We start from the raw sequence: 111,815 nt of genomic DNA, 5'->3' as shown, positions 1-111,815 counted from the left end.
AACTCGGCCCTGATGGGGCTGGGGATCACGGATCAGCCCATCACCATGCTGCGCACGGTGGGGGCCATCGTGATGACGCTGGCGCACGCCTATGCGCCCTTTGCGATCCTGCCGATCTTTGTGGCGCTGGAAAAGATCGACCGTTCCTTGCTAGAGGCGGGGCGCGACTTGGGCGAATCGCGGGCGATGACATTCTGGCGCGTCACGCTGCCGCTGGCGATGCCGGGGGTGATCGCGGCGGTGCTGATCGTGTTCATCCCGACTGTGGGCGATTACGTTACGCCGACGCTGATCGGCGGCGGGCGCATTCCGATGATCGCCAATATGGTGCAGGCGCAGATGCTGCCCTTGGATAACAAACCGTTGGGGTCCGCCATCGCCATCAGCGCCATGCTGGTTGTCGGGCTGGTCAGCGGGCTGTTTCTGTTCGTGAACCGGCGTTTCCTGAAGGTGCGGCAATGAGAGCGCGTTTCCAAGGTTCGGGCCTGCGCGCCTATGCGCTGCTGTATCTGCTGTTTCTGTATGCGCCGATCGCCTTGCTGCCGACTTTCGCATTCAATTCCGGCACCATCGTCGCCTTTCCGCTGAACGGATTCACGACCGAATGGTTTACGCAGATGTGGGCCAACCCGACGCTGCGGCGGGCGCTGATGAACTCGCTGCTGATTGCGGTGTCGTCATCCGTGCTGGCGACCTGTCTGGGGATCTTTGCCGCCCGCGCCTCGACCCGGTTCAGCTTTCCGGGCAAGGGCGCGATGATGGGCTTTATCCTGCTGCCCATGGTGCTGCCCGAAATCATCGTGGCGGTGTCGCTGTTGGTGGTATTGCTGGGCATCGGGCTGCCGCTGTCGATCTGGACGGTCATTCTGGGCCATACGCTGATCTGCATGCCTTATGCGGTCGCCATTCTGTCCACCGCTTTTGCCAGTCTGGATACCTCGCTTGAGGAAGCGGCCTATGATCTGGGCGAAACCCGCTGGGGCGCATTTCGGCTGATTACCCTGCCACTGGTGATGCCGGGGGTGATTTCGTCGCTGCTGATTTCGTTCACCATCAGTCTGGACGAGTTCATCATCGCCTTTTTCCTGGCGGGGAATGAACCGACCCTGCCCACCTATATCTTCAGCCAGCTGCGCTTTCCCAAGGCGATTCCGATGATTATGGCGCTTGGCACCGTGCTGGTGGCGCTGTCGATCATCTTGTTGGCAACAGCCGAGTATTTCCGCCGCCGTGGCGTTGCCCGCACCGGCAAGAAGGACAGCGGAGGATTTCTGTCATGAGCGACCGTAAACCGATGATCGAATGTCAGGATGTGCATAAATACTACGGCGATTATCACGCCCTGCGCGGGATCGACCTGACCATCCACGAGGGCGAGTTCTTTTCGCTGCTGGGTCCGTCGGGCTGCGGCAAGACCACGCTTTTGCGCACCATTGCCGGGTTCGAGGATATTTCATCCGGTGCTGTTCTGATCGACGGTCGTCATATGGAGGAGGTGCCCGCCAACAAGCGCCCCACCAATATGGTGTTCCAGTCCTATGCGATTTTCCCGCATCTGACCGTGGCGCAGAATGTCGCCTTTGGTCTGCGCCGCGACCCGCGATCCAAGGCGGAAAAGGCGGCCATGGTGGATGAGGCTTTGGCCATGGTCGGCCTGAAGGGGTATGGGGCGCGCGCCGCTCATGCCCTGTCGGGCGGGCAGCGGCAGCGGGTGGCGCTGGCCCGTGCGCTGATCCTGAAACCCAAGGTGTTACTGCTGGATGAACCGCTGTCCGCGCTGGATCGCAAGATGCGCGAGCAGATGCAGGTCGAGCTGATCAAGCTGCAACGGCAGGTCGGCATCACCTTTGTTCTGGTCACACACGATCAGGAAGAAGCCCTGGTCATGTCTGATCGTATCGCCGTCATGTTCGAGGGCGAGATTGCGCAACTGGACGGACCCGAGGCGCTGTATGCCCGCCCGGCCAATCGCCGCGTGGCCGATTTCATCGGCGTGATGAACTTTCTGCCCGCCGATATTCGCGGCGAGGACGCGGCAGGCAACGTCACCGTTCAGGTGCCGGGTCTGGGCGAGGTCATGCTGCCGCCCGGACAGATCAGCCGCCTGTCGCCCGAAGATACCGCCCCGATGATCGGCTTTCGCCCCGAGACGATGACGCTGCTGTCGCCTTCGGCCCAGAACCCGCAGCCGCGCGAGACCGAGGCCACCATCGACGAAGTGGTCTATTACGGCGACATGACCTATTACGACCTGCGGCTGGACGGGATGGAGCGCGGCGGCCCGCTGAAACCTGTGCGGATTTCCATGCGCAATGTGTTCGGGCGCGATGTGCAGGATGTCGGGTCGCGCACCCGGCTGGCGTGGTCGCCGGGGTCTTTGGTGCTGTTCCGATAGGCGCGGTTGCCGCCGGGGGCGCTTCGCCCCCCGGACCCCCAGAGGATATTTCGGGACAGAAGATGCCTGTCAGGGGGTGCGGCGTTTCAGCGTGATACGGATGCCGTTCTGGCCGCGCGTGGTCAGGCGTGCCTGCGGGATCGGCGCTTGTGCGCCGGGCGACAGGTGAAACTGGCGGGTGATGAGGGCCAGCATCAGCACGCCTTCGGCCATCGCGAAACCGGCGCCGGGGCAGACACGCGGGCCGACCGAGAAGGGGATATAGGCGCTGCGCGCGGCGTGGCGGTTGTCGGGGCGATCCCACCGTTCGGGGTCAAAGCTGTCGGGGTCGGGCCAGATCCGGTCGTGCCGGTGCAGGTGCCAGGGCGACAGCACAATCTGCGCCCCCGGTTTGGCCGGGCGGTCGCGCAGGGTTTCGGGTTTGGTGACTTGGCGCACCATCATCGGCACCGGCGGGTAGAGGCGCATCGCCTCGCGGAAGGTGTTGCGGGTCAGGCGCAAGGCAGACAGATCGGCAAAGCTGGTCAGCGGTCCGGCGGCATCGGCTTCGGCACTGACGCGGGCCTGCCATTCGGGGTTTGCGGCCAGCAGCCACAGCGACCACGCCAAGGCGGCGGCGCTGGTTTCATGCCCGGCCAGGAAAAAGATCGCCACCTGATCGGTCATTTCCGCAGTGGTAAAGCGGCGGCCGGTTTCGGGATCGGGCGTAGTCATGATCCGGGTAGCCAGATCGTCGGGGGCGGTGCCGTTCTGGATTGCCTGCATCCGCCGGTTGACCATATCCGAGATCAGCCCGCGAATTTCCATCGCTGTGCGCCGGGTCTGGCGCGCGTGTAGCCGGGGCAGCCAGCGAGGCCATGGGATCAGCGCGGCGGGGTTGACGACCGGCTGCGCGTCCTGATGGGCGCGGAAGGCATGGAACACGCGGTTGGCGGTTTCGTGTTCGATGGGCAGGGAAAACAGCGTGCGAAAGATGATGTCGGCGGCGGCATGGCTGCATTCGGGTTCAATGTCCTGTTCGCCTTGGGGCAGGCGGGTCAGGGCGGCCTCGGCGGCGGCGCGCATTGCCGGAAAGATCAGATGCAGCCGCCCACCCGCAAAGGCGGGGTCGATGATGCGGCGCTGGAATTCCCACTCGGCACCGTTTGTGACAAAGACCGACCGGCCCAGCAGCGGCGCCAGCCCTTCGCGCAGGCGGTTGGATTTGGGGAAATCGCCGGGGCGTTCCGACAGCACCAGCCGCACCAGCGCCGGATCGTTGCAGAAAAAGCTGTGGATCAGCGGGCTGCGGAACTCGGCCATGCGGGCGTGATAGAGATGCGCGGGCAGGGCCGACAACAGATCGCGCCGAAAGGCTCGGGCCAGCCGCAGCACACCGCCGCCTTTGGGCGCGGCAGGGGGCTTGGGCGGGATCATGGCTGCATCGCCAGTGCCGGGCGGGTGATGCGCCCCGGCGAATGGCCGCGCGCGCCGAACCGCTGGCGCAGGCTTTGCGGCCCGGCGGTGATGGCGAAATAGTCGTAATCCCTTGGCAGGTCAAAGGCGCAAAGATACTGAAAATGCCGCCGGAACCAGCGCCAGCGCATCGCCCTTTGCCGTTCGGGCGACAGGGTTTGTGTGAAGGCCGCCGACAGGACCAGCGGGCCGCGCTGGCCGCCCGGCGGGGTCAGCCCGTTCACCGCTACCGGATCACACAGGCCAAAGCAGCAGGCATCGCCCGGCGCGGTGACATCCAGCCAGAATATGCCATCCTGCCCGGCCAGCATGGTCAGATCCGCGCGCAGCCGGTCGGCGCGGGGCAGGGCCGTCAGCATTGGCACGACGTGACCCAGTGTCATCAGCGACAGCCGTTGCGGCGACGTGCCCCGGCGCAGGAGGTCAGCCACCGCCGACACCGCGATACAGGCACCCGAGGAATGGCCGACGATCAGCACCTCGTCCCAATCTTGCGCCAGAACCTGCGCGATACGGTCGGTAAAGGCGGCGATCCGGGTTTCCAGCGCAGGCGGATAGGCACCGCCAGTCCGGGCGGTCAGGGCGTAATCATGCATCAGGTAATAGGCGAAGATACGGCCATCCAGCCGCCGCCACAGCATCAGCACCGCCGCAAAAACCAGCGCGGCGACCGGGGCTGCAAGCCAGCCCGACAGATGCGCCACAGCCCATGCCGCAAGCGCGGCCAGCAGCAAGGCCACGACCAGTTGCGCCAGTAGCACCGCAATCGGATAGAGCGCCGCGATCACCGGCCCACGCCTGAGCCGCATCAGCCGCCACAACGCCCCCGAACCGACATAAGCCCATACCGTCTGCGCCAGTTGCAGATAGGTGGCCGGAATCGACCGCCCCATCGACCCCTGCACGATGTCGCCCCAGACCAGCACTTCGAATTCGGTATGGGTCTGTGCGCCCTTGATACGGCTGTCCGCCGCCCAGCCAAAGCCGGTGTCATCCCCACGATTCGCCTGCACCAGTGTATAGCCGGAAATCCGCGCCTGATCGGCCCCCTCGCGGCGATAAAGCTCGCGGTAGCGGCGCGGCGGGATCGGGTCATAGCCGGGGATATACAGCACCCGGCGGCGAAAAATGCGGTTCATGGTCAGTTGGTTATTCGTTCCGGGGCAGATTGTCATCCTCTGGTGGTTCAGGAAAGAGGCTTAAGGTCGCACAGCCATAGTGGCAAGGTCGCCGCGATGGTTGCGATGATCTGAGGCTTGACGGCCCACGCGACTTTCCCCAAGGGTAGGAAAGGTTAACGATTGCTACTTTGGGAGGCAGACCATGGTAAACATTCCTGGCAACACCAGCACGACGGCACGGATCACCGGCTCGGGTCAGTATCGCAGTGCTATCGATTTTTCGGGGGATGTCGATTGGTGGCGTTTTGATGTTGTCGCGGGTCTACGCTATGAATTCAGCTTTTCGGGCGATGGTGGCCCGAATTCGCTGCAATCCGGGGGTATTACACTTCTGGATTCGAATGGTCTGCGGCTGACAGGATCTGATTCTTACACGTCTTCGGTAACATCGTCGGTTTCATTTACCGCGACCGAGACCGGCACTTATTTCGTCAGCATGGCGGGGCTTTATCAGCGGACGGGCAATTATATCATCCATGCCAATGTCAATGATGATGTAAAGCGGGGCACGATCACGGACGCCAGTGTGGTGGTTAATGGCGCAACCACCGGCAGCCTTGGGCAAAAATACGACTCTGACTGGTATCGCGTCACCCTGACCGAAGGGTATTCGCATGGTTTCGTTCTGACCAGCGCCGGTGGCAATAACCCGCTGAACACAAGCACCGGCCGCATCGCGCTGATGGATGCCAATGGCACCGAGATCACCTCTGTCGGCGCGAACACCGCGCTTGGCTATCGTCCGGCCCAGACCGGGGATTTTTATATCGCGGTCTATGATTATTATGGCCGGGTTAACGGCGCAGGCGATTATCGTCTCGTATCTGATATGCGTGACAAGGTGCGCGGCGACACGCTGACCGAAGGCAATATGGTGACGGGTCAGGCCCTGAGCGGACGGATTGACGCCAGAAACGATTCCGACTGGTTCAAGATCACGCTGGCAGCGGGGCAGACCTATCGCCTTGAATCGGTCGGCACCGGCACGCTGGACAAGCTGGGGTATCACTTCCTTACGCTGCTGGATGCGCAGGGAACCCGCGTGACGGGCACGCAGGGATCGTCGAATGTGCTAAGCTATACCTCGACGGGCGGGGGCACGTTCTTTGTCGCTGTTACGGGCAATGATTCCAGCTCCTCACCTTCGGGCGAATTCAGGCTGAAAGTCACCTCGAACGCACGAGATGTGAATGGCACCAGTGCACCCGAAGAACTGCACGGGCAGGACAACGACAACGTGATTCGCGGGGGGGCCGGAAACGACACGCTGTTCGGCAATGGCGGTAACGACACGCTGATCGGCGGCGAAGGAAATGACGTGCTGCGCGGCGGCACCGGGCTGGATACGGCGCAATATGTCGTGAATGCGGCCACGCGCGTCGATCTGCGGATCACCGGGTTTCAGGATACGCTGTCCTCGGGCCGCGACCGGCTGATTTCCATTGAAAACGTCACCACGGCGGACGGCAATGACACCCTCACCGGAAACGGCGGCGCGAATGTGCTGAACGGCGGTGCGGGCAACGATCTGATTTCCGGCATGGGCGGCAATGATCGTCTGATCGGCGGGGCAGGTAATGACACCCTGCTGGGCGGCAATGGTCACGACACGCTGGATGGCGGGAATGGTCGCGACAGTCTGGAGGGCGGCAATGGCAACGATCTGCTGATTGGCGGTGCAGGCCATGACACGCTGCGCGGCGGTGCGGGCAACGATACGCTGGACGGTGGCGCGGGCAATGATCTGATCATCGGCGGCGCCGGGATCGACGCAGTGCGGTTCAGCGGCTCGGCCGGGGCGAATGTCTCGCTGGCGCTGACCGGGGCGCAGGACACCGGCTATGGCCGCGACATCATCCGGCAGGTGGAAAACGTTATCGGCGGGTCGGGGAACGATACCATCTATGGCGATAATGGCGCGAACCAGATCTGGGGGAATGCCGGGAACGACCGTATCTTTGGCGGCGGCGGTAACGACACGCTGCATGGCGGGGCCGGGAACGACACGCTTGAGGGCGGCAATGGCCACGACCGGCTGAACGGCGGTAATGGTGCCGATGTGCTGCGCGGCGGCAATGGCAACGACACACTGAACGGCGGGGCCGGGAACGACAGCCTTTACGGCGGCGCAGGGGCCGACCGGCTGATCGGCGGCACCGGACGCGATCAGTTGTGGGGCGGGGCAGGGGCCGACACCTTTGTCTTTGGCCGCAACGAAGGCTGGGCGCGGATCAATGACTGGCAAGACGGGCTGGACAAGATCGAATTCGAAGGCGCCGGTTCGATCTACAGCCTGAATATCACCAAGATCGCCGCCGGGGTGCAGGTGGTTCACAACAGCTTTGCCGGCAGCACGACAGTTGTTGTCGCCGGGGCTGATTTGAACCAGATCGACGCCAGCGATTTCATCTTTACCTAAGCCAATCGCCGCCTTCAGCGCGTCTGTTCCGACCAGCGTGCTTCATTCGCCTGAATGGCGGCGATACGCTTGTCGGTGCGGGGGTGCGACAGCAGCCAGGCCGGGGCGCTGCCCGTGCCCGTGCCGGTCAGGGCGTCCAGTTTCCCGAACAGCGATTTCTGCGGCGCGGTGCCGATGCCCGCCTTGACCAACAGCGCGCTGGCAAAGGCATCGGCCTCGTATTCATCCTGCTGCGACAGGCGGGCGGCAATGGCCGAGGACACAAGATTTGCGATCCACGCGCCGACGAACGGAATAAACCGCCCCAGCACGCCGACCAGAACCACCCGGATCACGTTCTGACCGGCAAAATCGACCATGCGGCGGCGGGTGTGACCATGCGCGACATGGCCCAACTCATGCGCAATGACCGAGGCCAGTTCCTCGGGCGTGACCTGCCCGGCATCCAGTTTACGGATAAAGCCTCGGGTCAGGAAGATACGGCCATCCGGGGCGGCAAGGCCGTTGATCGGCTCGATCTCATAGATATGTGCGCGGATCGGCGGTATGCCCATCGCCTGTCCCAAACGATCCAGCAGAGGGTTCAGCCGGGGATGGTTCAGTGGCGTTGAGCGTGCATCCAGTTCCGCCCGCAGCCGCCACACAGAAAAGAACCACATCGCAGCGGCATAAGCGAGGATCAGCAGGATCGGGGTCAGTTTCAGCATAGTGCTAAACTGGGCGGGCCGGGGCCTGTCGTCAACGGCAGCAGGCGCAAAAATGCGCAAGACGGCGCGATCAACAATGCGCCCCGGATTGGGGGCCATGCCAGGCAGGGCACGGGATACGGTGCAGAAGCGGTTGCTTTGCCTCCGGTGCGGCGGCTTGGCATGGGCAATTCTGCTACGGTTCAGCGCAAGATCGGCTTTGTGGCCATGATGGCATCCGGCTCTGCGGCTATACTCCGGCAAGATTGATAGGCGATTTCCGGTCAATGCCGCGCCGCCGGTCTGCGGGGGCAGATGGTTGTTGGCGGCTCGGGAATTTGTTCGATTATAAACAAATTTTCACCGGCTACCCCATGCCTAATGTTATACGGGTAATGGGGTCGTCTTGGCTGATCTGAATGGAGGGACAACTGCTGATTTCGAACCTCTGACCGAAAGCGTTACAGACCTCTCCTATATTGAACCGGCGTTTTTCGCCGCTCTATTGAAGCAAAGGGGAACTTTTCAGATTAACTGCTAGGCAGTGTCTCTTTTTCCGGCGCCGCAGCAGGTTCCAGTGTGGCTGCTTGCGTCTTGTAAATACCGACATTGGCATGCGGGAATGGCTGCACCGGCACTGGTTTGCCAAGGAAGGCGCAGAGTGGTGTCCAGCCGGGATTAGTGGTCAGATCAATCGTCAACAGCCGCTCGGCCGGAACGATTTCGCGCACCATCTGGTCATGGCGCAAATACGCCTGGCGGAACGATTCCGGGTCAGTAAAGATGGCCTCACCATAAATAGCGGTTGACAGCTCTAACATCCATTCATTGCCCTGCTGCACCCGCGCCGCATGCAGTTCGGGCGAAAAATGGCTTTTACAACTTTTCAGCCATGCTTCCATTTTTCGAGTGGTGTAAATAAAATGGGCATTCGGAAATTTCCTGACCATTTCCGGCATTACGGCTGCCACCGGCAGGTCGGTCATTGCATTGCAATCGCGCAGCCACCACGGCCAGTCCATAATAATACGTCCGTCCCGCACCTTGGTGATTGGCGGGTTATCCTGCACATTATAGCCCAGAATCGTCAGCGCATCGGCCAGGGTGGTGGTTGCGGTTTTAGACAGGCCGATCCCGAAAACAAAAGGCCGCTCATAAGGCATCCGGTTCAGCAGCTTATATGCCAGACGCTTATATATTTTTGCACTGATCGAAGACATTCTGCCGCCCGCCCATTGTCGAACCAATTGGCAGGTTAACCTAGATAGCACCTCAACCGCAAGCACTCTGTGGTGTCATAGCACCCGCATTGCACGCGTCAGCCCGTCAAGTGTCATGGGCATCATGCGATTTTCAAAAATATGTTCAATCATATTGATGGATTGCGTGCGCGGCCAATGCGCTTGGGGCACCGGATTCAACCAGACGTGATCGGGCCATGTTTCGGTGGCGCGCCGTAACCAGACCTCGCCGGCTTCGGGATTCCAGTGTTCATTGGCCCCACCGGGCACCGCTATTTCATAGGGTGACATGCTGGCATCGCCCACAAAAATACATTTATAATCACGCCCAAAACGATGGAGCACGTCCCATGTCGGAATTTGTTCGTTCCAGCGGCGGTGGTTGTCTTTCCACACAGACCCATAAAGGCAATTGTGGAAATAAAAATGTTCCATATGTTTGAACTCGGCGCGAGCGGCGCTGAATAATTCATCGACAACACGGATGTGATCGTCCATCGACCCGCCGACATCCAGAAACAGCAACACCTTTACTGCATTGCGCCGCTCGGGCCGGGTTTTTACGTCGATATAGCCGTGATCGGCGGTGGCGCGAATGGTGGCGGGCAGGTCCAGTTCGTCGGCCGCACCGTGCCGTGCCCATTGCCGCAACCGTTTCAGCGCCACCTTGATGTTGCGGGTGCCCAATTCCACGTTGTCGTCAAAATCCCGAAACTCGCGCTTGTCCCAGACTTTAACGGCACGGCGGTGGCGCGATTCGTGTTGGCCGATACGAATCCCTTCGGGGTTATAGCCATACGCACCAAAAGGGCTGGTGCCTGCGGTGCCGATCCATTTATTCCCGCCCTGATGACGGCCCTGCTGTTCACGCAGGCGTTCGGCCAGCCGCTTCATCAATTCGTCAAAGCTGCCCGCTGCCTGCACCTCGGCCTTTTCGGCGTCGGTCAACAGGTTTTCGGCCAGCTTTTCCAACCAGTCGCGCGGGATTTCACGCGATTCCAGCAGCCGTTCGACCGGCACCATTTCCAGCCCGGAAAATGTTTCGGAAAAGGCGCGGTCGAAACGATCGATATGGCGCTCATCCTTGACCGTGGCCGCGCGGGCGAAGTGATAAAGATCATCGACCGACCAGCCGCTGACCCCCGCCTGCATTCCGCCCAGCAGATCCAGATATTCCCGCAGGCTGACCGGCACCCCATGCCGACGCAGACTGTCAAGGAAATGCGCGAACATTTACAGCGACCGTTCCATAAAGATTGTCGCGAACAGGCCAAGGATGGCAAAGGCGATGGCAAAGACCGCCGCATATTGAATGCGGTCGCGCGTGGTTCCACCCAGTTGCGCGGCGCGGTGCCAGCCCAACAGCGCGCCGATCACGATGGCGGCGATAACAATCATGCTCTGCCCTTGTTCTGTGTGTCCGGCAGGGATAGCGGCGCGGCCCCCTGTGCGCAACCGGCTCGGCGAATGGAAAAGGCCGCGCGGGTGGCGCGGCCTTGAACGGTATCATCGTCGATCAGTTGCCCGCCGGCGCTGCCTCGGCAGGGGCTTCGGCTGCGGGGGCCGCCGCGTTGCCTTCTTCGGCGGCCCTGGCGTTTTCGGTCAATTCGTTGATCGCGGCGGTAAAGCCCGACAGCGACATGTTCAGGCTGACCGGATCGCGCGGATCACCGCCAAAGGGCACCAGGCTGATCGTCGCGGCACGACCACGGCGCAGTTGATCCAGTTCCGCCTGCGTAAAGCCGACGCGCGACACACAGCCGATCGAGGTGCACAGGTTGAATGGATAGGTCCGGGCCTGCCCCTGATCGACGCGCAGCGTCAGCCCGGCGATCAGGTCGGTTTCCAGCGGCGCAACCATGGTCGCACCTGCGGCCACCTGTCCACCCGACAGCGGAATCATGGTGACTTCGGCGACGGAATTGCCACCTTCGTCGCGCAGCAGTTGATACATCTCGCAGGGATCGACCGGATTTTCCGTGTTGATGCAGCGCACCGTCCAGTCGGTCTGGGTTGATTTCACGTAATAGGCGCCCAATTGCGGCTCTGCCGGGGCGGCATCCGCAGCGGCAGCCGGCTCTGTCGTTTGTGCCGGGGTGGTTTCGGCTTCGGGCGCAGCACCGGACTGGGTGCCCGGCGCGCCTTCGACACCTGCGGCGGCATCGCCTGCCGGGGTGGCTTCGGCGGCGGCATCAGCAGGTGCATCCGTCGCAGCGCCCGATTGCGTGCCCTCACCACCCTGAACCCCTGCCGCGCCGGTCGATTCGCTGGCCTGATCGGTAGCCGTCGTTGCAGTGTCCTGCGCAAAGGCGGGCGCTGCAATCAGCAGCATGGCCGCGACGAGGGCCGGGGAAGCCTTGATAACCATGATCTCTCTTTCCTTTCGGTTCAGACCTTTGAGCCGGAATATCACGCCCCGCCGCCCTTGTCAGCGCGCAACCGCGCCCGCCCCTGCGCATTCGCGTGAACCGGCGGTGTCATGCCGTGAACGGCAATGCGGACGTAGAAAAAGGGCCGCAACCAAGGCTGCGACCCCGTTCAGCGCAGGCATCAAAGCGGCCCGCGTTCCCCCTGCCGGACTGGCCGGTCATCATTGGGCCGCACGCTAGTATCGGCTTTTTTATCCGTCAACAGTCCTGACGCAAAAAGGCGTTCACATTCAAATATCTGACCAAATGATAAAAAAAGCCGCGCCCAAAGGCGCGGCAAGTCCAACAGGGAGGAAGGTCCGGGATCGCAGGCAGTGGACCCCGGATGAATCTGATACTGGCATGACAGGGTTAAAATAGTATTGTCGCAACGCACGAATGCGACGCAACGAACGGCTTTTCCGGGCAAAGGGGGCAAATATGGCAGAGGCGCTGGATCTGGCGGCAGGCACGGTTATCGTGGGCGGCGGCGGTGCGAATCATGCTGAACCGCAGCACCTGCTGTTGAAATATGCCAACCGTCACGGGCTGATCGCGGGCGCCACCGGAACGGGCAAGACCGTTACCCTGCAAGTGCTGGCCGAAAGTTTCTCGGCCGCCGGGGTGCCGGTGTTTCTGGCTGATGTCAAAGGCGATCTGGCCGGGCTGGCCAAACCCGGCAGCGAGACGGGCAAGCTGCACGATGCCTTTGCCCAACGGGCCGAACAAATCGGTGTGACGCTGCGTTACGATCAGTTTCCGGTGACGTTCTGGGACATCTGGGGCGAACAGGGCCATCCGGTGCGCACCACCCCCGCCGAGATGGGGCCGCTGCTGCTGTCGCGCCTGCTGGGGCTGACCGATGTTCAGGAAGGGGTGATGAATATCGCCTTCCGCGTGGCCGACGAACAGGGGCTGGCGCTGTATGATCTGAAGGATTTGCAGGCCATGCTGCGGTGGGTGGGCGAAAATTCGTCAGAACTGTCGCTGCGTTACGGCAATGTCAGCACCGCCAGCGTGGGTGCGATTCAGCGCGCCCTGTTGGTGCTGGAAAACGAAGGCGGCGACCGGCTGTTCGGGGAACCCGCGCTGGATCTGGCCGACATCATCCGGCTGGATGCCTCGGGCAAGGGCGTCATCAACATCATCGCCGCCGAACGGCTGATGAACGCGCCGCGCCTGTATGCGACGTTCCTGCTGTGGCTGCTGTCCGAACTGTTCGAACAACTGCCCGAGGTGGGCGACCCCGACAAACCCAAGGTCGCCTTTTTCTTTGACGAGGCGCATCTGCTGTTCAATGATGCGCCGCGCGCGCTGATTGCCAAGGTGGAACAGGTGGCGCGGTTGATCCGGTCCAAAGGGGTCAGTATCTGGTTCATTACCCAAAATCCCGCCGACGTGCCCGAGGCCGTGCTGGGGCAGCTTGGCAACCGCGTTCAGCACGCGCTGCGCGCTTTTACCGCCAAGGATCAGCGGGCGCTGCGGCAGGCTGCGGAAAATTACCGTGCCAACCCTGATTTCGACACCGCCACTGCGATCACCGAACTGGCCACGGGCGAGGCCGTCACCTCGTTTCTGGAACTGAAAGGTGTGCCGGGTGTGGTGCAGCGGACGCTGGTGCGCCCGCCCTTCAGCCAGCTTGGCCCGATCACCCCCGCCGAACGCAGCGCGGTGATGGCCGCGTCGCCGATGGCGCTGAAATATGACAAGGTGATTGATCGCGAATCAGCGCATGAGATTCTGACCGCCCGCGCCGAACAGGCCGCACAGCAAAGCGCAGCGGCCGGGGCCGAGGGACAGGATGACGATCTGTGGAAAATGGACCGCGAATTTACCCGTGCCCGCCGCTATGATGCGAATCTTCAGATTCCGGCACCAAAACAGCAGACCAGCAGGGCAGGTTCGCGGTCCTCAGCATCGCGCAGCGATTCCGTGGTGGACGCTTTTGGCAAAAGCCTTGCGCGGCAGTTGGGGACCAAGACCGGGCAGGCTTTGGTCAGAGGCGTGCTTGGATCGCTGTTCCGCGGGCGTTGATGCCCATGCTCATCGCAGCGGCGGCAACGCGCGGGCGGGGCGGGGCGGCCTGAGTCTGACAGGCTGCGGGCGTTGCCACCACCACTGCACGCATTTCTGCCAGAATCGCGATCATCAGCATGACATGACGGCGCATGTCATATTCTGCCGCGCCTGACAGGCGGGCGGTATTCTGATGTTCTTCCTCGGCCCGCAGGCGCAGCAGGGCAGCGCCGGGGGCGGGGCAGTGATCGCTGCGCAGCAGCTTGGGCAGGTCGCGGTCGCGTTTCCAGCCCGACTGGCCTTCACGGGCCGCGCGGATCAACACCCTCGGTCGACGCAGGCCGGTTGCTGCGCGGGGACGAAAAGCGATGACATTGGTGGTGGTGTGCATGATGGCCTCCTGGCTCTGGTCTGATCCATGGACACAACATCACACAATCAAAGCGGGTGTTGCCGACCACCGAACTGCGCCGCGCGCAACACTTAAGAACCTTTAAGGATTATTAGGGAATGTTGCGCCTATCTGACGAGGTTCCGGTTAACGAGACCTCAATTCGCAACCCCAGGGGGAACTGCCATTCCCCGATAACTGACTGATAGGAAAAAGAATGACCATGCTGTCTGGTGACTTTCCCCACGACTCTGCCGTCACAGGTCACTGCCCGGACACCGACGCCGACCCCCGCCCGGCTGATATGCCCGATGATGCGCGCCTGTATCTGCGCCACGTGGAAAAGGGCGAATCCATCCGCTCGCTGGCGCGGGAGTTGGGCTGCCATGCCTCGACCATCCTGCGCCGCATCCGCAAGTTCGAGGCCCGCCGCGACGATCCGCTGATCGACCGCGCGCTGGATCGCGGACAGGACGGGTCGCGGCTGGATGAGGCGCAAATCCTGCGCGCGCTGCGCCGTCTGGCGGAATCGGGTGCCGTGCTGGCCGTGGCCGAGGGGATGGACAAGGCCATCGTCACCCGCGACGGGATGCGCACGGCCATCATCGAACGCCGACTGGCCGAAAGCATGGCACTGAACGGCTGGGTCGCCCAGATCAGCAGCGGTCGTATCATGAGCTATGCCATCGTCCCCGCCGGGCGTGAGGCGCTACGCTCGATGCTGAATCGTGCGCCGGGTCGCGCTCTGCCACGGGACGAGGATTTTGACAGCGCCCAGCCGGTGGGTGACGCTCCTGATGGCGATCAAGGCCCCCACGCGGCGCAGCGCCACCGTATCTGGGAAGATCGCGTCATTCGCGATCCCGAAGACGACCGCCGCCGCCGCGCCCGCGTGAACATCGCGGAAAGTCCGTTGCTGGTGCTGGCCCGCCGCCGCGACGCCGGGGGCCAGCCGTTCCTGACATCGGGGCAGGTTGCGGCGGGCGAACGACTGCGCGAGGATTTCGAACTGGCCCAGATGGGACCGCGCGTCACCCAGAACTGGGATGGCTTCATGACTTCGGGCATTGACGTCAGCCGCAGCGCGGGCGGTTATCGCGGCGGGTCGGAATCGGCACGCGACCGTGTGGCCGGGGCGCTGCGTGATCTGGGGCCGGGCATGGGCGACATCGTGCTGCGCGTCTGCTGTTTTCTGGAAGGAATCGAACAGACCGAACGCCGACTTGGCTGGTCTGCGCGCTCGGGCAAGATCGTGCTGCGGCTGGCTTTGCTGCGGCTGGAACGGCACTATCTGGAAACCTATGGCAAGGGATCACCGCTGATCGGCTGATCTGGCCATGACGGGGCGCCCATGGGGCGCCCTTTCCATTTGCGGCGTCAGCGGACGCAGGCTAGACCCTGACGGGGCAGGGGGCGCCCGCTTTGGGAAATCCGATGAACATCACTTTGCGACAGTTGCGTTATCTGATGGCCCTGGCCCGGCACGGCCATTTCGGCAACGCAGCCGAGTCGGTTCACGTGACCCAGCCCGCATTGTCCATGCAGATCAAGGCGCTTGAGGCCGAGGTGGGTGCGGTTCTGGTCGAACGCACATCCGGCGGCGTTCACCTGACGCCGCAGGGGCGCACCTTTGCCGATCAGGCCGCGCGGGTTCTGGCCGAGGTCGCGACGCTGGAACGCATCGCACGGCAGCCGGGGCAGGGCGGACGGCTGCGGCTGGGGATGATCCCCACCGTCGCGCCCTATCTGCTGCCTGTCGTGCTGCCGGAACTGCGCAGCGGTGACATCAGCCGTGATCTGCATCTGCGTGAGGCGACGACGGACCGCCTGTTGACCGAGCTGCTGCAAGGCCATCTGGATGCCGCGGTCATCGCCAGCCCGCCCGACAGCCCCGATCTGGCCGCGCTGACGCTGTTCACCGACCCGTTCCTGCTGGCGGGCAGCGCCGCCCGCATCGCCGATCTGGCCGACCGGGCCGAGACGCTGCGCCCCCGCTCGCTGGACCCCGGTCAATTGCTGTTGCTGGACGAAGGCCATTGCCTTGGCGATCAGGCGCTGGAAGTTTGCGGGCTGACACGCCACAGCGGGCGGCTGGATTTGGGGGCTGCGTCCTTGGCGACGCTGTGTCGGCTGGCGGCGCAGGGCATGGGGCTGACCTTCGTGCCGCAAATCGCCGCCCGTCAGGAAGTGGCGGCGGCACCGGGGCTGACGCTGATCCGCTTTGCCGAACCGCAGCCCGCGCGCGACATCGTGCTGGTGCGTCGCATCTCGACACCGGCGGGGGGATGGTTCCATGAGCTGGCCGCGATCCTGCGCCGGGCTGGCGAAGCGGCGGATGAAAAAGGCCGCCCCGGAGGGTGGCCCTAAGGGATCATGCCGGTTCGGCAACCCGTGCGTTTTGCAGATATTTCAGCAGATTTTCAGGCGAGGTTTCGCCGTAAGGATCATCCCCGCAATCGTCGCAGCGGCCCGGTTCTTCGAGCCACGCCTCGACCACGCCATCATTCACTACGGCGGCATAGCGCCACGACCGGGCACCAAAGCCTAGGTTATCCTTGCGCACCAGCATCCCGGCCTTTTCGGTGAACACGCCCGAGCCATCGGGGATCACCTTAACGTTTTGCAGGTTCTGCGACTTGGCCCACTGGTTCATCACAAAGCTGTCATTCACGGACAGGCAATAGATCGCGTCAATGCCCAGATCGCGGAACTGCTGGAACGACTTTTCAAAGCCGGGCAGTTGATAGGTCGAACAGGTGGGGGTGAACGCACCGGGCAACGAAAACAGGATCACCCGTTTCCCTTTGAAATAGTCGTCCGATGTCATGTCCTGCCAGCGGAACGGGTTCGGGCCGCCGACCGAATTCGTCGCGAACGCGGGTCCGAAATGTAACCTGAGGAATTTTATCGCCAATTTTCATAGGCGTGCTCCCGTTCTTTTGTGGTGCATCATCTCCTCCGCGCGCGGATTATAGCGTATCGCTGCGCCGCGGCATAGGGTTGCACCCCGGACATCGCAGCAGATCGTTGATTGCAGGGCAGTTTGGTATTACCTAGGGAAAAACCAGCGAAAGCACGCCGATGACCGATATGTCCCCGCCCCCTGCCGGCCATAACCAGCCGCCGCGCCTGCGCCACCCGGAAAAGGCACACCGCGTCGATCAGGCACAGCCGAAAAAACCGTCGTGGATCAGGGTCAAGGCGCCAACCTCGCAGGGCTACAAGGACACGCGCGACATTCTGCGTAACAACCGCCTGTCCACCGTCTGCGAAGAGGCAGGCTGCCCCAATGTCGGCGAATGCTGGAGCCAGGGCCACGCTACCATGATGATTATGGGCGACATCTGCACCCGCGGCTGTTCCTTCTGCAACGTCATCACTGGCAAGCCCGACGCTCTGGACGTGTTCGAACCGGGCCGCGTTGCCCATGCGGTGCAGAAACTGGGGCTGCGCCACGTCGTCATCACTTCGGTTGATCGCGACGATCTGGACGATGGCGGCGCGGAACATTTCGCCCAGACTATCCGCGCCATCCGCCACCGCAGCCCTGATTCCACCATCGAGGTGCTGACCCCTGATTTCCTGAAATGCGCTGCCCGCGCACTGGAAACCGTGGTCGAGGCACGCCCGGATGTATTCAACCACAACCTTGAAACCGTCCCCGGCCTTTACCCGACCGTGCGCCCCGGCGCGCGCTATTTCCACAGCCTGCGCCTGCTTCAGCGGGTCAAGGAACTGGACCCGACCCTGTTCACCAAATCCGGCATCATGGTCGGCCTGGGCGAAGATCGTCAGGGCGTATCGCAGGTGATGGACGACATGCGCGCCGCCGACATCGACTTCATCACTATCGGCCAATATCTGCAACCAACGCCGAAACATCACCGCGTAGATCGCTTTGTCACGCCCGAGGAATTCACCAGCTATGAAAAGGCAGCTTATGGCAAGGGCTTCCTGATGGTTTCGGCCACGCCGCTGACCCGATCCAGCTATCACGCCGGTGATGACTTTGCCCGCCTGCGCGCCGCGCGGCTGGAAAAACTCGGCCAAGCCTGACCCTTGCCGACGGCGGCAAAGGTCGTTATCAGCACCAGACAGCAAAGCGTCACGGGGGTGTGGCGGAATGGTAGACGCGACGGATTCAAAATCCGTTTTCGAAAGAAGTGTCGGTTCGAGTCCGACTACCCCTACCAAACGCTTTGCCGTCCTCTCCTAAGAATTGTGCCCCAGGCATCTTTTGTCCTGAAATATCCTCTGGGGGTCCGGGGGGCGAAGCGCCCCCGGCCTTTGGGGGCAACCTCACCGATACCCCGCCGCCTGCAATTCAAACAACTCCCGATACCGCCCGGGCTGGGCTAACAATTCCTCATGCGTCCCCTGCGCCTCGATCTGGCCCAGATGCAGCACCAGAATCCGATCCGCCATCCTCACCGACGAAAACCGATGCGAGATCAGAACCGCCGTCCGCCCGGCCATCAATTCGCGGAACCGCTGAAAGACCTCGAATTCAGAACGGGCATCCAGCGCAGCGGTCGGTTCATCAAGGATAAGCACCTGCGCGTCGCGCATATAGGCGCGGGCGATGGCCAGCTTTTGCCACTCGCCGCCCGACAGATCGACGCCCTGCACGAACCGCTTGCCGACCATCTGCTCATAACCCGCAGGCAGGCGCGCAATCACCTGATCGGCCAAAGCGCGTTCGGCGGCCTGTTCGATCCGGGGGCGATCCTCGCGCGCCTCGATCCGGCCAACGGCGATGTTATCCGCTGCCGTCATGGAATATCGCACAAAGTCCTGAAAGATCACACCAATCGCCGCGCGCAGATCGTCCAGATCATAGTCGCGCAGATCGACCCCATCCAGCAGGATACGCCCCTCATCCGGATCATAAAGCCGCGCCAGCAGCTTGACCAGCGTGGTCTTTCCCGCGCCATTCTCGCCCACCAAAGCCAGCGTTTCGTCTGCATGCAGCGTGAAGGACAGCCCGCGCACCGCCCATTTTTCGGCATTCGGATAACGAAAGCCGACGTTTTCAAAGGTAAACCCCTGCTTGATCGGGCGCGGCACGGCCACGGCATCCGGCTTGGAGGCGATTTCCGGCACCTCGCGGAAAAAGTCGAACAGATCCTCAAGATACAGCGCCTGCGCGGCGGTGGTGCCAAAGGACGACAGCAGCCGCTCGATAATGCCCTTCACCCGCATAAAGGACCCGGCCAGAAAGGTCAGATCGCCGATGGACAGATCGCCGGTCAGCGTCTGCACCACGATCCACGCATAGGCGGCATAATAGGCCAAAGACCCAAGCGCCGAAAACAGCGCCCCCCACGCCGCCCTGGCCTGCGCAATCCGCCGTGCCTCGGCATAGAATTTCCGCGACAGCGCCAGATAGCGCCCGGACAGAAAGCGGTGCAGGTCGAATATCTTGATTTCCTTGGCGGTTTCCGCACTGGCGGCGGTCTGGCGCAGATAGTCGATCTCGCGCCGTTCCGCCGTGCGGCGGAAATCGAGATTATAGGACTGCGCGTTGAAATGCGCCTCGGCCAGAAAGGCGGGGATCAGCCCGATCAGCAGGATCAGGATCAGCCACGGGTTATAAAGGATCAGCCCGGCGCCGAGTGTCGCAATGGTCAGGCTGTCCTGCAACTGCTCAAAGATCGTTCCCATCAGGCTCATCCGGCCAGCGGCCTGACGGCGGGCGCGGTCGAGCTTGTCCTGAAATGCGGCGTCCTCGAAATCCTCCAGATCCAGTGCGGCGGCGTGGTCCATCAGCCGCATCGACAGGTCGATCACCAGCCGTTCCTGCAACAGCGAATCGACCAGCCTCACCAGCCGGCTGATGATGTCGGACCCGATGCCGATGGCCAGTTCCAGCGCGACCAGAGTCACCAGATGATCGGCCAGCCCCGATTGCCACCAATCCATCAGGCCGTTTGGCGCATCGGGCAGGGCGGCCAGCCGCACCACTTCGTCAAGGATCAGCTTGGCGATCCACAGCATCGCCACCGGCACAAAGGCTCCGATAGCGCGCAGGATCATCGTGGCGATGGTCAGATGCGGCGCGGCGCGCCAGACCATCGCCAGAAACGGCGGGATGTTCTTTAGCGCGGCCCAACGGGCGGCAAAGCTACGGGGCGGTTCTTTCTGGATGGGCGGCATTCAGCGAGGGGTGGCACCGATTTCCGCCTCGGTCAAGGGACCGGGGAAATGGCAGGCCCAGCGATGCCCGCCCGTTCCCGCCGGATCGCCCGCCAGCATCGGCACCTGCTGCGCGCACAGCGCCTGCGCGCGCGGGCAACGGGTGCGGAACACACAGCCAGACGGCGGCGCCATCGGCGAGGGCAGATCACCGCGCAGCGGCACGACGACCTTTTCCGCCTCGATTCGCGGGTCCGGCACCGGCACGGCCGAGAGCAGCGCCTGCGTATAGGGGTGCTGCGGGTCGGCATACAGCTCATCCGCGCTGGCGATCTCCATCACCTTGCCCAAGTAAAGCACCATTACCCGGTCGCTGATATGCTTCACCACCGACAGATCATGCGCGATAAAGATCAGCGCAAGGCCAAGGTCGCGTTGCAGATCGTCCAGCAGGTTGATGATCTGCGCCTGAATCGACACATCCAGCGCCGACACGGGTTCATCGCAGATAATCAGCCGGGGCTCCACGATCAGCGCGCGGGCGATGCCGATGCGCTGACACTGACCACCGGAAAATTCATGCGGGTAGCGGTTGATCTGGTTCGGCAGCAGGCCCACCCGCTCCATCATGTCCTTGACACGCGTTTTCACCTCGTCGCGGGACAGGCCGGGGTGATGCGTGACCAAGGGTTCCGCGATGATCTGGCCAACGGTCATGCGCGGGTTCAAGGATGCCAGCGGGTCCTGAAACACCATCTGAATGTCGCGGCGGTATTTCATCATCTGGCGCGGGGTCAGGCCGATCAGATCGGCACCGTCGATCCATTCTGCATGGCCGGTGGCATGAACCAGCCCGATCAGCGCGCGGGCCAGCGTGGATTTGCCGCAGCCCGATTCGCCGACAACGCCCAGCGTTTCGCCGGGGCGCAGGGTGAAATCGACCCCGCCCACCGCGTGAAGCTGTCGCGGCGCGGTCCAAGGCATGTCGCCTTCGCGGCGGATGTGGAAGGTGACACGCAGATCGCGGACGTCCAGCAGGGGCTTAGTCATTGCGGCCTCCCTCGGTGGGGGTTCCGGCCATGCCAGCGCCAGCAACGGCGCCGAGCGGGATGGCCTCGGGGATGGGCGCGTCGCCTTGAGGCATCGGATCGCCGGACAGGTGAACGCGGTCACGATGCGCGATCACGTCCTCTAGATCGGCAAAGCATGCGCGGCGGCGATCGGGGGCGAATTCCAGCAGTTCCGGCCCCTTGGTCGCGCAGCGGTCCATGCGATAGGTGCAGCGCGGCTCGAACGCGCAGCCCTTGGGCGGGCGCGACATGTTTGGCGGGCTGCCGGGGATGGCCGACAGCCGGTCGCCTTTCTGGTCAACGCGCGGGATCGCCTCTAGCAGCCCTTGCGTATAGGGATGGGCGGGGGCGTCGAACAGCGGCAGCACCGGGCCGGTCTCGCGGATGCGCCCGCCATACATTACCACCACATCGCGGCACGACCCGGCCACAACGCCCAGATCATGGGTAATCAGGATCATCGCCATGCCCAGATCGCGTTGCAGATCGGCCAGCAGAGCCATGATCTGCGCCTGAACCGTCACGTCCAGCGCCGTGGTGGGTTCGTCCGCGATCAGCAGGCGCGGCTTGCACAAAAGCGCCATGGCGATCATCACCCGCTGCCGCATTCCGCCGGAAAATTCATGCGGATACAGGCGGATGCGCCCCTTGGCGTCGGGGATTTTCACCGCATCCAGCATCCGCGCAGATTCCGCCACCGCGTCGGTCTTGGACATGCCGTTGTGCAGCACCAAGACCTCGGCCATCTGATCGGCCACCCGCATATAGGGGTTGAGGCTGGTCATCGGGTCTTGAAAGATCATCGCGATCTGTTCGGCGCGGATCTTGTTCAGCACTTTGGGCGGCGCGTTCAGGATCTCTTGCCCGTCGAATTTCACGCTGCCCGTGGCCCGCCCGTTCCGCGCCAGCAGCCCCATGATCGAAAACGCCAGCTGCGATTTGCCCGAGCCGGATTCGCCCACGATCCCCAGCGTATCGCCCGCCTGCATGGTCAGATCGACGCCGTTCACCGCATGAACCGTGCCGTCATTGGTGGCAAAGCTGACGTTCAGGTCCTTGATGTCCAGTAATGCCATCTCAGCGATCCTTCGGGTCAAGGGCGTCGCGCAAACCGTCGCCGACAAAGAAGAAACCGAACAGCGTGATGACAAAGAAAAACAGCGGGAAGGCCAGTTGCCACAGCGTGCCGTAGTTCATCGTCCCCGAGCCTTCGGAAATCAGCGCCCCCCATGAGGTGAGCGGTTCCTGCACGCCAAGGCCAAGGAAGCTGATAAAGCTTTCCGTCAGGATCATCAGCGGCACCAGCAGCGTGGCATAGACCGCGACGACACCCAGCAGGTTCGGCACGATATGGCGCAGGATGATTTTCCACGCGGGAACGCCGGTGGCGCGGGCGGCCTCGATAAATTCACGGTTTTTCAGGGACAGGGTCTGGCCCCGCACGATGCGCGACATATCCAGCCATGAAATCAGCCCGATGCCAAGGAACAGCATCGACATCGACCGCCCGAACATGACCAACAGCAGGATCAGCACGAACATGTAGGGAATCGACATCAGAATATCGACCAGCCGCATCATCAACTGATCGGTGCGCCCGCCGACATAGCCCGCCGTCGCGCCATACAGCGTGCCGACGATCACCGCGATGCCCGCGCCGACGATACCGACCATCAGCGAAATCTGTGTGCCTTGCACTGTGCGGGCGAACAGGTCGCGGCCCAGATCGTCGGTGCCGAAATAATGCCCGTTCTCCAGCGAGGGGCGGCCCAGTTCGCGCACCTGACCCATGACCGAGAAATCCAGATCCTGATTGGACCACATGGCGAAATAGTTACCAAAGGCCGCGAACAGCGCGACAAGGATCAGGATTATCAGCCCCGCCATCGCCGCCTTGTTGCGCAAGAACCGCTTGCGCGCGTCAGCCCAGGGGCTGCGGCCCTTGACCTCATCTTGAACCAGCTTGTCGGCCAGTGCGCGCATCTTGTCGTGTTCAATGACCATGGCGCGCCCCTCAATACCGGATTTTCGGGTCGATCCATGCGTAAAGCACATCGACCACGAGATTGAACAGAATGGTCAGCGCACCGACAAGGATCGTCACCCCCATCATCACCGCGTAGTCGCGGTTCAGCGCACTGTCGACAAAGGCCTTGCCGATACCGCCGGTGGAAAAATAGATGTCCACCACCACCGACCCGGTAATCATGCTGACAAACGCCGGGCCAAGATAGCTGATGACCGGCAGCATCGCGGGCCGCAGCGCGTGGCGCAGGATCACCTTGGATTCCGGCAAGCCTTTCGCGCGGGCGGTGCGGATGTGGTTCGACCCCAGCACCTCCAGCATCGACGACCGGGTGATCCGCGCAATCGAGGCCATGTAGGATGTGGACAGCGCGATCACCGGCATGATCCAGAATTTCGGATCATTGAACGACCAGCCCCCGCCCGGCAACAGGCCCCATGTCAGCGTGAACAGCAGCACAAGGATCGGCGCCATCACGAAATTCGGCAGCACCTGCGCGCCGATGGAAATGCCGACCGCCAGATAATCCAGCCAGGAATTGTGCCGGATCGCCGCCACGACGCCCAACGAAACGCCCACGATCACCGCGACCAGAAACGACAGCCCGCCATAGGTCAGCGTCACCGGAAAGCCCGCCGCGATCAACTGGTTCACCGTGCGGTCCGGGTAAACAAAGCTGGGGCCGAAATCGAAATGCAGCACCACGCCGGTCAGATAGTTCCAGATTTGCAGCCACAGCGGGTCATCCAGCCCGTATTTGGCGTTCAGATTTGCCAGAACCTGCGGCGGCAGGGCGCGTTCCTGCGTGAACGGACCACCCGGTGCGATATGCATCAGCAGGAAGGAAAAAACGATCAGTAACAGCAGGGTGGGCACCGCCACCGCCAGCCGTCGCAGAATATAACCGAACATCCGGCACCCTTTCGCGAAGACGGGTCAGCCTATTTGACGAAATGCCGGGACAGGTCAAGCCCGCCCCGGCAGCGTGGATCAGTCGGCCACGCGATACAGATCCTTGGCATACCAGGTGTTCAGCACGTTATCCGTGGGCAAGCCTTTGATCCTGGGGCTAATCATGTCCACCTTGGCATAGTGATAGACGTTGACGGCCGGCACTTCGGCCGCAAGGATTTCTTCGGCGCGGGTATACAGCGGCGCGGCATCATCGGCGGTTTTGGAATCGGCCATCAACTGATCGTATTCCGCGTTCGACCACTTGCCGCTGTTGTAACCCCCGGTCTGGAACCAGTCGAGGAAGGTGGACGCCTCGTTATAATCACCGCACCACGCATAGCGGGCGATCTCGAAATCCTGATTTTGCAGCCGGTCGGTGTGAACCTTCCATTCGACGTTGTTCAGGGTGATTTCCACGCCAAGCGGACGCCAGAACTGTTGCGCGGCGATGGCCAGTTTGCGGTGGTTTTCGTCGGTGTTGTATTGCAGCGTCAGCCGCACCGGGTTGTCGGGACCATAGCCCGCCTCGGTCAGCAGACGCTGCGCCTCGGCGGTGCGCTCGGCCTGTGTCATATGCATGATCGGCAGATCGGGCGCGACAAAGCCTTCGATGGCGGTCGGTGTCCAGACATAGGCGGCGGACTGGCCACCTTGCAGCACCTGATCCACAAGCACGTCGCGGTTCAGCCCCAGTTGCAGCGCCTGCCGCACCCGCACGTCTTTCAGCGCCTCGGGGCCTTTGTCGGACAGGTTCATCACATAGGCATAGGAACAGGCATAAGGCAGCGAGATCGCCTGATCGGGGTATTCCGCCGACAGGCGCGGATATTGCCCGGCAGGGATCTGCACCCGATCCAGTTCCCCGGCCAGATAGCGGGTCAGCGCCACGTTATTGTCGTTCACGGTGACGCCGCGCACGGTTTCCATCACCACATTGTCGGCATCCCAGTATTGCGGGTTCTTGACCATGGTGATGTCCACGCCAAGGTTGTGGCTTTGCAGCGTATAGGCGCCATTGCTGACCAGCTTGCCCGGCTGGGTCCAGTTGTCGCCCTCGGCCTCGATCACGGCTTGCGGCACCGGGAAGGTGGTCGCGTGGGACAGGGTTTTGATGAAATAGGGCGTCGGCGTGGTCAGTTTGACTTCCAGTGTCTTGTCGTCGATGGCGCGCACACCTAGCGTGTCGGGGGCAGCCTCGCCCTTGACGATCTCTGACGCGTTGACGACGTTCATCAACTCGATGAACCACGCATATTCGGATGCTGTTTCCGGGTTCACCACCCGCTGCCACGCATAGACGAAATCGCCCGCCGTCACGGGTTCGCCGTTCGACCATTTGGCGTCGCGCAGGTGAAAGGTATAGGTCAGCTTGTCATCCGATTCGTCCACGCTTTCGGCAAGACCGGGGACCATCGCGCCATGCGCATCCTCGTTCATCAGCCCTTCGAACAGGTTGCGCAGCGCGTCCGAGCCTTCGACATCGGTGTTTTTCGCCGGATCAAGCGTCTTGATCGCGTCCAGCAGCCAGAAGGTATAGCTCTGGTTCGCGGCAAGGTTGGTGCCCTCGGGCACCTCGACCGCCAGTGCGGGCAGGGCAAGCGCCGTGGCAAGTGCGGTGGAAAGGAACAGTCTGGTCATAGTGATCCCCTGTTTGATTGGATCGGATTGTCACCGAAATGTCGTGGATGGTTATTCCATTATGTCGCGGCGTCCAGCGCATTTGACACTTTCCCCTGCGGCATGGCCGTGAAATGATCCGCCGCCATGAGGGACAGCGCACGGATCATTCTGGTGACAGGCGGTGCCCGGTCGGGCAAATCCGCCCTGGCCGAGCGTCTGACCCTGCGTCACTCCGGCCCGCTGCTGTATATCGCCACGGCATGGGCGGGTGATGGGGAAATGTCGGCGCGGATCGCCGCGCATCAGGCCCGTCGCGGTGATCGCTGGCACACGGTCGAAGAACCGCGCGATCTGGACGGTGCCTTGGCGCGGGCGGACAGCGGCGGTTTTGGCGCGGTGTTGGTCGATTGTCTGACGCTGTGGCTGGCCAATTGCGACAGTGCGCCGCCGCTGGAGGCGCTGTGTGCCCGGCTGGTGGCGATGGTAACGCCGGTGGTGCTGGTCACGAATGAAATCGGCGGCGGCATCGTGCCTGCCGACGCAGGGGTGCGGGCGTTCCGCGATGCGCATGGCGCGATGAATCAGGCCGTGGCCGATGTGGCGGATCAGGTCTGGCTGTCGGTCTGCGGTCAGCCGCTGCGGATCAAACCGGGAAGGAATGATGATGAGCTTTGACCAAGACAGCGCCGCGCAGGCCCGCACGCGGCAGGACAGCCTGACCAAGCCCCCCGGCTCGCTTGGCCGGCTCGAGGATCTGGCGGTGTTCATGGCGGGCTGGCAGGGTCGCGACCGCCCCCGCGTCGACCGCGCGCAAGCAATTGTTTTTGCTGGAAATCATGGGGTGTGTGCGCAGGGCGTGAACCCGTTTCCGGCCGAGGTTACCGCGTTGATGGTCCGCAATTTCAACGCCGGTGGCGCGGCCATCAATCAGCTTGCGCGGCTGGCAGGGGCCGATCTGTCGGTGGTGCCGCTGGAACTGGACCGGCCGACCGCCGATTTCACCCAAGGCCCCGCCATGGGGGCCGGGCAGGTGATCGAGGCGATGGCCGCCGGGGCCGATGCCATCACCCCGGATGCCGACGTTCTGATTCTGGGCGAGATGGGCATCGGCAATTCCACCGTGGCCGCCGCGCAGGCTGCCGCACGCTTTGGCGGGACAGCGGCGGATTGGGTCGGCCCCGGCACCGGCGCGACGGGCGAGACGTTGGCCGCCAAGATCCGCGCCGTGGATGCCGGACTGGCGCGGCACAAGGACGCGCACACCGCCGAACAGCTGCTGCGCGCCTTTGGCGGGCGGGAACAGGCGGCGATCTGCGGCGCGATCCGGCAGGCGCGCGAACGGGGGATTCCGGTGATCCTCGACGGCTTTATCTGCACTGCCGCTGCTGCCGTGCTGACCGCAGATGACCCCGCTGCGCTGGACCACTGCCTGATCGGCCATGAAAGCGCCGAGCCGGGCCACCGCCGCCTCATCGCCGCGCTTGGCAAACAGCCGGTGTTGTCACTGGACATGCGGCTGGGTGAAGGCAGCGGTGCTGCCGTGGCGCTGCTGGTGCTGCGCGCGGCGCTGGAATGCCACAACGGCATGGCCACCTTTGCCGAGGCAGGCATTGGCTGATCTGCGCGCCCGCTTGTGTGACTGGTGGCATCAGGCGCTGCTGGCGATCGCATTCCTGACCCGCTTGCCGGTGGCCGGGCTGCTGCCTGCGCAGATCATTCCGCTGTCCTCTGCCGCCTGGGCGTTTCCCCTGGCGGGCGCGCTGGTGGGCGGGGCAGGGGCCTTGACGCTGATTCTGGCCGTCTGGGCCGGACTGTCACCGCTGGCGGCGGCGCTGCTGGGGCTGGCGGCGATGATCCTGACCACCGGCGGTCTGCACGAAGACGGGCTGGCCGATTACGCCGACGCAACTGGCGGCACCACCCGCGAACGCCGGCTGGAAATTATGCGCGATTCGCGGATCGGCAGCTATGGCGTGCTGGCGCTGCTGATCTCGGTCGGGCTGCGGGTGGCGGCGATGGCGATGGTCGCGCCGCTGGCGCTGATCGGTGTGGCGATGCTGTCGCGCGCGGGTATGGTGGTTGCCATGCGCGCGCTGCCCCCGGCCCGCACCGACGGGCTGGGCCATGCCGCCCGCCGCCCCGCGCGCAGGGCGGTCGGGGCGGCGGTGTTGCTGGGGCTGGCGGGCTTGCTGCTGACCACGGGCGGGCAGGGTGCGCTGCTGGCGTTGACCTGTCTGGCCGCGCAGGCGCTGACCGCGTGGCGCGCCGTCAGGCTGATGGGCGGGCAGACCGGCGATGTGCTGGGCACGATCCAGCAAACTGGCGAAATTGCTACCCTGATCGCACTGATGGCCCTGACCGGGCACGCGCAGTCCTGACGGGATCGCCATTTTTCTTGACCGGAATTGACCATTCCTTCATATCCCTCTGATACGAATTGGTCAGAAAAGCTGACCGGGCATTGCCTAGGGGCAAGCCAGCGTTGAAGGGGGGAGAGAACAATGGGTGGCCTTCTGGCCCTTTCCAGCGGCATTGACCGCATCAACACCGTGATCGGGCGCATGGTATCGTGGCTGATCCTGATCGCCGTTCTGGTCAGTGCCGGAAACGCGATCATTCGCAAGATGTATAACATCTCGTCGAACGCGTGGCTGGAACTTCAGTGGTATCTGTATGGCGGCGCCTTTCTGCTGGCCGCAGCCTATACGCTGAAGGAAAACGAACATATCCGCATCGACATCCTGTATGGCCGGTGGAGCAGGCGGACACAGCACTGGATCGATCTGATCGGCCACACGCTGTTTCTGACGCCTTTCGTCATCGTGTCGCTGTATTTCATCATTCCGTGGTTTCAGCGGTCCTATCGCTATCAGGAAATGTCGATGAACTCGGGTGGGCTGATCCTGTGGCCCGCCAAGGCGTTGCTGCTGGCCGGGTTCATTCTGCTGCTGGCGCAGGGCATTTCGGAAATCATCAAGAAAATCGCCGTCATGCGCGGCGTGATCGAAGATCCCGCCCCCTTCGTCAGCCATCACGAGGCCGCCCTGGCCGAGGGCGAGGCAATGGCGGCTGAAATGGCCGACCCGAACCATCCGGCCGCTGATCTGAACATCAACAACCCACTGCACGACCCACAAGGAGACACGCGCAAATGATGGAGCTTATTGCGCAGAACATGGCGCCGATCATGTTCGTCTCGCTGATCGTGTTTTTGCTGTTCGGCTATCCGGTGGCCTTTGCGCTGGCCGCGAACGGTCTGTTGTTCTTTGTCATCGGGGTTGAACTGGCACCGCTGTCGGGCGGCAATATCTCGTTGGACTGGAACCTGTTGCGGGCCTTGCCGGATCGCTTTTTCAACGGGGTCGTCTCGAACGAGACATTACTTGCGGTGCCATTTTTTACCTTTATGGGCATTGTCTTGGAAAAGTCCGGCATGGCCGAGGATTTGCTGGACACCATCGGCCAGTTGTTCGGCCCGGTGCGGGGCGGTCTGGCCTATGCGGTGGTGATCGTGGGGGCGCTGCTGGCGGCAACCACGGGCGTTGTCGCGGCCTCGGTGATCGCAATGGGCATGATCTCGCTGCCGATCATGCTGCGCTATGGCTATGACCGCAAGATCGCCTCGGGCGTGATCGCGGCGTCGGGCACGCTGGCGCAGATCATCCCGCCGTCGCTGGTGCTGATTATCATGGCCGACCAGTTGGGCCGCTCGGTGGGCGACATGTATAAGGGCGCGATGATCCCCGGCTTGGTGCTGGCCGGGCTGTATATGGGCTATATCTTCCTGCTGTCGATTCTGCGCCCGAACGACGTGCCCGCCCTGCCGAAAGAGGCGCGGACGCTGGGGTCCGGCGTCACCTCGCTGCTGGTGGCCTTGGTCGCGGGGGCGGGCATCATGTATGCCGCGCATCATTACTTGTATCCGACCCAAGGCAACAACGCCGATATTCTGGGCGGCGCAGTGGCGGTGGCGGTGCTGTATCTGGTCGCCATGACCGAACGCGAGGGCTGGCGCTTTATCGTCAAGGCCGCCATCGCGGCGATTGCCGCCTATGCCGGCTGGCTGATGTTCGGTCACAACCTGATCGGCCGCATGGTCGAGCCGCTGTTTGGCGGTCACGGTACCGGGTCGCTGCTGGTCAGCCTCTATATGTCGGCAGGCGTCGCCGCCGCGGTCTTTTGGGCGCTGTTCCGCGTTGCATCCGGTGTCATCGACTTTTCAGTGATGCCCGAACGCGGCCTTGGCGTCATGAGCCGTCTGGCCCAGCAGGTCATCATCGTTCTGGTTCCGCCGCTGGCACTGATCTTTTTCGTGCTTGGCACGATTTTCCTTGGCTGGGCTACCCCGACCGAGGGCGGGGCCATGGGCGCACTTGGCGCACTGGTTCTGGCGGCCGCCAAGGGGCGGCTGACCTTTGATGTCGTCTCTCAGGCGCTGACCTCGACCACGCGGCTGGCGGCCTTTGTGATGTTCATTCTGATCGGGGCGCGGGTGTTCTCGCTGACCTTTTACGGCGTGAACGGGCATCTTTGGGTCGAACATCTGCTGGTGTCGTTGCCTGGCGGGCAATACGGGTTCCTGATCGTCGTCTCGATCCTTGTGTTCTTCCTGTCGTTCTTTCTGGATTACTTCGAACTGGCCTTCATCATCGTGCCGCTGCTGGCTCCGGCGGCGCAGGCGGTGGGGATCGACCTGATCTGGTTCGGCGTTATTCTGGCGGTAAACATGCAAACCAGCTTTATGCACCCGCCCTTTGGCTTTGCGCTGTTCTATCTGCGATCCGTGGCCCCACGCGTGCCATACAAGGATCGGGTGACGGGCAAGATGATGGCTCCGGTCACATCGGCGCAGATCTATTGGGGTGCGGTGCCGTTCGTGGTGATCCAGGTTATCATGATCGGCATCGTGATCGCCTTCCCCGGCATGGTGATGCATTACAAGGGCAAGCCGGTGGACAGATCCAATGTGCAGATGGAAATTCCCGGCGCATTCCCGACCGGCGGTGCCCTCTCACCCTTTGGCGCGCCAGCGGGCGGGACATCGGGCGGCGGCATCGGCTTTGATGGCGCATCGCCCTTTGGTGCACCGGCAACGCCCGCCCCATCTGGCGGCGATTCCTCCGGCGCAACCGCCGCGCCATCAGCCCCGGCCCCCGGCGGCCTGTCGCCCTTTGGCGCACCGCCGCCAGGGCTAAGCGGCAACTGACCGGCGATTGCCAACAACAGAGAAAGGGGCAGGGGAATACTCTGCCCCTTTCTTGTCGTCTAAAGCGGTGGGAACAAAACCCTTGCCGAACGCGCAAAGCTGTCTGATCGCTGACGATGAGCAGTAACGGACGCAGGCAGAGAAGGGATGAGCCTGATCCCGCCATCGACACGCGTTCTTTCGGCGCACAAGGCGCGCGGCATATGGCAGAGAGTTCGATACTGCACTGTCAGTGATGGCTATCCCGCAGGTCGCCGCTGTCTGCGGCCGGAAAAAGCCGGGCATGGGGGGCGTGCAAGACCTGGGCCCGCGCGTCCTTGGATATGCCGCTTTGATTGGCACCCGATCCGCCGTCGCGACCCGTTGCACGGCGGTCCTCTCGTGCCGCACCGATGTGGTTGTCGGGCAGCACTTTCAAGACATTTATACGGCTGATTTCAATCAAAAAATCTCACAGATCGGAAAACCGGAAAAGGGCTCGCGCTGGCACCTCTGCGCCGCTGCGGGTTGATTGTCACCGTGCTCATTCCGGGCGTCTGTGGACGCCTTGCCTTCGGTCAAGTCCTATCCCGCATCATGCGGCTAGCCTGATTCGCGACAGAAAAGGACGCCCATGACGGCCGATCACCACTCAACCGATATGCGGCGCTGCCCGCGCCCGATTGTCTTTGCCTTGCGGTCTGTGCCACTGCCGCTGCTGGGGATGACGCTTGGCCGGTTTGCAGCGCGGATTTCAGCACAGTGTCCGGGGTTGTTGCGCCGCCTTGGCAACTATGCCAACTGCAAGGTTCTGATCGATCCGACCGATTTGCCCTTCACACTGCTGATGGAGCCGTCGAACTGGCCGCGCATCACCGCCCACCGCTGTCACGCGCCGCAGGCTGATGCCCGGATCGCCGGACCAATGGTCGCGCTGATCGGGATGCTGCACGGCCAGTTTGACGGCGATGCGCTGTTCTTTTCCCGCGACCTGACCATCGAAGGCGACACCGAAGCGGTTCTGGCCCTGCGCAACGCGCTGGATGATGCCGAACTGGACCTGACCGAAGAACTGGCGCAACTGTCTGGCCCCTTTGCGCAGCCGCTGCGCCGTCTGGTCGGCGTGGTCGAGAAAATCAGCGGTCTGCCTTTGCACCGCGCCGAGCAGGAGGGTTGGGCATGATGGAACTGGTTTGCCCCGCAGGCACCCCTGCCGCCCTGCGCGCCGCTGTCGATGCAGGTGCACATACGGTGTATTGCGGCTTTGCCGATGACACCAATGCACGCAACTTTCCCGGCCTGAACTTTTCCCTCGAGGAAATGGCCGAAGGTGTGGGTTACGCCCATGCGCGCGGCTCCAAGGTGTTGGTGGCGATCAACACCTTTCCCCGCGCCGGGGCAGGGGAAATCTGGCACCGTGCCGTCGCCAATGCCCAAGTCGCCGGGGCGGATGCTGTCATTCTGGCCGATCTGGGCTTGCTGGATTATGCTGCCACCCACCACCCCGACCTGCGCCGCCATCTATCGGTGCAGGCCGCCGCCGCCAATTCCGATGCGATCAATTTTTATACTGAGACATTCGGCGTGCGCCGGGTGGTGCTGCCGCGTGTGCTGACGGTCGATGAAATCCGGGCGATCAACCGCGAAATCGACGTGGAAACCGAGGTGTTCGTTTTCGGCGGCCTGTGCGTGATGGCCGAAGGACGTTGTTCGCTGTCGTCCTATGTCACCGGCAAATCGCCCAATATGAACGGTGTCTGCTCGCCCGCCAGCCATGTGGTTTACAGCGAGGAAGCCGACGGGCTGCGGGCGCGGCTTGGCGGGTTTACCATCCACAAGACCCCTGCCGGGCATCCGGCACCCTATCCGACGCTGGCCAAGGCGGGCGTCACCGCGCTGAAGATCGAAGGCCGTCAACGCTCCCGCGCTTATGTGGCCGAGGTCGTGCGCACCTTCCGCGTCGCGGTCGAGGCCGAGGCGGCAGGCCAGCCGCTGCCCGTAGGCGTGCTGGCCCGGCTGACCGAAGGACAATCCGCCACCACTGGCGCTTATACCAAGACATGGAGGTAACGCCATGGACCTGACCGTCGGGGCCAACCAATTCTTCTGGCCCGCTGATACCGTGCGCGCCTTTTACACTGACATGGCAGCCAGCCCCGCCGCCCGCGTGGTTCTGGGCGAGTTGATCTGTTCCAAACGTCTGCCGTTCTGGCAAGACGAAATTCCCGGCGCGATTCAGACTTTGCAGGATGCCGGCAAACAGGTCGCGCTGACCACACTGGCGCTGATTACCCTCAAGCGCGAACGCAAGCAGACGGTCGAGCTGATGGATATGGGCCTGCCGGTCGAGGTGAACGACCTGTCTGCGCTGCATCATGTGCCGCAGGGGCTTGAAATCTAGGTTGGGCCGCTGGTGAACGTCTATAACGAAGGCACACTGGCGTTTCTGGCCCGGCGCGGGGCAACGCGCGTCTGCCTGCCGCCGGAACTGCCTTTGACCTCGGTCGCGGCGCTGGCCGCGACGGGGCGTGATCTGGGCGTCGCGATCGAGGTCTGGGGCCATGGCCGCCTGCCGCTGGCGGTATCCGGGCGCTGTTATCACGCGCGGCTGCATGACCGCGCCAAGGATAACTGCCAGTTCGTTTGCGGCGATGACCCGGACGGGCGCGATGTGGAAACGCTGGACGGCCAGCCGTTTCTGACCGTGAACGGCATTCAGACGCTTAGTCAGTCCACCGCGACGATGGCCCATCACATTGTCACATTGCGCAACGCAGACGTGGCGTCGCTGCGCCTGTCACCGCAAAGCCGCGATTTTTCCGGGGTCGTGCGCGGCTATGACGATCTGCTGGCCGGGCGGACGGATGCCGGTGCGCTGACCAAGTTCCTGCGCGGCTCGGCCCCACTTGGAGGGCTGTCCGATGGCTTTCTGACCGGCAGTAGCGGCGCGGCGTTTACAGCGCACAGCACAACCTGACAATCGTAGGATCAGGCCGGATCGCGGGTGCGAGACGTTTCCACGTGGCTGCGACAGATGTGCGGGGCAGGGCGATCACAGCGTGCCTGCCTTTCGGGAAGCTGGCAGAGATATATGGCTGGCATCCCACCGAATGACCGAGTTCTGCGCGATCCGTTTGCAGAGCACAGGCTGGTCAGGGACGGCGCGACCCAAGCTTAAGCGAGCTTTGCAGAATGGCGGACACTGGTGCATATGATTATATGATAATCCGTAAAGTGGAACTCCAACCTTCGGAACGCAACATGTAGAACACACCACCACATGCGGCGGATTGTCAACGGGGAAGAGGAAGGAATTGCGGAAGATTGTTTCATTTCGTTCACAATCCGCAACCTTGTGTCTTATGTGCAACAGTTTCGTCACGGTTGCGGCGCATGTGGACAATCCCCGAAAATCCTTTGCCCCATGATAGGCAGTCTTTTCGGGGATTGCCCACAAGCAATGCCAGGTCAAGACTTATTGCACCACGGGATGAAAGGCCGGGAACCGCCGCCGCCCACGTTACTTTCAGGACGCTTTTTGCAGTGGGGTCGATCTTTTTGCAATTTAAGCTGTCCGGGCTGGCCCATGTCCTGACGGACGGGCCGCTTTGACAAGGCCGCTTGAACCGTAGGAGCGGGCGTGTCCGTAGAGACCCGCGCACGTTGGGAAAGGTTATTACGTGACCGCTGATAAACGGTATCGGGGAGAGCGTCCGCCAGCTTTTGCAGGGACCGCCCCACATTGAGCGTTGACCGGCTGGTGCCAGTCTTTTCACGGGGGACGCGCGGCACCTTGTTTACAACAGGCGCAGCAGGGCGGGGGGCGACAGGTTGCGGGGCGCTAACCGTCACCGGATTTTCGTTTCCAGATTTTCTTTTGCGGGACATATTCCAATTCCTCTTTCGGATACCACTTGCCGTTTTCATCTTGCCGAAGGATGCCAGAGGGCGACCTATCAAGCAGATCAGTTATAAATTTAACATACTTTCGATCTTTCTCAAGCATGACAAATACATCATCGCGCTCTTTCATCTCACGATATTGCAAGAACGCCTCATGCAGAACCTCGAAAGGTTGCGCGTTGAGGAATTTAAGAACTCTGGCCCGCTCATGTTTTTCGAATGTCTTAAGAACCCATTCGGACATGTGTTTTTTTCGCTCGGGGTCTTGCGTAATTGCATTGAGATAATCCCGGCGCGTCGCGCCTGTCATCATATAAGATTTATTCCGATCACAGCCGGGTGGCATATAATCAAATGAATAAGGCAATACATCAAGTTCCCTCGCTTTTGCGGCTTTCCGAGCAAACCATTCAGCGCCGATTGCCGGCTTTTTGCTCAAGGAGAACCACGCATTGTTTTTATCTTCGGAGAGAAGATATTTGCATACATAACGTATGCTTTTTTCAGATATAGACCAATCCGCCTTAATGTGGCCGTGCGGCCATTCGCGAATGTGGCATATCTGTTTTTGCGGTATTTCACGGCAGAAAGCGGCTTCGTGTGTCTGATAACCCGGAGCGATACCATTGCCCGGCTTTAGGTCGGTAAAGAACAATATCGCATGGAAATGCGCCCGACCTTTCAATTCGCCATACTCGCCAGCGACGAAATACCTGACTTTGTGACCCGACTTGCGAAGCATTTTCATAAACAATTGAAAATGACGTGGTTGAAGGATGATGTCTGCCAAATCATCGCGCGGGGCATAGGTCAGCGTCAGAACGCAAACCTCGCTGGAAGTCTGAGCCTCAGCCATGCAGCGCCCAACGTAATCGTTCACGCGGTTTTTGGCACATCGCCAGCACTGGCGGCAAGCCACCGGCTGTTTTTCCCACTTAGGCCCGGTCTGGACCCAGATAAAGCTAGGGTTAATGCACATATGACCCGTGGTCCCTGTCGCGTCGGTGTCACTAAAAGGATATACCCATCAAGTAGGGCATTCCCCGCCCCCGAGATCAAGGATCATCGGGGGCGGGGGCCAGCCCCAGCAGCGCGCGCACAGCGAACATTCGTGCTAACTGCAAAAGGGAACTGGCATTAGAGGACCGCCCGCCAGAAAGCGTTCTGGCGGTCGGAGCGAGGCTAAGAGCAGTGCTCTTAGAGGAAGAAGATGATAATCAGCAGAATGATTATTACATACTTCATGGTTTCTTATGCCTCAATATCCATCGCGGAGTGCGGCGGATGGTTTCTGTTTTCGGCATCGGGCGCAGCCTCTGCCGATAGTCCATGATTTCCCAGTGAGCGGGATCATACAAGGACTTGAATTCACCGCCCCATGTAAGGCGCAGCTTCCTATCTTTCGGAAGTTGCGCGTTGACACGATCAAGAGCAGCCATGCCGAGCATGTGGATCACGCGCCATTCGTTTTCCGTCAGGTTCCAGTGATAGACGCCATGCACAATGTCCACGGCTTCACCAATATTGTGCGCAGAGCGCCCGTAGATGGCCTTGGAGCGGCCCTCCGAGAATGCCTTCTCTTGGGTCGCCTTGTCACGCAAGGCACTGTGAACGTAGAGCGGAACGCCCCGCTTGCGAGCATACTCTTGGAACAGAGCAGCCCAATATTGAAGGCGGGGATCGACAAAGGCCCAATCGGCCCGGTCAAGCTGGCGCAAATAAGTGTTGGACAAGAAATGCCCCGGCGCGCGCAGGCGAGCAGGAGCCGTCCAAACCGGATCAGGGGGAAGATCGAATACCCGATCCGCCCCAGACGGATCAGGGTTTTCAGCGAGAGCGGCGCGATAGATGGCTTGGGGCGTCCTAAGACGCCCCGCCATCAAAGCTTGTAGCCATGATGCAAAGTGTTTCATGGCGCGGGCGGATTGTTCGCGACGTTCGGATCGTTCGGCGCGTCGTCCATGTCATCGGGGAAGCCGTCACCATCATTGTCAATCACGGGCGGAGAAGCGGCTTCCTTCATTTCGGCCAGCAGCGCCGCACGTTCCAGATCGAACAGGCGGCGAGCCTTAAGCACCTCATAGAGCATCCCGCTTTCGTCAGGCATACGGTCCACATTGGTGTAAACCTCTGGATCAAGCTCTTCGACAACGCCATCATCGCGGAAGGAAACGAGGATGCCGACATTGGTTGAAGCAGCGGAAGAACAGAACCCGAGTTTCAACTCAATGTCCCCCGGAGGGAATTCCAGATCAAGAAAGCGCCCACATTCAATAGGGAGCATCGAGCGGATTTGCGGATTGCCCGGATCACGATAAAGCACCACGCTGACCAGAACAGGTTCGGCGCTGCGAATACTGATGGGACCACCACCAAACTTAAGAATGGTCTGGTCATCAGGCAGTCGCATATCGGCCAAATCCGAGAACGTCCCATCAGGGCGACGATAGACATACCATGTCATGGTAATATCAGAGACGGGCATCAGGCTTGCTCCACAGCTTTGTAATCGTCAGAGTTTTCGACCAGCACATCACCGATCTGGGTCAAGCCCACGATGGACAGAGAGTGCCGACAGACGCATTCAAACGCAGGACCGCGTTTATCCGAGAACACATCGTGGGGGAAATTGATCGGCGCGAGGAAATGACTTTCCGTGAACTTCGGATCGACCAATTCAGTTTGCCAGATAGCGGAACGCGCCTCTTTCCAGCCGGAACCCGGCTTGGGCGAGTAGAACACACCGCCGAGCCGCGTATAGTCACGGTTCCACTTCATGTTCATCGGCTCATAGCCATACAGCCCCTTGGGCTTTGTATGGCGGGCGTCGATCCGGCTGTTTTCCACAAGATCGACAGGTTCGACCCGCTGCACGTCTCGAAGGGCGTTCGGCAGATCGTCCGGCGTGTCCATGTGAAGGAACGGATCGGAGGACCGTTCATAGATACGTTCCGGCAGGACCTCGACCGTCACAATGAACATGCCGCCAGTTTCCTGTTGCGGAATGTTGATGGACAGTTGCGCAGAAGCACGACCGCGCGTGACCGATTTAGACAGGTTGGCGGCGTCCGTTGCGAAACGCTCAGCAAAGCCGATAGGAACACGGCGGCTGTCAAGCAGCCACGGGCGTTTGAACTGTTCCTCGGGAACCTCAAGGCCCTGCATCAGATGCGCGATAATCACATCATCATTCACGAAGCCGGTCGGATCGTTGCCAGCATAAGCCGTGCGCATCTTTGCGAAGGCTTGGGTTTTCCGCGCCATGTCGATGTCGGCCAGCGTGGTGGTCATCCGCTTGCCGGTCATTTCCGCGAAAATACGCGGGATGCCGGTATCGGTCATGTTCACGACCATGCCTTGATTGGTTTCATCAACGTTCATCCATTTCGGATAGGTCACGTTGAAGCCCCGGCTGTCGCGGACCTTGATGGACGACTTATAGACGCCTTTCGTGCCACCGTTACTATTGCCAAAGCCGACAACAGGCATACGACCGGCAAGCACATCGAGATCAAGAGCGCCGAGGACCAACGCACGTTCGTAATCCGGTACCACCGAGGCGAAACGCCCGGACGGCCAGAAGGCGCGCGGCAGATCGGTTGCAACATCAAGATTTTCCGCCGCATAGGGACGGCGTTTCAACTTGGACGTATGAGCCGCCAAGCGGAAGTTATAGATCAGGATGAATGCGTCGATCAGATCGCAGTTAATCGGCTGGTTATCAACGCAGTGGATACCCAGCGTCTTGAACATCATCGATTTATTCACGATGGCACGGTTTGCCGTGCTATTGGCCGTAAAGAAGTATTTCGGCGGGTTGCGATCAGCCTGTCCAAGCGCCTTGATCTTTTCACCGGTGAACGAATGCATCAATTCGTCACGGCCCGCGAATTGCGGGAAAGCAGTTTTGGGAACAAACCACGCTTGCACGTTGGCATGAACCGCATTCAGAAGCGGGCGCGGCATATCGCGCAATTCAATGTCGATGCCGACCTTGCCGGATGCACTGTCACCGGGCAGAAGCGGAGCATAGGCAACCGGAACGACACGGGCAGCGCGGCCCGAGGTCATAAGCAAGCTGTCGTCCTTACGGACGGTCCGATTGAACTTAATCGGAGTAGTAGATTGACGAGCCATAGGCTTTCCTTTCACATTTTAGGGACGTTGCGGCGGATATGATCTTCCATGAAGTCATCTGTCCTAGAACGAGACAACGCACGACGACGCAGGTTTTCGCGGATGCGCGCAGGCGCAGAATGGCGAAGGCTTGGGATAAGAGCCTGAACCATCTGACTTTGAACAGGAAAATACTTATTGATCGAACGGCCCACATAGGGCGCGTTGGACGGAGAAACCAGTTGCGGCAGGACCGCAGGACCGACGCCGATCAATTGACCGGCGTCTAACGGTTCACCGTCGATTGCCGGAACGTAGAGGGTCCCAACCGCTTCGTTATGAACCTTGAGAAAGCCGGGATCAACTTTAATGTCGCTCTTTTCGACATCATAACCCGGCGCGACGGATTGCGTCACTTCATCCTGACCGGATTGCGTGTCCGTGGAAACGAGATCACGCGGAGCCGGTTCAGGACGATATGACGTCTTAGTTATACGAGCAGGTTTCATTTCAGCATTTGGCTGGTGAAACACAGCAGGACGCCCGCCGTAAGAAGGCTGCGACCGAAACACACTTTCAGCAGCAGTCTGGTTATATTCCAGAATACCAGCCCGCGCGCGGTCGAGCTTGATTTGCGCCATGTCAATCTCAAGCTGATCGGCCTGACGACGACGAGCGGCGTCACCCGAAAATACATCATCAAGCCCGGACAAGCCGGACGTGAGCATTTCAATGCTGGCGAGCGGGGCAGGGCCTTGCCCGCCAGCGATGGACCCGGACGGCTGGCCGAATTGCAGCATGGTCAACGGGTTGAACCCGTATTCCTCTGCAGCATCCCGAGCGCCTTGAGCCTGCGACATGATGTTGTCGCGAGGGGAAGGCGCTTTCTCTTTTTTGCCAAAGAGACCCGAGAGACCGCCGAAGATTTTACCAACGGCGGGCAGGGCGGCGAGAACAGGATTGGCCATCAGCGCCACCCGCTATAGGGGCGACCGGATCGCACCGGAGGCAGAGACCCACCGAGAGCGGAACGCCACAGCTTGCGCATGTCCTTGCGCAGCTTGTCGCCCGAAATCCAGAACATGTCAGAGACAAGTTTGGCCTCGACCGGCAGCATTTCATCGCCTTCCTCAAACCATTCTTCAGGACGGGAATGCTGCCAGAGCCATGAGAGCGCATCCGAATAGGTCGAGACGGGCGCGCGATTGGCGTAGAGGGGATCAACCGACATTGGCGAGACCCCGGCACAGCGCCAGATGCAGAACGGGATCAGCATAGGCCAAGATAGCGCCGACAAAGACGAACAGACGCATCAGCGTCGATCGGTCGGGTTTGGGAAGCAGTTCTTTCACAAGTCACCTCATAGTTGACGTTGCGTGATAATCCGTATTATGGAACAATTATCCGCTACAGCTCACGAAACCTCCTACTTTTGCCCAGCTTGCCGAATGTCGCCCTCTGCGGCACATCTGAACCAAGCAGGAGATTCTGATGGCTGTATCACCCCCCGTCTGCGACTTTGGCGCACCGTTGCATGATTTCACTTTGCCCGGAACCGATGGGCGCGATTACAGTCTGGCCGACATGCGCGGCGCGCGCGGCACTCTGGTCATGTTCATTTGCAATCATTGTCCCTATGTGCAGGCAGTGATGGACCGGATCGTGCGGGATGCGCGTGATCTGATGGCGGCGGGTGTCGGAGTTGTGGCGATTTCGTCGAATGATGCCGACAGTTATCCACAGGATGGCCCTGAACAGATGCGCGTGGAAGCACAACGTCATGGATTCCCGTTTCCGTATCTTTATGATGAAAGTCAGTCAGTTGCACGGGATTTTGGGGCCGAGTGCACACCTGATTTCTTTGGCTATAATGCCGCTGGTGCATTGCAGTATCGCGGTCGGCTTGATGCGTCCGGGCGCAATCCCGGCCCGACCGACGCCCGTCGCGATCTGTTTCAGGCGATGCTCCTGATCGCGGAAACCGGCCAAGGCCCGCAGGATCAGATTTCGTCGATGGGCTGTTCGATCAAATGGAAAACCGCATGACCGTTTGCTTTGCGCCTTGCCCGGTGGTGTTCGATCTGGATGGCACGCTGATCGACAGCGTGCCCGATATTCACGGCGCCGCCAATGCCGTGCTGCGCGAGAATGGCCTGCGCCCGCTTTCGCTGGACACGATCCGCAGTTTTGTCGGTGGTGGCGTCGATTTGCTATGGACGCGCATCGTAGCGGCAGTTGGTGCCCGTGCCGATCTGCATCGTGATCTGGTTGCGGCTTTCATGACCCGCTATCACCACGCAACGGCGCTGACCCGGCTGTATCCCGGCGTTCTGGAGACGTTGGGCGTGCTGGCAGACCGGGGTTATCTGCTGGGGATCTGCACCAACAAACCGGCAAAACCAACGCAGGCCGTCTTGCAGCACTTTGGCATAGATGCGCTGTTTGGTGTTGTTATTGCTGGAGATTCTCTGCCACGGAAAAAGCCCGACCCGGCACCTTTGCGCGCGGCATTCGCGGCACTGGGGGGCGATCCGATGTGGCCCAAGGGGATTTACGTTGGCGACAGCGAATTCGACGCCGATTGCGCCGCCGCCGTTCCGGTGCCCCTGCTGTTGTTCACCCGCGGCTATCGGCAAAAGCCGGTCAGCGACCTGCCCCACACCGCCGCTTTTGACGATTTCGCCGCCCTGCCCGCGCTGGTTGAAAGGCTGTCGGCATGATTGGCGCGCTGATCTGGGATGTGGACGGCACCCTGTCCGAGACCGAGGAAACGCAGCGTTGCGCCTTTAATGAAACCTTTCGCGCCTTTGCGATTGACTGGAATTGGGACCGCCACACCTATCAGCGCCTATTGCTGACATCTGGCGGTCTCCAGCAGCTGCGCGTCTATGCTGATGAAACCGGCGCAGAATTGTCGGACGATCTGCTGCGCCGCATCTATGCAGACAAGACGCATCGCTATGTCCGGTTGCTGGAACGCGGCGGTGCGCCATTGCGGCCCGGTGTGGCGGCGCTGATTGCGGCGGCGCAGCGCCACGGGGTGCGGCAGGCGATTGCAACCACCACCAGCCGCGCCAAGGTCGAGGCGCTGATCGCCGCCACGCTTGATCGCCCCGCAGCCGAGGTGTTTCAGGTCATTGCCGCCGGGGATGAGGTGCGTATTCAAAAACCTGCGCCCGATGTGTTCATGCTGGCATTGGCACGGCTGGGCTTGCCGGCCAGTGACTGCATTGTGATCGAGGACAGCCAGGCTGGGATGACTGCGGCCCGTGCTGCCGGGTTGCGGGTGCTGATAACGCCCTCGGAATATGCGCGGGACACCGATTTTTCGGCAGCCGACTGGGTTTTGCCCGACCTGACGGCCCCCCTGCCCGATCCGCTGTCCTGCCTGATGGAACAGCATCGCGTGGCTTGACAGCCCCACCCTGGATGCACGAAATCCCCTCAGTCAAAGGAGAGTGCGATGGACCTGCGCCAACTGACCCCGGACCTTGCGGTCTCGCCCCAGATCATGCCCCATGAAGTTCCGGCTCTGGCCGCTGCGGGGTTCAAGGTTCTGGTCAACAATCGACCCGATGCCGAAACCACGCCTGACTACGACAGCAAGGCGATGCGTGCCGCCGCCGAGGCAGCGGGTATGCAGTATCACCAGATCCCGTTCACGCCAGGACAGATCACGCCCGAGATGATCGCAGATTATGACGTGGCCATTTCGGGGGCCAAGCCGGTGATTGCCTATTGTCGGTCCGGCAATCGCTCGACGGTGTTGTGGGCGTTGACTCAGGCCGCGCGGCTGCCGGAAGCCGAGATCATGGAAACCGCAGCCCGTGCCGGTTACGACCTGGCCCCGGTGCGCCCGCTAATCGCCTCGCTGGCTGGAAAGAGGGATTGAAGGGCGGCAAGAAAGCGCCCTAACGCACTGTTTTCATTCAGCACCCAAGGCGCGCTTGACGTTGGCTGTCCAACCCAAAAGCCGCAGGTCGCCCGCCGCGATAGCCGGGCGCTTCATCACGCTGGGTTTTTCGCCCATCATCTGAACCGGCGACAGGGCTCGTTCGGCATCAGACATGCCGCGCCATGTCAGGCTGGCGCGGTTGATGATCTTTTCGCCCCATTCATCGGCCATCCGCTGACGTTCCGTTTCAGACAGCGGGTCTTTCTGCACGTCGCGGAACGCAACCTGCCAGCCAACAGCCTCTAGCGCGGCTTGCGCTTTTTGGCAGGTAGAACAATGCGCAAGGCCGAACATTTCAAGTTTTTTGGACATGATGACTCTCAGATGAATGGCACAAAGGGCACGCCACAACCGGCCAGGGCCAGCACGGCGGCAAGGGACAGGATCAGCTTCACCAATGGTTCCTTTCGGGTCGTTGCGGCGATTATCGCCTGACCCGGCCCACCTGTGCAATCAGTGATCGTCGCGATGCAGCCCAGCCTTGATCCGCCGCAGGCTGAGCCAGACACCGCCGACCACCAGCGGCACCAACAGCGCCAGAAACGTGCCTTTTTCCAAGCCGATAGCCGTCGTCAGTGGCGCCAGCGCATAAGACGCCAACCCGACCGCGTAATAGCTGATGGCCACCACTGACAGCCCTTCGACCGTGTGTTGCAGCCGCAATTGCAGGTCGGCGCGGCGATCCATGCTTTTCAACAGCGCCTGATTCTGCGCCGAGCGTTCCACATCGACGCGGGTGCGCAACAGATCCCCTGCCCGCGTCGCCCGTTCTAACGCGGCGTTCAGGCGATGTTCGGCGGATTTCACCGTTCGCATGGCGGGCAAATAGCGGCGGGTCATGAACTCGCTTAACGTCTGGCGTCCCTGAAAGCGGGTTTCGCGCAGAGACTGCACCCGTTCGGCGACGATGGCCTCATAGGCGGCGGTCGCGCCAAAGCGGAAAAAGTTCTGCGTGGCCTGCGTCTCTAACTGGTTCGAAACCTTCAACAATTCATGCAGCAAGGCGTCTGCGGGCTGCTCGGCTGACATATGATCGACGATCTCGCTGAGCCGCGCCTCGATCCCGTTCAACTGCCGCATCAGGCCGCGGCTGCGCGACAGGCCCAGCATGGACATGGCGCGATAGGTTTCCAGTTCGGTCAGGCGCTGAACGATGCGGCCGACGCGCGCATCGCTTTCGCCGGGGCGGACGAAAACGGCAAAGCGCATCCATCCGGTTGCATCAATGCGGAAATCGCTGGCGACAACGGCGGATTCTTCTAATATCCACGACATGGCCAGACTGTCGGGCGCGAACCATTCCGCCACACGGGCGGTCAGTTCGCTAAGGTCATCAGGCAGCCACTGAACCTGCACCAGAACCGCCGCCACCCGCTTGCCCGGCGCGCCTGTTTGCCAATCCTGAGGGAAGACCGCGCCCGCCTTGGGGTCAAAGGCATGTGGCGGCAGGCCGGGCGTGAATGCCGCGTAAGTCACGAATTCTGCATGACTTTCCCACCGCAGATGATGGCGGCCAAGCTGCCCTGCATAGTGGCTGGCATCCGGGTCGGGGCGCGGGCCGCCGTGGCGCGAAACCAGCGCCGACAGGTGCTCATAGTCGCGCGCACGGTCGCGGCCTACGGCATCGCGGGGTTCCTTGATGGCCAGATAGGCGACCGTCGCAGGCGGCATCACCCGAGGCGAAGGCCGCGCGTGCAATTCATTGACCAGCGCATAGCGCAGCGGGTGATCGTCATCAGGTGTCATGACGACATCATGAGGAAAGTGAGGCGCCGACACCATAGAGCAAGAAGTCGGATACAGGGCGCAACGGGCGCGCGTTGCGGCGAAAGCAACGCACGGGCAACACAGCGTGCGTTGCGCGATGATTTTGTCAGCAGGGGCTGGAAAAACTGCCGCGCAACGGGTGCACAACCTGTGCACAGGGCGTGCACAGATGGTGCACAAGCTGTGCACCGGGTTGTGCCGATTTGCGGATTGCGCCGCATGACACCGATTTCATCTGCTGCGGCCTTGCGGTCTTTATTTACCATTGGACGCGGCTTGCACTTTGCCACACCATTCCACCATTCCACCATTAATGGAGACATTGTTATGTCAGCCAGCGAATACCCTGCCGTCGGACATGTCTATGAGGCGCGTTTTGGCGATCTTGCTTACCATCTGGATTTTCAGTCGGATGGACGAACCATGACGTTTTCCAGCGTTGGAGAAGCTGCGCCAGTCGCAGACGCCCAGGTGACGGTCCAATATAAGGCGCTTGAGGTTGCCCCTGACGTCTTTATGGTAATCTGGACCGAACCGGATGGCTCGACCGTTACCCATGTCGAAGATTGCGCCAACGCGGTGGTTCACACGAACATCATCCTGCCTGACCACCAGTTTCTGAATTACACCGGCACGTTCAAGCTGGTTCGCTGAAGGCAAGGGATTGAAATGAAGGGGGAGTTTCGATGAATAACAAGGATATAGTTCTCGAATATCTGGATACTGTTTTCAATGCCAAAGACTTGGCGAAGGCCGAGACCTATTGGGGTGATGACATGATCCAGCACAATCCGTTGATGCCCAATGGCCTTGATGTTCTGCGCGGATTCATCGGCTCTGCCGATCCGTCTTTGTCGTATGAACCCGGTCTGGTCATGGAAAGTGGCGACAAGGTTATGATTCACGGCCGTTACTCTGGTTGGAATGGCAAGACCATGATCGCGGTTGACATCTTTCGGTTGAAGGACGGGAAAGTTATCGAGCATTGGGATGTCATGCAGGAAGAAGTGCCCGCGGCCGATGCGGTCAACGGTAATCCGATGTTCCCGATCGAGTGACGCCCGGCAAATCAAACAGATAGCCGCCGCAGGACTTTACGAAAGATAAGCTTCGTATGCGGGCGCAAAGCGATCAATCTTATTACCGCAAAAAAGGGCGGACCCAACGGCCCGCCCCCTTGTCTTACCCTGCCGCCCTTATCAATCAATCAGCGGCAGCAGTTTGTTGATGCTGTCCTTGGCGTCGCCATAGAACATCCGGGTATTTTCCTTGTAGAATAGCGGGTTTTCGATCCCGGAATAGCCGGTGCCCTGCCCGCGTTTGGACACGAACACGTTCTTGGCCTTCCACACCTCAAGCACCGGCATTCCGGCGATGGGGCTGTTGGGGTCTTCCTGCGCGGCGGGGTTCACGATGTCGTTCGAGCCGATGACGATCACCACGTCGGTGGACGGGAAATCCTCGTTGATTTCGTCCATCTCCATCACGATGTCATAGGGCACCTTGGCTTCGGCCAAGAGCACGTTCATGTGCCCCGGCAGACGGCCCGCGACCGGGTGAATGGCAAAGCGCACGTTCTTGCCACGTGCGCGCAGCTTGCGGGTCAGTTCGCTGACCGCGCCTTGCGCCTGCGCCACCGCCATGCCGTAACCGGGGACGATAATCACCTCGTCCGCGTCGTTCAGCGCGGCGGCCACACCGTCGGCGTCGATGGCGATCTGTTCGCCCTCGATCTCCATCGCGGGGCCAGCCTCGCCGCCGAACCCGCCGAGGATCACCGAAACGAAGTGCCGGTTCATCGCCTTGCACATGATATAGGACAGGATCGCACCGCTTGAGCCGACCAGCGCGCCCACCACGATCAGCAGGTCATTCGACAGGGTAAAGCCGATCATCGCCGCCGCCCAGCCGGAATAGCTGTTCAGCATCGACACCACCACCGGCATATCGGCCCCGCCGATGCCCATAATCAGGTGATAGCCGATAAAGAACGCCGCCAGCGCGATCACCAGCAGCCACAACGTGCCCGGCCCGACCGAGGCGCAATACAGCACCACCATCAGCAGCGAAATCGCCGCCGCGCCCGCGTTCAGCATGTGACCGCCGGGCAGCTTTTTCGGCTTGCCGTCGATCTTGCCCGCCAGCTTGCCATAGGCGACGACCGATCCGGTAAAGGTCACGGCACCGATAAAGATGCCCAGAGCGACCTCGATTTTCAGCATGGTCAGCTCGGCCGGGGTTTTGTGCGCCAGAACGGCGGCAAAGCCGGTGAATTCGGTCAGCAGCCCTTCGGCGCGGGCGCGCAGCACGCGCATCATTTCGAAATGCGCGTTAAAGCCCACGAACACCGCCGCCAGACCGACAAGGCTGTGCATGGCGGCGACCAGTTGCGGCATTTCCGTCATCTGCACGCGCTTGGCGACATAGACGCCGCCCGCACCGCCGATGGCCATCATCACCAGCGACAGCAGCCAGTTGCCGTAGCCCGGCCCCGTCAGCGTGGCGACCACGGCCAGCGCCATGCCGGCGATGCCATACCAGACGGCGCGCTTGGCGCTTTCCTGCCCCGACAGGCCGCCCAGCGACAGGATGAACAGCACCGCCGCCACCACATAGGCGGCGGTGGTAAAGCCATAGGCAGGCAATGCGGCCAGTGCGCCATGCGCGTCGGGCACGATCACGGGCGGGGTGAAATTCGAGTGTTCCATGACGCCCTCTTACGATTTCTGGAACATGGCCAGCATCCGCCGCGTGACCATGAAGCCGCCAAAGATGTTCACGCCCGCCATCAGCACCGACAGCGACGCCAGAATGACGATCAGCGCCGAGCCGGACCCGATCTGCAGCAAAGCGCCGACGATGATGATCGAGGAAATGGCGTTGGTGATCGCCATCAGGGGCGTGTGCAGCGAGTGGCTGACGTTCCAGATCACCTGGAAGCCGACAAACACCGCCAGCACAAAGACGATGAAGTGCTGAAGGAAGCTGGCCGGTGCGATCCAGCCGACCAGCAGCATCAGCAGCGCGCCCACGGCCAGCAGCGTGACCTGCGATTTCGTCTGCGCCCTGAAGTCGGCCAGTTCCTGCGCCCGGCGTTCCTCGGGCGTCAGTTCCTTTTTCTTTTCCTTGGGCTTTTGCGCCGCGATGGCCGCGATCTTGGGCGGCGGTGGCGGCCATGTCACATCGCCGTCATGGGTGACGGTGGCGCCGCGGATCACATCGTCTTCCATGTTGTGGTTGATGACGCCATCCTTGCCCGGCGTCAGGTCGGCCATAAAGTGGCGGATGTTGTTGCCATAGAGTTCCGACGCCTGCGCACCCATGCGCGACGGGAAGTCGGTATAGCCGATGATGATGACGCCGTTTTCCGTGACAATGCGCTGATCCGGCACGGTCAGTTCGCAGTTGCCGCCCTTTTCGGCGGCAAGGTCCACGATCACGCTGCCCGGCTTCATCGCCTGCACCATGTCGGCGGTCCACAGCACCGGCGCATCGCGGCCCGGAATCAGCGCGGTGGTGATAACCACGTCGATGCCGGGGGCCAGTTCGCGGAACTTGGCCAGTTGCTTTTCGCGGAACTCGGGGCTGGACGGGGCCGCATAGCCGCCGGTCGCCGCACCGTCCTGCGCAGGCTGGTCGAATTCGAGGAAAACGAACTCCGCGCCCATTGATTCGATTTGTTCGGCCACCTCGGGGCGCACGTCAAAGGCATAGACCTGCGCGCCCAGGCTGACAGCGGCGCCGATGGCGGCCAGACCGGCCACGCCCGCGCCGATGACCAGAACCTTGGCCGGGGGCACCTTGCCCGCCGCCGTCACCTGCCCGGTGAAAAAGCGGCCAAAGTTGCCCGCCGCCTCGATCACGGCGCGATAACCGGCGATATTCGCCATGGACGACAGCGCGTCCATTTTCTGCGCCCGGCTGATGCGCGGCACCATGTCCATCGCAATCGCGGTAACACCCTGCTGGCGGGTTTTTTCCAGCAGATCCGGGTTCTGCGCCGGATAAAAGAACGAAATCAGCGTCTGTCCCTGACGCATCCGATCAACTTCGGATTCGGACGGCTGACGCACCTTGGCGACGACATCGACCGCATCGGTCAGTTGCGCGGCGGTCTGTTCGACCGTGACGCCTGCCGCGCGATAATCATCATCGGAAAAGCCTGCCCGCGCACCCGCGCCAGCTTCCACAAAGACCTGATGGCCCAGTTTTTGCAGATGGCCTGCGGATGACGGCGTGATCGCGACTCGCGCCTCGCCGCTCTGAGTTTCCTTCAACGCGCCGATCTTCATGGGCACCCCCTGTTCAACGTGGCAAATGTCTAGCACCGCGAATCGACATTTCACAAGGCTGCGAGGCGGGATCGCGACTATCTGTTCCTTGGCAAATGGTCGTAGTCACCGACCAGCAGGTGGCGGGGTGGCATGTCCTCGGTGATAATCAGGGGGGCGCCGGGCGGGATCGCGAACAGGGTGTCGGTCTGATCGTCGGCCACGCTGGAGACCTCGCCGATCAGGCAGGGGCCACCCTCGGCGCGGAATTCGTGCCAGTCGCCGGGGCGCAGTGTGACGGATTCGCCGGGGTCCAGCCGGATCACGCCCCCCGGTTCAACCCAACGCGCGATACCATCGCATTCCACCGTCACGCCCTTGCCCATGTCGATGCCACCCTGCGCATCCGATCCGCACAGCCGCACGGCCAGCGTCGCCCCCCAGCGGTTCACCAGATCCTTGGTTTTCAGCAGATGTGTGTGCAGCGGCACAAGCTGGGCGTCCTGAGCCACCAGCAGCTTTTCCGCGTAAACGCGCCCTGCCCCGCCCGCCAGTTCGGCAAGGCTGCCGCTGCGCAGGGTAAACAGGACCAGTCCGCAGTGGTCGAAATCGCCACTGCCGAAATCGGTGATGTCCCACCCCAGACGGCCCGCGACGATGGCCGGTGTGGCGCGGTCAATGAATTCGCGCGGCGTCCACCACGCAAAAGGCGGCAGTTGAAAGCCGGATCGCGCGATCATCTCGATCGCGTCACCCATGATGTCGTTGATGCGTGAACGTTTCATCCGCGCCCCTTTCCCCGGCCCCCCGAAACGCCAAACATGAAACGCCAAGGCCGCGCGGGGGCAAGCCCTCGCGCGGCCGGTTCGTGGCTGATCGCCGGATCAGTTGGTCGGCGCGGGCGTCGTCGGTTCAACCGTCACGGCGTCTTCGACGGCATCAGCTGCCTCACCAACGGCACGGGCGGCCTCGTCGGTTGCGCGGGCGGCGGCGTCGGCGGCATCGCTGGCTGCGCCTTCCACGGCGGTCGCGGCGCTGGAGGCCGCATCTTGGGCAGCGCTGGCCGCATCTTGCGCGGCACCAACAGCGGTTTCAGCAGCGGCATCCGCCCCGGTCGCGGCGGCATCGGCGGCGCGGTCAGCGGCGGCTGCGGCCTGATCGGCGGCGGCCTCTGCCTCGGCTGCGGCACCTTCGACGGCGCTTTCAACCTGAGTCGCTGCGCCTTCGACAGCGGTTTCAGCCTCGGTCACGGGCGAAACGGGTTCGGTCGTCGTCACCGGATCGGTGGCGGCCGGGGCCTCGGTCGTGGTGGTGACGGTATCGCCTTCGACGGCAACGTCATCACTGGTCATAAAGCGGGTCAGAACGAAATAGGCCAGCGCAAGGGCCAGCAGCACGCCGATAATCAGCGGCATGGCCGAGGCGCGGCGTTCCACCGGCTCGACATAGGCTTCACGGCGCGGTTCCTCGGCAGGGGCCGAGCGGTTCGGATCGTTCGGATCATAGGTCATGTTTCATTGCCCTCCTGGCTAATATTCTGGTCTGGCCCCATTGCCCTGCATATGCAGGGCCGATGACCTTGCGGCCCGACACTCTCCCGAATAACACTTGCCGGATGTGAAGGTTCCCCACGCCCGCTGGCTTTTTCAGGCAGGTCTGCTTATGACGCAAAATTCCGCACAAACAACCCGTTATCTGGCAGATTATCGCCCATATCCGTTTCAGTTGCGCGAAACGCGGCTGGCGTTCGATCTGTCGCCCGATGCCTCGCGGGTGCGGTCAGATCTGGATTTCGCGCCGGTCGATCCGGGCGCCGACCTGGTGCTGGACGGGGCCAGCGGGCTGATCCTGCACCGGCTGTCCATCGACGGGCGCGACCTGTCCCCCACCGATTACCGGCGCGAGGGCGAGGTGCTGACCATTCCCGCCGCCGCCCTGCCCGATGGCCCGTTCACCCTGTCGGCGGATGTGCAGATCAACCCTGCCGCCAACACCACCTGCGAGGGGCTGTATCTGTCGGGCGGCATGTTCTGCACCCAATGCGAGGCCGAGGGGTTCCGGCATATCACCTTTTACCCCGACCGCCCCGATGTGATGGCGCCGTTTCGCGTGACCATCTACGGCGATCAGCCGGTGCTGCTGTCCAACGGCAACCCCGGTGCGCGTGGCGAATGGCACGACCCCTGGCCCAAGCCCGCCTATCTGTTCGCGCTGGTCGCGGGCGACCTGCGTGCGGTCAGCGGCAGCTTTACCACCATGTCGGGCCGCGATGTGGCGCTGAATGTCTGGGTCCGTCCGGGGGATGAGAATCGCGCCGGTTTCGCCTTGGAATCGCTGGTGAAATCCATGCATTGGGATGAACAGGTCTACGGGCGCGAATATGATCTGGACGTGTTCAACATCGTTGCCGTCGATGATTTCAACATGGGCGCGATGGAAAACAAAGGGCTGAACATTTTCAACTCGAAACTGGTGCTGGCCAGCCCGGACACCGCGACCGACCTTGATTATGAACGGATCGAGGCGGTGATCGCCCATGAATATTTCCACAACTGGACCGGCAACCGCATCACCTGCCGCGACTGGTTTCAGCTGTGTCTGAAGGAAGGGCTGACGGTATTCCGCGATCAGCAGTTCACGTCTGACCTGCGGTCTGCGCCGGTCAAGCGGATCGAGGATGTGAAAACCCTGCGCGACCGCCAGTTCCGCGAGGATGCGGGGCCTTTGGCGCATCCGCCCCGGCCCGACCGCTATCAGGAAATTAACAATTTCTACACTGCCACCGTCTATGAAAAAGGGGCCGAGGTGATCGGCATGTTGAAACGGCTGGTGGGGGATGATGGTTATAAGGCCGCGCTGGATCTGTATTTCACCCGCCACGATGGCGATGCCGCCACGATCGAGGACTGGCTCGCAGTGTTTCAGGATGCCACGGGTCGCGATCTGACGCAGTTCAAGCACTGGTATACCGACGCGGGCACCCCGCACCTGACCATGGCCGAGGATTGGGCCGATGGCCGCCTGACCCTGACCTTTACGCAGGACACCGCGCCCACGCCCGGCCAGCCGGACAAGCCGCCGCGGGTCATCCCCATCGCCGTCGGCCTGATCGGCCAGAACGGCGATGCGCTGCGCGACACGCAGGTGCTGGAAATGACGCAGCCACAGCAGGCGTTCCGTTTTGACGGGCTTGGCGCGCGGCCTATGGTCTCGGTTCTGCGCGGCTTTTCCGCGCCGGTCACGCTGTCGCGCGATCTGGATGACGCGGGCCGGGCTTTCCTGCTGGCCCATGACAGCGACCCCTTTGCCCGGTGGGAGGCTGGTCACGGGCTGGCGCTGTCGTCTCTGACGGCGATGGCGCAGGGGGGCGAGGCGGCGGCGGGTCATCTGGACGCCATCGGTCGGCTGATCACGGATGAGACGGCGGAACCGGCGTTCCGCGCGCTGTGTTTGACCCTGCCGGGCGAAGACGAGGTGGCCAGCGTGCTGGCCGGGCGTGGGGTGACACCTGATCCCGACGCCATTCACGCCGCGCGCGAAAGGCTGGCCACCGATCTGGCGCAGGCGCATGAACCGGCACTGGCCGCGCTTTACGAGGCGATGGAAACCCCCGGTCCCTATGCCCCCGACGCCGGACCGGCGGGGCGGCGCGCGCTGCGGCTGGCGGCGCTTGGGCTGCTGTCGCGGCTGGATGGCGGCGCGCGGGCCGCAGCGCTGTTCGACACGGCGGGGAACATGACCGAGCGGATGGGCGCGCTGACCGCCCTTGTCCGTGCCGGTCGCGCCGATGCGGCGCTGGACCGGATGCTGGGTGAATTCAGCGGCAACCGGCTGGTGATGGACAAGTGGTTCGCCGTGCAGCCGATGGCCGCCCCGCCCGCCCGCGCCACAGCGATTGCCCGCGATCTGGCCGCGCGCGCCGATTTCGACTGGAAAAACCCCAATCGCTTCCGCGCGCTGATTGGCGGCCTGGCGGCCAATCACGCGGCGTTTCATGCCGCTGATGGATCAGGCTATGATTTCATCGCCGGCTGGCTGATCCGGCTGGACCCGGTAAACCCGCAAATCGCCGCCCGTATGTCGGCGGTGTTCGACACTTGGCACCGCTATGACGCGGCCCGTCAAGCCCATGCCCGCGCCGCGCTGAGCCGGATCGCGGCGCTGCCGGGCCTTTCGCGCAACACCTCGGAAATGGTCACGCGGATCATTGCCGCCGGTGGCTGAAGCCTATTGGCCCGACGACACGAAACGGTGATAGTGCTGTCATGAACGCCAAGGAAGACATGCAGGCCCGGCTGGACCCGCTGATCGCGGAACGCGCGCCGTGGCTCTTTTCGGGGCGCCCACATCACGCGCTGGCCCGCAGCGTGATGATGCACCTGCTGCGCTATCCCGAAACGATCCGGCTGGCGGCCGAATTCCGCGATCTGCCCACGCCCGACATCGTGCGGCGCATGGAATCGCTGATCGTGCGCGATGTCACGGTGCAGGGGCTGGAACATCTCCCCGCCACCGGCCCGGCGCTGATCGTGGCCAACCACCCCACCGGCATCGCCGATGGTCTGGTGCTGCACGCGGTCATCAGCCAGTTGCGCGACGATCTGTTCATCTATGCCAATCAGGACATGATCCGCGTGCTGCCGCAGATGGTCAGCCTGATCGCGCCGGTGGAATGGCGACAGGAAAAGCGCAGCCACGCCAAGACCCGCGCCACTATGGACTACACGCGCGAGGCGTTGGGGGCCGGACGTATCGGGCTGATCTTTCCCTCGGGGCGGCTGGCCAAGCGGCGCGGGCTGACGTTGCACGAACGCCCGTGGATGGCCAGTGCCGCCATGATCGCGCGCAAGTTCGGCGCACCCGTCATCCCGCTGCGTATCCGGGCGCGCAACTCGGCCCTGTTCTATCTGCTGGATGCGATCCACCCGACACTGCGCGACGTGACCCTGTTCAACGAGGTGCTGAACAAGGCCAGCCAGCCCTATCGTCTGACCATCGGCGCACCGATTGACCCGGCCACCCTGCCCCGCAGCAGCGACGAGGGGATCGAGGTTCTGCGGCAGGCCGTTTTGTCGCTGCCCGAACCTGGCCAGGACGCGATGCGCCTGGCCGCAGATGGCGGGCGGACGGTTCTGTCACGGCAGCGGCAAGGCATCGCCTGACCGGGGTGCCCGGCCCCGACCGGCCCTGCCCCGCTAAATCACCATATCGTCACGGTGAACGATCACCGCACGGCCCGGATAGCCAAGGATCGTCTCGATCTCGGCCGTGCGATGACCGGCGATGGCACGCGATTCCGCCGCCGTATAGCGGGTCAGCCCATGGGCCAGCGTTTCGCCCAAGGGGCCGGTGATCGCCACCGGATCGCCGCGGCCAAAATCGCCCGTGACCGCCGTTACCCCGGCTGGCAACAGCGATTTTCCGGTGGCCAGCGCCGCCGCCGCGCCCGCATCGACCATCAGTGTGCCGCGCGGTTTCATCGCCGCGATCCAGCGTTTGCGCGCGGCCTGTGGATCGCCTTCGGGCAAGAACCAACTGCACCGCGCCCCTGTCGCTACGGTCCGCAAGGGGTGCAGCACCGAGCCTTCGGCAATCGCCATCGCACAGCCGCCCGCAACGGCGGTGCGCGCCGCCAGCAGCTTGGTTTTCATGCCGCCCTTGGACAAGCCACTGACCGGATCGCCGCCCATCGCCTCGATCTCGGGGGTGATGCGCTCGATCACCGGCAGATGCACGGCCTCGGGGTCGGTCTTGGGGTTCGCGGTATAAAGCCCGTCCACATCCGACAGCAGCAGCAGCTGATCCGCGCCGCAGGTGACGGCGATCTGTGCCGCCAGCCGGTCGTTGTCGCCAAAGCGGATCTCATCCGTGGCCACGGTGTCGTTCTCATTGACGATCGGCACGACGCCCAGCCCCAACAGGGTTTGCATCGTAGCCCGGCTGTTCAGGTAACGGCGGCGGTCCTGCGTATCCTCCAGCGTGACCAGAACCTGCGCGGTGGTGACGCCATGCGGGGCCAGCGCCGCCTCATATGCACGGGCCAGCCGGATTTGCCCGACCGCAGCGGCGGCCTGCGCCTGTTCCAGCGGCAGTGCGCCATCCGGCAGCCCCAAAACCCGGCGGCCAAGCGCGATAGACCCTGACGATACCAGCACCACATCGGCCCCGCGTCGCCGCCAATTTGCCACATCGTCGCACAGCGCCCGCAACCAGTCGCTGCGCAAGCCATCTGGCCCGACCAGCAGGGCTGAGCCGATTTTCACCACCAGGCGACGTGCCGCCGCGAGATCCGGGCTTAGGGTTGCCATGCTTCGGGCGCCTGTTTCGGGGCCTGATCGACGCGATGCGCCGCCACCTGAGTCCACAGTGCGCGCAGCACCTCGGTCACGCCGGTCTTGGACACGCCCGACATCAACATCACCGGCCCGCCGATTTCGGTTTCCAGTTCGGCGCGGCGTTCGGCCAATGTTTCATCATCCAGCGCGTCGATCTTGTTCAGCGCGGTGATACGGGGTTTCGCCATCAGAATAGGCGAGTATTTTTCCAGTTCCGTCAACACGGTGCGCGCATCGCCTGCCACATCCTCGGAGGTGCCATCAACCAGATGCAGCAGCACGGCGCAGCGTTCGATATGGCCCAGGAACCGGTCGCCAATCCCGCGCCCCTCGCTGGCGCCTTCTATCAGACCGGGAATGTCGGCCACCACGAATTCGCGCCCGTCCACCCCGACAACGCCCAGATTCGGGTGCAGCGTGGTAAAAGGATAATCCGCGATCTTGGGCCGCGCGTTGGATGTCGCTGCCAGAAAGGTCGATTTCCCCGCATTCGGCAGCCCCACCAGCCCGGCATCGGCGATCAGTTTCAGCCGCAGCCAGATCGTGCGTTCGACCCCCGGCAGGCCGGGGTTGGCGTTGCGCGGCGCGCGATTGGTCGAGGTTTTGAAATGCAGGTTCCCAAAGCCGCCATTGCCGCCGCGCGCCAGCAAGACACGCTGGCCCACTTCGGTCAGGTCGGCGATGACGGTTTCTTCGTCTTCCTCAAGAATTTCGGTGCCGACCGGCACTTTCAGCACGATATCATCGCCCGATTTTCCGGTCATCTGGCTGCCCATGCCGTGCTGGCCTGATTTTGCAAAGAAATGCTGCTGATAGCGGAAATCAATGAGGGTGTTCAGCCCCTCGACCGCCTCGGCCCAGACGTCGCCGCCGCGCCCGCCATCGCCGCCATCCGGCCCGCCGTATTCGATGAATTTCTCGCGCCGGAACGAGACGCAGCCCGCCCCGCCCCCGCCCGAGCGGATATAGACTTTGGCTAGGTCAAGGAATTTCATGGCGCGCGTCCTGTTTTGCAGGCTTTTGCGATACGGCAGCAGGCCGCCAGCCGCAAGGCCGCCTGTTCACAGAAAGGTGAGCGTGACAAGAAATCAAGCAGATCTTAGAGCCTGAGCAAACCGAAAAAAGAGAAAGATCATGCCTGCATTTCTGACCTATGGCATCCTTGCCATCGCCATCGCCTTTGAGATTTTCGCCACCAGCATGTTGCAGCGCTCCGAACAGTTCACGCGGCTTGCGCCGACGCTGTTGATGGCGCTTGGCTATGCTCTGTCGTTCTATCTGTTGTCGCATGTGCTGCGGGTCATTCCATTGGGGATCGCCTATGCGATCTGGTCGGGGCTTGGGGTGGCCTGCGTGGCGCTGATCGGACGGTTTGTCTTTGGCCAACAGATAGATACGGCGGGCATGATCGGGATCGGGTTGATTATCGCGGGCGTGGTCGTGCTGAACCTGTTTTCCGGCAGCGCCTCGCATTGACGTAGGGTCACAAATGGTGGTTGGTGTTAAAAATGATTGACTTATGTCAATCCAAGGCGTTCTGAACGCCGCACAACCATATCGGGAGATCCCCATGTCATCCAAGGCAATTGCCGAATTTATCGGCACGTTCATCCTCGTGTTCTTTGGTGTCGGCTCTGCCGTGCTGATGGGCGCTCATATCGGCTTTCATGGCATCGCCATGGCCTTTGGCCTGTCCATCGTCGCCGCCGCCTATGGCTTTGGCGCGATTTCGGGCGCGCAGCTGAACCCTGCCGTGTCGCTGGGCTTTCTGCTGTCGGGCCGTCAGGAAATGGGCGATTTCATCGTCTATGTCATCGCGCAGGTTCTGGGTGCGATTGCGGCGGCTTTCGTGATCTATGTGATCGCCTCGGGCAAGGCGGACTATTCGCTGGCCACCAACGGGCTGGGCCAGAACGGTTTTGGTCCCGGCTATAACGGCGGCTACAGCCTGACGGCGGCGCTGGTGTTCGAATTCGTGGCGACCTTCCTGTTCGTGACGGTCATTCTGGGCGCGACGCAATCCGATGCGCCGCTGGGCTTTGCCGGGCTGGCCATCGGTCTGACGCTGGCCGGTATCCACCTGGTCGGCATCGACGTGACCGGCGTTTCGGTGAACCCGGCGCGGTCCATCGGCCCGGCGCTGTTCGCAGGCGGTCAGGCGATGTCGCAACTGTGGCTGTTCATCATCGCCCCGCTGGCGGGCGGTGCGCTGGCCGGTATCCTGCATGGCGCGGGGATCACCCGCTCGCCCCACGCCGCGCCGCGCGGTTCGCGCTAAGCCGCGGATTTTCCGACTGCGGGCCGTGCCGGATTCCGGCGCGGCCCTTTTTATTGGTGCCGCGCCGCCCTAGATCCAAGGACAACAGGAGGCACCATGATCCGTTTCGACAACAGCTATGCCCGCCTGCCCGCGCGGTTCTTTGCCCGTCAGCCGCCGGTTCCGGTGCGCGATCCGGCGCTGTTCGCCCTGAACCGATCCTTGGCCGAACGGCTGGGTCTGGATGCCGACTGGCTGGCCGGGCCTGATGGCGTGGCGATGCTGGCGGGAAATGCGGTGCCCGATGGGGCCGCACCGCTGGCCATGGCCTATGCCGGGCACCAGTTCGGCGGGTTCGTGCCGCAGTTGGGCGATGGCCGCGCGCTGTTGCTGGGCGAAGTGATCGCCCCGGACGGCGCACGCTTTGATCTGCAACTGAAAGGGTCGGGTCAGACGCCATTTTCGCGCCGGGGCGACGGGCGGGCATGGCTTGGCCCGGTGCTGCGCGAATATCTGGTCAGCGAGTTCATGGCCGCCGCCCATGTGCCGACCACCCGCGCGCTGGCCGCGGTGACCACGGGCGAGCGGGTGATCCGCGAGACGGTCTATCCCGGCGCGGTGCTGACCCGCGTGGCGTCCAGTCATATCCGGGTGGGCACATTCGAATATTTCGCGGTGCGTGGCGACACCGAGGCGCTGGCGGCGCTGACCGATCACGTCATTGCACGGCACTATCCCGGTGCGGATGGTCCGCTGGGGCTGCTGGATGCGGTGATCGCGGCGCAGGCGGGCACGATTGCGCGCTGGATGGCCCTGGGCTTTATTCACGGGGTGATGAACACCGATAACATAGCCGTGTCGGGCGAGACGATTGATTATGGTCCCTGCGCCTTCATCGACGGGTTTCATCCTGATACGGTGTTTTCCTCGATTGATGCGCACGGGCGCTATCGCTGGTCGGAACAGCCGCAGATCGCGGTGTGGAATCTGGCGCAGCTTGCCACTTGTCTGATCCCGCTGATGGGCGAGCAGGATGCAGCCGTGGCTGCCGCCACGACATCCGTTCACCGTTTTCCGGCATTGTATCAGGCGGAATGGCTGGCGCGCTTTGGCGATAAGCTGGGAATTGACGCCACCCCAGAGGATCAGCCGCTGATCGAGGATCTGCTGCGGTTGATGGCCACGCAGCGCGCCGATTTCACCCGCGTTTTTGCCGGGCTGGCCGACGGTCGCGCGCGGGATGAGTTCACCGACCGCGCCGCTTTTGACGGCTGGGCGGGCCGTTGGCAGGCACGCGGGCCGGATGCGGCGCGGATGGCAGCGGCAAACCCCCGCCGCATCCCCCGCACCCATCGGATCGAGCAGGCGATTCAGGCGGCCCTTGCCGCTGACCGTGCGCCGTTTGATTTGCTGGCCCAAGCCTTGGTTCATCCGTTCGAGGATCGCGCCGAATGGGATGATCTGGCGCGCCCGCCCTTGCCAGATGAGGTTGTTCCCCGCACATTCTGTGGGACATAACGGCGCGGGTGGCGCCGGGGGCGCTTCGCCCCCCGGACCCCCAGAGGATATTTGCGGACAGAAGATGCGGCTGGCCAGCTATAATCTGCACAAGTGTCGGGGAATGACTGGTCCCCATGCGCCCGAGCGCAATCTGGCCGTGATCGCCGGTCTGAGGGCCGATGTGGTGGCGCTGCAAGAGGTCGATTTCCGCTATGGCGCCCGGCCCGAGGCCTTGCCGCGTGCGCTGGTGCAAGAGGCGACCGGGCTGGTGCCGGCGGATTTCACCGGCACGGGCGAGCATTCGCTGGGCTGGCACGGGCAGACGCTGTTGCTGCGGCCCGATCTGGCCGCTGTGGCGCAGGTGCGGCGGCTGCCCTTGCCGGGGATCGAGCCGCGCGGGGCCATTGCCCTGCGTCTGCCGGGGCTGACCGTGGTGGCGCTGCATCTGGGGCTGGCGCGGTCGTCACGCCGGGCGCAATTGGCGCGGTTGGTCGCACGGGCGGCACGGCTGGGCGGGGGGCCGGTGGCGCTGATGGGCGATTTCAACGAATGGCATGATGAACGCGGGTTAGAGTCGTTGGCGGGGTGGCAGGTCGTTGCACCGGGGCCGACCTGGCCCGCGCCCCTGCCCCGGCTGCGGCTGGATCGTTTCGCGCTGAGCCGTGATCTGGCTTTGCGTGCCAGCGGGGTATTCGGCAGCGACATCGCGCGCGCCGCATCCGATCATCTGCCGATCTGGGCTGAAATCGACCTGCCGTAAGTCTTGGGGTGCATTTTCCGTTTCGCAGTCCCTTTAATGCGGTTACAAGACCGCCAAGCCAAAGGGAGCGTATCATGACCGCCATCATCGACATTTTCGCCCGCGAGATTCTGGACAGCCGCGGCAACCCGACCGTCGAGGTCGATGTCACACTGGAGGACGGCACCATGGGCCGCGCCGCCGTGCCCTCGGGCGCCTCTACCGGCGCGCATGAGGCGGTGGAAAAGCGGGACGGTGACAAGGGCCGTTATCTGGGCAAGGGCGTGCTGGAGGCTGTGGCCTCGGTCAATGGCGAGATTGCCGAAAATCTGATCGGTGAGGATGCCACCGAACAGCAGGCCATCGACGCGATGATGATCGACCTTGACGGCACCCCAAACAAGGGCCGTCTGGGCGCCAACGCGATCCTTGGCGTGTCGCTGGCGGTGGCCAAGGCGGCGGCGGCGGCATCTGCCTTGCCGCTGTATCGCTATGTCGGCGGCACGGGGGCACGGCTGTTGCCGGTGCCGATGATGAACATCATCAATGGCGGCGAACATGCCGATAACCCGATCGACATTCAGGAATTCATGATTATGCCGGTCAGCGCGGAAAACATCCGCGACGCCGTGCGCATGGGGTCCGAGGTGTTCCACACGCTGAAAAAGGAACTGTCGGCGGCGGGTCTGGCCACGGGCGTTGGCGACGAAGGCGGCTTTGCCCCGAACCTGTCCAGCACCCGCGATGCGCTGGATTTCATCCTGCGCGCGGTCGAAAAGGCCGGTTACAAGCCGGGCGATGACATCATGCTGGCGCTGGATTGCGCATCCACCGAATACTTCAAGGATGGGCGCTATGTGCTGTCGGGTGAAGGGAAAACCCTGACGGCGGCTGAAAACGTCGATTATCTGGCCGCGCTGTGCGCCGATTATCCGATCCTGTCGATCGAGGATGGCTGCGCCGAGGATGACTGGGACGGCTGGGCGCTGCTGACCGAACGTCTGGGCGGCAAAGTGCAACTGGTCGGCGACGATCTGTTCGTGACTAACCCCGACCGTCTGGCTGATGGTATCGCGCGCGGTTGCGGCAACAGCCTGCTGGTCAAGGTGAATCAGATCGGCACCCTGTCGGAAACGCTGGACGCCGTGCGTATGGCCGATCGTGCCGGTTACACCAGCGTGATGAGCCACCGCTCGGGCGAGACCGAGGATGCGACCATCGCCGATCTGGCGGTGGCGACCAACTGCGGGCAGATCAAGACGGGTTCGCTGGCCCGGTCTGACCGGCTGGCCAAATACAACCAGCTGATCCGAATCGAGGAAATGCTGGGCGAAACCGCTGAATACGCCGGGCGCAGCATCCTGCGCTGATCGCCAAGGGGGGCACGCACCCCCCTTTTCATTACACCGGCAGATCGCCCGGCGGGGTATGATACAGCCGAACAACGGTGGCCAGGCCGTCGGCCAGCAGCGCCCGGTCTATCTTGCAGGGCAGCGCGATGCGCACCGCATTGGGCATCGCCGGTGCCGCGCCGCCACGATCACCGACGGCAGAAAACTCATCCGCCGATCGCACCAGCACACCGTTTTCGGCGGTGCGGGTGGCAAAGGTCGAGGCCCGCCAGCCTGTCGGGAGGTTCAGCCACAGAAACGGCACCCCCGGCTGACTGACAAAACTGATGCCCGCCAGCACACGCCGCGCCAGCCGAACACGGTCGGCGAACACCGACTGCACCTTGCGGGCCAGATCGCAGGCGGCGCCGGATTCGATCAGTTCTGTCACCAGTCCGACCAGCGGCAACGACAAGCCAAAGTGGCTGTGCTGCGCGGCCAAGCGGCCCGCCGCCCCCATGCCCTCGGGGCAGATGACAAAACCAAAGCGCAGCCCGGCTGACAGGATCTTGGACAGGCTGGACACGTGCCAGACGCGTTCCGGGGCCAATGCCCGCAAGCTGACCGATGTTTCACTGATGTCACGCGGCACCATTGGCCCGGAAAAGCATTCGTCCTCGATGATTTGCAGATCGTGACGACGCGCGACGGCGACCAGAGCCTGACGCCGCGTTGCACCCATACGTGCGACGGTGGGGTTCTGGGCCGAGGGCGTCAGGCAGACCAGCCGTGCGCCGCTGCTGCGGGCCGCGCGGTCCAGATCGTCGGGGATCATGCCTTCGTCATCCATCGCGACCGGCATGATTTCGGCGCGCAGCAGGCGCGCGGCATGACGCAGGCCCGGATAGGCCAGCGATTCACACAGCACACGCGGTCGATCACCGGACAGGCACAGTGACATGACCATGACGATGGCATTCTGCCCGCCATGGGTCAGCACGATGTCATCGGGACCAAAGCTGCCGGGACCGCGTTCAGACAGCCAGCGGCACAGCGCGGCGCGACAATTGCGGTCACGGGTCAGCGAGGGGTAATCCAGCACATCGTCACCGATCCGGGCGGCGGCGCGGATCATCGCGGCACGGATCGCTTCGGTCTGGCCGCAATCGGGCAGTTGCGGGATGCGCAGATCAACAGTGGCGCGGCCATGCGCCGGCGAATCGACCCGATCCGTCAACATCGGTTGCAGCGGCCCGATACGCGGACGCGGCTGCGCGACAAAGCTGCCGCGCCCGACATGGCTGTCCACCACCCCTTCGGCCGCCGCGATCTGATACGCGCGGGCCACGGTGCCCGGCGTGATCCCCAGCCGCCAGGCCAGATCACGCACCGCAGGCAGGCGCGTGCCGGGCGGCAACTCACCGGAACGCGTGGCATCACGCAGGGCATTGGCCAATGCGCGGAATTTCGGCCCTGCCTCGTCGGAAAGTTTCGGTTGCCACTTTGTATCGGTCACAATGTTTTTCTTTCGTGGCGCATGGCGCAATTGTATCGTTCTGTTTGTCTAGCATCGGGTTTGTAGCGATACAATCCGGGCTGGTCTGATCGCCGCGCGCGGTCATCCATTGGCCGGTTCCCCCCGGCACCACCTTGCCGGGGCATCGCCCCGGCATTTTTCAACCGTATTTGACCCTTCTGCCTACTGGACGGGCCGATCCGTCGCACTAAACTGCGGCGGCATACAGGGCGGTCACTGACGGGTCGGAACGACTCACCCGATCCTGTTCTTAGGGAGAAAACATGAAAGATTCGAAATCGTTGGACCGCCGCGGCTTTTTGACCCGCGCTTCGGTTGGTGGTGCTGCCGCAGCCGCGGGCGCAGTTCTGGCCGCGCCTGCCATCGCACAGGAACAGCCCAGCATCGCCTGGCGGGTGGCCTCGTCCTTCCCCAAGTCGCTGGACACCATCTATGGCGGCGGCGAAGAACTGTCCAAGCGCGTGAGCGAGGCAACCGACGGCAAGTTCACCCTGCAAGTGCTGGCGGCCGGTGAAATCGTCCCCGGCCTGGACGCCATCAACGCGGCGGGCGACGGCACGGTCGAGGCGGCGCATTCGGTCGGCTATTACAACTGGGGCCGCGATCCGGCCTTCGCCTGCGGTGCTGACCTGCCCTTTACCTTCAGCGCCCGGTCCAAGTCGGCCTACATGTATTTCGGCGGCGGGAACGAGCTGTATAACGAATTCCTCGACCAATATAATCTGGTCGCCGCCCCCGGCGGAAACACTGGCGTTCAGATGGGCGGCTGGTATCGCCGCGAGATCAATACCGTGGCAGACCTGCGCGGCCTGAAGATGCGGATCTCGGGCCTTGCGGGCCGGGTTCTGGAAAAGCTGGGCGTTGTGCCGCAGCAGATCGCCGGTGGCGACATCTATCCGTCACTGGAACGCGGCACCATCGACGCAGCCGAATGGGTCGGCCCCTATGACGATGCCAAGCTGGGCTTCCAGCAGGTGGCACCGTATTATTACTATCCCGGCTATTGGGAAGGTGGTCCGACTGTCAGCTTCTTCTTTAACAAGGCCAAGTTCAACGAACTGCCCGCCTCGTATCAGTCGCTGTTGCGCACCGCCTGTCAGGCGGTCGATCAAAGCATGCTGGCCAACTACGACTACAAAAACCCGACCGCGCTTCAGGAACTGGTCGCATCGGGGGCGCAACTGCGCCCGTTCAGCGAAGAAATCCTGTCCGCCGCGTTCGACGCCTCGCGCGAGGTTTATGGGGAACTTTCGGCTCAGAATGAATGGTTCAAGCGCCAGTGGGAAGCGCAGCAGGCCTATCTGAACAACTGGTATCAATATGCCCAGACAGCCGAGTTCACCTATGACTATTTCATGATGCTGCAACAGCGCAACGGCAAGTTGACCCCGACCGGCTGACGCTTGCATCCGCAAACCACACCGCCGCCGGATCGAGTTCCGGCGGCGGTTTTTGTGTGGCAGATACACAAGGCAAGCCGCGCTTGCAGCCGCGAATATGGGCTGAAAGGTCAGGGTTATGGCTTGGGATGGCGGGCCGAAGACGACGATACCGAAAACGACGTCTATTCCATAGCCTTCAGTCGGATATGCGGAAACGCGGACGGGCCGTGCTGGAATAGCGCGACAGGGGCATGACGTTAATGCATCCCTCGCCACTGTGCCGGTGTGACGCCCTCCCATGATCGGAACGCCCGGTAGAACGAGCTGGTGTCCTGAAATCCCAGCAGGAAGGCGATCTCGCCGATTCCGTTCTGGCCGTCCGAGAGCAGATGCCGGCCAAGCTCTTGCCGCGCATCTTCCAGGAGTTCGCGATAGCTCGATCCCTGCTCGGTAATCCGGCGTTGTAACGTTCGCTCGCTCATGCCGAGTTCATGCGCCACGTCGGCAACTTCCGGCTTGCCGCTTGCAAGACGGCGTTTAATCAGAATTTTGACCTGCTCCAACAAAGAGGACTGTGCCTCGATCTCCCCAAGCGAGGCGGCAAGTGCCGGCTCCAGGACCGCCAGCAATTCGGGGTTGTGCCCGGCGAAGGGAAGATTCAAATCGTCCCGATTCAGCACCAGCGCATTCTGCGGGCAACCGGCCCGGACGGGTGCGTCGAAATAGCTGCGATGCGTCTCGGAAACCGGTCCCTGCCGAACCATTTCGACCTGAAGCGGCCTGATATGCCGCCCAGTGCCGCGCCGCCCCAGTTCGAGGATCGCGGCGAAGGTGACTTCCGCTGCGGCATCCGGCTCGACCTCATGGGTATAAAACCAGCGCAGGGTGATCCGGCATTCGTCGCCGCTTTCCATCACTGAAAGTTCTTCCGGCGTGCACAGTCGCTTGAAACGTGCCAGCCGATGCAGTCCGTCGCGATAATCGCGAGCGAGGAAGGCTGACATGGTGGCGGATGGATGCACCGATCCGCTGCGTCATCGACACGGCAAACGATGCGGCGGAAATCAGCCTTGACGAGAACGTCAACCGCGAGAACCTGCACCCCGCCGACGAGTTCGAGCGCTTCCGCGAGCTTTCGGAAAATCGCGGATGGGGAGCGGAGGAAATCGCCGCCCGCTTCGGCACCTCCGCGCATGTGGTGAAGCAGCGGCTTCGCCTCAGGCCGAACGCCGCCGTGAGCATATCGCCTCGTTGCAGCGACAGGCCACCGAATCGGAACAGCGCCTCAAGCGCCTCTACGACGCCATCGAGGCGGGCGTTGCCGATCTGGACGACCCGGCGCTCAAGGAGCGTATCGCCGGCCTCAAGGTCATCCGCGATCAGGCGAGGGCCGACGCCGACCGCGCACAGGCGTTGCTTGAAAGCCCCGGCCACAGCGCCCTCAGTCCCACGATGATCCGGGGCTTCGCCCATAACGCACGCGAGCGCATCAAGGGCAGCGAGGGGGGCTATCGGCGGGATCACCTGCGCTCGCTGGCGCAGCGTGTCGAGGTCGCGGACGACGCAATCCGCATCATGGGATCGAAGACGGAACTGCTAAGGACGCTTATTGCGGGCCAAGTGCGGCAATCGGCGGCGATTGGCGTGCCCAGAGGCGGACTGAAGTGGCGGAGTGGAAGGGATTCGAACCCTCGAGACGGTTTCCCGCCTGCACCCTTAGCAGGGGTGTGCCTTCGACCACTCGGCCACCACTCCGCCGACGCGTTTAGCGATCACGCGCGGCAGAGGCAAGGGGGTTTGCACGGTCTTGGCTGTTCCGTCGCAGCAAAGGCGCCTGTGGCAAAACGGCAACCACGCAGTGGTGTAGCGGGACGGGCTGGAAACCTTTGGCCAAAGGAATAGTTATCGCCTCACTGACGTAACAAGATCAACTGGAGATCGTCATGAACAAGATCATCGCCCTTGCCACTGGTTCGCTTCTGGCCTCGGCCGTCGCAGGTGTTGCGGGCGGTTACACCGCCCCGGTCGTCGAAACCGCCCCCGTGGTGGTCGAGCAGGTCGTTGTTGCCCCGGTCGTCGACTGGACTGGCTTCTATCTGGGTGGTCAGGTCGGCAAGTTTGACCCCAAGCTGGAAACCAGCGCGGGCAACACCGACTTCAGCTCGAACACCTATGGTATCCACGCCGGTTATCTGCATGACTTCGGTCGCTTTGTCGGTGGTGCCGAACTGGCCTATGACAAGGTGAGCAGCTTCGAAGCCGATGGCGCCGATGTTGACACCGATGGCCGTATGCTCAGCGCGAAACTGCTGGCCGGTTACAATGCAGGCCGATTCCTGCCCTACCTGACGGTCGGCTATAACGACCTGAAAGTGGACGGCATCAATGGTGCCGCCGATCAGGATGGCGACGGCTATTTCTATGGTCTGGGTGCCAAGTTCAAGGCCACCGAAAACGTGCTGGTCGGCGCCGAAATTCTGCGCCGCGAATTCAGCGACTTTAACGGCGTGGACGGCAATGACCTGAAAGGCACCAGCCTTGGTCTGAACGTGTCGTATCAGTTCTGATCCGGCCACTAGCCAAATGGAAAGGGGCGCATCACGCGCCCCTTTTTCGTATCTGGTTCAGATAATGACCAGATCTCCGTTCAGGTCGGAAACCGAGCCGACCCCGCGCAGTAACAGCGTATCGCCATTGCCGAAATCAAACAGAATATCCGGCCCGGTATCCTTGGCAAAGCGGGTCAGAACCTGCGCCGGGGTCAGCTTGCCCGTCCACAGGTTATCGTCGATCAGCAAGCGGTCATTGCCGTTTCCGAAATCCGTGATGACATCCGCGCCATAGCCCTTGGCAAAGACAAAACTGTCGGCCCCCGGCCCGCCGGTCATGGTGTCGCGCCCTGCCCCACCGATCAGCCGGTCATTACCCGCGCCGCCCCGCAGCAGATCATTTCCGGCACCGCCGTTCAGCGTATCGTGGCCCGCACCGCCCAGCAGGCGGTCGTTACCAGCCTCGCCCCGCAGCAGATCATTGCCGCCATTGCCTTCCAGCGTGTCACTGCCGTTGCCACCGAAAAGGTGGTCATTGCCGGTGCCGCCAATCAGCCGGTCATTCCCAGCCCCGCCAAACAGCGTGTCATTGCCAGCACCACCCAGCAAACGGTCGTTACCATTTCCGCCGCGCAGCAGATCATGGCCATTGCCGCCGTCCAGGGTATCCCGCCCTGCCCCGCCCAGCAGAGTATCGCGCCCCGAGCCGCCATAAATCACGTCATTGCCATTGCCGCCGGACAGATAATCATGCCCGCCCGCGCCATGCATGATGTCATTGCCATCCTTGCCAAACATCCGGTCGCCCTGCGCCGTGCCCAGCAGCATGTCGCGCCCCGATCCGCCATTCAGCGGCGTGCCCGCATCAGCCTGCATAACCCGAGGGAACGCGCCGGTGCCATCGCCCAACAGCTTAAACCATATGTCTTTTTCGATGGTTCCGCCCCAGCTCCACGTCAGCATCAGCGGGCCCGCGGGCAAGCGTTCGACCTCGACCGAGGTAATATCCTCGTAGGTATCATTGAGCAAATTGATCGGGGCGCCAATCTGAGTTCCGGCACTGTCGAAAATGCGGGCATGAAGAGTGTAGTATTTAATTTTATTGCCAAGCTCCGATGTCATATGGGTGAATACAGGATAAATCATCGTCCAAAATCCACCACCCAAATTCAGCATCTCGGTCACAAATGACACGTGGTCGTCCTTCTCGGAGGACAGCTTGATCGGCGCGGTAATGGGTGCCCCAGAACTGTTCATCATACGCAAATATCGCGCGGTTTCACCCGTGTAGAGGTTTTCAACCCACCAAGTTGTGGCGAAGCTGCCGTTCGACATTCGCAGCGTATCGGGCGAACTGGCTCTGATATTGTCGTATGTATCGCCAGGCCGAATGCCAAGTTCGACAACCGGCCCTGTGGGCTTGCCGTTATTGTTGAAATACTGGCCAAAAGCCCCGAACGAATAGACATATTCCTCTATCGGATATTTTTGACGCCAAGTGAGCAAATACCCACCATCTGCGGGTTCCAGATCGACTCCGGGGAGCGTTGACCGATTTCTTTGTGCCAATCCCGTGTCAACATCTTTTAAAATAAACCCGCTGGACAACAGCTTTCCGGCAGAGTTGAATTTATAGGCCGGAATATCCCAGTCCGCATTGAAAGGAGAGTCTGCGGTCAGAACCAAAACGGATCCATCCGACAGTAGCTTCAAATCCTGCATATGCGACGCATCGCGAAGTCTGCTTCCGTCCAAAGGGTGGTCAGGGTTTAGCTGAATATCTCCGGTTCGCGGCACCCCATTTAAGTCAAAAAATCTGATATAGGTGTCGTTTACCGCATCATGAAAACCGTTTTTGTCGGGGCCGTCGCTGGTCCACGCCACCGCGAATCCATCTTTCGTCGCGACAACACGGGAATTAAACTGCCTTCCGCGATGCTCTATATAGGGAACACCGCTGTTCACCAAATTGAAATCGCGATCCATAACTATGATGCCCAAGCCGCCGCGCGGTGGCTCTGGGTCTATATTCGCATCTTGCCAAAGAAAAACCACTCCGCCATTCGCCAAAGTGACAATGCTCGTTATTTCCTGATTCAGATGACCACCAATCAGAAGCGTCTCAACACTCATCATACACCCCCACAAGAATCAACCCTGCGCAGACTATCCGCACAGTTAACATTTGACGCAAGAGTGATAAGGTCTGATGCCACCCGCAAAGGCGGCGCCCCGCCGATCAGCCGCTGAACAGGAAATGCAGAACGTCGCCGTCCTTGACCTCGTAGGTCTTGCCCTCGACCCGCAGTTTGCCGGCCTCGCGCGCGCCGGATTCGCCCTTGCCGGCAATATAATCATCAAAACCAATGGTTTCTGCGCGGATGAAACCCTTTTCGAAATCGCCGTGAATCACGCCCGCCGCCTGCGGGGCCAGCGTGCCCTTGCGGATCGTCCAGGCGCGCGCCTCTTTCGGGCCGACGGTGAAATAGGTTTGCAGGCCCAGCAGATCGTAACCGGCGCGGATCAGGCGATCCAGACCGGCTTCCTCCAGCCCCATTTCGCCAAGGAACATCTCGGCCTCGTCCGCCTCAAGCTGGCTGATTTCTTCTTCGATACGCGCGGAAATCACCACATGACCCGCCCCCTGCGCCGCCGCCATCTCGGCCACCTTGTTCGACCAGTCATTGCCGGTCGCCGCGTCACTTTCGGCGACGTTGCAGACATACAGCACGGGTTTCGCTGTCAGCAGTTGCAGCATCCCCCACGCCTTGGCGTCATCCGCCGCCACCGCAACGCTGCGCGCCGGTTGCCCGGCCTCAAGCGCGCTCAGCGCCTGTTTCAGCAGCCGATCCTGATCCAGCGCCTCTTTGTCGCCGCCCTTCAGCTTGCGGGCAAGGTTGGCCAGACGCCGTTCAATGGATTCCATGTCGGCGATCATCAGTTCGGTTTCGATCACCTCGGCATCGGCAATCGGATCGACGCGGCCTTCGACATGAGTGATATCGCCGTCCTCAAAGCAGCGCAGCACGTGGGCGATGGCGTCCACCTCGCGGATATTGGCAAGGAACTGGTTGCCCAGACCTTCGCCCTTGGACGCGCCTTTGACCAGACCGGCAATGTCCACAAAGGTGATCCGCGTCGGGATAATCTGCTTCGACCCGGCAATCCCGGCCAGCGCATCAAGGCGCGGATCGGGAACGGCAACCTCGCCCACGTTCGGTTCAATGGTGCAAAAGGGAAAGTTGGCGGCCTGTGCGGCAGCGGTGCGCGTCAGCGCGTTGAACAGGGTGGACTTGCCGACGTTCGGCAGCCCGACGATGCCCATACGAAAACCCATGATCGGCGTCCTTTGTGCGATTTTTGCGGCTTGTAGGGCGCGGGGGCGGGCAAGTCCAGACCGGCGCGGCAATGGAAAAAGGCCCGCGCGGGGGCGGGCCTTTGCCGTGGTGATGGGCGGATCAGGCGGCGCGTTTGCGGCGGATCGCGCCAACGACACCCAAACCGGCCAGCAACAGCAGGCCGCTGGCGGGCAGCGGCACCGGCGCAGGCGTCGGCGGGGTGATGTCCACATCGCCAATGGTGGCGCCGGCAAAGGCCATGGCGCTGGCCCAATTGCTATCGTTCCAGTTTATTACGCCGAATTCCAGCCGGTAATCACCGGGGTTCTGAATGGTATAACTGGACTGCACCCAGCCGGTATAACCGCAGCCACCAGCATAACAGAGGTTAGAATCTAGGCCCAAGGCATCCCAGTCAGGACCGCCGGGGGTGATGGTGACCGTGCCGGGATTCAGCGTTGCCTCGGGGTCGGGCATGGAAAAGCCCGGAACGCTGGACCCGCCCGGCGTGGTGCGCGCAGTAAACAACAGCGCAACCTGATCGCCCACCGAATTCAGCAGCCGCGCCCAGCCATAATCGGCATAACCCGCGCCGTCAGAGGTGACGTAGTTGAAGAAAAAATTCAGCATGTCGCCAGCCTTGGCAGCGAACAGCCCCGTTGCCACGGTTGAACCGTTTATGGGCGAACCCGGTCCGCCGACACCCGGCAGCGCGCCAACGCCTTCCACGCCATCCCAGGTCGAAACGTAGTAATACCCCGGCCCCTGCTGCGGCGGGGCGGTGACAACGCCTTGCGGATTCATATATCCTGCATTGCCGTTTACAATCCAATCGGATGGCAGCGTTGCAGCCTGCGCAGAAAATACGCCACAGCCCATAAAAATGGCAGCGCCTGTTACTGATTTTACGATATTCACGTCCGTTCCCTCTCGTTACACGACCTCTATGGTCAAAAGAACGTTACCTTGCGTCATCCTGGAATGCTATGGAAAATTTTTACTAATTTTTAATTCAATCGTTGATTTATCTCTTTACACAAATACATGCGCTGATTGTGCCGAAAATCGGGCCGGCGCACCATCCGCTTGCACCTTGCGCGGGGATGCGCGATGGATGGCAACCACGCCCGGAGACCAGCATGACCCGCATCGACCAGTGTTTTTCCCGCCTTCGCGAACAGGGCCGCAAGGCTTTTGTGTCCTACATCATGGCATCTGACCCGGATGCCGAAACCTCGTTCCAGATCATGCGGGGGTTGCCGGGGGCGGGGGTGGACATCATCGAACTGGGGATGCCCTTTACCGATCCGATGGCCGACGGGCCGACCATTCAGGCGGCGGGTCAGCGCGCGCTGGCGGCGGGCGGCAGCGTCAGTCAAACGCTGGAAATCCTGCGCCGGTTCCGGGCCGAGGATAACGAAACCCCGGTGGTTCTGATGGGCTATTACAACCCGATTTATGCCCGCAGCGGCGGTGTTGCCCGCTTTCTGACCGAAGCGGCCGAGGCTGGCGTGGACGGGCTGATCGTCGTCGATCTCCCGCCCGAGGAGGATGCCGAACTGTGCATTCCCGCGCGTGACGCCGGGATCAACTTTATCCGGCTGGCAACGCCAACCACCGATGATCGCCGCCTGCCTGCGGTGGTCCGGAACACCTCGGGCTTTGTCTATTACGTCAGCGTCACCGGCATCACCGGCGGTCCCGCCGCCGACGCAGCCGAGGTTGCCCCCGAGGTCGCGCGGATCAGCGCCGCATCGGGCTTGCCTGTGGTGGTGGGCTTTGGCATCTCGACCCCCGAGGCCGCGCAGGCTGTGGCCAGCGTGGCCGATGGCTGCGTGGTCGGCAGCGCCATCGTCAAACAGATCGGCGATGGCAAGCCGGTGGATCAGGTGCTGGCCTTTGTCCGCGATCTGGCCGCCGGGGCGCACCGGGGCTGAACCAGAATGCGCCGTATGGATCACATCGTTATCGGCTGCGAAAACCTCGATCACGGGGCCGCGCTGATGGAACGGATTTTGGGTCGGCCGATGGATGCGGGCGGGCGACATCCCCTGATGGGCACACATAACCGGCTGCTGCATCTGGGCGGGATGGAGTATCTGGAACTGATCTCTGTCGATCCGACCGCGCCACGGCCCGGTCGCACCCGCTGGTATGGGCTGGACCATTTCAAAGGCCCGCCGCGCATTCTGGGCTGGATCGCGCGCGACGAACATTTTGTGGCCCCGCGCGATTCGACCATTATCGAGATGTCGCGCGGTTCACTTAACTGGCAGTTCACGATGCCGATCAACGGGCAGATGCCGGGGCATGGCACACAGCCGCTGCTGATCCGCTGGTCCAAGGGGGCGCACCCCTGCAACATGTTGCCCGACCACGGTTTTCGTTTGCTGCGCCTGCAAATGACAACCCCTGAACCGCAGCCGCTGGCCCGGATCAGCGATCCGCGCATCTCCCTAGGCTTTGGCCAGACCGAGCTGCGCATTCTTCTGCAACGGCCCGATCAGTCACAGGTCTGGCTGTGATCCGCCCTGCCCGCCCCGATGACGCCCCCGGCGTCGGGGCGATCTGGAACCCGATCATCCGCGATACCACGATCAGCTTTTGGCCGGTTGAGCGTCACGATACCGAAATCGCAGCCCTGATCGCCCAGCGTCAGGCCGACGGCCATGGCTTTTTCGTGGCGGAAACCGAGGGGACGATCACCGGCTTTGCCAGCTATGGTCAGTTTCGCGCCGGGCTGGGGTATGCGCATAGTCTGGAACATTCGATCCATATCGCCCCGCAGGCGCGCGGCTTGGGTGTGGGGCGGGCGCTGATGGAAATCATGCTGGATCATGCCCGCGAGGGCGGCGGGCGGATCATGGTGGCGGGAATCACCGGCTGGAATACCGGCTCGGTTGCGTTTCATACGCGCTTTGGTTTCGTGCATTGGGGGATGATTCCGAATGCGGGATGGAAATTCGGCACCTGGCACGATCTGATCCTGATGGGGCTGGATCTTGCCACGCCGCCCGCGTGACGGCACCCCGCTGGCATCGCGCCGCTGATCCCGCTAGCATCGCCCCATGGAAGACGCAGCGCCCCATTCCCTTGCGCCCGAACTGCCGCGTCCGCGCAGTTTCTGGCAACGCATTGCTGACCGCCTTGCGGCGTTTGTCGGCGCACGCCGCGCTGCGACGCCGCCTGAAAAATCGGTTGCCTTCACGATTGCGGTGATCGCGCTTGGTGCCAAGCTGGCCAAGGCTGATGGCGCGGTTGCCCGGTCCGAGGTGGCGGCCTTTCGCCGCGTCTTTGTCATCCCCCGCACCGAAGAAAAGAACGCCGCCCGCGTCTTTGATCTGGCGCGGCAGGATGTGGCCGGGTTCGACGCGTGGGCGCGCCGGATTGCGGCGATGTTCCCACCCGGCGACCCGGTTCTGATCGACGTGATCGAGGGGCTGTTTATCATCGCCGTGGCCGACGGCCATCTGCACCGCGCTGAAATCGACTTCATCGACGAGGTGGCGGCCATATTCGGCCTGACGCCAGCGCAGGTTGTCGCGCTGCGGCTGCGGCATGATCCCGAATCCGGCTGTCTCCCGTGCGAGATTTTGGGCGTGTCGCCAGACACCCCGCTGAATGAGGCGCGGCGGCGGTGGCGGCAGTTGATCTTTGAATCGCACCCCGACCGGGCCATCGCACGTGGCCTGCCGCCGCAGGCGATCCGTTTGGCCGAAGCGCGGACCCGGCGTCTGAATCAGGCATGGGAATCGTTCCGCGCCATGCAGGAACAGCGGCAAGTCTGATTCGCGACAATTTGCCGTCGCCACCGCTTGCCGCTTGATCGCCGGAGCGGGTGCCCCCATGTTCGGGCCATGGCACAGCGCACCGTTATCATCGCCGCCCTTGCTGCCGCCCTGATCGGGGGCGGGCTGGCCTTGGCGCAATCGCAACCCGAGCCGATTCCGCTGCCCCCCCTGACCGCACCACAGCCTGCACCTGAACCACAGCCGGAAACCCCGGATCAAGGCATTGACCTGATCGAACGCGGTGCCGGTATTTTGCTGCGTGGCCTGCTGGACGAGCTGGCACCGCAGATGAATGCGATGTCGCGCGACATGACCGATGCCCTGGCGCTGATGGGACCGGCACTGTCCGATCTGTCGGTTCTGGTTGATGACATCGGCAATTATCAGACACCCGAGCGTCTGGAAAACGGCGACATCATCATCCGCCGCAAGCCCGGCGCGCCGCCTGCCCCGCCGGTGGGCGAGGGGCTGCGCCAATTCACCCAGCCCGATGGCCCTGCCCTGCCCGCGCCAGTGGTGCCCGATTTACCGCTGAACCCCGATCAGCCGCCATTGGAATTGTGACCGCAGACAGGGCAATCGGCGCGGTGTTCTGTCGTAATCGTGCGGTTTTCGCCATATAGGCCATCGAACAGCACCATCCTCCTGCGCAGGCCCTGTCCGGCATCGGTCAGATGCTTGATCGCCTCCAGCGCCATCATGCTGCCGATGACGCCCGGCAAGGCACCGACAACGCCCGCTTCGGCGCAGGGCGGGGCAAGGCCGGGGGCGGGGGCAACCGGGAACAGGCAGGCAAGGCACGGCCCGCCGCGCGCGGGATCATACAGCGTGACCTGCCCTTCCCACTGCGCGATTGACCCGGCGATCAGCGGCACCCCCGCCGCTACGCAGGCCCGGTTCACCGCCTGCCGCGTGGCAAAGCTGTCGGTTCCGTCCAGCACAAGGTCGTGCTGTGCGATCAGGTCTTGGTCGGCCTCGCTGATCCGGCGGGCCAGCGGTGTGACCTGAATATGCGGGTTCAGCGCCAGCATGGCGGCGGCGGCGGCGGCGGCCTTGGGGCGGCGGGTATCGGCGTCACGAAAGATCACCTGCCGGTGCAGGTTCGACAGGCTGACCACATCATCATCGGCCAAGGTGATCCGCCCCACCCCCGCCGCCGCCAGATACAGGCAGACCGGCGCGCCCAGCCCGCCCCCGCCGACGATCAGCACCCGCGCCTGCCGCAGCCGCATCTGCCCCGGCCCGCCGATTTCGCGCAGCACCAGATGGCGGGCATAGCGGTCCAGTTCGGCGTCAGCCAGCCCCGCGCGTTCGGGCTGATCGGGCGGCGCAGGCGCGGCCCGGCGCAGTCGGGTCAGCCCTGCGCGATAGGCCAGCACCAGCGCCGCCACGCCGCCCGCCACCAGCCACACACGCAGATCGCCGCCAACCGCCCGCGCCGCAGCACTGCCCGGCGCGGTCAGGTGCAGCAACACGACACCGCACCACAGCAGCACGGCCATCGCCGCAACAACGCGCCCCGGCAGCCGCAGCCCCCAGGCCAGCGCCGCCAGCAGAACCGCCGCCAACAACACCGCCATCAGCCGCGCCCGGTCGAGCCGAAACCACCCTGCCCGCGTTCGCTGTCGTCCAGTTCCGTGACCAGTTCGAATCGCGCCTGCGGGGCGGGGGCGACGATCATTTGCGCGATACGCTCGCCATGGGTGATGGTCTGCGGCTGGCCATCAAGGTTAATCATCAGCACGCCCAGAGGACCGCGATAGTCACTGTCGATGGTGCCGGGGGTATTAGGCAGGCTCAGCCCGGATTTCAGCGCCAGCCCGGATCGGGGACGGATCTGGATTTCCCAGCCATCAGGGATCTGCACCCGCAACCCGGTGGGGATAATCCGCCGCTCGCCCGGCATCAACGTGACCGCAGAGCCACCCAGATCGGCGCGCAGATCGGCCCCCGCCGCCCCTGCGGTGGCGTAAGACGGCAAAGGCAGCGCCACGTCGGCGCCTGTATCGCGCATCACCCTGATGATTGGTCGGCTCATCTGCTTTCCCCATAAAAAAGGCCGCGCAACGCCGCGCGGCCCCGTGTTCAGATCAAAGCGCCCTTAACGCGGCGCGATCATCATGACCATCTGCCGGCCTTCCAGCTTGGGCATCGATTCGATCTTGCCCGCCTCGCCCACATCATCCTTGACGCGGTTCAGCAGTTCCAGCCCCAGATCCTGGTGCGCCATCTCGCGCCCGCGGAACCGCAGCGTGACCTTTACCTTGTCGCCTTCGTCAAGGAATTTCATGACGGAACGCATCTTGACTTCGTAGTCATGCGTATCGGTGCCGGGGCGGAACTTGATCTCTTTGATTTCGATCACTTTCTGCTTTTTCCGGGCTTCGGCTTCGCGTTTTTGTTGTTCGTATTTGAACTTGCCGAGGTCCATCACCTTGCAGACCGGCGGGGTCGCGTTCGGCGAGATTTCGACCAGATCAAGCCCGGCCTCTTCGGCCATCCGCAGCCCGACCGAAGGGGGCACGACGCCCACATTCTCACCATCGGGGCCGATCAGGCGGATTTCTGCGACGCGGATTCTTTCATTGACGCGGGGTCCGGTGTCGCGGGTGGGCGGCGCGTTGTGCGGTCTGCGGGCTATGGCTTAATTCCTTCGGTGGTTTGTATGAAGTGGCGTAAAAATAAGGATTCCCGCGCCCCGATTCAACCGGATTTGATCGTGGCGTGACGATTGTGGGCGGAATGAGCCTTGCTTTGGCTTTTGCGCCCCACCTGCCTGTGCGATACATCGCCCGCAACCCGCTGAAAGGATAACTCATGCGCCGCCTGCTTTTGCCCGTCTTGATCCTTGCATTGCTGATCGGCGGCGGCTGGTGGTGGTGGACGGCGAATGCCCCGCGCCCGGCACCTGTGCAGACGACCAGCGAATCCGCCCCTGACACGCCGGCGGGCGAGGCTGCATCAACCGCCGGTCAGGCCGCCGGCGATGCACAGGCCACAGCCGAATCCGCCGCGACCGCGACGCAGGCAGCCGATGCGGCGGCGGATGCCGCCGCCACCGCCGCCGATGCCGCCGCCGAAGCCAGCCGCGCCGCGACCGAGGCCGCCGTGCCTGCCGCCGGTGACGCCGCCGCCGAGGCCGAGGCCGCTGCCGAACAGGCGCTGGATGCCGCAGACCGCGCCGCCGATGCTGCCGCCCGCGCACCCGCCGATGCCGCCGCCTCGGAACAGGCCAGCGATGCCGCATTCCAGGCCGCCGCCGCGACCGAGCGCGCGGCAGACGCCGCCGCCACCGCCGCGCAGATCGAGACGGTGCTGACCCCCGAGGGCTTTGATCTGGATCAGGTGACGGCGATCATCGAGGCGTCCACCATTCCCGCCGCGCAAAAGGAAACGCTGAAACGTCTGGTATCCAGCGCGCAATCGAACCCGGACCTGCTGCGTTCGGCACTAGAGCAGGTCAAGGCGGTCATGCAGTGACAGCGCCACATCTGACGGACTGGCTGGGCAGGAATCCGGCGGTGCTGCGACGTGGCCCGCTGGCGCTGATCCTGTGCGAAGATCGTGTGCTGGTTGTCGAAACACTGCGCCATCATCTTGACCTGGGCTTTCGTCACGTTCTGGCCCTATCGCCCGAAACCCCCGACATCCCCGACGACATGGCCACACGCGTCACCTGCCTGACATGGGACGCACGCGCGCCCGGATCACACGCAGGCGCTGTGAATGCGGTGAACGATGCCGTTCCGGCGGGAACATGGCTGTATTACGGCTTTAACGCCGAATTCCTGTTCTATCCCTTTTGTGAAAGCCGGTCTGTTGTCGAACTGCTGACCTTTCACGCCGAGGAACGGCGCAATGCGATGCTGATCTGCACCGTTGATCTGTATAATCCCGACGCGGCGCAGACCGGCGCTGCCGTCAATCCCGAACGGGCGCAGTTCGATGGCCGCGGCTATTTTTCACTGGTTCGCCCCCTGCCCGATGGCAGCTATGACGACAGCCATATTGATATTTTTGGCGGTCCCCGCTGGCGGCACGAAGAACATATCCCGCCCGCCAGCCGCCCGCTGAACCGCCCGGCACTGTTTCGCAGTGCACCGGGGCTGCGGCTGCGGGCCGATCACCGCTTTAACCTGCCTGATTACAACACCTTGTCCTGCCCCTGGCACCATAACCTGACCGGCGCGGTTGCCTCATTCCGGCTGGCCAAGGGCCTGATGGCCAACCCCAACACGCGCGAGGTGGCGCGGAACCTGGCCGGCCCTGCCTCGATCGACTTTCAGTGGACATCCCGGCAATTGCTGGACCTTGGGCTGATGGAGCCGGGCCAGTGGTTCTGACCCGGCGCGTGGCTCCGTTGCCAGTCACACCCTACGCTCGGCCTCTTACCGGGTCTTCTGTTCGGCGGCCTACTCATCGGCAATCGGCTTGAACGGGCCGTATGTGTGCTGTTCAAGCCGGGAAATCACGACCACCCTGTGCAAAGGACATGTCGGCACCTTGCCCAAAAGATCAGGGAAATCGGTTCCATCCCCGGTTTGCCGCCGCACGGCAGCGAGGATAGATAAGGGACACGTCAGAGACCTGATCCTCGATCAATTGACGGGCGGTGGGGGCGTCACCCTGCGACATGTTGTTCAGGATGAAACGACAGGCCGTCAGCACGCGACACATCCCTGCCCCGTCATTATAGCTATCACCGTCCGCAACCGCCGGATGCAGATAACCTTACGCATCGCCTGCCCCGCCGCTGCCCAGCAAACAGCGCACTGTTTGGCATAGACCAGCGCACCTGCCCGAAAATCGGCGGCGCGGTCCGGGGCGGCAATTCGCTGAACTCACCGCCCGTGATCGTCGCTTCGACCGGAACTTCGCGCGATATTGCGGCGATACCATCGTCATGTCCGCCCATGGCATCGCATAAGATTAAGCCGCATTATTCTGATGGCAACTGGTGCAGAACAGGTGGTTCCCACCATCACGAATTGCCGGATCAGCACCTCAGGCATGATATGGCATAGGCTCCGTCGCCAGTTGCAGGCCATAGCGGATCATTACGCCATAATCGTCATAGGGCAGCGCCTCGACATCGCTGATTCCCCAAATGGTCAGGTCGATTTCAGGTGCCTCTTGCGCGGCAACGACACCCCGAAAACGTAATCACGACAGGCAGCGTAAAATTATATGATTTCGATATGAGCCATCCCCTCAAATCTTTACATCAAGGTATAGGAATGTTGGAATTGCAAAATCTGTGGCATAGATCTGAAACAATCAGCCTGCACCGGCAGAACAAGGGCAAGATGTCTTCCTTCTCACGCCCTTGCGTGGCGCGCGCTGTGGGTGCTAGACCGTTTGGCGATATTTCAGCGATCCGGGCTGGGTGGCCCGGTCATAGGGCGCGGCCCGACTGGTGCGCGCAAGGGGGAAACGGCCGGATGGCATTGGACAAGACCAGCTTTGACAAGGAAGATCTTCTGGCCTGCGCGCGCGGCGAACTGTTCGGGCCGGGCAACGCGCAACTGCCCGCCCCGCCGATGCTGATGATGGATCGCATCACCGATATTTCCGAAGATGGCGGCGAACATGGCAAAGGTCATGTGGTCGCGGAATTCGATATTACCCCCGATCTGTGGTTCTTTGACTGCCATTTCCCCGGTAACCCGATCATGCCGGGCTGCCTTGGCCTTGACGGGCTGTGGCAACTGACCGGCTTTAACCTTGGCTGGCGCGGCTGGCAGGGGCGCGGTTATGCGCTTGGCGTGGGCGAGGTCAAGCTGACCGGCATGGTCCGCCCCGACCGCAAGCTGCTGCGTTATCACGTCGATTTCACCAAAGCCGTGCAGACCCGCCGCCTGACCATGGGCGTGGCCGATGGCCGCGTCGAGGCGGATGGCGAACTGATCTATCAGGTCAAAGATATGAAGGTCGCACTGTCGGAAAGCTAACTCAGGAGGTGGCTCATGCGCCGCGTCGTCATTACCGGGCTGGGGATCGTCTCGCCCATCGGCAACAATGCCAGCGAAGTCACCGACAGCCTGCGCGCGGGCCGGTCGGGCATCGTCGCGGCGCCGGAATATGCCGAAAAAGGCTTTCGCAGCCAGATCCACGGGATGCCGCAGATCGTGCTGGAAGACCATATCGACAAGCGTAACCTGCGGTTTATGGGACCGGGCGCGGCCTATAACTTTATCGCCATGGAACAGGCGATCAAGGACAGCGGGCTGGATGAGGCCGATGTGTCCAACCCGCGCACCGGGCTTGTCATGGGGTCCGGCGGGCCGTCCACATCGAACTTTTTCGATGCGCATCAGATCGTTATCGAAAAGGGTAGCCCGAAACGGATGGGACCGTTCATGGTGACGCGCTGCATGTCGTCCACCAACAGCGCCTGTCTGGCGACGCCGTTCAAGATCAAGGGCGTGAATTATTCCATCACCTCGGCCTGTTCGACCTCGGCGCATTGCATCGGCAACGGCACGGAACTGATTCAGATGGGCAAGCAGGACATCGTATTCGCCGGTGGCGGCGAGGAACTGGACTGGACGCTCTCCTGCCTGTTCGACGCGATGGGGGCCATGTCGTCGAAATACAACGACTCGCCGGAAACCGCATCGCGGCCCTATGACGCCACCCGCGATGGTTTCGTGATCGCAGGCGGCGGCGGCGTGGTGGTGCTGGAAGAACTGTCTCATGCCCTGGCGCGTGGCGCGAAAATCTATGCCGAAGTCACCGGCTATGGCGCGACCAGCGACGGCTACGACATGGTGGCCCCCTCGGGCGAGGGCGGCGAGCGGGCGATGCGGCTGGCCATGTCCACCCTACCCGAAGGTCGGTCGATCAGCTATATCAACGCGCATGGCACCTCGACCCCGGTGGGCGACATTGGCGAGGTGAAATCCATCCGCAACATCTTTGGCCAGGGCAACACGCCGCCGATCTCGTCCACCAAATCGCTGACCGGGCACAGCCTTGGCGCGACCGGCGTGCATGAGGCGATCTATTCGCTGCTGATGATGCAGAACGATTTCATCGCCGCCTCGGCCAATGTCACCGAACTTGACCCCGAACTGGATCCGCAGGAAATTGCCACGACGCGTGTCGATCATGTCGATTTTGATTCAATCATGTCGAACAGCTTTGGTTTTGGCGGCACGAATGCGTCGCTGGTGATATCGAAATACCGGGATTGATGACATGACGGGTTTGCTGAACGGAAAACGCGGGCTGGTGATGGGCGTGGCCAACGAACGCTCGATCGCGTGGGGAATTGCCAGTGCCATGGCCGCGCAGGGAGCCGAACTGGCGTTTTCCTATCAGGGTGAGGGGTTCGGCAAACGGGTCGAGCCGCTGGCCGCCTCGGTCGGGTCGGACTTCCTGCTGGATGTCGATGTCACCGACGATGCGTCGCTGGATGCCGCATTTGCAGCGATCAACGACCGCTGGGGCCGGTTGGATTTCCTGATCCACGCCATCGCCTTCAGCAACAAGGACGAACTGACCGGCCGATTCATGAACACCAGCCGGGCAAACTTCAAGCACAGCCTTGAAATCTCGTGCTACTCCCTGATCGAAGTGGCGCGTCGCGCGCATCCGATGATGGCTGCCGGTTCGTCGGTCATCACCCTGACTTATGGCGGGTCGAACCGGGTCACGCCGTTTTATAACGTCATGGGCGTGGCCAAGGCGGCGCTGGAATCGACCGTGCGCTATCTGGCCAATGACTTTGGCCCTGATGGTATCCGCGTCAATGCGATCAGCCCCGGCCCGATGAAAACCCTAGCAGGCGCAGCCATCGGCGGCGCGCGCAAGACCTTTCGCCACACCGAGGCAAACGCCCCCCTGCGCGCCAATGCCACGCTTGAGGCGATTGGCGGCACTGCCGTCTGGCTGACCAGCGATTGGGGGGGCAGCACAACCGGAGAGATTATTGCCGTGGATGGCGGCTATCATGTTCTGGGTATGCCCCAATCCGAGAATTTATAAACTGAACTGCTTATACCATTTTATCCGCCAAACCGATCAGCTAAGGTGAATCGCGTCAGGCAGTCATAACGATCTTAGGCGTGGGCCGCCTTGGCATTCACTGGCCATGTACACGGAGCAACGTCGCGACAAGCGACCCCGGTGTTATATGGTTCCGGGGTTGAGAGGTATGTATGACGCTGTATTTCCACGCCAATGACGGCACTCGTCTGGCCTATTCCGACGAAGGTCAGGGCCTGCCGATCCTCTGCCTGGCCGGATTGACGCGCACCATGGCTGATTTCGACTGGGTGGCACCGCATCTGGCCGATTGCCGCATGATCCGTATGGATTATCGCGGTCGTGGCCAGTCACAATGGACAGGGGCCGACAGCTATAACGTCCCGCGCGAGGCGCAGGACGCGTTTCAGCTTATGGATCATCTGGGCGTTGAAAAGGTCGCCATTCTGGGCACATCGCGCGGCGGCATGGTGGGCATCGTCATGGCCGCGATGAACAAGGCGCGGCTGCTGGGCATCTGCCTGAACGACATCGGCCCTGAATTGAACCGCGACGGGCTGGACCGGATCATCGACTATGTTGGCCGCAACCCCTCGGCCAAGACCTATGAATCAATGGCGAACCGTATGTCGCGCGCCATCCCCGGTTTTCGCAATGTCCCCGAAGGCCGCTGGCTGGGCGATGCGCATCGCCACTATCAGATGACCCCTGAGGGGCTGAAGATCAACTATGACCCCGAACTGCGTGACGCCTTTATCGCGGGTTTCGCGGGCGAAAGCCCCAGCCTGTGGCCTCTGTTCGACCTGTGCGACGGGCTGCCGATGGCCCTGATCCGGGGCGCGAACTCTGACCTGCTGTCCGTTGAAAGCGTTCAGAAAATGCGCGGCCGCCGCCCCGATATGCTGTTCACCCAAGTTCCCGACCGCGCCCATGTCCCATGGCTGGACGAACCCGAATCGGTGGCGGTGATCCGTGAGTGGGTGCAGGCCGTCAGATCGTCAGAATCACACTGAACTGCCCGTTTAAAACCCTCCCCGCGCGGCACCAAAATCTGCCTGGCAGTTCACACTGACGGTTGATTAAATCGCTGCCGGGCATCCAGAATCTGTTCGATATTCCCCTCGGCCCAGTGGCGCAGATCATCGACAATCTGCGCCAGAGATTGCCCCAAAGGGGTCAACGCATATTCCACCGCAGGCGGGTTGATGCCCAGATCGCGACGGCTGACCAGTCCATCACGTTCCAGGTTGCGCAAGGTCTGCGTCAGCATTTTCTGGGAAATACCCTCGATCATGCGCCGCAACTGCCCCGTGCGGCGAGGAGATTCGCGCAAGGCCCCGACAATCAGCACCGCCCATTTATCGGCAATGCAAGACAGCACTTGTCGGGTTGGACAGGTGGTATTGAAAGCATTCCAGGCGGGCCGTTCCATGATCTGTTCCCATATCGTCACAGGCACCTGAAGGTGCCTTCTTGCACAGGTTGCAGCAGGATATATTTTTCTTACATCAACAGACAGGAATAAAACGATGACCGATACAAACACCGAAATCGTCCGCCAGTATTTTCAGGCCGTGGCCAACGGTGATCTGGATAAACTACCGACGTTATTCAGCGAAAATCTGATCTGGCACCAGCCGGGCGCCAGTGATCTGTCAGGCACCTACAACGGGCTGGATGCCGTTTTCGCGCTGCTGGGACGTTTCATGGAACGAAGCGGTGGCAGCTTTCGCATCGATAATATCGGCAACCTTTTGAGCAACGGAAACATGGTCGCTGTGACACTGAACTTTTCTGCCAACGAGGGTGGTCGAAGCATGTCCATGGCGGGTATCGACGTGCTGCGGGTCGAAAATGGCCGTATTCAGGAAGTCTGGCTGTTTTCCGACGATCAGCAAGCCGAGGATCGTTTTTGGTCAGGTAAATAACAAAACTTCGGGGCGCAACCTGATTGCGCCCCATTTTTCGATTATCTGTGCGAATGGTGGTGTCAGCCCCAGACCGCTTCAAATTCGCGCCATTCGCGCGCACTCATCCCGCTGCTTTCCTGCGTCACGGTTTCGCCCGCCAGGCGACGACGCAGCACGGCCACGGCCTGCGCCGACAGGCTGACCGCATCCATCCGGTAATCACGGAAAGCGCCAAAGGCATAAGGCACCCAATCGGCCACGATCCGACACATGACATCGGCATAGGCGCGGATTTCATACTGCGCATGCGCATCTGCCCGCAACCGCAGGAAATGCAGCAGATTTTGCAAATCCACCTTCCAATACCACTGCGTATAGATATTGGCCGGCAGGTTCATTCGGGCCAGTTCGCGCGCCAGCCCTTGCTGCCCGTCCTGTGACAACATGGATTCATAATGGTCATAGGACCGCATCGCATCCTGACGCAGCATGTCCAGCACCCGCGCGGCTTCCTCGCCCTGCAAAACCTCGCCCCGGCCCTGATTGTTCTGGGTTGATTGCGCGGCCAGATGCTCGGGCGCGGGAATATAAAACTCACGGTCCAGAATCGAATAGCGGGCGGAATATTCGTTCACATTCGCGGTGCGGTGGCGAATCCATTGCCGTGCCACGAACACCGGTAGCTTGACGTGAAATTTCACCTCGCACATCTCGAACGGGGTCGAATGCCAGTGCCGCATCAGATAACGGATCAGCCCCTCGTCGTTCTGCACCGATTTGGTGCCCCGGCCATAGCTGACACGCGCCGCCTGCACGATGGCGGCATCATCGCCCATATAGTCGATGACACGCAGGAAACCATGATCCAGCACCGGATGCGCGGTGAACAGATGCGCCTCCATCCCCTCGGACACAACGCGGCGGGTCGGGCGGGTTTCGGCACGCTGCGCGTCAATTTCCTGCTGTTGTTCCGGGGTCAGCGGCATGGTCTGTTCCTTTTTATAGCAACCACGTTCTGCCATCCTGCCCCCGACTGTTCAACCATTTGCGGCAGAGTAAAACTTGTGTCACATTTATGTTAGGGCAGTGCAGACCAGTTCACGAGTGATAGCGACCCCTTGGGGCATGCCGAGGTTTTCCGCGGAACGTGGGGGATCTGGTTCTTGCCCCGTAGCCAGGCGAAATTGCAGGGCGGCCACGTCCTGCTCGCTCAAGCAATTCATGAATGCTTCGCCATATGTTCCATGGAAAGGATATTCAGATGTGGCAGAATCAATTGAACCGGCAAGTCGTGATCTGGACGACGCTGGTTGGTGGTTTCATCAGTTCGCTGGTCAAATGGGGGTCCGAGGTGAACATGCCGCCCCGGATGCCGGGGGAAATTTCCCCACCAGGCGCACATATCGACGCCTGGTTGGGCTGGTTGGGGTTCAACTCGCATTCGCTGGATTACGTTTATCAGGGCGTGACAGTGCCAGGCGCGGTGACGCTGTATCACTGGTTGTTCAGCTTTGCTTTTGCTTTCGTCTATGTCGTGGGTTCGGCCTATTGGCCCACGATCCGGCTGTGGTATGGCGCGCTTTACGGCATCATCATCACGGTGGTGATGCACGGGCTGCTGATCCCGCTGCTTGGCTTTCGCAATCCCGCCTATGCCGAGGGCAAAACCGGCTGGCTGTGGAACCTGAACGGCTTTGAACTGTGGAGCGAGTTTCTGGGCCATATTTACTGGTCGGTCTCAATCGAAATCTGTATGATCGCTGTGCTGGCCGTGCTGGCCCGTCCGCTCAAGGGCGATGAATGGGTGGTGCGTCACCCCTGATCTGATGCCTGCTTCGCCGCGCATCATCACCCGGTCGGATGCGCGGCGGCCCCTGCAACAAGGAAAATACAATGAACACCCGCTATTTACACACCATGGTCCGGGTCAAGGATCTGGATGCCACCATGGCTTTCTTTCGCCTTCTGGGGCTAGAGGAAACGCGCCGGACCGACAATGAACGAGGCCGGTTCACGCTGGTGTTCATGGCGCCGCCCGGCCAGCCGGAATGTCCGGTCGAACTGACCTATAACTGGGATGGCGACGATGGCCTGCCCTCGGACAGCCGCCACTTTGGCCATCTGGCTTACCGTGTCGGTAATATCTATGAGATGTGCCAGCGTCTGATGGACGCCGGTGTGACGATCAACCGCCCGCCGCGCGATGGCCACATGGCCTTTGTCCGCAGCCCCGACAATATCAGCATCGAACTGCTGCAAGAGGGCGAATCCCTGCCGCCGCAGGAACCCTGGGCCAGCATGGGCAATACTGGCCACTGGTAAAAATCAACTTTCGGGCGGGGTATCTGTGTTGTCAGCGGCAGTTATGCCGCCAATGCGACGGGTGCGGGCCAGTTCAGTCAGATCGCCGCTTTCCTTGGCGCGGTCCCGTCGCAGCGCCGCCAGCCCCAGCAGCAACAGCGAGATCGGCGTGGTAATCATGACAAAAATCCCGATCACCAGTTCATGGATGATCGGGCGCGAATTCAGCACCGAAAACATCAGCATCGATGCAAGGATCGTCGCCGCGGTGCCCCAGCTTGTGTTCAGCGTTGGGGCATGGATGCGCTGATAGAAATGCCGCATCCGCACCAATCCCAGACTGCCCAGCAGGGCCAGCGACGAACCCAGCACCAGAAATATCGCGATCAGCACTGCGGCCCACAGCGGGACTTGCTCAAGATGGTTCATTCGATCACCTCTCCGCGCAGCAGAAACTTGGCCAGCGATACTGTGGTGACAAAGCCAAGGATGGCAATGATCGCCGCCGCCTCGAAAAAGAACACGCTGTTGTTGCGCATCCCCAGCACAAGGATCAGCAGCATCGCGTTGACATAAACCGTATCCATGGCCAGCACCCGGTCCTGAGCGCGGGGGCCGCGCATCATCCGGGCACAGGCCAGCACCAGCGCCGCCGCCAGTGCAAGCTGAGCATAGCTCAGAGCAAGCGTCAGGATCATCGCACTCATTCGAAGATCTCCATCAGGGCGGTTTCGTAGCGGTTCTGGATCAGGGCGCGGAATTCCTCGGCGTCTACAAGGTCCAGCACATGCAGCAACAGCTTGCCGCTGGATGGATCATATTCCAGCCAGGCGGTGCCGGGCGTGGCCGTCACGATGATCGCCAGCAGCGCCAGCGCATTGCGATCCCGAACCCGCAGTTCCATTTCCAGAAAATCACTGCTCTTTTCCGCCAGTTCAGGACCGGCCAGCATGATGCGCGCCACGGCGATGTTCGACCGGATGATGTCCACCCCGACGATGGTCGCCAGCCGGATCAGCAGGCCAAAACGCCTGAACTGGGGCGCTGGCAGGTGCAACCGCGACACGACCAGACCTGCGGCGATGGCGATGGCGCCGCCCAAAATCAGGTTGCCTGGACTGGGCGAGGTCAGCAGCAGCCACATCACCGTCAGCGCCAGCGTCAGCAGCGGATGGGGAAACAAAGCTCTCATTCCGGCACCTCGCCTGCGCCTGTGGCCGGTGTCAGCCCCGAATGCCCCCCGACCGAGGGGAAGGGCACCCTGCCGCGTTCGGGCGGCTGAGCTTCATCATCGTCGCGCACCGGGGCCGAGGTCAGAACCGATTGCGCATAAGCGGGCGGCGTCAGCAATGTGGCGGCGGTGGCATTGGTAAACCGCAAGGATGGCTGCGCCTGCACCGTCAGCAGCATCAGCATCGCCAACAGCAGGCCGACCGGCGCGATTTCCAGGGCAAGGATCGGCGTGCCCTCGCGCGGGGACACCCAGAATCGCCGGATACCAAACCGCATCAGTGCGATCAGCGATGCCAGCCCCGACGCGAACAGCAGCGCCATGAACAGCCAGACCAGCGCCGGGATTGATCCATCGGCCCGCGCGGCTTCGCCCAGCATTCCATTCATGATGCCGATCTTGCCGATAAAACCGGAAAACGGCGGCAGCCCCGCCACAAAGCCGACCAGCACAATGAAACACATCGCCAGCGCCGTGACCGAAGCGGGCAGAGTGGTTGCCGGCGCGTCATCATCCTCGACCGAGCCAAGGCCCATCGGCCCCCACCAGTCCAGCACTTCGACCGATGGAATGGTCGAGGCTTCTTCGTCGCCATCGTCAAGCGGCTCGTCCTCGGTGGCGCGGCCCGCACGCTCCAGCGGTTCGGCCAGCAGGAACAGCGCGCTGACAGCGACGGTCGAACCAACCATGTAATAGATCGCCGCCGACAGCATCCCTGCCCCGCCGCCGGTCAAAGCAAAGCCAACGACCGCGATCACCGTGCCCGATGAAATCAGCGTGGCATAGCCCGCCTTCCACGACAGCCCCTGCGCGGCCAGAATGCCGAACAGCGCATACAGCATGGTCGCCAACCCCAGCAGGATCAGCACCGGCCCGCCAAAGCCCGCCGACATGCCCATCCCCGGTGCAAAGTTCAGCATCGCCAGCCGCAGGATCGCATAAACGCCGACCTTGGACATGATCGCCATGATCGCGGCGGCAGGCGGCGAAGCCACGGCATAGGTGCGTGGCAGCCAAAAGCACAGCGGCCAGATCGCCGCCTTGACCAGAAACGCCAGCCCCAGCATCGCCGCGCCCATATGGAACAGCGGTCGCAAGTCAGCCTCAAGCGTGGGCGAGATGCGCGACAGCTCGGCCATGTTCAGCGTGCCGGTGGTGCCATAGATCAGCGCGATACCGATCAGGAACAACAACGAAGCCGCCAGGTTGATCGCAATGTAATGCAGCCCGGCCTTGATCCGGTCCGGTCCCGAACCATGCAGCATCAGCCCATAGGACGACGCCAGCATCACCTCGAAGAACACGAACAGGTTGAACAGATCGCCGGTCAGAAACGCGCCGTTCAGGCCGAACAGCAAAAACTGGAACAGCGAGTGGTAATGCTGCCCCTTCCCCTGCCAGCCCGCCGAAGCATAAATCATCGCCGGAATCGCCAGCAGCGCCGTCAGCATCACCATCAGCGCCGACAGCCGGTCCACGACCAGCACGATCCCCATCGGCATCGGCCAGTTGCCCAGCAAATACAGGCGCATGCTGGCGTCAGCCTCGGCCTGGTTCAGCAGCTTGATCGACACCAGCAGCATGGCGACGCCCGACACCATGCCCACCCCCAGCTTGAGCCAGCGGCGGCGGTCGTCATACAGCAGCATCAGCGCGCCGGCCAGAAACGGGATCAGCAGCGGCGCGATCAGCAGATGTTCGGGGCGGATGGTCTGGAACTGAATCATTCGTTACGCTCCGCCACGGCAGCCGCGTCAGCACGTTCGACCCCGTTCACATGGTCTGATCCGGTCATACCGCGCGCCACCATGATGACCACCAGAAACAGGGCGGTGGTGGCAAAGCTGATGACGATGGCCGTCAGCACCAAAGCCTGAGGCACGGGGTCGGTATAGGCCGTCGGGTCGATAAATCCGCCCTTGGGCATCACCGGCGGCGACCCGACGCGCAGCCGCCCCATGCCAAAGATGAACAGGTTGACGCCATAGGCCAGCAGGCACAGCCCGATGATCACCTGAAAGGTTCGTGGCCGCAGCAGCAGCCAGATCCCTGATCCGCACAGCACGCCGATGGCAAGGGCAAGTATCAGTTCCATATCATGCCTCCCCTTCGGCGGCTTCGGTCCTGTCGCGCTGCGGGCGCTTACGTTCGACCCGCAGCGACTGGTGGGCAATCGCGACCAGCATCAGCACGACAGACCCCAGCACCACCGCGAAAACACCGATGTCGAACAGCAGCGCCGTCGCAGCGGGGACGTTGCCAATCAGCGGCACATGCACATATTGCGCATGGGTGGTCAGGAACGGATAGCCGAACAGCCACGATCCCAGCCCTGTTGCCAGTGCGATCAGCAAACCAATCGCGATCCAGCGCACCGGCAGCACGGTCAGACGTGATTCGACCCAACGGGTGTTCGTCGCGATATATTGCAGCATCAGCCCGATGGCGACCGTGACCCCGGCCGCAAAGCCGCCGCCCGGCAGGTCGTGCCCACGGAAGAACAGATAGGCCCCCAGCACCACAGCCGCCGCCAGCAGCCAGTTCATGATGATCGACACGACAAACATATAGGAATCCAGCGCCCCCTTGGTGCCGCCTTTTTGGGGCGAAGGGGTCTCGGCGCTTTCAGGGGCGGGACGGAACCGGCGCAGCAGCGCAAAGACGGTCAGCCCGACAACGCTGAGAACCGTAATCTCGCCAAAGGTATCGAAGGCACGGAAATCGACCAGAATCACGTTGACCACATTGGTCCCGCCGCCTTCGGAATAGGCGTTGCGCAGGAACCAGTCGCCCACGTTCAGCCCCGGCGGCACCATCATCACGACATAGGCCATCGCGGCGATACCCCCGCCGCTGATAATGGCGATCATCAGATCGGCACCTCGGCGCATCTTGGCGCGCGGGGCCTTGTCGCCCGCGATTTCGGCTCGGCGCTGCGGCAGCCAGCGCAGCCCCAGCAACAGCAACACGGTGGTGACGATCTCAACCAAAAGCTGCGTCACGGCCAGATCGGGGGCCGAAAGCCACACAAAGCTGACGCAAGTGACCAACCCCGCCCCGCCCATCATGACCAGCGCGACAAAGCGGTGATATTTCGCCAGCACCGCCGCACCGATGGCACAGGTCGCGCCCACGGCCCACAGCAGGGCGAACAACAGTTCCTGCAAGCCGAAATCGGGCGATCCGGCCCACCAGATCGTGCCCGGCAGCACCAGCAACCCCGACCAGACAGCCGCCATCACCAGCGCGCGCAACTGCGGTTGCAACCGCGTGGTTCCGGCGATGTGGATGATCCCACGCGCCAGATCACCCGACAGCGCGCCCTGCACCTTGTCGAACATGGCCTTGGCGTTCAGACGGCGGATCAGCGGCGGCCCCTCGGGTCCGGTGTCGATGCTTTTGCGGTTCAGCAGATAGATGGCCATGCCCAGGACGATGGCGATCATGCTCATCATCAGGGGGGTGTTGAAACCGTGCCAGAGCTTGACGCTGAAATAATCCGGCATCTGTCCGCCCAGAATCGCGATCGAGGCATTGCGCAACGGTTCGCCCAGCACCGTCATCGGCATGATCCCGACCGCAAGGCACAACACCGCCAGCACCTCGACCGGGCGGCGCATCAGGGCGGGCGGCTCGTGCGGTTTGGGGATCGGCAAATCGCGCGAGGGCGGCCCAAAGAACACCTTCAGCACAAAGCGCAGCGAATAGGCGACGCTGAACGCCCCGGCAATCGTCGCCAGATAAGGCAGCGCGTTGTCCAGCGGGCTGCCGTTGTTCCAGGCCGCAGCCACGTCAAAGAACATTTCCTTGGACAGAAACCCGTTCAGCAATGGCACCCCTGCCATCGCGGCCGAGGCAATGATCGCCAGCACCGTCGTCACCGGCAACCATTTACGCAAGCCCGACAGGCGGCGCATGTCACGGGTGCCGGTTTCATGGTCGATGATGCCCGCCACCATGAACAGGCTGGCCTTGAACACCGCATGATTCACGATGTGGAAGATCGCGGCAATGATCGCCAGCGGGCTGCCGATGCCGACCAGCGTGGTTATCAGGCCAAGGTGGCTGATGGTGGAATAGGCCAGCAACCCTTTCAGATCATGACGGAACAGCGCCACCACCGATCCGACCAGCAGCGTCGTGATGCCGACGCCGACGACCAGCGCGAACCACTGATCCGTGCCGCCCAGAACCGGAAAGAACCGCACCAGCAGATACACACCCGCCTTGACCATCGTGGCCGAGTGCAGATAGGCGCTGACCGGCGTCGGCGCGGCCATGGCGCTTGGCAACCAGAAATGGAACGGGAACTGCGCCGATTTGGTGAATGCCCCCAGCAGCACCAGCACCAGCGCAGGCACATACAGCGGATGCGCCCGGATACGGTCGGCGGCGGCAAACACCGTTTCAAAATCGAACCCGCCCGCGATATGGCCAAGGATCAGCACCCCGCCCAACAGGCACAGCCCACCTGTCGCCGTCACGATCAGCGCGGTGCGGGCACCATCGCGCGCCTCGGGCTTTTGGTTCCAATAGGAAATCAGCAGAAACGAGGTAAAGCTGGTCAGTTCCCAGAACACCACCAGCATAATCATGTTGCCCGACAGCAGAACCCCCGCCATCGAGCCGGTGAACGCCATCATCGCACCGTAAAAACGCGGCACCGGATCGTCGGGTGACATGTAATAGCGGGCATACAGCACTACCAGAAAGCCGATCCCCGACACCAGCACCATGAACAGCCAGGAAAACCCGTCCAGCACAAAGCGCAGGTTCAGCGATACGGCATCAACCCAGAACACCGTGATCTGAATGCTGCCGCCATCCTGCACAAAGGGGCGCAGCGAAACCAGGATGCCCAACATGGTCAGCATGGTAAGCCCGCCCATCCACGCCTCGGCGTTGCGGGCGTTGATGGACAGGGTCATCGCCGCAATCGCGGCAAGGAACGGCAGCACGACCAGAATGATCAGCAGGTTTTCTTCGATCATGCGCGGCGCGGTCCCCGTCGTTTCTGGTCGGGGCCAATGTCTGCCCCCCTGTCATTCTGCAAGCGCGTCAGCCTGACGCAGCCCCATAGGTCAGGGTTTCTGCTTCCCGACACGGGCCGGGATCATCAGATGCGCGCAAAGCAGGTTTGCCGTGGTGTAACTGTCAGCTTTTCTGTCGTCCAGTGTGCAAAGGCGGACAATCACACAAAAATATCCGTGAGGTGAATATATTATTACCATCCCGGTGCAGCGTCACCCTGGGTGGCAGGATCATATCAGGCGCTGCTGGCAAAGCCGCCCCAGCAATCAAGATCGGCGCAAACGAAAAACGCCGCGCTGCCCGGTTCCTTTGTGAACAACGACCTTAACCGTCCACAAAGATCAGCGCCGGTGTTTCCAACAGTTCCTTCAGCCGCGCCACGAAAACCGCGCCGTCCCAGCCGTCGATAACGCGGTGGTCAAAGCTGCACGACAGGTTCATGACCTTGCGCGGCACAAAGCCCTGACCATCCCACAAGGGCCGTGTCGCGATACGGTTCACGCCGACGATGGCAACCTCGGGCCGGTTGATGATCGGCGTCGTGCTAATCGCCCCCAGCGACCCAAGAGAACTGATGGTGATCGTTGATCCTGTCATTTCGTCGCGGCGGATGGTGCCGTCGCGTGCGGCACTGGCCAGACGCAGCAGTTCGGCGGCAAGCACATGCAAGGGTTGTGCCCCGGCATCACGGATCACCGGCACCATCGGCCCATGCGGAGTCTGCGTGGCAATGCCCACATGCAGCGCGGCCACCCGACGCAGCACCCCGGCAGCATCGTCGTGATGTGCGTTCAGATCCGGCTGTTCGCGCAGCGCACGCGCCATCGCCCGGATCACGAAGGGCAGCAGTGTCAGATGCACGTCATTGCCTTCCGCATTCAGCTTGGCGCGCAATTCCTCAAGCGCGGTGACATCAACCTCTTCGACAATGGTGAAATGGGGAACGTGGCGTTTGGTTTCCTGCATTCGTTCCGCGATCTGGCGGCGCAAACCGATCACCGGAATATCCTCGGTGACGCCCAGCAGATCGACCACCGGGTCCGATGTCGACGCATCTTTGGCCTTGGCCTGTGTCGGGGCGGACGCAGATTCAGCAGGCACACCGGCGCGGGGCGGTGGCGGCACCTCGGGTTCGTGAATCTGGATATTGCCCGTGCCTTCGACCGTCAGGCGGATCAGATCGCTGCCAACGCGCATCATATCGCCGGGCGCGCCGCCCAGCCACAGCACCCGCCCCGATACCGGCGCGGGAATTTCAATGGTCACCTTGTCGGTCATCAGGGCGCAAACGGGTTCATCCGCCGTCACCTTGTCGCCCACCTCGACCAGCCATTCCGCGATCTCGGCCTCGGTTATGCCATCGCCGATGTCTGGCAAACGGATCACATGTTCGCCCATGCCACTGACCCTTTTAAGAAAAACAGATCTGTCAGGCGAAGGTGCCAGAAATGTGCGCCCGAGACCAGAGAGATCAGAACGGCACGTCATCCGCCCTGACCGCTGGTTGCACATAGCCCGCCTTGACGTTCTTGAACCCGGCGGCGAACTGCACCGTCAGCGTATCCTCGGCGATGCCCATGATCGTGCCGTCACCGAATTTCGTATGGGTCACGCGATCACCAACAGAAAACGCCACTGCCGCCGCGTCGATCACCACCGCTGCCGCCGGTCGCGGACGCTCTGCCGCCCGCGCCTGCATCCGCTTCCATCCCGGCGAGTTATACACATCGGCATGAGCCGCACGGTTGTGCATGTCGGTCCCGGCATTGGCCCCGGCAAAGGCCATCGCCGCGCCATAGCCACCTCCATAAAGGCCGGGCGGCGTCAGCACCTCGACATGATCGACTGGCAGTTCGTCGATAAAGCGCGAGGGCATGGACGACTGCCATTGCCCATACAGCCGCCGATTGCCCGCAAAGCTGATCGTCGCCAGCTCCTCGGCCCGCGTGATGCCGACATAGGCCAGACGGCGCTCTTCCTCCAGCCCTTTCAGGCCGGTTTCGTCCATTGCGCGCTGGCTGGGGAACAACCCGTCCTCCCACCCCGGCAAAAACACGATGGGGAATTCAAGGCCCTTGGCGGCGTGCAGGGTCATGATACTGACCTGATCGGCAGCCTCATCCGTGTCGCGGTCCATGACCAGCGCAATATGTTCCAAGAAGCCCTGAAGGTTGTCGAAATCCTCCAGTGCTTTGACCAGTTCTTTCAGGTTGTCCAGCCGCCCCGGCGCATCCGGGGCCTTGTCCGCCTGCCACATCGCGGTATAGCCGGATTCGTCCAGCAGCCGTTCGGCCAGTTCGATATGACTGGCACCGGGGTCCAGCGCATCGACATGGGCACGACCCATCAGCGCGACGAAATCCCGCAGGTTCGCTGCCCCCTTGCCGGAAAGCTGGCCTTCCTCGACCGCCAGATGCGCGCCTTGCAGCAAGGGCACGCCATGGCGACGGGCAACGCTTTGAATGGCCTGCATCGCCTTGTCGCCCAGCCCGCGCTTGGGCGTGTTGACGATGCGTTCAAAGGCCAGATCGTCGGCGGGGGACACGGCCAGCCGGAAATAGGCCATCGCGTCACGGATTTCCGCGCGTTCATAGAACCGAGGTCCGCCGATCACCCGATACGGCAGGCCGATGGCCATAAACCGATCTTCGAAAGCGCGCATCTGGTGGCTGGCGCGCACCAGAATAGCCATGTCATTCAGTGCCCGCTGACCCATTGCGGCACGATGGCCGCCGTGAAATGCCTCGATCTCCTCGCCAATCCAGCGGGCTTCGGCCTCGCCATCCCAGTGGCCGATCAGGCGGACCTTTTCGCCCGCCTCAACCTCGGTCCACAGCGTCTTGCCCAGCCGACCCGCGTTCGCCGCAATCAGCCCGGACGCGGCGGCCAGAATATGCGGGGTCGAGCGATAATTCTGTTCCAGCCGGATGACCCGCGCGCCGGGGAAATCCGCCTCGAACCGCAGGATATTGCCCACCTCGGCCCCGCGCCAGCCATAGATCGACTGATCGTCATCGCCGACACAGCAGATGTTGCGATGCGCCTGCGCAAGCAGCCGCAGCCACATATATTGCGCCGCGTTGGTGTCTTGATATTCATCCACAAGGATATAGCGGAACCGATCCTGCCAGGCGGCCAGCACATCGGGGTGCGCCTGAAACAGCGTCACGCAATGCATCAAGAGATCGCCGAAATCGACCGCGTTCAGCGTCAGCAACCGCGCCTGATAGGCCGCATACAGCCGCCCACCCCAGCCGTCAAAAGTGCCCTGTTCCCCGCGCGGCACCTGCGAGGGCGTCAGGCAGCGGTTTTTCCAATCGTCGATCAGGCTGGCCAACTGCCGCGCTGGCCACCGCTTTTCGTCGATGTTTTCCGCCGCAATCAACTGTTTCAGCAGGCGGATCTGATCGTCGGTATCCAGAATGGTAAAGCCGGGTTTCAAATGCAGCGTGCCATCGCCGATCAGTTCGGCATGGCGGCGCAAGATTTTCACGCAGATGCTGTGAAAGGTGCCCAGCCACGGCATCCCCTCGACCGTGCCGCCGACCAGGCGACCGATACGGTCCTTCATCTCGCGCGCGGCCTTGTTGGTAAAGGTCACGGCAAGGATTTGCCCCGGACGGGCGCGGTTCTGGGTCAGGATATGGGCAATGCGCGCGGTCAGGGCGCGGGTCTTGCCGGTCCCTGCCCCGGCCAGCATCAGCACCGGGCCTTCAGTCGTTTCAACCGCGGCGCGCTGCGCGGGGTTCAGCCCGTCCAGATAGGGCACAGGTCGTGCGGCCATCGCCTGCTGCGACAGCGGAACGGGTGGAGTGGTGGGGGCGTCAGACTGGCTCATACGCGGCACATTACCCGGCAAAGAGGGCGGTGAAAAGCCTATGTTCCACCATTGTTCTTGCCATTATTCCCGCTGTCGCACCAAGGTCACGCCCGCCCCGGCAAAGCGCCCCTCGCCTGCCGGCGCCAGCACCAGCGCAGGCCGGGGACCATGCAGCATCAACTGATCACCGCGCAATTCCCATGATTGCACCTGCATCAGCGGCCCGCCGATACACACCTGATCCACCGCCTGCCGCCCGCCGCGCTGTTGGCGTTCAGACAGGTAAACCCGGCAGGCGCTGCCGTCAGCCTCACGCGCGGACCACGCCCCAACCAGCGCCGCGACGTTTTCGGGCAAGGGCGGCGGTTCCTGATCCTGTTCCGGCCCCACGCAGGCGGCCAGCACAAGAACCAGCAGAATCACGATGCCTGTCAGACTGCGCACGATCAGGCCCGCAGCCCCGCAAACAGCGACGGATCAAGGCTGGCCTGCGCAAAGGTCGGCCCCTCGGTCAGCACACTGACCGCATCGTGCGAGTGCAGCGATTCCTGATGGCTGGCCACGACGCGGAAATCACCGATGCGCGGATCATCCAGCAATTGCAGGGCAAAAGCGCGCACGGCATCCTCGACGAAAATCGGATTCGAGGCGTTCAGTTCGGCGAATGCCTGTTCGTCCTCGCGCTTGACCATGACCTGCGTCTCGGTCGGCACCGCGCGGCGGCACATGTCGATCACATCCTCGAACCACAGCTTTTCCGGCCCCTTCATCACCGCCGAAATCCGCGCCACCGACCGCTGCGAATGCGGCGTCGCCAGCCGTCCACGCATTTCGCGGGCGTGTTCCGACAATTCCAGCGAACAGGGGCAGGTCGAGGAATAGACGTAATCCAGATGCAAAATCCGCAGCCGCTGTCCCGCCTGTTCGACCAGTTCCTGCGCGATGTCGTAATACTGCCAGCCCGACAGGCCGGATCGCAGCGAATCCACCCGCATCGGATAGGACAGGCGCATCATGATCCGCGCATCCAGCGCGTCGAGATCGGATTTGTAATCCTCCAACGCGGCCTCTAACACCTTGAGGCTGAACAGGCTTTCCGAATGGGCATAAAACGACCGCATGATCCGCGACATGTTGATGCCCTTGCGATCGGCCTCAAGACTGACGGTGCCGGTGACGCTGGTTTCCAGAGGCAGTTCGCCGCCCTCGCGGGTCTGATAGCGGATCGGCAGGCGGAAATTGCTGATGCCGACATGCTGGATGGGCGCGCGGGCGCCGACGATCAGGCTGGCCGGGCCGTTCTGCAAATCGGGCAGGCTGGCCTTATAAGTGTCATCCACGCGGAATCCGGCGTCATAGCTGCGCGCCAGCGCCGGATAGGCGGGGACAAGCGGACGGTTATCGGTCATCAGTCGATCCTTAACGCGGCGTCGCATCGCAATATGGGAAGCGTTCGGGCATTTCCAACGGTTTGGCGGCGGTTTTTGTGCCGCCGCCAGACAGTCAGCCCAAAGCGCGGGTCAGATCGGCGATCAGATCATCCGCGTGTTCAAGGCCCACCGACAGCCGGATCAGCCCCGGCGTGATGCCCAGTTCGGCCCGCGTTTCATCAGACAGGCGCTGATGGGTGGTCGTCGCCGGATGGGTCACGATGGATTTCGCATCGCCCAGATTGTTCGAGATGCTGACCAGTTCCAGCTTGTCCAGCATATTGAACGCCGCATCCTTGCCGCCCGCCAGCTCCATCGCGATCATGGTGCCGCCCGACCCCATCTGTTTCATCGCCAGATCGTGCTGTGGATGGCTGGGCAGGCCGGGATAAATCAGCCGCGACAGCGCCGTGTGGCCATCCAGCGCGTGGGCAATCGCCAGCGCCGATTCCGCCTGAGCGCGCACCCGCATATCCATCGTCGCCATGCTGGACAGCATCAGCCAGGCGTTGAACGGGCTGATCGCCCCGCCGGTGTGCTTCAGGTAAGGTTCGGCCACCTCGCGCACGAACTGCCGGGTGCCGCAGATCACACCGCCCAGCGCGCGGCCGGTGCCGTCGATATGTTTCGTCGCCGAATAAATCACCACATCGACGCCCAAATCCACCGCGCGCGAGAAAACCGGCGTGGTAAAGACGTTATCGCAAACGACCAATGCCCCGGCCTCATGCGCCAGACGGCAGACCCCGGCAATGTCGATCACCTCAAGCGTGGGGTTCGACATGGATTCAAAAAAGGCGACCTTGGCCCCGCCCTTCAGCGCATCGGCCCATTGGTCCAGATCGGTGCCATCGACCAACGCGATTTCGACGCCGAATTTCGCCAGAATATCCAGCACATAGAGGCACGACCCGAACAGCGCCCGCGCCGCCACCACCTTGTCGCCGGGCTTGACCATCGCCATCATCGCGCCATTCACTGCCGCCATGCCGGATGCGGTGGCAAAGGCATCCTCGGTCCCTTCGATCTGGGCGATGCGGTCCTCGAACATGCGGCTGGTGGGGTTGCCGTAGCGGGCATAGATGAACTCGTCCGGGCCGACATGCTGGAACCGCGCCTCGGCTTGCGCGGCGCTGTCATAGGCAAAGCCCTGCGTCATGAACAGCGCCTCGGCCATCTCGCCATACTGGCTGCGGCGAATGCCGTGATGGATTGCGCTGGTGCGCGGGTGAAGCGGCGTGTCCTGGCTCATCGGCTGTCCTTTCGGGTTGCCGCTTGCCGATAGCCGCCTGCCCCGGCGATTACAAGATCACGGCACCTCGTGCCCAAGCGCGGCCTGATACAGCGTGAACCAATCCTGCCGGTCCAGCCTGACGCGCAGCGCATCGGACAGGCGGGCGATGCGGTCGGGGTCGTTCGTCCCCATGACCGGCATGATCCGCGCCGGATGGGCCAGCAGCCACGCGACCGCGACGGCGGCCATATCCACCCCCTCGCGCGCGGCGATGTCTTGCAGGGCGCGGGTCAACGGCGGCTCGCCCGAGGCGAACAGGCTGCCCCCGCCAAGGGGCGACCATGCCATCACCGGCATCCGCGCCCGCTGCATCCACGCCAGATCGCCATTGGTCAACGGGGCGTGGGCCAGCAGGCTAATCTCGATCTGATTGGCGGCCAGCGGAGTGGCCATCCGGCTTTGCAGCAATTCCGTATCCCATGGGCGAAAGTTCGACACGCCCACCGCCCGCACCTTGCCGCTGGCCACCAGCGCATCCAGCGCCGGGCCGGTCGCATCGGCATCCATCAGCGGATCAGGGCGATGCAGCAGCAACAGATCCACCCGATCCGTCGCCAGATCTCGCAGCGACCGCTCCACCGCCGCCGTGATATAGGCGGGCGAGGTGTCGTAATGCTTGACCCGCGCATCCGCGTGACGCCCCAGAGGCGCGACAATATTGCATTTCGTCACCACCTCGACCCGATCCCGCAGACCGGGTGCGGCACGAAAGGCGGCACCCAACAGCGCCTCGCCGCCGTAATCGCTGTAAATATCGGCGTGATCCAGCGTGGTGATGCCCTGCGCCAGACAGGCCTCGACCTTGGCCTGCACATGCGCGGGTGAGGTGTCAGAGGCATCGCCGAGACGCCACAGGCCATAGATCATGCGGCTAAAGTTCAGCCCCGGTGCAATCTGAACCCGTTCCATCGGTGCCCCCTTTCTGTTCGTCAGATGCTCGCCCGAAAGGGTCGCGCGCGTCCAGCGTATTCGCCCTTGGCTCTCGTTCTGGCGCACTGTATCAACCCTGCATCAATCTACATGACCGCAGGCGTTCCGATGCCCCAGACCGCCCCCCTGCCCACCTATCTGCGCATCGCCGAAACGATCAGCCGTGACATCGCGGCAGGGCGTTTGGCCAATGGCGACCGCCTGCCGCCGGAACGAGAGATGGCTGCAACGCAGGGCATCGCCGTCGGAACGCTGCGCAAGGCATTGGCCGAACTGGAATCGCGCGGCCTGCTGGAACGGCGGCACGGATCGGGCAACTATATCCGCGCGGGCCGCCAGCCACAGGGGATTTATGCACTGTTCCGACTGGAACTGCTGACCGGAGGCGGGTTGCCCACGGCGCGGGTGCTGTCGGTGGATCGCACCGACAAGCCCGACCATCTGCCCGCCTTTGGCAGCGGCACGCGGGCGCATCGCATCCGCCGCCTGCGCCACCTGTCGGGACTGCCCGCCAGCGTGGAGGAAATCTGGCTCTGCGCCTCGTTCGCGCAGCGGATGGACCGGGCGGCGCTGTCGGAATCGCTGTATCATCACTATCGTCAGCATCTGGGCCTGAACATCACACGGGCCGAGGATCGCATCGGGCAGGAACCCCTGCCCGACTGGACGCCCGCCGCCTTTCCTCACCCGGCCGGCACGCCGATGCCACAGGTGCTGCGGCTGTCGCAGACCGCAGACGGGCGGGTGGCGGAAATTTCCCGCAACTGGTTCGATCCGGGGGTGGCGCGCTATGTCGCGCGGTTATGAGCCGGGCTGAAACCGGATCGCGACGCCGTTGATGCAGTAACGCAACCCCGTCGGCGGCGGACCATCGGGAAACACATGGCCCAGATGCGCGTCGCAATCATGACAGCGCACCTCGGTGCGGATCATGCCATGGCTGACATCGCGATGTTCATCAATTGCCCCGCCCGCGCGATAGAACGAAGGCCAGCCGCAATGGCTTTCGAATTTGGTGTCGCCGTCGAACAGCCGCGCACCGCAGCACACGCAGGTGAAATACCCCGGCCCGGACGGAAAACCGGGGTGCGAGAACGGTGCCTCGGTCCCGGCCTGACGGGTGACGCGATATTCCTCGGGCGTCAACTGTTCCCGCCACTCGGTATCGGTTTTGTTGATTTTCCGGCTCATCACATCTCCGTGGTTGAAATTTCGCAAATCTGTCACCTGATATGGGTAGCAATGCCGTGATGACAAAGGGAACAGGTCATGGCGATCATCGTCGAGGGCCGCTATCGCGCCCGGCTGGCCGAAACGGCCCAGGATCTGCGCAACGCGCAACGCCTGCGCTGGCGCTGCTTTCTGGGGCGCACGGCACCCGATGACGGCGATGGACTGGACGCCGACGCGATGGACGCCGAATGCAACCACCTGCTGATCGAGGACACCCGCACCGGCGAACTGGTGGCCTGCTGTCGTTTTCTGGCGCTGGAAAAGGGCGCAGACATCGGGCGCAGCTATTCCGCGCAATATTACGATCTGGGGCGGCTGGCGGCCTATGACACACCGATGGTGGAAATAGGGCGCTTTTGTGTCGATCCCGCACGGCGCGACCCCGATATTCTGCGACTGGCCTGGCGCGCGTTAAGCCAACAGATCGACGCGGCGCGGGCGGGGTTGCTGTTCGGTTGTTCCAGCTTTGTCGGCACCGAACCCGACCAATATGCCGACGCCTTTGCGATGCTGCGCGCCCGCCATCTGGCCCCGCGCCGCTGGCTGCCGCGTGTCAAGGCGCCGCAAGTGTTCCGCTTTGCCCGCGCGTTGCGGATGATGACGCCCGACCCGCGCCGCGCCATGGCCGCAATGCCGCCGCTGCTGCGCAGCTATCTGGCGATGGGGGGCTGGGTCAGCGATCACGCCGTGGTGGACCGGCATCTGAACACGCTGCATGTCTTTACCGGCGTAGAAATCGGCGCAATCCCACCCGCGCGGCAACGCTGGCTACGCGGAACCGCCTAAGTTGAGAACCCTTGCACTGGCGTTGGGCGGCCTGACGGGCCGCGCCGCGAAATCAGCCGTTCGCCTCAAAAGCCAAAGCTAAAGCGGCGGGTCACACCAATACGGACCGAAGGCTGGTTTTTTTCCAGCACAACCGGGCTGTCGGCAGCATCACCGATCAGGCGACCGTATTCAACCTCGCCCAGCAGGGCGGTGTTGTCGTTGATGGCATAGCGCGCCTCGATCCGGGCAGCGGCGGATTTGAAGCCCGCGCCCGGTTCATAGGCCGCCAGCCCGCTGGCCGCCGATTCATCGGCGCTGACGCCGAAATAGGTGTTCATATAAGACGAGTTCGCATAATCGACCGAAACGCCGGTCCAGATCGTCAGCCGGTCGCTGACATCGGTGCGATAGCGCGCGCCAAGGGTGCCGACCACGCCTTCGTGCCCGCCGAAACCCCGACGCAGCGAGGCATAACCCGTGACCTGCCCGATGCCATAGCTGAATCGCGCGCCCAGTTCATAGGCGCGGTCGATGTCTTCAAGCCCAATCAGATGATCGCTGTCGCCCGCATCCCGCGCACCGACCAGGCGAAATGACGGGCCCCAAAAAAAGCCCTGCTTGTTCTGGCTGCCGACATCGTTGCGCCAGATCAGCCACGGCTCAACGCTGTGAGAATCGGCGCCTTGATAATCGGGCACCACCTTGGCGCCCAAACCCAGATCCAGATCAATCGTCTGCGCCTGCGACTGCACGGTGCCAGCCAGCGACAGCAGGGCGACCAGACAGGCAGAGGCGGCAAGGCGGCACATGATACGATCTCCGACAAAATGAAAGATGCAGGTCACCTTGCGCACAGGCAGAAGGAAAAGCAAGCGCACAGACGGTGCACCGCACCATGGCGACGGCGGGCGTGGCGCAATTGCATCGCCCCGCCCCTTTGTTGCCCGCAACACGTTTATTGCAGGCGACGCCAAGTCTGCGATTTGCAGATCAGCCCGCCCGCGACGCAGCCCGACAGCTTCATCTGATTGCCGCTGACCGATGCCTTGCCATTGTAAACCTTGTTATCGGCGGGGCGCAGCACGCGGCCGCGATATTCGCCATTGCCCTGCGGGGCCATGCCGATCACGATCTGCTTGCCGATGGAATCCGTCCGCACCTCGCCCGCGCTGCTGAACGTGCGGGTGATGGTGCCGCAGAACGCCGGGCCGCAGGGCGCGATCTGCACCATGGCATAACGCCCTTCGTCGGGCTGGGTCTGCCACAGCCCCTCGATCGGGTCGGCGGCGGCAACGGTGGCGGTCAGGCTCAGCAGAACCGCAAGGGACAGGGCGCGCATCAGCATTCTCCTCCTTGGCAAAGTCCGGCGATCATCGGCGCGCAATCCAGATTCGGGCAAGTCTGACGTCAGGTCGCGGCCTTCACCTTTGCGCGCCGGCATGGCACAGGGGGGGGCGACGAACACTCAGGGGGCCACCATGATCCTTTATCCCGCCATCGACCTGAAAGACGGCAATTGCGTGCGGCTGCTGCGTGGCGACATGGAGGCGGCGACCGTCTTTGGCACCGACCCCGCCGCGCAGGCGCTGAGCTTTCAAGAGGCCGGGGCCGAATGGCTGCATCTGGTCGATCTGAACGGTGCCTTCGCCGGGCATCCGGTCAACGCGGAGGCGGTCGAATCGATCCTGACAGCCGTGGCGATTCCCGCACAGCTGGGCGGTGGCATTCGTGACATGGCCACCATCGAACAATGGCTGTCGCGCGGCATTGCCCGCGTGATTCTGGGCACTGTCGCGGTGGAAAACCCCGATCTGGTGCACGAGGCCGCCACCGCCTTTCCGGGCAAGATCGCAGTCGGCATCGACGCCCGCGGGGGCCGTGTGGCAACCCGTGGCTGGGCCGAGGAAACCAATGTGCTGGCCACTGACCTTGCCCGCCGGTTTCAGGACGCGGGCGTGGCGGCGATCATCTATACCGACATTGACCGCGACGGGGCCATGCAGGGGCCGAACATCGCCGCCACGGAAGCACTGGCCCGCGCGGTCAGCATTCCGGTGATCGCGTCAGGCGGCGTATCGACCATGGCCGATCTGACAGCACTGCGTGATACCGGGGTAATCGCCGGGGCGATTTCCGGCCGGGCGCTGTATGACGGCGCCATCAACCTGACCGAAGCCCTGCGGGCCTTGCGCTAAGGGTCAGCCCTTGGCGCAGTAATTCTGCTGGCTGGTCCAATTGGCAATGTCGGCGCGCTTGTTGGCATTGCGCAGCGGCGCCCAGTCACGCGCGACGCCACGCCACGCGCCTGAACCGCCAACCACGGCATTATCGCGCCCGACCTGCGTCGTCATGATCTTGACCGCGCAGACCATATTGTCGGCACCGTCCAGCATCCGCCCCTCGCAGCCGTAGTGCCGCCATGTCGCAGGCGAAATCTGCATCAGGCCCAGCCAGCGGCCACCGCCGCCTTTTGCACCCGGATTATAGGTGCTTTCATGCTTGGCCACAGCCGACATGAACCCGGCCCAAAAGGCGCGCCGCCCCTCGATCCCCTGATCGGCATAGCCGGGGCAATAGGTGCCCACATCACTGGGCACCCGCGACAGAACGGTGACGCCATGCTGGTCCAGCGCATCCAGCGTTGCCTGCGTCCATGCCTCGGACCCGACGCGCCCGGTCCAGCGCATCGAGACGTCAACCTTTTCCGCGACCGCCTGCGTTGCGGGTTCGCCGCGCAGGTTCATCTGCCCACCCGCGCCGCCACTGTCACAGGCAGACAAGGAGGCGACAGCAGCAAGGGCGGCAAGGCAGGACAGAAAAGGACGCATGACAGGGCCAGAGTTGTTTCGTTCAGAGAACTGCTAGCCGTGGCCCATTAAAAGACAATTACCGGATGCGTGATCGCGGGGCTATCGGCAGTTTCCCGCCGCCACAACCCCCGCCATTTCGGCAGCTTTCCGCCACAGCGGTGCCCTTGCCGCGCCGCGCCCCCTGCCCTAAAACCACCGCAACACGCACAAGAGGCCGCCATGCTTGACCATCTGTCCTACACCGCCCCCGAACCCAAAACCATCGCAGGTGCCAAAAGCGATTGGGAACTGGTCATCGGACTGGAGGTTCACGCGCAGGTCGCCTCGAACGCCAAGCTGTTTTCCGGCGCATCGACCACATTCGGGGCTGAACCCAACAGCAACGTGGCCTTCGTCGATGCCGCCATGCCGGGGATGCTGCCGGTCATCAACGAATTCTGCGTTGAACAGGCGGTGCGCACGGGGTTGGGGATCAGGGCGGCGATCAACCTGATGTCGGCCTTTGATCGCAAGAACTATTTCTACCCCGACCTGCCGCAAGGCTATCAGATCAGCCAGCTTTACCACCCCATCGTCGGCGAGGGCGAGGTGATCGTGGACATGGCCCCCGGCGTCGCCCGCCGCGTGCGGATCGAGCGTATCCATCTGGAACAGGACGCGGGCAAGTCGATCCACGACATGGACCCGAACATGTCCTTCGTCGATTTCAACCGCACCGGCGTCGCCTTGATGGAGATCGTCAGCCGCCCCGACATCCGCGGGCCAGAGGAGGCGGCGGCCTATGTATCGAAACTACGGCAGATCATGCGCTATCTTGGCACCTGCGATGGCAATATGCAGAACGGTAACCTGCGCGCCGATGTGAACGTGTCGGTCTGTAAACCCGGCGATTACGAGCGGTTTATCGAAACCGGCGATTTCAGCGTTCTGGGAACGCGCTGCGAAATCAAGAACATGAACAGCCTGCGCTTTATTCAGCAGGCAATCGAATACGAGGCCCGCCGCCAGATCGCCATCATCGAGGACGGCGGTTCCGTGGTGCAGGAAACCCGTCTTTACGACCCCGACAAGGGAGAAACGCGGTCGATGCGGTCCAAGGAAGAGGCGCATGATTACCGCTATTTCCCCTGCCCCGACCTGCTGCCGCTGGAAATCGAACAGGCATGGGTTGACGGAATTGCGGCCGATATGCCCGAACTGCCCGACGCAAAAAAGGCGCGTTTTGTGCAGGCCATGGGGCTGTCGGAATACGATGCCGGCGTGCTGACCGCCGAGGTCGAGAACGCGGATTTCTTTGAAGCTGTGGCCGCTGGCCGTGATGGCAAGCAGGCGGCGAACTGGGTGATTAACGAATTGTTCGGGCGGTTGAACAAAGAGGGGCTGACGGTTGCAACCTCGCCCGTTTCGGCGGCGCAACTGGGCGGCGTGATCGACCTGATCGCCTCGGGTCAGATTTCGGGCAAGATGGCCAAGGATCTGTTCGAGATCCTGTGGACCGAAGGCGGCGATCCGGCCGAGGTCGCGGCGGCGCGCGGCATGAAGCAAGTCACCGACATGGGCGCGATCGAAGCCGCTGTCGATCAGATCATCGCCGACAACCCGGCGCAGGTGGAAAAGGCCAAGGCGAACCCGAAACTGGCTGGCTGGTTCGTGGGGCAGGTGCTCAAGGCCACCGGCGGCAAGGCCAACCCGGCGGCAGTCAACGAACTGGTCGCCCAAAAGCTGGGGCTGTAAGGTGCCGATGCCGTTGGTTCGCGCGGGGATTGCTGCGGTCGCGGCGCTTGTGGCACTGTCAGGCTGCGGCATTGGCACACGCCACAGTGCACTCGACTGCATGGAACGCGCGATCTATTTCGAGGCCAATCGTTCCAGCCGTGAAGGCATGATCGCGGTCGGCACCGTGGTCATGAACCGTGTCGAGTCGGCGCAATATCCGCGCAGCGTCTGCGCGGTGGTCGGACAAAAGAACCAGTTCGCGTCCGGTATTCTGACCCGCAAAATGCCGCATGTCCCGCAGGTGCGGGCAGCAGCGGTTTCGGTGATGCGCGGCGAGCGTCACCCGGCCGTGCGCAACGCAATGTTTTTCCACACCTACGGCCACCGCTTTTCCTATGACAACATGCACTATGTGCTGACGGCGGGCGGCAATGCCTTTTACGAACGCCGCCCGCGCCATCTGGTGACTCAGCCGGTGCCTTTGCCACCCCGCGACAGGATGGGGTTTGGCGGCTGATCCGCATGGCCCGCCGCAACCAGCACGACACCAATTGCGAAACAGCAAGCACAGCAGGGCTTGATCGCTATGGCGGCTTGGCCATTCTTGATCTAGTCTTGGCCAAGCAGGGGCGAGGTTCGTATGAAAAACCATGAATACACTGTCATTCCTGCGCCCGAACGCGGCGAGCGCATCAAAGGGCTGAAAACCCCCGGCGAGCGTTATGCGCACACCCTCTCGGCCGAGATCAACCGTATGGCCGCCGATGGCTGGGAATATGTCCGCGCCGAAACGCTGCCCTCCGAAGAACGCAGCGGCCTGACAGGGCGGCAGACGGTTTACCTGAACCTGCTGGTGTTCCGCCGCGCACTGACGCCGCTAACAGCGGCGGAGCCTGCGCAAACGAAAACCGTGCCGCAGCCGGAATATCCCGTTGCGGCCACGGCACCGGCAGCATCAGAACCTGTTCCGGTGCTACCCGACGCGGCGGCACCGCAGCCCAGCAGCCACCCTCAGGCATCCGGCCTGACCAGTTCTCCCGGCGCCGCTGTGATCGACCGGCCTGCCACACCACCCGCGCCGCGCGAATCCGGCAAAGGCTGATCCCGCCCATTCAGATCAGGCGGCGATGCGCGCGAAATCCGGCTTGAAACGGTTGATCGCCACCCCGCCGTCATCAAAGACACAAAAGCTGCCGGGCGGGACCTCTTGCCAATCGGCTTCGTCTGCCTCTAACGGTTCAGACACAACAGCATAGCCCGACCGGCTGGCAGACCAGCGATAAAACAGCGTCGGTGCCTGATCGTCGCTGGCATAGCGCAGCGCATACAAGCGTTTCCCGTCGGAAAAGGCCGCCGTCAGCCGCACATGAGGCGCGATCCCCTTGCGTTGGGCCAGGTCTTCGAACAGAGCGGTAGCCCGCTCCATCGCGCGATGCGGTTCTTCGGCCAGCCCCTGCCCGAGCGCGACCAGAAACAACGCCTCGCTGTCGGTGGCCCCTTTGCGAAAGGCATACAAATCCTCGGGGATCAGCAGATCGGCGTGGCGGCGATACCCATCATAGCCGCCAAACTGGCCGTTGTGCATAAAGCTCCACCGACCGACGGCGAAGGGATGGCAATTGTTGCGGCTGGTTGCCGTGCCGGTCGAGGCGCGGACATGCGCCATGAACACCCCCGATTTCACCGTCGCTGTCAGGCTGCGCAGGTTCGGATCGCTCCATGCCGGCAGAATATCACGATAAAGGCCGGGTTCAGGACGCTCACCATACCATGCCAGACCAAAGCCATCCGCATTCACTGCCGTATGGCCATGCCGTGCATGGTGACTTTGATGGATCAGCGAATGCCCCGGACGGCTGACAATATCTTCCAGAAAGATCGGCTGACCGATATAGGCGGCCCAGCGACACATGCCCTTGCCTCATTTCATGTCTCTTTCGTGACGCTTAGCACGAAAAAGTTAACATTCCACTTATTCCGCAGCAGGCGGCGTTTCCTCGACAATCACAAGGTCGCGTTCGGATGCACCGATGGCATGAGCCAGCGCCGCCTGATATTCGGGGCTGTGGTAGCACGCCTCTGCCGCCTCGACACTGGGAAAACGTGCGACAACATGGCGTTCACGCTCGGCCCCCTCCAACCGGACATAACGCGTGGCGCGGGCCAGAAAAACACCGCCATGCGCAGCGATCACCGGGCCAGCCAGCTTGGCATACTGGCCATAGGAATCCGCGTTCAGAACATTGACGTGAGCAATCCACAGCGCGCTCATGCGGCACCTCCGATAAGAGTTTCAACTGCGGCGATGGCCTCATCCGCCGCCGCCAGACCGGGCGCGCCGCCCTGCGCCCGATCGGGACGCCCACCACCGCCTTTGCCACCAAGCGCCGCTGTCGCGGCTTGAACCAGATCGACCGCCGACAGCCGCGCTGTCAGATCGGCCGTTACTCCGGCGGCAACCGTCGCCTTGCCATCGGCTTCGGACAGCACCAGCACCGCGCCGGAACCAAGCTGCGCTTTCATCTCATCGACCAGTGCGCCCAATTCCTTGCCCGACACGCCTTCGACCCGGCGACCGATGAACTTGATACCGGCAATATCCTTGGCCTCGGCTCCGCCGCCACCACCCATGGCCAGTTGCCGTTTCAGTTGCGCAACCTCGTTCGCCAGGGCCTTACGCTCATCCGCCAGCGAACGCACCCGCGCGACCACATCACCGGCCTGCGCCTTAAGAATGCCGCCGATTTCAGCCAGTTGCGTGTCAGACGCGCGCAGATGATCCAGCGCCGCCTGTCCGGTCAGTGCCTCGATCCGGCGCACACCGGCAGACGAGGCACTGTCGCCCAGAATAACGCAGGCACCAATATCACCCGTGCGCATGACATGTGTGCCACCGCAGAGTTCGATGGAATAGGTATCGCCGACCTGCCCTTTGCCCGAGTCGGTGAGACTGCCCATGGACACCACGCGCACCTCATCCCCGTATTTTTCACCGAACAGCGCCTGCGCACCGATGGCCCGCGCGTCATCCGGCGTCATCAGCCGGGTTTCCACCGGACTGTTCTGGCGGATGAAATCGTTAATCTCGGATTCGACTACGGCCAATTCGTCTGCGCTAACGGCCTGATTGTGGCTGAAATCAAAGCGCAACCGATCCGGCGCATTCAGCGACCCGCGCTGCGCGACATGTGCGCCCAAAGAGCGGCGCAGCGCCTCGTGCAGCAGGTGCGTGGCCGAGTGGTTGGCACGAATGGCACTGCGGCGGGCGTGATCGACGCTCAGCGTCGCGCCCTGCCCGCGCTGAATCTGGCCCATTGTCACTTCGGCAATATGCACGAACACACCCGCAACCTTTTTGGTGTCGGTCACACGCGCCGCGCCGGTTTCGGTCTTTATCAGGCCCGCATCGCCCACCTGACCACCGCTTTCAGCATAAAACGGCGACTGGTTAACCACGATCTGAACCGTCTCACCCTCAGCCGCAGCATCCACCGACGCACCATCGCGGACCAGCGCCAGCACCTGACCCTCGGCCTCTTCGGTGTCGTAACCCAGAAATTCAGTCGTGCCGTGCTGTTCGGCCAGATCAAACCAGATCGCCGCATCCTTGGTTTCGCCCGAACCGGCCCAAGCTGCCCGCGCCTTGGCCTTTTGTTCGGCCATGGCCGTGTCGAACCCGGCGGTATCAACGCCGCGCCCTTTTTCGCGCAGCGCATCCTGCGTCAGATCCAGCGGGAACCCGTAGGTGTCATACAGCTTGAACGCCGCCGCGCCGGGCAGATCGGCCCCCTCGGGCAAGTGGGCAAGTTCGTCATCCAGCAGGCGCAGGCCGCGGTCCAGCGTCTGGCGGAACCGGCTTTCCTCGGATCGCAGCGTTTCCTCGATCAGCGCCTGCGCACGTGGCAATTCAGGGTAGGCCGCCCCCATCTGACGCACCAGCGCGGGCACCAGGCGGTGCATCACCGGATCGGTCGCCCCCAGCATATGCGCGTGCCGCATCGCCCGCCGCATGATCCGCCGCAGCACATAGCCGCGCCCTTCGTTCGAGGGCATCACGCCGTCAGCAATCAGGAACGAGGTTGAGCGCAGGTGGTCCGCGATCACCCGGTGGTGCACCTTGCCCGGCCCATCGGGATCGCTGCTGGTGGCATGGGCCGAGGCCTCGATCAGCGACCGCATCAGGTCGGTGTCATAGTTGTCGTGCTTGCCCTGCAACAACGCGCCAATCCGCTCCAACCCCATGCCGGTGTCGATCGAGGGGTTGGGCAGATCCTTGCGGCTGCCATCCTCGAATTGTTCGAACTGCATGAAAACAAGGTTCCAGATTTCGATGAACCTGTCACCATCCTCATCCGCGCTGCCGGGGGGGCCGCCCCAGATGTGATCGCCGTGATCGTAGAAAATTTCCGTGCAAGGACCGCAAGGCCCCGTTGGCCCCATCATCCAGAAGTTATCATTCGTCGGGATACGAATGATCTTTTCATCCGGCAGACCGGCCACTTTTTTCCAGATTTCCGCGGCCTCGTCGTCGGTGTGATAAACCGTGACCAGCAGCCGCTCCTTGGGGATGCCGAATTCGCGTGTCAACAGTTCCCAGGCGAACGGGATCGCATCGGATTTGAAATAATCGCCAAAGCTGAAGTTGCCCAGCATTTCAAAAAAGGTGTGATGCCGCGCGGTATAGCCGACATTGTCCAAGTCGTTATGCTTGCCGCCCGCGCGCACACATTTCTGCGCCGTGGTGGCGCGTTTATAGTCGCGCGTCTCGACCCCGGTAAACAGGTTCTTGAACTGCACCATACCCGAGTTGGCGAACATCAGCGTCGGGTCATTCCGCGGCACCAAAGGGCTGGAATCGACGACACGGTGGCCGTTTTTGTCAAAGTAACCAAGAAAGGTCGAGCGAATGTCGTTCAGGCTGGGCATGTCTGATCCTTGAGGCCGGCGGGCTTGACAGATAATCATTGTCACCGAGGCCGTAAAGCCGAAAGGATGGACATAACCGGACAAGCGGGCCACGGCACAGGCGCGTTCATCCCAGGCACGCTAGCGCTGCGGCTATTTTTCATCACCACCGGCATCCTGAACCAATGCTTCGCGGAAGGCATGGAATGGGAGGAAGGGCGCAGTCGCGGCTGATCGGCGCGCTGTTCATGGTTCTGACCGCCCGGCTCTATGAGTTGTGTTACGGCTGGATGACGGGCGCCGGGGATCGCGGATGATCTGGGGTGCCGTCGCACTATTGGTGTTTCAGGTGTCGCTTTACGCTGCGACCATCGCGGCGGGCGGGGGTGAGGGCCGCAATCGCTCCGCCGCACTTTGGGGATGCCGCCGCCCCTGTAGTGCTAGACGGCGTCTTCATTTAAGGATTCCCTTGTCATTCGAGTTCTGATTCAAGA

General features: G+C 62.4%; 112 protein-coding genes, 2 tRNA genes and 1 pseudogene (1 of these 115 running past the window's edge). 54 read left to right on the top strand and 61 right to left on the bottom strand.

Annotated features, from left to right (window positions below):
• The 3 genes in view from Q4G22_RS06085 to Q4G22_RS06075 are tightly spaced (each overlapping or abutting the next) and all read left to right on the top strand, a layout consistent with a single transcriptional unit that may run on beyond the window.
• Positions 1 to 462, top strand: the 3' portion of a protein-coding gene (locus Q4G22_RS06085; RefSeq protein ID WP_303385007.1) for an ABC transporter permease. 405 nt of this gene lie to the left of the window's left edge; the window shows 462 of its 867 coding nt (coding positions 406–867); its start codon lies off the left edge, out of view; it ends in the stop codon at positions 460 to 462.
• Positions 459 to 1,280, top strand: a complete 822-nt coding sequence (locus Q4G22_RS06080; RefSeq protein ID WP_303385006.1) for an ABC transporter permease — start codon at positions 459 to 461, stop codon at positions 1,278 to 1,280. The genes Q4G22_RS06085 and Q4G22_RS06080 overlap by 4 nt, the downstream gene beginning before the upstream one ends.
• A complete protein-coding gene (locus Q4G22_RS06075) occupies positions 1,277 to 2,395 on the top strand; it encodes an ABC transporter ATP-binding protein (RefSeq protein ID WP_303385005.1) in 1,119 nt (372 codons plus the stop codon). The genes Q4G22_RS06080 and Q4G22_RS06075 overlap by 4 nt, the downstream gene beginning before the upstream one ends.
• Before the next feature lie 69 nt (positions 2,396 to 2,464).
• Here the strand turns inward: Q4G22_RS06075 and Q4G22_RS06070 are convergent, their stop codons facing one another.
• Both Q4G22_RS06070 and Q4G22_RS06065 read right to left on the bottom strand, forming a co-directional pair.
• On the bottom strand, positions 2,465 to 3,811 hold the full coding sequence (locus Q4G22_RS06070) for a cytochrome P450 (protein WP_303385004.1): 1,347 nt from the start codon (positions 3,809 to 3,811) through the stop codon (positions 2,465 to 2,467).
• Positions 3,808 to 4,989, bottom strand: coding sequence for a hypothetical protein (locus Q4G22_RS06065; protein ID WP_303385003.1), 1,182 nt, complete (start codon positions 4,987 to 4,989; stop codon positions 3,808 to 3,810). Before Q4G22_RS06065 ends, Q4G22_RS06070 begins: the two co-directional genes overlap by 4 nt.
• A 184-nt stretch (positions 4,990 to 5,173) precedes the next feature.
• On the opposite strand from Q4G22_RS06065, the gene Q4G22_RS06060 reads away from it, so the two are divergent.
• Positions 5,174 to 7,450: a calcium-binding protein gene (locus Q4G22_RS06060; RefSeq protein ID WP_303385002.1), complete on the top strand. Its 2,277-nt coding sequence runs from the start codon at positions 5,174 to 5,176 to the stop codon at positions 7,448 to 7,450.
• Positions 7,451 to 7,464: 14 nt separating this feature from the next.
• On the opposite strand, the gene Q4G22_RS06055 is transcribed toward Q4G22_RS06060, so the two are convergent.
• From Q4G22_RS06055 to Q4G22_RS06035, 5 genes are all read right to left on the bottom strand, one after another.
• Positions 7,465 to 8,157 carry a M48 family metallopeptidase gene (locus Q4G22_RS06055; protein ID WP_303385001.1) on the bottom strand — a complete coding sequence of 231 codons (693 nt, stop codon included), beginning with the start codon at positions 8,155 to 8,157 and terminating at the stop codon, positions 7,465 to 7,467.
• Between the two features lie 509 nt (positions 8,158 to 8,666).
• Positions 8,667 to 9,356 carry a sulfotransferase family protein gene (locus Q4G22_RS06050; RefSeq protein ID WP_303385000.1) on the bottom strand — a complete coding sequence of 230 codons (690 nt, stop codon included), beginning with the start codon at positions 9,354 to 9,356 and terminating at the stop codon, positions 8,667 to 8,669.
• A 75-nt stretch (positions 9,357 to 9,431) separates the two neighbouring features.
• On the bottom strand, positions 9,432 to 10,610 hold the full coding sequence (locus tag Q4G22_RS06045) for a VWA domain-containing protein (protein ID WP_303384999.1): 1,179 nt from the start codon (positions 10,608 to 10,610) through the stop codon (positions 9,432 to 9,434).
• Positions 10,611 to 10,775 (bottom strand): hypothetical protein, encoded by a 165-nt coding sequence (locus Q4G22_RS06040; protein WP_303384998.1) that lies wholly within the window; start codon positions 10,773 to 10,775, stop codon positions 10,611 to 10,613.
• A gap of 118 nt (positions 10,776 to 10,893) precedes the next feature.
• The gene (locus Q4G22_RS06035; RefSeq protein WP_303384997.1) at positions 10,894 to 11,745 is read right to left on the bottom strand and encodes an invasion associated locus B family protein; all 852 of its coding nucleotides are present in this window, start codon (positions 11,743 to 11,745) and stop codon (positions 10,894 to 10,896) included.
• Positions 11,746 to 12,226: 481 nt separating this feature from the next.
• Here Q4G22_RS06035 and Q4G22_RS06030 point away from each other — a divergent pair, with 481 nt between their 5' ends.
• Complete coding sequence (locus Q4G22_RS06030) at positions 12,227 to 13,819, top strand: helicase HerA-like domain-containing protein (protein ID WP_303384996.1); 1,593 nt, start codon at positions 12,227 to 12,229, stop codon at positions 13,817 to 13,819.
• Here the strand turns inward: Q4G22_RS06030 and Q4G22_RS06025 are convergent.
• On the bottom strand, positions 13,782 to 14,192 hold the full coding sequence (locus Q4G22_RS06025) for a DUF6477 family protein (RefSeq protein ID WP_303384995.1): 411 nt from the start codon (positions 14,190 to 14,192) through the stop codon (positions 13,782 to 13,784). The two genes, Q4G22_RS06030 and Q4G22_RS06025, sit on opposite strands and share 38 nt — an antisense overlap.
• A 217-nt stretch (positions 14,193 to 14,409) precedes the next feature.
• Between Q4G22_RS06025 and Q4G22_RS06020 the strand changes: the two genes are divergently transcribed.
• Both Q4G22_RS06020 and Q4G22_RS06015 read left to right on the top strand, forming a co-directional pair.
• Complete coding sequence (locus tag Q4G22_RS06020; RefSeq protein WP_303384994.1) at positions 14,410 to 15,522, top strand: DUF6456 domain-containing protein; 1,113 nt, start codon at positions 14,410 to 14,412, stop codon at positions 15,520 to 15,522.
• Between the two features lie 104 nt (positions 15,523 to 15,626).
• Positions 15,627 to 16,559, top strand: coding sequence for a hydrogen peroxide-inducible genes activator (locus tag Q4G22_RS06015; RefSeq protein WP_303384993.1), 933 nt, complete (start codon positions 15,627 to 15,629; stop codon positions 16,557 to 16,559).
• Positions 16,560 to 16,563: 4 nt separating this feature from the next.
• On the opposite strand, the pseudogene Q4G22_RS06010 reads toward Q4G22_RS06015, so the two are convergent.
• A pseudogene (locus Q4G22_RS06010) lies at positions 16,564 to 17,113 on the bottom strand (peroxiredoxin).
• 169 nt (positions 17,114 to 17,282) lie between these two features.
• Between Q4G22_RS06010 and lipA the strand changes: the two are divergent.
• Entirely contained in the window at positions 17,283 to 18,248 is a 966-nt protein-coding gene (gene lipA, locus Q4G22_RS06005; protein ID WP_303385062.1) for a lipoyl synthase, read from the top strand.
• Positions 18,249 to 18,301: 53 nt separating this feature from the next.
• Positions 18,302 to 18,385, top strand: a tRNA-Leu gene (locus tag Q4G22_RS06000).
• Positions 18,386 to 18,491: 106 nt separating this feature from the next.
• On the opposite strand, the gene Q4G22_RS05995 is transcribed toward Q4G22_RS06000, so the two are convergent.
• The 6 genes from Q4G22_RS05995 to Q4G22_RS05970 all read right to left on the bottom strand — a co-directional run bounded on the left by Q4G22_RS05995 (position 18,492) and on the right by Q4G22_RS05970 (position 26,015).
• Entirely contained in the window at positions 18,492 to 20,348 is a 1,857-nt protein-coding gene (locus Q4G22_RS05995; protein WP_303384992.1) for an ABC transporter ATP-binding protein, read from the bottom strand.
• Positions 20,349 to 21,377: an oligopeptide/dipeptide ABC transporter ATP-binding protein gene (locus tag Q4G22_RS05990; protein WP_303384991.1), complete on the bottom strand. Its 1,029-nt coding sequence runs from the start codon at positions 21,375 to 21,377 to the stop codon at positions 20,349 to 20,351.
• Positions 21,370 to 22,473, bottom strand: coding sequence for an oligopeptide/dipeptide ABC transporter ATP-binding protein (locus tag Q4G22_RS05985; RefSeq protein ID WP_303384990.1), 1,104 nt, complete (start codon positions 22,471 to 22,473; stop codon positions 21,370 to 21,372). The genes Q4G22_RS05990 and Q4G22_RS05985 overlap by 8 nt, the downstream gene beginning before the upstream one ends.
• A gap of 1 nt (position 22,474) precedes the next feature.
• Positions 22,475 to 23,401, bottom strand: coding sequence for an ABC transporter permease subunit (locus Q4G22_RS05980; protein ID WP_303384989.1), 927 nt, complete (start codon positions 23,399 to 23,401; stop codon positions 22,475 to 22,477).
• Between the two features lie 10 nt (positions 23,402 to 23,411).
• A complete protein-coding gene (oppB, locus tag Q4G22_RS05975) occupies positions 23,412 to 24,335 on the bottom strand; it encodes an oligopeptide ABC transporter permease OppB (RefSeq protein ID WP_303384988.1) in 924 nt (307 codons plus the stop codon).
• 78 nt (positions 24,336 to 24,413) lie between these two features.
• Positions 24,414 to 26,015 (bottom strand): peptide ABC transporter substrate-binding protein, encoded by a 1,602-nt coding sequence (locus Q4G22_RS05970; RefSeq protein ID WP_303384987.1) that lies wholly within the window; start codon positions 26,013 to 26,015, stop codon positions 24,414 to 24,416.
• Positions 26,016 to 26,141: 126 nt separating this feature from the next.
• Between Q4G22_RS05970 and cobU the strand changes: the two genes are divergently transcribed.
• The 10 genes from cobU to Q4G22_RS15700 all read left to right on the top strand — a co-directional run bounded on the left by cobU (position 26,142) and on the right by Q4G22_RS15700 (position 34,159).
• On the top strand, positions 26,142 to 26,672 hold the full coding sequence (cobU, locus tag Q4G22_RS05965) for a bifunctional adenosylcobinamide kinase/adenosylcobinamide-phosphate guanylyltransferase (RefSeq protein WP_303384986.1): 531 nt from the start codon (positions 26,142 to 26,144) through the stop codon (positions 26,670 to 26,672).
• Entirely contained in the window at positions 26,659 to 27,615 is a 957-nt protein-coding gene (cobT, locus tag Q4G22_RS05960) for a nicotinate-nucleotide--dimethylbenzimidazole phosphoribosyltransferase (RefSeq protein WP_303384985.1), read from the top strand. Before cobU ends, cobT begins: the two co-directional genes overlap by 14 nt.
• Positions 27,608 to 28,375: an adenosylcobinamide-GDP ribazoletransferase gene (locus Q4G22_RS05955; RefSeq protein ID WP_303384984.1), complete on the top strand. Its 768-nt coding sequence runs from the start codon at positions 27,608 to 27,610 to the stop codon at positions 28,373 to 28,375. Before cobT ends, Q4G22_RS05955 begins: the two co-directional genes overlap by 8 nt.
• A gap of 123 nt (positions 28,376 to 28,498) precedes the next feature.
• Complete coding sequence (locus Q4G22_RS05950) at positions 28,499 to 29,152, top strand: TRAP transporter small permease subunit (protein ID WP_303384983.1); 654 nt, start codon at positions 28,499 to 28,501, stop codon at positions 29,150 to 29,152.
• A complete protein-coding gene (locus Q4G22_RS05945; protein ID WP_303384982.1) occupies positions 29,149 to 31,203 on the top strand; it encodes a TRAP transporter large permease subunit in 2,055 nt (684 codons plus the stop codon). The genes Q4G22_RS05950 and Q4G22_RS05945 overlap by 4 nt, the downstream gene beginning before the upstream one ends.
• A gap of 235 nt (positions 31,204 to 31,438) precedes the next feature.
• A complete protein-coding gene (locus Q4G22_RS05940; RefSeq protein ID WP_303384981.1) occupies positions 31,439 to 31,714 on the top strand; it encodes a hypothetical protein in 276 nt (91 codons plus the stop codon).
• A gap of 102 nt (positions 31,715 to 31,816) precedes the next feature.
• Complete coding sequence (locus Q4G22_RS05935; protein ID WP_303384980.1) at positions 31,817 to 32,365, top strand: SCP2 domain-containing protein; 549 nt, start codon at positions 31,817 to 31,819, stop codon at positions 32,363 to 32,365.
• Positions 32,365 to 33,252, top strand: coding sequence for a peptidase U32 family protein (locus Q4G22_RS05930; protein WP_303385061.1), 888 nt, complete (start codon positions 32,365 to 32,367; stop codon positions 33,250 to 33,252). The genes Q4G22_RS05935 and Q4G22_RS05930 overlap by 1 nt, the downstream gene beginning before the upstream one ends.
• 4 nt (positions 33,253 to 33,256) lie before the next feature.
• On the top strand, positions 33,257 to 33,583 hold the full coding sequence (locus tag Q4G22_RS15705; RefSeq protein WP_368661461.1) for a hypothetical protein: 327 nt from the start codon (positions 33,257 to 33,259) through the stop codon (positions 33,581 to 33,583).
• Positions 33,584 to 33,595: 12 nt separating this feature from the next.
• Positions 33,596 to 34,159 carry a U32 family peptidase gene (locus Q4G22_RS15700; RefSeq protein ID WP_368661460.1) on the top strand — a complete coding sequence of 188 codons (564 nt, stop codon included), beginning with the start codon at positions 33,596 to 33,598 and terminating at the stop codon, positions 34,157 to 34,159.
• An 864-nt stretch (positions 34,160 to 35,023) separates the two neighbouring features.
• Here Q4G22_RS15700 and Q4G22_RS05920 read toward each other — a convergent pair.
• The 7 genes from Q4G22_RS05920 to Q4G22_RS05890 form a co-directional block, all read right to left on the bottom strand.
• Complete coding sequence (locus Q4G22_RS05920; protein ID WP_303384979.1) at positions 35,024 to 35,965, bottom strand: hypothetical protein; 942 nt, start codon at positions 35,963 to 35,965, stop codon at positions 35,024 to 35,026.
• Between the two features lie 361 nt (positions 35,966 to 36,326).
• Positions 36,327 to 36,965 (bottom strand): M15 family metallopeptidase, encoded by a 639-nt coding sequence (locus Q4G22_RS05915; RefSeq protein ID WP_303384978.1) that lies wholly within the window; start codon positions 36,963 to 36,965, stop codon positions 36,327 to 36,329.
• Positions 36,966 to 36,994: 29 nt separating this feature from the next.
• Entirely contained in the window at positions 36,995 to 37,570 is a 576-nt protein-coding gene (locus Q4G22_RS05910; RefSeq protein WP_303384977.1) for a hypothetical protein, read from the bottom strand.
• Positions 37,570 to 39,222: a hypothetical protein gene (locus tag Q4G22_RS05905; protein WP_303384976.1), complete on the bottom strand. Its 1,653-nt coding sequence runs from the start codon at positions 39,220 to 39,222 to the stop codon at positions 37,570 to 37,572. Before Q4G22_RS05905 ends, Q4G22_RS05910 begins: the two co-directional genes overlap by 1 nt.
• 11 nt (positions 39,223 to 39,233) lie before the next feature.
• A complete protein-coding gene (locus Q4G22_RS05900) occupies positions 39,234 to 40,178 on the bottom strand; it encodes a hypothetical protein (protein ID WP_303384975.1) in 945 nt (314 codons plus the stop codon).
• A complete protein-coding gene (locus Q4G22_RS05895; RefSeq protein ID WP_303384974.1) occupies positions 40,169 to 40,432 on the bottom strand; it encodes a hypothetical protein in 264 nt (87 codons plus the stop codon). Before Q4G22_RS05895 ends, Q4G22_RS05900 begins: the two co-directional genes overlap by 10 nt.
• The gene (locus Q4G22_RS05890; RefSeq protein ID WP_303384973.1) at positions 40,422 to 40,553 is read right to left on the bottom strand and encodes a hypothetical protein; all 132 of its coding nucleotides are present in this window, start codon (positions 40,551 to 40,553) and stop codon (positions 40,422 to 40,424) included. The genes Q4G22_RS05895 and Q4G22_RS05890 overlap by 11 nt, the downstream gene beginning before the upstream one ends.
• A 139-nt stretch (positions 40,554 to 40,692) precedes the next feature.
• On the opposite strand from Q4G22_RS05890, the gene Q4G22_RS05885 reads away from it, so the two are divergent.
• From Q4G22_RS05885 to Q4G22_RS05870, 4 genes are read left to right on the top strand one after another with little or no spacing between them, the layout of a single operon-like run.
• Entirely contained in the window at positions 40,693 to 41,247 is a 555-nt protein-coding gene (locus Q4G22_RS05885; RefSeq protein ID WP_303384972.1) for a thioredoxin family protein, read from the top strand.
• Positions 41,244 to 41,921: a phosphoglycolate phosphatase gene (gene gph / locus Q4G22_RS05880; RefSeq protein ID WP_303384971.1), complete on the top strand. Its 678-nt coding sequence runs from the start codon at positions 41,244 to 41,246 to the stop codon at positions 41,919 to 41,921. Before Q4G22_RS05885 ends, gph begins: the two co-directional genes overlap by 4 nt.
• On the top strand, positions 41,918 to 42,616 hold the full coding sequence (locus Q4G22_RS05875; protein WP_303384970.1) for an HAD-IA family hydrolase: 699 nt from the start codon (positions 41,918 to 41,920) through the stop codon (positions 42,614 to 42,616). Before gph ends, Q4G22_RS05875 begins: the two co-directional genes overlap by 4 nt.
• Before the next feature lie 48 nt (positions 42,617 to 42,664).
• A complete protein-coding gene (locus Q4G22_RS05870) occupies positions 42,665 to 43,093 on the top strand; it encodes a TIGR01244 family sulfur transferase (protein WP_303384969.1) in 429 nt (142 codons plus the stop codon).
• 33 nt (positions 43,094 to 43,126) lie between these two features.
• On the opposite strand, the gene Q4G22_RS05865 is transcribed toward Q4G22_RS05870, so the two are convergent.
• Both Q4G22_RS05865 and Q4G22_RS05860 read right to left on the bottom strand, forming a co-directional pair.
• On the bottom strand, positions 43,127 to 43,468 hold the full coding sequence (locus Q4G22_RS05865; protein ID WP_303384968.1) for an arsenate reductase family protein: 342 nt from the start codon (positions 43,466 to 43,468) through the stop codon (positions 43,127 to 43,129).
• 141 nt (positions 43,469 to 43,609) lie between these two features.
• Positions 43,610 to 44,902, bottom strand: a complete 1,293-nt coding sequence (locus tag Q4G22_RS05860; RefSeq protein WP_303384967.1) for a DUF3422 family protein — start codon at positions 44,900 to 44,902, stop codon at positions 43,610 to 43,612.
• Positions 44,903 to 45,250: 348 nt separating this feature from the next.
• On the opposite strand from Q4G22_RS05860, the gene Q4G22_RS05855 reads away from it, so the two are divergent.
• The gene (locus tag Q4G22_RS05855; RefSeq protein WP_303384966.1) at positions 45,251 to 45,577 is read left to right on the top strand and encodes a hypothetical protein; all 327 of its coding nucleotides are present in this window, start codon (positions 45,251 to 45,253) and stop codon (positions 45,575 to 45,577) included.
• Positions 45,578 to 45,609: 32 nt separating this feature from the next.
• Positions 45,610 to 45,981 carry a nuclear transport factor 2 family protein gene (locus Q4G22_RS05850; RefSeq protein WP_303384965.1) on the top strand — a complete coding sequence of 124 codons (372 nt, stop codon included), beginning with the start codon at positions 45,610 to 45,612 and terminating at the stop codon, positions 45,979 to 45,981.
• 141 nt (positions 45,982 to 46,122) lie between these two features.
• Here Q4G22_RS05850 and Q4G22_RS05845 read toward each other — a convergent pair whose 3' ends face one another.
• From Q4G22_RS05845 to Q4G22_RS05830, 4 genes are all read right to left on the bottom strand, one after another.
• Positions 46,123 to 47,631, bottom strand: a complete 1,509-nt coding sequence (locus Q4G22_RS05845) for an NAD(P)(+) transhydrogenase (Re/Si-specific) subunit beta (RefSeq protein ID WP_303384964.1) — start codon at positions 47,629 to 47,631, stop codon at positions 46,123 to 46,125.
• 9 nt (positions 47,632 to 47,640) lie between these two features.
• Positions 47,641 to 49,215, bottom strand: a complete 1,575-nt coding sequence (locus Q4G22_RS05840) for a Re/Si-specific NAD(P)(+) transhydrogenase subunit alpha (RefSeq protein ID WP_303384963.1) — start codon at positions 49,213 to 49,215, stop codon at positions 47,641 to 47,643.
• Between the two features lie 77 nt (positions 49,216 to 49,292).
• Positions 49,293 to 49,979 carry a D-lyxose/D-mannose family sugar isomerase gene (locus Q4G22_RS05835; RefSeq protein ID WP_303384962.1) on the bottom strand — a complete coding sequence of 229 codons (687 nt, stop codon included), beginning with the start codon at positions 49,977 to 49,979 and terminating at the stop codon, positions 49,293 to 49,295.
• A 99-nt stretch (positions 49,980 to 50,078) separates the two neighbouring features.
• Positions 50,079 to 50,705 (bottom strand): hypothetical protein, encoded by a 627-nt coding sequence (locus Q4G22_RS05830; protein WP_303384961.1) that lies wholly within the window; start codon positions 50,703 to 50,705, stop codon positions 50,079 to 50,081.
• A gap of 151 nt (positions 50,706 to 50,856) precedes the next feature.
• Between Q4G22_RS05830 and pepN the strand changes: the two genes are divergently transcribed.
• Positions 50,857 to 53,418: an aminopeptidase N gene (pepN, locus tag Q4G22_RS05825; protein ID WP_303384960.1), complete on the top strand. Its 2,562-nt coding sequence runs from the start codon at positions 50,857 to 50,859 to the stop codon at positions 53,416 to 53,418.
• Positions 53,419 to 53,459: 41 nt separating this feature from the next.
• The gene (locus Q4G22_RS05820) at positions 53,460 to 54,356 is read left to right on the top strand and encodes a 1-acyl-sn-glycerol-3-phosphate acyltransferase (RefSeq protein WP_303384959.1); all 897 of its coding nucleotides are present in this window, start codon (positions 53,460 to 53,462) and stop codon (positions 54,354 to 54,356) included.
• A gap of 33 nt (positions 54,357 to 54,389) precedes the next feature.
• Here the strand turns inward: Q4G22_RS05820 and proB are convergent, their stop codons facing one another.
• Together proB and obgE are read right to left on the bottom strand one after the other, a co-directional pair.
• On the bottom strand, positions 54,390 to 55,502 hold the full coding sequence (proB, locus tag Q4G22_RS05815; protein ID WP_303384958.1) for a glutamate 5-kinase: 1,113 nt from the start codon (positions 55,500 to 55,502) through the stop codon (positions 54,390 to 54,392).
• Positions 55,490 to 56,524, bottom strand: a complete 1,035-nt coding sequence (gene obgE, locus Q4G22_RS05810; RefSeq protein ID WP_303384957.1) for a GTPase ObgE — start codon at positions 56,522 to 56,524, stop codon at positions 55,490 to 55,492. Before obgE ends, proB begins: the two co-directional genes overlap by 13 nt.
• A gap of 139 nt (positions 56,525 to 56,663) precedes the next feature.
• Here obgE and Q4G22_RS05805 point away from each other — a divergent pair, with 139 nt between their 5' ends.
• From Q4G22_RS05805 to eno, 5 genes are all read left to right on the top strand, one after another.
• Entirely contained in the window at positions 56,664 to 57,005 is a 342-nt protein-coding gene (locus Q4G22_RS05805) for a multidrug efflux SMR transporter (RefSeq protein ID WP_303384956.1), read from the top strand.
• 94 nt (positions 57,006 to 57,099) lie between these two features.
• Complete coding sequence (locus Q4G22_RS05800) at positions 57,100 to 57,807, top strand: aquaporin (RefSeq protein WP_303384955.1); 708 nt, start codon at positions 57,100 to 57,102, stop codon at positions 57,805 to 57,807.
• 96 nt (positions 57,808 to 57,903) lie between these two features.
• A complete protein-coding gene (locus Q4G22_RS05795; RefSeq protein ID WP_303384954.1) occupies positions 57,904 to 59,304 on the top strand; it encodes a YdiU family protein in 1,401 nt (466 codons plus the stop codon).
• Positions 59,305 to 59,368: 64 nt separating this feature from the next.
• A complete protein-coding gene (locus tag Q4G22_RS05790) occupies positions 59,369 to 60,046 on the top strand; it encodes an endonuclease/exonuclease/phosphatase family protein (protein WP_303384953.1) in 678 nt (225 codons plus the stop codon).
• Positions 60,047 to 60,120: 74 nt separating this feature from the next.
• Positions 60,121 to 61,395 (top strand): phosphopyruvate hydratase, encoded by a 1,275-nt coding sequence (gene eno, locus Q4G22_RS05785; RefSeq protein WP_303384952.1) that lies wholly within the window; start codon positions 60,121 to 60,123, stop codon positions 61,393 to 61,395.
• A 31-nt stretch (positions 61,396 to 61,426) separates the two neighbouring features.
• Here eno and Q4G22_RS05780 read toward each other — a convergent pair whose 3' ends face one another.
• Positions 61,427 to 62,872, bottom strand: coding sequence for a PLP-dependent aminotransferase family protein (locus Q4G22_RS05780; RefSeq protein WP_303384951.1), 1,446 nt, complete (start codon positions 62,870 to 62,872; stop codon positions 61,427 to 61,429).
• Positions 62,873 to 63,174: 302 nt separating this feature from the next.
• Between Q4G22_RS05780 and Q4G22_RS05775 the strand changes: the two genes are divergently transcribed.
• Positions 63,175 to 64,293 carry a TRAP transporter substrate-binding protein gene (locus Q4G22_RS05775; RefSeq protein WP_303385060.1) on the top strand — a complete coding sequence of 373 codons (1,119 nt, stop codon included), beginning with the start codon at positions 63,175 to 63,177 and terminating at the stop codon, positions 64,291 to 64,293.
• A 239-nt stretch (positions 64,294 to 64,532) separates the two neighbouring features.
• Here Q4G22_RS05775 and Q4G22_RS05770 read toward each other — a convergent pair whose 3' ends face one another.
• The 3 genes from Q4G22_RS05770 to Q4G22_RS05760 all read right to left on the bottom strand — a co-directional run bounded on the left by Q4G22_RS05770 (position 64,533) and on the right by Q4G22_RS05760 (position 66,030).
• Positions 64,533 to 65,216 (bottom strand): AraC family transcriptional regulator, encoded by a 684-nt coding sequence (locus Q4G22_RS05770; protein WP_303385059.1) that lies wholly within the window; start codon positions 65,214 to 65,216, stop codon positions 64,533 to 64,535.
• Positions 65,137 to 65,748, bottom strand: coding sequence for a hypothetical protein (locus tag Q4G22_RS05765; protein ID WP_303385064.1), 612 nt, complete (start codon positions 65,746 to 65,748; stop codon positions 65,137 to 65,139). The genes Q4G22_RS05770 and Q4G22_RS05765 overlap by 80 nt, the downstream gene beginning before the upstream one ends.
• Positions 65,749 to 65,940: 192 nt before the next feature.
• Positions 65,941 to 66,030, bottom strand: a tRNA-Ser gene (locus Q4G22_RS05760).
• 188 nt (positions 66,031 to 66,218) lie between these two features.
• Between Q4G22_RS05760 and Q4G22_RS05755 the strand changes: the two genes are divergently transcribed.
• Positions 66,219 to 66,842: an outer membrane protein gene (locus tag Q4G22_RS05755; protein ID WP_303384950.1), complete on the top strand. Its 624-nt coding sequence runs from the start codon at positions 66,219 to 66,221 to the stop codon at positions 66,840 to 66,842.
• A gap of 57 nt (positions 66,843 to 66,899) precedes the next feature.
• Here the strand turns inward: Q4G22_RS05755 and Q4G22_RS05750 are convergent, their stop codons facing one another.
• The 3 genes from Q4G22_RS05750 to Q4G22_RS05740 all read right to left on the bottom strand — a co-directional run bounded on the left by Q4G22_RS05750 (position 66,900) and on the right by Q4G22_RS05740 (position 71,041).
• Positions 66,900 to 68,957, bottom strand: a complete 2,058-nt coding sequence (locus Q4G22_RS05750; RefSeq protein ID WP_303384949.1) for a calcium-binding protein — start codon at positions 68,955 to 68,957, stop codon at positions 66,900 to 66,902.
• A 106-nt stretch (positions 68,958 to 69,063) separates the two neighbouring features.
• Positions 69,064 to 70,161, bottom strand: a complete 1,098-nt coding sequence (ychF, locus tag Q4G22_RS05745) for a redox-regulated ATPase YchF (protein WP_303384948.1) — start codon at positions 70,159 to 70,161, stop codon at positions 69,064 to 69,066.
• A 121-nt stretch (positions 70,162 to 70,282) separates the two neighbouring features.
• Entirely contained in the window at positions 70,283 to 71,041 is a 759-nt protein-coding gene (locus Q4G22_RS05740) for an NF038132 family protein (RefSeq protein WP_303384947.1), read from the bottom strand.
• 260 nt (positions 71,042 to 71,301) lie between these two features.
• Between Q4G22_RS05740 and trpA the strand changes: the two genes are divergently transcribed.
• The 5 genes from trpA to Q4G22_RS05715 all read left to right on the top strand — a co-directional run bounded on the left by trpA (position 71,302) and on the right by Q4G22_RS05715 (position 74,517).
• Positions 71,302 to 72,099 (top strand): tryptophan synthase subunit alpha, encoded by a 798-nt coding sequence (gene trpA, locus Q4G22_RS05735; protein WP_303384946.1) that lies wholly within the window; start codon positions 71,302 to 71,304, stop codon positions 72,097 to 72,099.
• 6 nt (positions 72,100 to 72,105) lie between these two features.
• Positions 72,106 to 72,687 carry a VOC family protein gene (locus Q4G22_RS05730; RefSeq protein ID WP_303384945.1) on the top strand — a complete coding sequence of 194 codons (582 nt, stop codon included), beginning with the start codon at positions 72,106 to 72,108 and terminating at the stop codon, positions 72,685 to 72,687.
• Positions 72,684 to 73,184, top strand: coding sequence for a GNAT family N-acetyltransferase (locus tag Q4G22_RS05725; protein ID WP_303384944.1), 501 nt, complete (start codon positions 72,684 to 72,686; stop codon positions 73,182 to 73,184). Before Q4G22_RS05730 ends, Q4G22_RS05725 begins: the two co-directional genes overlap by 4 nt.
• A 46-nt stretch (positions 73,185 to 73,230) precedes the next feature.
• On the top strand, positions 73,231 to 73,950 hold the full coding sequence (locus tag Q4G22_RS05720) for a molecular chaperone DjiA (RefSeq protein ID WP_303384943.1): 720 nt from the start codon (positions 73,231 to 73,233) through the stop codon (positions 73,948 to 73,950).
• 69 nt (positions 73,951 to 74,019) lie between these two features.
• Positions 74,020 to 74,517: a hypothetical protein gene (locus tag Q4G22_RS05715; RefSeq protein ID WP_303384942.1), complete on the top strand. Its 498-nt coding sequence runs from the start codon at positions 74,020 to 74,022 to the stop codon at positions 74,515 to 74,517.
• On the opposite strand, the gene Q4G22_RS05710 is transcribed toward Q4G22_RS05715, so the two are convergent.
• The 3 genes from Q4G22_RS05710 to infC form a co-directional block, all read right to left on the bottom strand.
• A complete protein-coding gene (locus Q4G22_RS05710; RefSeq protein WP_303385058.1) occupies positions 74,496 to 75,536 on the bottom strand; it encodes a HesA/MoeB/ThiF family protein in 1,041 nt (346 codons plus the stop codon). The two genes, Q4G22_RS05715 and Q4G22_RS05710, sit on opposite strands and share 22 nt — an antisense overlap.
• Positions 75,533 to 75,991 (bottom strand): dUTP diphosphatase, encoded by a 459-nt coding sequence (gene dut / locus Q4G22_RS05705; protein WP_303384941.1) that lies wholly within the window; start codon positions 75,989 to 75,991, stop codon positions 75,533 to 75,535. Before dut ends, Q4G22_RS05710 begins: the two co-directional genes overlap by 4 nt.
• A 63-nt stretch (positions 75,992 to 76,054) precedes the next feature.
• Positions 76,055 to 76,594 carry a translation initiation factor IF-3 gene (infC, locus tag Q4G22_RS05700; RefSeq protein ID WP_368661462.1) on the bottom strand — a complete coding sequence of 180 codons (540 nt, stop codon included), beginning with the start codon at positions 76,592 to 76,594 and terminating at the stop codon, positions 76,055 to 76,057.
• Between the two features lie 176 nt (positions 76,595 to 76,770).
• On the opposite strand from infC, the gene Q4G22_RS05695 reads away from it, so the two are divergent.
• The 6 genes from Q4G22_RS05695 (at position 76,771) to Q4G22_RS05670 (ending at position 82,955) form a co-directional block, all read left to right on the top strand.
• Entirely contained in the window at positions 76,771 to 77,433 is a 663-nt protein-coding gene (locus Q4G22_RS05695; protein ID WP_303384940.1) for a translation initiation factor 3, read from the top strand.
• On the top strand, positions 77,430 to 78,296 hold the full coding sequence (locus tag Q4G22_RS05690) for a glycosyltransferase family 2 protein (protein ID WP_303384939.1): 867 nt from the start codon (positions 77,430 to 77,432) through the stop codon (positions 78,294 to 78,296). The genes Q4G22_RS05695 and Q4G22_RS05690 overlap by 4 nt, the downstream gene beginning before the upstream one ends.
• A gap of 1,098 nt (positions 78,297 to 79,394) precedes the next feature.
• Complete coding sequence (gene fabA, locus Q4G22_RS05685) at positions 79,395 to 79,904, top strand: bifunctional 3-hydroxydecanoyl-ACP dehydratase/trans-2-decenoyl-ACP isomerase (protein ID WP_303384938.1); 510 nt, start codon at positions 79,395 to 79,397, stop codon at positions 79,902 to 79,904.
• A 15-nt stretch (positions 79,905 to 79,919) separates the two neighbouring features.
• Positions 79,920 to 81,149, top strand: coding sequence for a beta-ketoacyl-ACP synthase I (gene fabB / locus Q4G22_RS05680; protein ID WP_303384937.1), 1,230 nt, complete (start codon positions 79,920 to 79,922; stop codon positions 81,147 to 81,149).
• 4 nt (positions 81,150 to 81,153) lie between these two features.
• Complete coding sequence (locus Q4G22_RS05675) at positions 81,154 to 81,942, top strand: enoyl-ACP reductase (protein ID WP_303384936.1); 789 nt, start codon at positions 81,154 to 81,156, stop codon at positions 81,940 to 81,942.
• 173 nt (positions 81,943 to 82,115) lie between these two features.
• A complete protein-coding gene (locus tag Q4G22_RS05670; RefSeq protein WP_303384935.1) occupies positions 82,116 to 82,955 on the top strand; it encodes an alpha/beta fold hydrolase in 840 nt (279 codons plus the stop codon).
• 50 nt (positions 82,956 to 83,005) lie between these two features.
• Here Q4G22_RS05670 and Q4G22_RS05665 read toward each other — a convergent pair whose 3' ends face one another.
• Positions 83,006 to 83,374 (bottom strand): helix-turn-helix domain-containing protein, encoded by a 369-nt coding sequence (locus Q4G22_RS05665; RefSeq protein ID WP_303384934.1) that lies wholly within the window; start codon positions 83,372 to 83,374, stop codon positions 83,006 to 83,008.
• A gap of 97 nt (positions 83,375 to 83,471) precedes the next feature.
• Between Q4G22_RS05665 and Q4G22_RS05660 the strand changes: the two genes are divergently transcribed.
• Positions 83,472 to 83,870 (top strand): nuclear transport factor 2 family protein, encoded by a 399-nt coding sequence (locus Q4G22_RS05660; protein WP_303384933.1) that lies wholly within the window; start codon positions 83,472 to 83,474, stop codon positions 83,868 to 83,870.
• Positions 83,871 to 83,932: 62 nt separating this feature from the next.
• On the opposite strand, the gene thyX is transcribed toward Q4G22_RS05660, so the two are convergent.
• Positions 83,933 to 84,838 carry an FAD-dependent thymidylate synthase gene (gene thyX, locus Q4G22_RS05655; protein WP_303384932.1) on the bottom strand — a complete coding sequence of 302 codons (906 nt, stop codon included), beginning with the start codon at positions 84,836 to 84,838 and terminating at the stop codon, positions 83,933 to 83,935.
• A 275-nt stretch (positions 84,839 to 85,113) separates the two neighbouring features.
• Here thyX and Q4G22_RS05650 point away from each other — a divergent pair, with 275 nt between their 5' ends.
• Complete coding sequence (locus Q4G22_RS05650; protein ID WP_303384931.1) at positions 85,114 to 85,674, top strand: DUF1440 domain-containing protein; 561 nt, start codon at positions 85,114 to 85,116, stop codon at positions 85,672 to 85,674.
• A 71-nt stretch (positions 85,675 to 85,745) separates the two neighbouring features.
• Positions 85,746 to 86,174, top strand: coding sequence for a VOC family protein (locus tag Q4G22_RS05645; protein ID WP_303384930.1), 429 nt, complete (start codon positions 85,746 to 85,748; stop codon positions 86,172 to 86,174).
• A 3-nt stretch (positions 86,175 to 86,177) separates the two neighbouring features.
• Here Q4G22_RS05645 and mnhG read toward each other — a convergent pair whose 3' ends face one another.
• The 12 genes from mnhG to Q4G22_RS05585 all read right to left on the bottom strand — a co-directional run bounded on the left by mnhG (position 86,178) and on the right by Q4G22_RS05585 (position 99,868).
• Positions 86,178 to 86,582 (bottom strand): monovalent cation/H(+) antiporter subunit G, encoded by a 405-nt coding sequence (mnhG, locus tag Q4G22_RS05640; protein ID WP_303384929.1) that lies wholly within the window; start codon positions 86,580 to 86,582, stop codon positions 86,178 to 86,180.
• A complete protein-coding gene (locus Q4G22_RS05635; protein ID WP_303384928.1) occupies positions 86,579 to 86,860 on the bottom strand; it encodes a K+/H+ antiporter subunit F in 282 nt (93 codons plus the stop codon). The genes mnhG and Q4G22_RS05635 overlap by 4 nt, the downstream gene beginning before the upstream one ends.
• The gene (locus Q4G22_RS05630; RefSeq protein WP_303384927.1) at positions 86,857 to 87,345 is read right to left on the bottom strand and encodes a Na+/H+ antiporter subunit E; all 489 of its coding nucleotides are present in this window, start codon (positions 87,343 to 87,345) and stop codon (positions 86,857 to 86,859) included. The genes Q4G22_RS05635 and Q4G22_RS05630 overlap by 4 nt, the downstream gene beginning before the upstream one ends.
• A complete protein-coding gene (locus Q4G22_RS05625) occupies positions 87,342 to 89,111 on the bottom strand; it encodes a monovalent cation/H+ antiporter subunit D (protein ID WP_303384926.1) in 1,770 nt (589 codons plus the stop codon). The genes Q4G22_RS05630 and Q4G22_RS05625 overlap by 4 nt, the downstream gene beginning before the upstream one ends.
• Complete coding sequence (locus Q4G22_RS05620) at positions 89,108 to 89,479, bottom strand: Na+/H+ antiporter subunit C (protein WP_303384925.1); 372 nt, start codon at positions 89,477 to 89,479, stop codon at positions 89,108 to 89,110. The genes Q4G22_RS05625 and Q4G22_RS05620 overlap by 4 nt, the downstream gene beginning before the upstream one ends.
• 1 nt (position 89,480) lies before the next feature.
• The gene (locus Q4G22_RS05615) at positions 89,481 to 92,375 is read right to left on the bottom strand and encodes a monovalent cation/H+ antiporter subunit A (RefSeq protein WP_303384924.1); all 2,895 of its coding nucleotides are present in this window, start codon (positions 92,373 to 92,375) and stop codon (positions 89,481 to 89,483) included.
• Between the two features lie 364 nt (positions 92,376 to 92,739).
• A complete protein-coding gene (locus tag Q4G22_RS05610) occupies positions 92,740 to 93,813 on the bottom strand; it encodes a dihydrolipoamide acetyltransferase family protein (protein ID WP_303384923.1) in 1,074 nt (357 codons plus the stop codon).
• A 73-nt stretch (positions 93,814 to 93,886) separates the two neighbouring features.
• Positions 93,887 to 96,253, bottom strand: coding sequence for an ATP-dependent helicase (locus tag Q4G22_RS05605; protein WP_303384922.1), 2,367 nt, complete (start codon positions 96,251 to 96,253; stop codon positions 93,887 to 93,889).
• A 63-nt stretch (positions 96,254 to 96,316) separates the two neighbouring features.
• Positions 96,317 to 96,679, bottom strand: a complete 363-nt coding sequence (locus Q4G22_RS05600) for an AprI/Inh family metalloprotease inhibitor (RefSeq protein WP_303384921.1) — start codon at positions 96,677 to 96,679, stop codon at positions 96,317 to 96,319.
• 2 nt (positions 96,680 to 96,681) lie between these two features.
• Entirely contained in the window at positions 96,682 to 97,644 is a 963-nt protein-coding gene (gene folE2, locus Q4G22_RS05595; protein WP_303384920.1) for a GTP cyclohydrolase FolE2, read from the bottom strand.
• A 94-nt stretch (positions 97,645 to 97,738) separates the two neighbouring features.
• On the bottom strand, positions 97,739 to 98,917 hold the full coding sequence (gene metZ / locus Q4G22_RS05590; RefSeq protein ID WP_303384919.1) for an O-succinylhomoserine sulfhydrylase: 1,179 nt from the start codon (positions 98,915 to 98,917) through the stop codon (positions 97,739 to 97,741).
• Positions 98,918 to 98,974: 57 nt separating this feature from the next.
• Complete coding sequence (locus Q4G22_RS05585) at positions 98,975 to 99,868, bottom strand: aldo/keto reductase family oxidoreductase (protein WP_303384918.1); 894 nt, start codon at positions 99,866 to 99,868, stop codon at positions 98,975 to 98,977.
• Between the two features lie 129 nt (positions 99,869 to 99,997).
• On the opposite strand from Q4G22_RS05585, the gene Q4G22_RS05580 reads away from it, so the two are divergent.
• Positions 99,998 to 100,696: a GntR family transcriptional regulator gene (locus tag Q4G22_RS05580; RefSeq protein ID WP_303384917.1), complete on the top strand. Its 699-nt coding sequence runs from the start codon at positions 99,998 to 100,000 to the stop codon at positions 100,694 to 100,696.
• On the opposite strand, the gene msrB is transcribed toward Q4G22_RS05580, so the two are convergent.
• Positions 100,691 to 101,080: a peptide-methionine (R)-S-oxide reductase MsrB gene (gene msrB / locus Q4G22_RS05575; RefSeq protein WP_303384916.1), complete on the bottom strand. Its 390-nt coding sequence runs from the start codon at positions 101,078 to 101,080 to the stop codon at positions 100,691 to 100,693. The two genes, Q4G22_RS05580 and msrB, sit on opposite strands and share 6 nt — an antisense overlap.
• A 78-nt stretch (positions 101,081 to 101,158) precedes the next feature.
• On the opposite strand from msrB, the gene Q4G22_RS05570 reads away from it, so the two are divergent.
• Entirely contained in the window at positions 101,159 to 101,908 is a 750-nt protein-coding gene (locus tag Q4G22_RS05570; RefSeq protein WP_303384915.1) for a GNAT family N-acetyltransferase, read from the top strand.
• A 65-nt stretch (positions 101,909 to 101,973) separates the two neighbouring features.
• Here the strand turns inward: Q4G22_RS05570 and Q4G22_RS05565 are convergent, their stop codons facing one another.
• Complete coding sequence (locus Q4G22_RS05565; RefSeq protein ID WP_303384914.1) at positions 101,974 to 102,699, bottom strand: MipA/OmpV family protein; 726 nt, start codon at positions 102,697 to 102,699, stop codon at positions 101,974 to 101,976.
• A gap of 146 nt (positions 102,700 to 102,845) precedes the next feature.
• Positions 102,846 to 103,235: a DUF2147 domain-containing protein gene (locus tag Q4G22_RS05560; protein ID WP_368661459.1), complete on the bottom strand. Its 390-nt coding sequence runs from the start codon at positions 103,233 to 103,235 to the stop codon at positions 102,846 to 102,848.
• A 133-nt stretch (positions 103,236 to 103,368) separates the two neighbouring features.
• On the opposite strand from Q4G22_RS05560, the gene hisA reads away from it, so the two are divergent.
• Positions 103,369 to 104,085 carry a 1-(5-phosphoribosyl)-5-[(5-phosphoribosylamino)methylideneamino]imidazole-4-carboxamide isomerase gene (gene hisA / locus Q4G22_RS05555; RefSeq protein WP_303384913.1) on the top strand — a complete coding sequence of 239 codons (717 nt, stop codon included), beginning with the start codon at positions 103,369 to 103,371 and terminating at the stop codon, positions 104,083 to 104,085.
• Between the two features lie 3 nt (positions 104,086 to 104,088).
• On the opposite strand, the gene Q4G22_RS05550 is transcribed toward hisA, so the two are convergent.
• On the bottom strand, positions 104,089 to 104,718 hold the full coding sequence (locus Q4G22_RS05550) for a transglycosylase SLT domain-containing protein (protein WP_303384912.1): 630 nt from the start codon (positions 104,716 to 104,718) through the stop codon (positions 104,089 to 104,091).
• Positions 104,719 to 104,919: 201 nt separating this feature from the next.
• Here Q4G22_RS05550 and gatB point away from each other — a divergent pair, with 201 nt between their 5' ends.
• From gatB to Q4G22_RS05535, 3 genes are all read left to right on the top strand, one after another.
• Complete coding sequence (gene gatB / locus Q4G22_RS05545) at positions 104,920 to 106,434, top strand: Asp-tRNA(Asn)/Glu-tRNA(Gln) amidotransferase subunit GatB (RefSeq protein ID WP_303384911.1); 1,515 nt, start codon at positions 104,920 to 104,922, stop codon at positions 106,432 to 106,434.
• A gap of 7 nt (positions 106,435 to 106,441) precedes the next feature.
• A complete protein-coding gene (locus Q4G22_RS05540; RefSeq protein WP_303384910.1) occupies positions 106,442 to 106,933 on the top strand; it encodes a cell wall hydrolase in 492 nt (163 codons plus the stop codon).
• A gap of 123 nt (positions 106,934 to 107,056) precedes the next feature.
• On the top strand, positions 107,057 to 107,518 hold the full coding sequence (locus Q4G22_RS05535; RefSeq protein WP_303384909.1) for a DUF4177 domain-containing protein: 462 nt from the start codon (positions 107,057 to 107,059) through the stop codon (positions 107,516 to 107,518).
• Positions 107,519 to 107,533: 15 nt separating this feature from the next.
• On the opposite strand, the gene Q4G22_RS05530 is transcribed toward Q4G22_RS05535, so the two are convergent.
• Genes Q4G22_RS05530 through alaS form a run of 3 tightly spaced genes read right to left on the bottom strand, consistent with a single transcriptional unit; the run spans position 107,534 to position 111,342 of the window.
• The gene (locus Q4G22_RS05530; RefSeq protein ID WP_303384908.1) at positions 107,534 to 108,328 is read right to left on the bottom strand and encodes a class II glutamine amidotransferase; all 795 of its coding nucleotides are present in this window, start codon (positions 108,326 to 108,328) and stop codon (positions 107,534 to 107,536) included.
• A gap of 60 nt (positions 108,329 to 108,388) precedes the next feature.
• Complete coding sequence (locus tag Q4G22_RS05525) at positions 108,389 to 108,688, bottom strand: DUF1330 domain-containing protein (RefSeq protein ID WP_303384907.1); 300 nt, start codon at positions 108,686 to 108,688, stop codon at positions 108,389 to 108,391.
• A complete protein-coding gene (gene alaS, locus Q4G22_RS05520; protein ID WP_303384906.1) occupies positions 108,685 to 111,342 on the bottom strand; it encodes an alanine--tRNA ligase in 2,658 nt (885 codons plus the stop codon). The genes Q4G22_RS05525 and alaS overlap by 4 nt, the downstream gene beginning before the upstream one ends.
• Positions 111,343 to 111,815 lie beyond the last annotated feature (473 nt).

The organism is Paracoccus sp. (in: a-proteobacteria), assembly GCF_030538655.1.
Lineage (GTDB): Bacteria > Pseudomonadota > Alphaproteobacteria > Rhodobacterales > Rhodobacteraceae > Paracoccus.
Note: the sequence above shows the minus strand (reverse complement) of the source record. Positions and strands in the feature narration are given on the sequence as shown.

Excerpts from the sequence above, each read along its gene's own strand:
- alaS (WP_303384906.1), bottom strand. The coding sequence starts at position 111,342 with ATGCCCAGCCTGAACGACATTCGCTCGACCTTTCTTGGTTACTTTGAC.
- Q4G22_RS05605 (WP_303384922.1), bottom strand. The coding sequence starts at position 96,253 with ATGAGCCAGTCTGACGCCCCCACCACTCCACCCGTTCCGCTGTCGCAG.
- Q4G22_RS05935 (WP_303384980.1), top strand. The coding sequence starts at position 31,817 with ATGACGGCCGATCACCACTCAACCGATATGCGGCGCTGCCCGCGCCCG.
- Q4G22_RS06025 (WP_303384995.1), bottom strand. The coding sequence starts at position 14,192 with ATGCACACCACCACCAATGTCATCGCTTTTCGTCCCCGCGCAGCAACC.
- Q4G22_RS05895 (WP_303384974.1), bottom strand. The coding sequence starts at position 40,432 with ATGTCGGTTGATCCCCTCTACGCCAATCGCGCGCCCGTCTCGACCTAT.
- Q4G22_RS06030 (WP_303384996.1), top strand. The coding sequence starts at position 12,227 with ATGGCAGAGGCGCTGGATCTGGCGGCAGGCACGGTTATCGTGGGCGGC.
- Q4G22_RS05720 (WP_303384943.1), top strand. The coding sequence starts at position 73,231 with ATGGAAGACGCAGCGCCCCATTCCCTTGCGCCCGAACTGCCGCGTCCG.
- Q4G22_RS05665 (WP_303384934.1), bottom strand. The coding sequence starts at position 83,374 with ATGGAACGGCCCGCCTGGAATGCTTTCAATACCACCTGTCCAACCCGA.
- Q4G22_RS05940 (WP_303384981.1), top strand. The coding sequence starts at position 31,439 with ATGGCTATCCCGCAGGTCGCCGCTGTCTGCGGCCGGAAAAAGCCGGGC.
- Q4G22_RS05580 (WP_303384917.1), top strand. The coding sequence starts at position 99,998 with ATGCCCCAGACCGCCCCCCTGCCCACCTATCTGCGCATCGCCGAAACG.
- Q4G22_RS06080 (WP_303385006.1), top strand. The coding sequence starts at position 459 with ATGAGAGCGCGTTTCCAAGGTTCGGGCCTGCGCGCCTATGCGCTGCTG.
- Q4G22_RS05585 (WP_303384918.1), bottom strand. The coding sequence starts at position 99,868 with ATGGAACGGGTTCAGATTGCACCGGGGCTGAACTTTAGCCGCATGATC.
- Q4G22_RS05930 (WP_303385061.1), top strand. The coding sequence starts at position 32,365 with ATGGAACTGGTTTGCCCCGCAGGCACCCCTGCCGCCCTGCGCGCCGCT.
- Q4G22_RS05870 (WP_303384969.1), top strand. The coding sequence starts at position 42,665 with ATGGACCTGCGCCAACTGACCCCGGACCTTGCGGTCTCGCCCCAGATC.
- Q4G22_RS05660 (WP_303384933.1), top strand. The coding sequence starts at position 83,472 with ATGACCGATACAAACACCGAAATCGTCCGCCAGTATTTTCAGGCCGTG.
- metZ (WP_303384919.1), bottom strand. The coding sequence starts at position 98,917 with ATGAGCCAGGACACGCCGCTTCACCCGCGCACCAGCGCAATCCATCAC.
- Q4G22_RS05625 (WP_303384926.1), bottom strand. The coding sequence starts at position 89,111 with ATGATTCAGTTCCAGACCATCCGCCCCGAACATCTGCTGATCGCGCCG.
- Q4G22_RS05805 (WP_303384956.1), top strand. The coding sequence starts at position 56,664 with ATGCCTGCATTTCTGACCTATGGCATCCTTGCCATCGCCATCGCCTTT.
- hisA (WP_303384913.1), top strand. The coding sequence starts at position 103,369 with ATGATCCTTTATCCCGCCATCGACCTGAAAGACGGCAATTGCGTGCGG.
- Q4G22_RS05835 (WP_303384962.1), bottom strand. The coding sequence starts at position 49,979 with ATGAAACGTTCACGCATCAACGACATCATGGGTGACGCGATCGAGATG.
- Q4G22_RS05610 (WP_303384923.1), bottom strand. The coding sequence starts at position 93,813 with ATGGGCGAACATGTGATCCGTTTGCCAGACATCGGCGATGGCATAACC.
- Q4G22_RS06040 (WP_303384998.1), bottom strand. The coding sequence starts at position 10,775 with ATGATTGTTATCGCCGCCATCGTGATCGGCGCGCTGTTGGGCTGGCAC.
- msrB (WP_303384916.1), bottom strand. The coding sequence starts at position 101,080 with ATGAGCCGGAAAATCAACAAAACCGATACCGAGTGGCGGGAACAGTTG.
- Q4G22_RS06065 (WP_303385003.1), bottom strand. The coding sequence starts at position 4,989 with ATGAACCGCATTTTTCGCCGCCGGGTGCTGTATATCCCCGGCTATGAC.
- Q4G22_RS06045 (WP_303384999.1), bottom strand. The coding sequence starts at position 10,610 with ATGTTCGCGCATTTCCTTGACAGTCTGCGTCGGCATGGGGTGCCGGTC.
- Q4G22_RS05820 (WP_303384959.1), top strand. The coding sequence starts at position 53,460 with ATGAACGCCAAGGAAGACATGCAGGCCCGGCTGGACCCGCTGATCGCG.
- Q4G22_RS05730 (WP_303384945.1), top strand. The coding sequence starts at position 72,106 with ATGCGCCGTATGGATCACATCGTTATCGGCTGCGAAAACCTCGATCAC.
- Q4G22_RS05750 (WP_303384949.1), bottom strand. The coding sequence starts at position 68,957 with ATGAGTGTTGAGACGCTTCTGATTGGTGGTCATCTGAATCAGGAAATA.
- Q4G22_RS06055 (WP_303385001.1), bottom strand. The coding sequence starts at position 8,157 with ATGCTGAAACTGACCCCGATCCTGCTGATCCTCGCTTATGCCGCTGCG.
- Q4G22_RS05850 (WP_303384965.1), top strand. The coding sequence starts at position 45,610 with ATGAATAACAAGGATATAGTTCTCGAATATCTGGATACTGTTTTCAAT.
- ychF (WP_303384948.1), bottom strand. The coding sequence starts at position 70,161 with ATGGGTTTTCGTATGGGCATCGTCGGGCTGCCGAACGTCGGCAAGTCC.
- Q4G22_RS05980 (WP_303384989.1), bottom strand. The coding sequence starts at position 23,401 with ATGGTCATTGAACACGACAAGATGCGCGCACTGGCCGACAAGCTGGTT.
- Q4G22_RS06015 (WP_303384993.1), top strand. The coding sequence starts at position 15,627 with ATGAACATCACTTTGCGACAGTTGCGTTATCTGATGGCCCTGGCCCGG.
- gph (WP_303384971.1), top strand. The coding sequence starts at position 41,244 with ATGACCGTTTGCTTTGCGCCTTGCCCGGTGGTGTTCGATCTGGATGGC.
- cobU (WP_303384986.1), top strand. The coding sequence starts at position 26,142 with ATGAGGGACAGCGCACGGATCATTCTGGTGACAGGCGGTGCCCGGTCG.
- Q4G22_RS05565 (WP_303384914.1), bottom strand. The coding sequence starts at position 102,699 with ATGTGCCGCCTTGCCGCCTCTGCCTGTCTGGTCGCCCTGCTGTCGCTG.
- Q4G22_RS05540 (WP_303384910.1), top strand. The coding sequence starts at position 106,442 with ATGCCGTTGGTTCGCGCGGGGATTGCTGCGGTCGCGGCGCTTGTGGCA.
- Q4G22_RS05695 (WP_303384940.1), top strand. The coding sequence starts at position 76,771 with ATGCGCCGCCTGCTTTTGCCCGTCTTGATCCTTGCATTGCTGATCGGC.
- gatB (WP_303384911.1), top strand. The coding sequence starts at position 104,920 with ATGCTTGACCATCTGTCCTACACCGCCCCCGAACCCAAAACCATCGCA.
- Q4G22_RS05860 (WP_303384967.1), bottom strand. The coding sequence starts at position 44,902 with ATGACACCTGATGACGATCACCCGCTGCGCTATGCGCTGGTCAATGAA.
- Q4G22_RS05570 (WP_303384915.1), top strand. The coding sequence starts at position 101,159 with ATGGCGATCATCGTCGAGGGCCGCTATCGCGCCCGGCTGGCCGAAACG.
- lipA (WP_303385062.1), top strand. The coding sequence starts at position 17,283 with ATGTCCCCGCCCCCTGCCGGCCATAACCAGCCGCCGCGCCTGCGCCAC.
- Q4G22_RS05535 (WP_303384909.1), top strand. The coding sequence starts at position 107,057 with ATGAAAAACCATGAATACACTGTCATTCCTGCGCCCGAACGCGGCGAG.
- fabB (WP_303384937.1), top strand. The coding sequence starts at position 79,920 with ATGCGCCGCGTCGTCATTACCGGGCTGGGGATCGTCTCGCCCATCGGC.
- Q4G22_RS06050 (WP_303385000.1), bottom strand. The coding sequence starts at position 9,356 with ATGTCTTCGATCAGTGCAAAAATATATAAGCGTCTGGCATATAAGCTG.
- Q4G22_RS05630 (WP_303384927.1), bottom strand. The coding sequence starts at position 87,345 with ATGAGAGCTTTGTTTCCCCATCCGCTGCTGACGCTGGCGCTGACGGTG.
- Q4G22_RS06020 (WP_303384994.1), top strand. The coding sequence starts at position 14,410 with ATGACCATGCTGTCTGGTGACTTTCCCCACGACTCTGCCGTCACAGGT.
- Q4G22_RS05765 (WP_303385064.1), bottom strand. The coding sequence starts at position 65,748 with ATGGGCGAAGCCCCGGATCATCGTGGGACTGAGGGCGCTGTGGCCGGG.
- trpA (WP_303384946.1), top strand. The coding sequence starts at position 71,302 with ATGACCCGCATCGACCAGTGTTTTTCCCGCCTTCGCGAACAGGGCCGC.
- Q4G22_RS05650 (WP_303384931.1), top strand. The coding sequence starts at position 85,114 with ATGTGGCAGAATCAATTGAACCGGCAAGTCGTGATCTGGACGACGCTG.
- Q4G22_RS06035 (WP_303384997.1), bottom strand. The coding sequence starts at position 11,745 with ATGGTTATCAAGGCTTCCCCGGCCCTCGTCGCGGCCATGCTGCTGATT.
- Q4G22_RS05560 (WP_368661459.1), bottom strand. The coding sequence starts at position 103,235 with ATGCTGATGCGCGCCCTGTCCCTTGCGGTTCTGCTGAGCCTGACCGCC.
- Q4G22_RS05910 (WP_303384977.1), bottom strand. The coding sequence starts at position 37,570 with ATGCCCGTCTCTGATATTACCATGACATGGTATGTCTATCGTCGCCCT.
- Q4G22_RS05970 (WP_303384987.1), bottom strand. The coding sequence starts at position 26,015 with ATGACCAGACTGTTCCTTTCCACCGCACTTGCCACGGCGCTTGCCCTG.
- Q4G22_RS05670 (WP_303384935.1), top strand. The coding sequence starts at position 82,116 with ATGACGCTGTATTTCCACGCCAATGACGGCACTCGTCTGGCCTATTCC.
- Q4G22_RS05985 (WP_303384990.1), bottom strand. The coding sequence starts at position 22,473 with ATGGCATTACTGGACATCAAGGACCTGAACGTCAGCTTTGCCACCAAT.
- Q4G22_RS05790 (WP_303384953.1), top strand. The coding sequence starts at position 59,369 with ATGCGGCTGGCCAGCTATAATCTGCACAAGTGTCGGGGAATGACTGGT.
- Q4G22_RS05830 (WP_303384961.1), bottom strand. The coding sequence starts at position 50,705 with ATGACCTATGATCCGAACGATCCGAACCGCTCGGCCCCTGCCGAGGAA.
- cobT (WP_303384985.1), top strand. The coding sequence starts at position 26,659 with ATGATGAGCTTTGACCAAGACAGCGCCGCGCAGGCCCGCACGCGGCAG.
- dut (WP_303384941.1), bottom strand. The coding sequence starts at position 75,991 with ATGAGCCGACCAATCATCAGGGTGATGCGCGATACAGGCGCCGACGTG.
- Q4G22_RS05840 (WP_303384963.1), bottom strand. The coding sequence starts at position 49,215 with ATGAAGATCGGCGCGTTGAAGGAAACTCAGAGCGGCGAGGCGCGAGTC.
- Q4G22_RS05740 (WP_303384947.1), bottom strand. The coding sequence starts at position 71,041 with ATGGGCTGTGGCGTATTTTCTGCGCAGGCTGCAACGCTGCCATCCGAT.
- Q4G22_RS05675 (WP_303384936.1), top strand. The coding sequence starts at position 81,154 with ATGACGGGTTTGCTGAACGGAAAACGCGGGCTGGTGATGGGCGTGGCC.
- Q4G22_RS05530 (WP_303384908.1), bottom strand. The coding sequence starts at position 108,328 with ATGTGTCGCTGGGCCGCCTATATCGGTCAGCCGATCTTTCTGGAAGAT.
- fabA (WP_303384938.1), top strand. The coding sequence starts at position 79,395 with ATGGCATTGGACAAGACCAGCTTTGACAAGGAAGATCTTCTGGCCTGC.
- Q4G22_RS05950 (WP_303384983.1), top strand. The coding sequence starts at position 28,499 with ATGGGTGGCCTTCTGGCCCTTTCCAGCGGCATTGACCGCATCAACACC.
- Q4G22_RS06075 (WP_303385005.1), top strand. The coding sequence starts at position 1,277 with ATGAGCGACCGTAAACCGATGATCGAATGTCAGGATGTGCATAAATAC.
- Q4G22_RS05990 (WP_303384991.1), bottom strand. The coding sequence starts at position 21,377 with ATGACTAAGCCCCTGCTGGACGTCCGCGATCTGCGTGTCACCTTCCAC.
- oppB (WP_303384988.1), bottom strand. The coding sequence starts at position 24,335 with ATGTTCGGTTATATTCTGCGACGGCTGGCGGTGGCGGTGCCCACCCTG.
- Q4G22_RS15705 (WP_368661461.1), top strand. The coding sequence starts at position 33,257 with ATGGACCTGACCGTCGGGGCCAACCAATTCTTCTGGCCCGCTGATACC.
- Q4G22_RS05715 (WP_303384942.1), top strand. The coding sequence starts at position 74,020 with ATGGCACAGCGCACCGTTATCATCGCCGCCCTTGCTGCCGCCCTGATC.
- Q4G22_RS05995 (WP_303384992.1), bottom strand. The coding sequence starts at position 20,348 with ATGCCGCCCATCCAGAAAGAACCGCCCCGTAGCTTTGCCGCCCGTTGG.
- proB (WP_303384958.1), bottom strand. The coding sequence starts at position 55,502 with ATGGCAACCCTAAGCCCGGATCTCGCGGCGGCACGTCGCCTGGTGGTG.
- folE2 (WP_303384920.1), bottom strand. The coding sequence starts at position 97,644 with ATGACCGATAACCGTCCGCTTGTCCCCGCCTATCCGGCGCTGGCGCGC.
- Q4G22_RS05800 (WP_303384955.1), top strand. The coding sequence starts at position 57,100 with ATGTCATCCAAGGCAATTGCCGAATTTATCGGCACGTTCATCCTCGTG.
- Q4G22_RS05550 (WP_303384912.1), bottom strand. The coding sequence starts at position 104,718 with ATGCGTCCTTTTCTGTCCTGCCTTGCCGCCCTTGCTGCTGTCGCCTCC.
- Q4G22_RS05855 (WP_303384966.1), top strand. The coding sequence starts at position 45,251 with ATGTCAGCCAGCGAATACCCTGCCGTCGGACATGTCTATGAGGCGCGT.
- Q4G22_RS06060 (WP_303385002.1), top strand. The coding sequence starts at position 5,174 with ATGGTAAACATTCCTGGCAACACCAGCACGACGGCACGGATCACCGGC.
- Q4G22_RS05755 (WP_303384950.1), top strand. The coding sequence starts at position 66,219 with ATGAACAAGATCATCGCCCTTGCCACTGGTTCGCTTCTGGCCTCGGCC.
- Q4G22_RS05885 (WP_303384972.1), top strand. The coding sequence starts at position 40,693 with ATGGCTGTATCACCCCCCGTCTGCGACTTTGGCGCACCGTTGCATGAT.
- Q4G22_RS05615 (WP_303384924.1), bottom strand. The coding sequence starts at position 92,375 with ATGATCGAAGAAAACCTGCTGATCATTCTGGTCGTGCTGCCGTTCCTT.
- Q4G22_RS05915 (WP_303384978.1), bottom strand. The coding sequence starts at position 36,965 with ATGGCGGGGCGTCTTAGGACGCCCCAAGCCATCTATCGCGCCGCTCTC.
- thyX (WP_303384932.1), bottom strand. The coding sequence starts at position 84,838 with ATGCCGCTGACCCCGGAACAACAGCAGGAAATTGACGCGCAGCGTGCC.
- Q4G22_RS05945 (WP_303384982.1), top strand. The coding sequence starts at position 29,149 with ATGATGGAGCTTATTGCGCAGAACATGGCGCCGATCATGTTCGTCTCG.
- Q4G22_RS05845 (WP_303384964.1), bottom strand. The coding sequence starts at position 47,631 with ATGGAACACTCGAATTTCACCCCGCCCGTGATCGTGCCCGACGCGCAT.
- Q4G22_RS05795 (WP_303384954.1), top strand. The coding sequence starts at position 57,904 with ATGATCCGTTTCGACAACAGCTATGCCCGCCTGCCCGCGCGGTTCTTT.
- Q4G22_RS05905 (WP_303384976.1), bottom strand. The coding sequence starts at position 39,222 with ATGGCTCGTCAATCTACTACTCCGATTAAGTTCAATCGGACCGTCCGT.
- pepN (WP_303384960.1), top strand. The coding sequence starts at position 50,857 with ATGACGCAAAATTCCGCACAAACAACCCGTTATCTGGCAGATTATCGC.
- Q4G22_RS05645 (WP_303384930.1), top strand. The coding sequence starts at position 85,746 with ATGAACACCCGCTATTTACACACCATGGTCCGGGTCAAGGATCTGGAT.
- Q4G22_RS05525 (WP_303384907.1), bottom strand. The coding sequence starts at position 108,688 with ATGAGCGCGCTGTGGATTGCTCACGTCAATGTTCTGAACGCGGATTCC.
- mnhG (WP_303384929.1), bottom strand. The coding sequence starts at position 86,582 with ATGAACCATCTTGAGCAAGTCCCGCTGTGGGCCGCAGTGCTGATCGCG.
- Q4G22_RS06070 (WP_303385004.1), bottom strand. The coding sequence starts at position 3,811 with ATGATCCCGCCCAAGCCCCCTGCCGCGCCCAAAGGCGGCGGTGTGCTG.
- Q4G22_RS05635 (WP_303384928.1), bottom strand. The coding sequence starts at position 86,860 with ATGAGTGCGATGATCCTGACGCTTGCTCTGAGCTATGCTCAGCTTGCA.
- Q4G22_RS05875 (WP_303384970.1), top strand. The coding sequence starts at position 41,918 with ATGATTGGCGCGCTGATCTGGGATGTGGACGGCACCCTGTCCGAGACC.
- eno (WP_303384952.1), top strand. The coding sequence starts at position 60,121 with ATGACCGCCATCATCGACATTTTCGCCCGCGAGATTCTGGACAGCCGC.
- obgE (WP_303384957.1), bottom strand. The coding sequence starts at position 56,524 with ATGAAATTCCTTGACCTAGCCAAAGTCTATATCCGCTCGGGCGGGGGC.
- Q4G22_RS05620 (WP_303384925.1), bottom strand. The coding sequence starts at position 89,479 with ATGGAACTGATACTTGCCCTTGCCATCGGCGTGCTGTGCGGATCAGGG.
- Q4G22_RS05865 (WP_303384968.1), bottom strand. The coding sequence starts at position 43,468 with ATGTCCAAAAAACTTGAAATGTTCGGCCTTGCGCATTGTTCTACCTGC.